The sequence below is a fragment of the Caulobacter hibisci genome (assembly GCF_016135805.1).
GTDB lineage: Bacteria > Pseudomonadota > Alphaproteobacteria > Caulobacterales > Caulobacteraceae > Caulobacter > Caulobacter hibisci.
The window spans coordinates 1-113,802 of sequence record NZ_JADWOX010000014.1 but is presented as its reverse complement, the minus strand read 5'-3'; the positions used below and the strand labels follow the sequence as shown (position 1 = coordinate 113,802).

The following is a 113,802-nucleotide window of genomic DNA, read 5'->3' as shown; positions in this document are numbered from 1 at the left end:
GGCGCCCCCGTGAGCGACGGGACGGCCAGCCCGATCGGCTACTGGGCCTATGAAGGTCCTAAGAGCGGCGAGGCTCGGCCTTGCGCCGGCTATCGTCGGGCCAATCTGCGCTGGGACTTCGACGTCCTGCAGCCGCTGGCGACGCGACGGGCCGACCCCGTCCGCACGGCCGAGATGCTGCGCTGGTTGACCACGGAGGGACGGGCGTTCGGCGTGAAGAAGATCCTGCTGGAACCCCATCTGAAGGCGCGATGGGCGCCGGACGTCGATATGATCCGCTTCCAGGGATGCCGGGCCGCCCGTCACGACGACCACCTGCACCTGGAGCTGTCCAAGGCCAACTAGGGCATTTTCCGACGACGTGGACGCCGGTTCATCGTCAGAAAATGCGACAAGACAAACGAGAGGCCGAACGGCCCTGCGTAGGAGGAAACCTCAATGACCCGCATCGCCTTCATCGGCCTGGGCAACATGGGCGGCGGCATGGCCGCCAACCAGGCCACGGCCGGCCACGCCGTGTCGGCCTTCGACCTGTCGGCCGTCGCGCTGGAGCGCGCCGTGGCGGCGGGCTGCGTCGCCGCCGAGTCGGTGGCTGAAGCGGTCGCCGACGCCGAGATCGTCGTCACCATGCTGCCGGCCGGGCCGCACGTGCGCGCGGTCTATGGCGAGCAGGTGCTGGCCCAAGCGCCCAAATCGGCCCTGCTGATCGACTGTTCCACCATCGACGTCGACAGCGCCCGCGCTGTGGCGCAGCAGGCGAGAGCGGCGGGTTTCCGCTTCGCCGATGCGCCGGTGTCCGGCGGGATCATGGCCGCCGAGGCCGGGAGCCTGGCCTTCATGGTCGGCTGCGACGACGCCGACTTTCCGGCCGTCGAGGCGGCGCTGAAGCCGATGGCCCGGGCGGTGATCCACGCCGGCGGCCACGGGGCGGGGCAGGCGGCCAAGATCTGCAACAACATGCTGCTGGGCGTCTCGATGCTGGGCACCTGCGAGGCCTTCGCCCTGGCCGAGAAGCTGGGCCTGGCCGCCGACCGCTTCTTCGAGATCGCCAACCAGTCGTCGGGCCAGTGCTGGTCGGTCTCGACCTATTGCCCGGTGCCCGGCGTCGGCCCCGCCACCCCGGCCGATCGCGCCTACGAGGGCGGATTCGCCACGGCGATGATGCTCAAGGACCTCAAGCTGGCCCAGGAAGCCGCGGCCCGCGCGGGGGCCAGCACGCCGATGGGGGCCCAGGCCGAGGCGATGTACGCGCTGTTCGACGCCAACGGCTTCGGCGGCAAGGACTTTTCGGCGATCCTGCAACTGTTGCGCGGACGTCTTGCGAAGCTGGATTGAACAAGGCAAGGTTGTGTCGGGCGGTTATGGAACCAATCGATGCGACACCACGTCTAATTCCAATTTGTAGGTAAAGTCCCTTAGGTGGACACTGCGCCTACGGGGTGCGAAAAGCCGTGCCAGAAGAAAAGGACCGTCGCGCCTCGGTTCGACGGGAGAGACCAGCATGGACTATAAAGCCGCGTTCTCCGACGCCGTCGCCCAGATCCGCAACGAAGGCCGCTACCGGGTTTTCGCTGATCTCAAACGCCACCGCGGCGCCTTCCCGCGCGCGACCTGGACCCGCGCCGACGGCGGCGAGAGCGAAGTCGTGGTCTGGTGCTCGAACGACTATCTCGGCCAGGGCCAGAACCCGATCGTGCTGGACGCCATGCACCAGGCGATCGACGAGCACGGCTCGGGCTCGGGCGGCACCCGCAACATTTCCGGCACCAACCACCACCATGTCGAGCTCGAGGCCGAACTGGCCGACCTGCACGGCAAGGAAGGGGCCCTGCTGTTCACCTCGGGCTACGTCTCCAATGAAGCCACGCTCAGCGTCCTGCAGAAGATCCTGCCGGGCCTGATCATCTTCTCCGACGCCCAGAACCACGCCTCGATGATCGCCGGCATCCGCAACGGCGGCGGCCCGCGCCACATCTTCCGCCACAACGACCTAGCCCATCTCGAAGCGCTGCTGGCGGCCGCCCCGGCCGACGCGCCCAAGCTGGTGGCCTTCGAGAGCGTCTATTCGATGGACGGCGACATCGCCGACGTCGGCGCCACGGCCGCCCTCGCCAAGAAATACGGCGCCATGACCTATCTGGACGAGGTCCACGCGGTCGGCATGTACGGCCCGCGCGGCGGCGGCGTCGCCGAGCGCGACGGCGTCATGGACCAGATCGACATCATCGAAGGCACGCTGGGCAAGGCCTTCGGCGTGATGGGCGGCTACATCACCGGCGACGCCGAGGTGATCGACGCCGTGCGCCTGATGGCCTCGGGCTTCATCTTCACCACCTCGCTGCCGCCCGCCCTGACCGCCGGCGCCCTGGCCAGCGTCAAGTGGCTCAAGCAGCATCCCGAAGTGCGCGACGCCCACCAGGAGCGCGCCGCCACCCTGAAGAAGATGTTCCAGGACGCCGGCCTGCCGGTGATGGAAAACGACAGCCACATCGTGCCGGTGCTGGTCGGCGATCCGGTCCACACCAAGCTGATCAGCGACATGCTGCTGGCCGACCACGGCGTCTATGTGCAGCCGATCAACTATCCGACCGTGCCGCGCGGCACCGAGCGCCTGCGCTTTACCCCCACGCCGTTCCACACCGACGACATGATGCGCAAGCTGGTCGGGGCGATGGAAAAGCTGTGGGCGCACTGCAACGTCGCCCGCATGGGCGGCCACGCGGCCTAACACCCCGCCTTGGGTTTCGATCTCGGTTACCTGCGCGAGCTGGCCGAGGACGCGTCGGAGCGTCCGGGCTGGCTCGGCCTGTCCGACTACTTCCGCTTTCGTCACCACGGCCTGCGACGCGAGGCGCTGGACGCCCTCGACGGCTTCATGGCCGGCGCCGTGACCTGGCCGTTGGCCGAGCGTGTCGTCCTCAGCGTCTGGATCGGCGAGAAGCGCATGGCCTATCGTGGCCAGCCCGAGGCCGTGTTGCCGGTTCCGCTGTTTCGCCTGCTGGTGCGCCCGACCCTCGATGAATGGGCCGCCGCCGCCCCGGACGAGCCCTGGCCGCTGGTCTGGCTGGCCCGGCTGTCGAGCGGCGGCGCAACCTGGCACGCCCCGCCGCAGCCCTTCCTGCGCGAGGCCCTCGACCGCGACCCGCTGTTCGCGCCGGCCCGGTTGGACCTGGTGGTCGCCGTCCTGGCCGACATCGCCTTCCACCAGCACGAACTGCCGCACGCCTATCTGGGCGAGGCCACGCAGGACCTGGCGACCCTGGACGAGGCCCGGCGGCTGCTGGTCGGGCTCGACGATGACGCCGTCGCTGATCTGGCGCCGCGCATCGCCTGGGCGCGCTCCGAGGCCCTGGCCTGGCTGGAAGGCGCCGCCTGAGGCTCTCCGCGTGGCGGTTTCCGGCGACAAGGCCGCTGCAAGCTCGCGCCGCTTGAGGCTGGATGCCTCGCCTGTACGCAGAGGAATCGACCCGTGAAGACCATCGTGATCACCGGCAGCAGCCGCGGCATCGGCTTCGGCCTGGCGGAAGCCTTCCTCGAGCGCGGCTGTCAGGTGGTGATCTCGGGCCGTAACCCGAAGGTCCTGGCCGAGGCCCTGGCCAAGCTGGAAGCCACCGGCGGCGCGGTCGCCGCCCAGGCCTGCGACGTCAGCAAGGTCGCCGACCTGGAAACCCTGTGGAACACGGCCGTCGAACGCTTTGGCGCGGTCGATATCTGGATCAACAACGCCGGCTCGGTCTCGCCCCGCGTGCGCCTGGACGAGGTGGAGGAGGCCGATATCGACGCCATCGTCGCCACCAACCTGCTGGGCGTGATCAAGGCCACCAAGCTGGCCATGACCCGCATGCTGGCCCAGGCCGGAGGCGGGGCGATCTACAATTTCGAGGGCTTCGGCAGCGACGGCATGACGGCCTCGGGCCTGACGCTGTACGGCGCCACCAAGCGGGCGGTGACCTATTTCACCAAGTCGATGGGCAAGGAGCTGGACGGCACCAACGTGCGGATCGGCACGATCAGCCCCGGCATCGTCGCCACCGACCTGTTGCAGTCCGAGATGAAGGACGCTTCGGACGCCGAGCGCCAGAAGTCGATGAAGCTCTACAACATCCTCGGCGACCGCGTGGAAACCGTGGCCCCCTACATCGCCGACGGCGTGCTGAAGGGCGAGGCCACCGCCGCGCCGGTGCGCTGGCTGACCATGCCCAAGGCCATGGGCCGGTTCATGACCGCTTCGTTCAAGAAGCGCGACATCTTCTCGGAAGCGTAAAGGGGAGTGAGTGATCCTCGTCCTTCGACAAGCTCAGGATGAGGATCATGGTCGGCGCAGTAGAAAACCTCACCCTGAGCCTGTCGAAGGGCGGGGTTTTCGCAGCTGCGGCCTACGCCCTCCTGCGCACGCCCTTGCCCAGGCCGATCTGCTTGGCGAAGTCCGAGCGGCGCGCGGCATAGGCCGGGGCGACCATCGGATAGTCCGACGGCAGGCCCCATTTGCGGCGGTAGTCCTCGGGGCTCATGTCGTAGTGCGAGCGCAGGTAGCGCTTCAGCATCTTCAGCTTTTTGCCGTCTTCCAGGCAGACGATGTAGTCGTGCTGGACCGAGCGCGAGACCGGCACGGCCGGCTTGGCCTTTTCCGTGGGACGAGCCGTGACGGGCTCGTCGCCCAGGGTCTGCAGCGCGCCATGGACGGTTCGGATCAGCTCGGGCACCGCAGTCTGGGAAATCTTGTTCTGCCCTACATAGGCCGCGACGATGCTCGCGCTCAGCGCCAGCAGGTCGGCCTCGTCCAAGACTTCCAAAGCCGCTTCGCCGTGTGAAACCGCCATACGTATCCCGCCCGTCTCTGTTCGTTGCATTGCTAAAGCCCCGGCGTGGCGGCCACACCGCACCGGGTTCGTGAGCAACGCATGGTTACGAAGGCGGTTCCGAGATTGATCGCGGCGCGAAGGGAGTTAAAGAGAGCCCCGTCGACTCCCGCTCGCGGGAGCCCGTCGCCCAAAGCCCGCCGCCGCCCGACCCCAAGGAGCGCCCGATGACGACTTCCACCGACCTGACCAAGTTCTTCGGCGCCGACCTGCAGTCCGCAGACCGCGACATCTTCGATCGCATCGGTCGGGAGCTGGGTCGTCAGCAGAACCAGATCGAGCTGATCGCCTCGGAGAACATCGTCTCCAAGGCCGTGCTCGAGGCCCAGGGCTCGATCCTGACCAACAAGTACGCCGAGGGCTATCCGGGCAAGCGCTATTACGGCGGCTGCGAATGGGTCGACGAGATCGAGACCATCGCCATCGAGCGCGCCAAGCAGCTGTTCGGCGCGGCCTTCGCCAACGTCCAGCCGCACTCGGGCTCGCAGGCCAACCAGTCGGTCTTCATGGCCCTCTTGCAGCCGGGTGATGCGTTCTTGGGCATGGACCTGGCCGCCGGCGGCCACCTGACCCACGGCTCGCCCGCCAACCAGTCGGGCAAGTGGTTCAAGCCGGTGTCCTACACCGTGCGCCAGCAGGACCAGCTGATCGACTACGACAACGTCGCCGAGGTCGCCCAGCGCGAGAAGCCCAAGCTGATCATCGCCGGCGGCAGCGCCTATAGCCGCGAGATCGACTTCGCCCGCTTCCGCGAGATCGCCGACAGCGTCGGGGCCTACCTGATGGTCGACATGGCCCACTTCGCGGGCCTGGTGGCCGGCGGCGTGTTCCCCAGCCCGGTCCCGCACGCCCACGTCGTCACCACCACCACCCACAAGACCCTGCGCGGCCCGCGCGGCGGCATGGTGCTGACCAACGACGAAGCCATCATCAAGAAGGTCAATTCGGCCGTGTTCCCCGGCCTGCAGGGCGGCCCGCTCGAGCACGTCATCGCCGCCAAGGCCGTCGCTTTCGGCGAGGCGCTGCAGCCCTCGTTCAAGGACTACGCCGCTCAGGTCATCGCCAACGCCAAGGCCCTGGCCGAAGCGCTGGGCAAGTCGGGCGTCAACATCGTCTCGGGCGGCACCGACAGCCACCTGATGCTGGTCGACCTGCGTCCCAAGGGCGTGACCGGCCGTGACGCCGAGCACAGCCTCGAGCGCGCCCACATGACCTGCAACAAGAACGGCGTGCCGTTCGACACCGCGCCGTTCACAATCACCTCGGGCATCCGCCTGGGCACCCCGGCCGGCACCACGCGCGGCTTCAAGGAAGCCGAGTTCACCCGCGTCGGCGAACTGATCGGCGAGGTCGTCAACGGCCTGGCCGCCAACGGCGCCGACGGCAATGCGGCGGTCGAGGCCAAGGTCCGCGAGGAAGTGCTGGCCTTGACGGCTCGCTTCCCGATCTACAACTAATAGCGGCTGGCCGCAGGGGAGGGCCAAGATCATGCGGTGCCCATTCTGCGGCCATGCCGAAAGCCAGGTGAAGGACAGCCGCCCGTCGGAAGACGGGGCGGCCATCCGCCGTCGTCGCCTCTGCCCGGAGTGCGCCGGCCGCTTCACCACCTTCGAGCGCGTTCAGCTCCGTGAGCTGATCATCGTCAAGCGCTCGGGCCGTCGCTCGCCGTTCGACAGGGACAAGCTGATGCGCTCGATCTCGCTGGCCACGCGCAAGCGGCCGATCGAGGGCGAGCGGGTCGAGCGGATGGTCAACGGCATCGTCCGGCGGCTGGAAAGCCAGGGCGAGACCGAACTGCCGTCGTCGGCCGTGGGCGAAATGGTCATGACCGCCCTCAAGGCGCTCGATGACGTGGCCTATGTGCGCTACGCCTCGGTCTACCGCGATTTCCGGGAGACCAGCGATTTCGCGAAGTTTTTGGGCGAAGAAGGCTTGAGTGACGTCGCCGAAGACGAGCTATAGGCGCATTCTACGATTCGATTTTTCGGGTCGGCGTGAGACGGCCCGCTGAGGCCTCCCGTCCGCCCAGGAGTTCAGAGGCATATGGTGGAAGACAGGATTCGTCTGCTGATCGTCGAGGGGCGCCGTTATTCGGGCCTCTCCGACGCGCTGCTGGCCGGCGCGGTGCAGGCGATCGAAGGGCAAGGCGCGGAGTACGACGTCATCACCGTGTCGGACGCCCTGCAGATCCCGGCCGCCATCGCCATCGCCGAGGAAGCCGGCAAGGGCCCCTCGGGCGTGCGCTATGACGGCTATGTCGCCCTGGGCGCCATCGTCCGCGGCGAGACCTACCACTTCGAAATCGTCGCCAACGAGACCGCGCGCGGCCTTCAGGACCTCGCCGTCGGAAAAAGGTTGGCCATTGGTTACGGGGTGTTGACGGTTGATGACGAGGATCAGGCCTGGAATCGCGCGCGCCTCTCGCAGGGCGACCGCGGGGGCCAAGCCGCTCGGGACTGCCTGGAGATCGTCGGATTGAAGCGTCAGCTGTCAGGACAAGCGCGATGAGCAAGCGCATCCAGCCTCGTTCCGTCTCGCGTCTGGCGGCCGTGCAGGCCCTCTATCAGATGGAAGTCTCCGGCGCCGGCGTCGACGCCGTCGTGCGCGAGTTCTCCGAGCACCGCTTCGACCGCGCCATCGAGGACGCCGAGGGCGCCCAGCTGGCCCAGGCCGACGAGACCTTCTTCGCCGACCTGGTCAAGGGCGTGGTCTCCAAGCAGACCGAGATCGACCCGGCCATCGTTCGCCGCCTGGCCTCGGGCTGGAAGCTGGAGCGCCTGGACGCCACCGCCCGCGCCGTGCTGCGCGCCGGCGCCTACGAGCTGATGAACCGTCGGGACGTCCCGACCGAGGTCGTGATCGACGAATATGTCGAGATCGCCAAGTCGTTCTTCGAAGGGCCGGAAGCCGGCTTCATCAACGGCGCCCTGGACGCCATCGCGCGTGACGCCCGAGTCTGACGACGACTGGTTCGACGACCCCGCCCCGGCGACGACGCCGGGGGCGGAGGACGACGAGTCGTGGTTCGACGACGTCCCCCCGGCGGCCGCGCCCGCCGGTCCGGACGAGTTCGAGCTGATCGAGCGGTTCCTGCGGCCCCTGACCAACGGCGATCCCGCCGCGCTCGACCTGCTGGACGACGCGGCCGTGCTTCCGTCGCGTCCCGGCTACGACCTGGTGATTACCAAGGACGCCATGGTCGCCGGTGTTCACTTCCTGGCCGGCGAGGACCTCGACGTCGTCGCCAAGCGCCTGCTGCGCACCAATCTCTCCGACCTGGCCGCCAAGGGCGCCGAGCCCTACGGCTATTTCCTCGCCGTCGGCTGGCCCTCGGGCACGACCGTCGAGGACCGCGAGACCTTCGCCCGCGGCTTGGCAGAAGACGGCCAGGCCTACGGGATCAACCTGCTGGGCGGCGACACCGTCACCACCTCCGGCGCCCTGGTCGTTTCCGCCACCTTGCTGGGCTGGGTGCCACAAGGCGCGGCCGTCCTGCGCCGCGGCGCCCAGGCCGGCGACCGCCTCGTGGTCAGCGGCAGCATCGGCGACGGCTGGCTCGGCCTCCTGGCCCACTGGGGCGAGGTCGAGGATCCCGACGGCGGCCTCGTGCGCCGCTACCGCACCCCTGCGCCGCGCCTGTCCCTGCGCGAGGCCCTGCGCCAATACGCCCACGCCGCCGCCGACGTCTCCGACGGTCTGCTGGCCGACGCCGGCCACATCGCCAAGGCCAGCGGCCTGCAGGTCAAGGTCGACCTCGACCGCCTGCCGCTATCGACCGGCGCCCGCGCCTGGCTGGAAGCCCAGCCCGAACGCGGCGAAGCCCGCATGTCCCTGGCCTCGGGCGGCGACGACTACGAGATCGTCTGCGCCATCCCCCCCGCCGACGTCGCCGCCTTCCAGGCCGCCGCCTTCGCCGCCGGCCTGCCGGTCCGCGACATCGGCGAGTTCGTCGAAGGCGAGGGCGTCGCGGCGCTGTTCAAGGGCAAGGACATCACGCCCCAGCGGCTGGGGTGGCTGCACGGCTGAGCCGTCTCAGCGGCCGCCCAGCGCCGCCACGACGCCCGTCGCGCCTTGGCGCGTGGCCAGGCTCAGGGCGGTGTTTCCCGAAGCGTCCTGCGCGGAGGGCGACGCGCCCTTGGCGACCAGCAGCCGAACCTGCGCCTCTCGGCCGAACAGGCTGGCCATCATCAAAGCCGTCTGCCCTTGGGCATTGGTCTGGTCGACGGGGCAGGGGGCCTTGTCGAGCAGCAGCCGCGCCATGTCGTCGTCGCCCTTGAAGGCCGCGCCCATCAGGGCGGTGTTGCCGCGCGGATCGACGGCGCAGGCGTCCGCGCCACGGGCGATCAGCACGCTCACGAGGTCGGCCTTGCCGTTGTAGGCGGCCAGGGTCAGGGCCGTGTAGCCGCGGTCGTCCCGGGCGTCGATCGGCGCCCCGGCGTCGAGCAGGGTCGTGACCAGGTCGGCGCGGCCCTCGCGCGCGGCGGCGAAGAAGCTGGCGCGCGGATCCGGCGCGGGGGCGAGCGGCGCGCTCTGCAAGGCGAGCGCGAACAGTGCGGTGAACATCGAAGCTTTCTGAAAAAGAGAAAGCGGGCCCGCCGGAGCGAGCCCGCTGAAGGCGAGAGGGAGGTTAGTTGGCCGCCAGCTTGACGGCCTCGAGGGCCTTGGCCGCCCGCGCCTTCACGGCCGCCAGGTCTAACTTGGTCGCCGTCGCCAGCCGGGTCCCGTAGTCGGGATCGGCCGCGTAGAAGTGGCTGACCATGATCTCCTTGATCTCCGGCACGGTGACTCCGTTCAGGTCGGCCGACAGGTTGCGGATCAGGGCCGCCTTCTGGTCTTCCGGCAGGCGGTTCCAGAACAGCCCGGCCTGGATGAAGGGCTCCTGCTTGCCGATCGCCTTCTGCTGGATGGTGGTCGAAACCTCGTAGGGGCTCAGCTTGTAGGCCGCCGTGTCGGCATAGGCGCCGGCGTCCCGACGGCGCGAGGGCTGGTAGTTGACGTCGCCGACGCGCGGGACGGTGTTCATCGCCCCGTCCTGGGCGCCGTTCGCCACCGGGCTCCTGGGCGCGTTGACCGCCAGTTGCTGATAGTTCGGACCCAGGCGGTGGCGCTGGGTGTCGGCATAGCTGAACAGGCGGCCCTGCAGCAGGCGGTCGGGCGAGGGCTCGATGCCGGGAACCATCACGCCCGGCGAGAAGGCGCTCATCTCGGTCGACTGGAAGAAGTTCTCCGGCACCTTGTTCAAGGTCATGGTCCCGACCTTGATCTCCGGCATGTCGTACCAGTCCTTGGTGGCGTCGAACGGATTGTAGCTGAGCTTGGCGACGTCCTCGGGCTTGAGGATCTTGGCGTAGAGATCCCACTTGGCCGCCTGGCCCTTGCCGATCGTCGCATAGAGGTCGTCGGTCAGGTAGTTGAAGCCGGCCTTCTCGGCCTGCTCAGGCGTGTAGTTCCTGATGCCCTGCTGGCTTTTCCAGTGGAACTTCACGAACACCACCTTGCCGTCCTCATCGACCAGCTTCAGGGCGTGGACGCCGTTGCCGTCCATGGTCCGATAGCTCTGCGGCGTGCCCAGGTCCGTATAGAGCTGGGTGATCATGTGCGTGCTCTCGGGCTGGTGACTGAAGAAGTCAAAGAACCGAGTCGGGTCCTGCTTGTTCGTCACCGGCGAGGGCTTCAGCGAGTGCACCATGTCGGGGAACTTCATGGCGTCGCGGATGAAGAACACCGGCAGGTTGTTGCCCACCAGGTCCCAGTTGCCCTCGGTCGAATAGAACTTGGTGGCGAAGCCGTGCGGGTCGCGCAGAAATTCCGGCGAGCCGTTCGGGTGAATGACCTTCGAGAAGCGCACGAACACCGGGGTCTTCACGCCGGCCTTGAACAGGGCGGCCTTGGTGAACCGGTCGAGCTCGCCGTTGGAGACGAATTCACCCTCCGCGCCCGTGCCGCGGGCGTGGACGACGCGCTCGGGAATGCGTTCGCGGTCGAAGCGGGCCAGCTTCTCGATGAGGTGGAAGTCCTCCAGCATCACCCCGCCCCATTCGCCGGCGGTCTTGGAGTTCTGGTTGTCCCCGACCGGAGCGCCGCTGTCTTGCGTCTGGCGCGGGGTCTCGGCGGCCTGGGCGGCGCCGGCGGCGATCAGGGCCGCGGCGGCGAGGATCGCGGCGGAAGGGGAGTGTCGGGACGTCATCTGGCCTCCTGGGGTGCGTCTGTCGACGCTCCTGATAGGAGCCGGGTCCGACCATAAGAAACGAAAGGAATTGGGCTCATTGATCGATCGAACCGATCAAGCGATCTCGATCTCGTCGGCGAAGGTCGGACCGTCTTGCGGCATGGCCAGCCCCTGGCGGATGTGCTGGGCCAGCAGAGCGAATTCCTCGGCGCGAGGCGTATTGCGCCGCCAGGCCAGGGCCACCGTGCGATGGGCCTTGGGCGTGTCGAGCGAACGGGTGACGATCGGCGCGCCGGCGATGACGCCGGCCTCGACGGCCATGGCGGGGATCAGGCTCAGCCCCATTCCCGCGCCCACCAGCTGCACCAGCGTATGGACGCCCGCGCCGCGTCCGGGCCCCCGTTCGAGGTCGCGGCGCTCGCACGCCCCAAGTGCGTGGTCGCGCAGGCAGTGGCCGTCGTCCAGCAGCAGCAGGCGGTCGGCCGGCAGGTCGGCCGGCGCGATCGTCGGCTGGGCCGCCAGCGGATCGTCGGCGTGCAGGGCCACCAGTATGTCGTCGTCGAACAGGGCCACGTGATCCAGCCCGTCGCAGGGGAACGGCAGGGCCAGGACGAGGCAGTCCCGGGCGCCGCGCGCCAGGCCTTCGCAGGCCCAGTGGCTCATCTCCTCGTGCAGCACCACCTGCAGGTCGGGACAGGCGGCCTTCAGCGCCGGCAGCAGGCGCGGCAGCAGGAAGGGGGCGATGGTGGGGATCACCGACAGTCGCAGCGTCCCGCTCAGCGGAACGGCGGCGACCCGGGCCAGGTCGGTCAGGTCGCGCGCCTGGCGCAGCATGTCCTTGGCCCGCGCGGCGGCTCGCACGCCCAGCGGCGTGAAGAGGGTCACCCGCCGGGTGCGTTCCACCAGGCGCGCGCCTAGGATCGCCTCCAGCTCCTTCAAGCCCGCCGAGAGGGTGGATTGCGTCACATGGCAGGCGTCGGCCGCGCGGCTGAAGTGCATGTGCTCGTGAAGGCTGACCAGGTATTGCAACTGCCGCAGGGTTGGCAGGATCATGTGCGCACGGTCGGCGAGAGGCGGCGGCCGGCGGGGGGCGGGCCGTGGTGGTGGCGGGTCATGAAGGGCTCCGGAGGCCCGCAAACTTCACCAGGCCGTCGGATAAGGCGAATTGATAGTTTTCATCCGCGGGATCGAGGCGCTCGATAAGGCGCGCCGCGAGGCCTTCGCCTAGTCGCCGAAGAACGTCACCAACGCCGCCGCAAACCCTGGATCCCCCACCGCCGTCCGGTGATCACCCCTCACCACCAGCGCCCGCGCGCCCGCGATCGCCGCGGCCAGGCGGTCGGGATGCACCGCCAGCGGGTCGGCGTCGCCGGCGAGGATCAGGGTCGGGGCGGCGATGCGGTCCAGCGGGATCGGCTGGGCGTGGACGACGCTGGCCTGGGCGGCGAGGGCGCGGCGGTCGGCGCCGATGGCGTCGGCGAACTGGCGGAAGGGCAGGGCGGCCGGGTGGCTGATGGTGGCCGGGGCGTCGGCCAGCAGGGCCTCGACGATGGCGGCGCTGGGCACGTGGCGGGTGTCGACGCCGCCGGTGGCGACCACGCCCTCGCCGACGCCGGCGGCGACCAGGCGGCGCACGCGCGGCTCGCGGCTGGCGCAGATCAGGGCGACGATCGCCCCCATGGAGTAGCCGGCCAGGTCGATGGTGGGGACGGCCAGGTGGTCGATCAGCTCGCTGACGTCCTGGGCCATCCGCGCCTCGCCATAGAAGGCCGCATCGTGCGGCTTGTCCGAGGCGCCGTGGCCGCGGGCGTCGATCGCGATCACCTTGCGGCCGGCGGCGACCAGGGCGTCGACGATGCCCGGGGCCTTCCAGTTGATCAGGCCGCTGGCCGAGAAGCCGTGGTGCAGCACGACGGGCGGGGAGGCCGCGTCCTCGCCCCAGGCCTGGTAGGCGATCGACAGGCCGTCGGAGGTCGTGAAGCGGGGCATGGCGCGATCCATTCGGATTCAAACGATTGTTCGATCGCTAGCACGGCCGCGCTCGGTAGCGAAGCCTCAAACCTTCTGCGGTAGGGGATGGGGCATGGTCTCTTCCGCTGTCTCCCGCCGCGCCGTCCTGGCGTTCGCCGCCGCGCCCCTGGTGCTGGCCGCCGCCCCCGCCTTCGCCCGTTCCGACAAGAAGAAGGAGAAGAAGGAAGGCGGCGAGGGCGAGAAGGAAGCGCCCGATCCGGTGATCAAGCTGGGCTCGATGGCCCTGCCGATCGTCGCCGAGGGCCGGCTGATCAACTACGTCTTCGTCGACCTGTCCCTGACCCTGCCGCCCGAGGGCGACGTCACCGTCTTCGCCGGCAAGGAGCCGTTCCTGCGCGACGCCCTGGTCCGCGCGGCCCACAAGCAGCCGTTCAACAAGCCCGGCAGCTACGTCCTGCTCGACGAGGCCAAGCTGAAGAGCACGGTGATGCGCGAGGTCACGACCCTGGTCGGCAAGGGCAAGGTGGCCTCGGTGACCATCGGCAAGCAGACCCCCCGCAACTTCGTGCCGCCGCCCAAACCGGCGCCCAAGCCGGGGACCCCCGCGCAGGCCAAGCCGGCGCCGCGCGTCGATTCGGCCCCCATCATTCCCTAAGGTCGCCCTCGGCCCATCGCGAACGCCGTTCTCGCAAGCGGTTGCGCGCATGACGGGTGGATGGCAGTGTTTGCCCCTTGGCGCCGATGTCGGGGCCAAATCAGGGAGCATCGAGGGGGTATGAGGCCATAAGGCCCGCCGCCGCTTCCGGCCTGGGGCGGTTCATGCCGCACCCTGTCCGGGATCCGCGACCCCTCGTGATTGGAAACACGAAGGGGCACTAAACCCATGAGTTCTTGGCTTTACGTAGCCATCGGCGCCGGGCTTCTGGCGGTGCTGTATGGCGCGGTCCAGACCGCCAGGCTTTTGAAAGCCTCGCCGGGCGATGCGAAGATGCAGGAAATCGCCGCGGCCATTCAGGAAGGCGCCCAGGCCTATCTGAACCGTCAGTACACCACCATCGCCATCGTCGGCGTCGTCGTGATCGCTCTGCTCGCCTTCTTCTTCAAGAGCTGGGAGCAGCCGGTGGGCTTCGCGCTGGGCGCGATCCTGTCGGGCCTGGCGGGCTTCGCGGGCATGCTGATCTCGGTGCGGGCCAACGTCCGCACCGCCCAGGCCTCGTCCGAGAGCCTGGCCAAGGGCCTTTCGATGGCCTTCACCTCCGGCGCGGTCACCGGCATGCTGGTGGCGGGCTTCGCCCTGATCGGCGTGGCCGGCTACTTCGCCCTGCTGCTGTCGGTGGGCCATGAGGGCACCGACCGGGTGGTCATCGACTCCCTGGTGGCCCTGGGCTTCGGCGCCTCGCTGATCTCGATCTTCGCCCGGCTGGGCGGCGGCATTTTCACCAAGGGCGCGGACGTCGGCGGCGATCTCGTCGGCAAGGTCGAGGCCGGCATCCCCGAGGACGACCCCCGCAACGCCGCCACCATCGCCGACAACGTCGGCGACAATGTCGGCGACTGCGCCGGCATGGCCGCCGACCTGTTCGAGACCTATGCGGTGACCACGGTCGCCACCATGGTGCTGGCGGCGATCTTCTTCACCGGCACCGACGTCGTCGGCTCGATGATGCTGCTGCCGCTGGCCATCTGCGCGGTGTGCATCGTCACCTCGATCGTCGGGGCCTTCTTCGTCCGCCTAGGCAAGAAGCAGAACATCATGGGGGCCCTCTACCAGGGCCTGATCGTCACCGGGGTGCTGTCGATCCCGGCCGTCTGGTGGGTGATCCACCAGCTGGTGCCCGACGCCATCGAGCTGGACGGCCGTCTCTTCACCGCCGACAACCTGTTCTACTGCGGCCTCGTCGGCCTGGCGGTGACGGCGCTGATCGTGGTGATCACCGAATACTACACCGGCACGGGCTTTAGGCCGGTGAAGTCGGTGGCCCAGGCCAGCGTCTCCGGTCACGGCACCAACGTCATCCAGGGCCTGGCCATGTCGCTGGAATCCACGGCCCTGCCGGCCCTGACCATCATCGTCGGCATCGTGGTGACCTATAACCTGTCGGGCCTGTTCGGCATCGCCATCGCCACCACCACCATGCTGTCCCTGGCCGGCTTCATCGTCGCCCTGGACGCCTTCGGCCCCGTCACCGACAATGCCGGCGGCATCGCCGAGATGGCCGGGCTTCCGCCGGAAGTCCGCGTCACCACCGACGCCCTCGACGCCGTCGGCAACACCACCAAGGCGGTGACCAAGGGCTACGCCATCGGCTCGGCCGGTCTGGGGGCCCTGGTGCTGTTCGCGGCCTATACCGAGGACCTGAAGTTCTTCTCCGAGAACGCCGCCCCGGGCAGCTTCTTCGACGGCATGGGGCCGGTCAGCTTCGACCTGTCCAACCCCTATGTCGTGGTCGGGCTGCTGTTTGGCGGCCTGCTGCCGTTCCTGTTCGGGGGCCTGTCGATGACCGCCGTCGGCCGTGCGGCCGAGTCGGTGGTGGCCGAGGTCCGTCGCCAGTTCCGCGAAAACCCGGGCATCATGACCTACGAGACCAAGCCCGAATACGGCAAGGCGGTCGATATCCTGACCAAGGCCGCCATCCGCGAGATGATCGTGCCCAGCCTGCTGCCGGTGGTCTCGCCGGTGGTGCTGTTCTTCGTCATCAACGCCATCGCCGGCAAGGTCGACGCCTTCGCCTGCCTCGGCGCCATGCTGATGGGGGTGATCGTCACCGGCCTGTTCGTCGCCATCTCGATGACCAGCGGCGGCGGCGCCTGGGACAACGCCAAGAAGGTGATCGAGGAAGGCTTCACCGACAAGGACGGCGTCCTGCACAAGAAGGGCGGCGAAACCCACAAGGCCGCCGTCACCGGCGACACCGTCGGCGACCCCTACAAGGACACCTCGGGTCCGGCCGTGAACCCGATGATCAAGATCACCAACATCGTGGCCCTGCTGCTGCTGGCGGTGCTGGCCCACGGGTGATCTCAAGCGCGTGGTGAGACGAGAACGCCCCGGGGCTCATACGCCGGGGCGTTTTCTTTTTGGCGATGCTGAACGCGCATCCCCCTTCAAAAGTCATCGCCCGCTTCATGCGGGCGACCCAAGCTGAGCCAGCCATATCCTGACATGCCGCTTGGGTCGCCCGGACGAGCCGGGCGATGACATCTGTTGTTGGGGCTACTGGGTGGTGTGGCCGAGAAGGAACCGCCCCCTCAGTAGCACTCCTCGGGATCGAACGCGTGAACCTCCGCCTCGCCGCCCAGCGGTGTCGGCGCCGGCTGTGCGCCGCGGCGCTCGTCGCCGGTGAAGTCGTGGTCGATGCGGCGACGGCGGCAGGGGCCGAAATAGTCGCCGACCCGCACGAAGTCGCGCGGGTTGTTGATGACCTCGTTGATGCGGTGCATCACGCCGCGCGCGGTGATCGGCTTGGCCAGGAACTCGGTCACGCCGGCCATCCGGGCCTCGTCCAGGCTGCGGCGGGTGGCGTGGCCGGTCATCATGATCACCGGCGCATACGGATTGGGGCTGGCCGGCGAGTTGCGCACCCAGTGCATGAAGGCCAGGCCGTCGACCGGCTGCATCATCAGGTCGGTGAAGATGATGTCGATCTCGCGCTCGGCGAAGGCCTTCAGCCCCTCGACGCCGTCGCCGGCTTCGATGATCCGCCGCACGCCCACGGCTTTCAGGATCGCGGCCAGGATGCCGCGCATGTTGGCGTTGTCGTCGACGATGAGCACCGTCAACGCCCGCAGATCCGGCGCGTTCAAAGCACTACTCCCCCAGAGCGACGCCAGGGTTGGGGCCCGGACGTCGGCTAAGCGGAGAGGTTGCGGGGCGCTTGCTTGACGAAACGTTGATACCGCGACGAAAAGTCGCGGGAAATCACACGCTTATGGTCAAGTTTCCGGTCGTGTACGGTCGGGTTTCCGACTTAGGGCGGGCCGCTCTAGCGACGATCGCCAGGACGGGTGCCGGGCACGCCTTCGTCGTCCTGGGGCAGCATGCCGCCACGGCCGACGTTGCCGAGCAGCTGCTCGAGGATGGTCATCTCGCGACCGCGGGTCGGGGTCTCGCGGCCGTTGTAGGCGATGACCTTGCCGTCCTTCAGGGTGAAGGTGTCGACCGAGGCGACCTTCTCGTCGGCGGCGTTGAACTTGATCGCCACCACGTCGCGCTTGATCACCCGCGGCTTGTAGAAGGCCACGCGGTCGGTCGTCTGCGAGACGTAGTACCAGGCGTTGCTGTCGAAGGTGGAGGTGGCCGAGGGCGAGCCCAGCTTTTCCATCACGGTCGACTTGCTGTCTTCGCCGACCTTCATGTCCACCGGCTTGGCCTCGATGGCCTGGAAGCCGGAATAGCTCGTCAGCGGCGTGCAGCCTCCGACGACGGCGGCGAGGCCGATGGCGGCGGCGGCGAAAACGGCGGGACGAAACATTGAGGCTCCGGAACCGGAAGAAGGCTGGACTTTGACCTATCGCTCGCGCGGGCTTAGTTCAATGGCCCGCGTAGCTCGACAGGCCATCTAGGGCGGGCTCGCGGCGAAATAGAGGCGTGGAATGTTTCTGGATCGGCTTCTGAAGCCACGGCCCGCAAGGATAGCGGGTGAAAAGCTCTACACGGCGGCCGTGGCCCAGGCCCGGTCGCCCCGGTTCTACGCCGAGCTGGGCGTTCGCGACTCGCTGGAAGGCCGGTTCGAGCTTTTCACCCTGCACGTCGTGCTGGTGATGGAGCGGCTGAAGGGGCAGGGCGAGGCGGCGGGCGAGACCTCGCAGGCGGTGTTCGATTCCTATGTCCGCGGCCTCGACGACGCCTTCCGTCAGATCGGCGTATCCGACACCGCCGTCGGCAAGAAGATGAAGAAGCTGGCCGGGGCCTTCTACGGCCGGCTGAAGACCTATGACGAGGCGTTCGCGACCCTGCCGGAGACGGCCGATCTCGACGCGGCCCTGGCCCGCACCGTATTCGAAGAGCGCGGCGAGGGAGACATCGTCGCCGTTAGCGCCTATGTGCGGTCCGCGCGCGACGGGCTGGCCGGCCAATCGCTGGACGACCTGCTGAACGGAGAAGTGCAATGGCCGAGCGTTTGATCGATCCCTGGCCCAGCACCGTCACCCTGGCCCGCGTCGACCGCGGCGGGGTGGACCTGAAGCTGGCCCCCGACGAGACCGTCCTCAAGGCGATCGCCAAGCAGCTGGACCTGGTGTCGCTGCATGACCTGAAGGTCGACGTCTATCTGCGCTCGTGGATGGACGGGGCCGAGGTCTCGGGCGTGCTGCGCGCCCGGGTGGTCCAGACCTGCGGCGTCACCGCCGATGATTTCGAGACGCCGATCGACGCCCGCTTCAGCCTGCACGTCCTGCCGGCCAACAGCGAGCACGCGCCGCAGGACGAAGGCGGCGAGCTGGGCCTAGACCCCGAGGGCGACGATCCGCCCGACGTGCTGGAAGGCGAGACCATCGACGTCTCGGCCTATGTGATCGAGCACCTGGCCCTGGAGATCGACCCGTTCCCGCGCAAGCCCGGGGCGGTGTTCGTGCAACCCGAGGAGCCCGTCGACCTTTCTCCCTTCTCAGCCCTGAAGGGTCTGAAATCCAAGGAAGAAGAGGGCTGAATTCGCCCTTTCTCCGCCGGGCGTGATATCACGCCCGGAATCAAGCGGGCCGCATCGCGACCGCCACAGGAGTCGATAGCGTCTCGTGCCACAGCCTGTTGTCATTTCGATCGACGCCATGGGCGGGGATCACGGACCATCCGTGGTTGTACCCGCCCTAGAGATCGCCGCCAAGTCCCTGCCTGACGTTCGCTTCCTGCTGCACGGCGACGAGGCGGCGCTGAACGCGGAACTGGCGCGCGCCCCCGCTGCGCGGGCGGTGTCGACCGTCGTCCATACCGACAAGGCCATCGCCAGCGACGAAAAGCCCGCCCAGGCCATGCGCCGGGGCAAGGGTTCCAGCCTGTGGAACGCCGTCGAGACCATCCGTTCGGGCCAGGCCGTGGCCTGCGTCTCGGCCGGCAACACCGGCGCCCTGATGGCGATCTCCAAGCTGATCCTGCGGATGAGCGCCGACCTGGAGCGTCCGGCGATCGTCGCCTCCTGGCCGACCATGAAGGGCGTCTCGGCGGTGCTCGACGTCGGCGCCAATGTCGAGAGCGACGCCGAGCAGCTTGTCGAGTTCGCCATCATGGGCGCGGCCTTCCACCACGCCGTGCACGGCTCCAAGCGCCCCACGGTCGGCATCCTCAACGTCGGCTCCGAAGACCAGAAGGGCCACGAGGAAGTGCGCGAGGCGCACCGCATCCTGCAGGACAGCCCGCACTTCGACTTCGACTATCGCGGCTTCGTCGAAGGCACCGACATCGCCTACGGCACCGTGGACGTCGTCGTCACCGACGGCTTCACCGGCAATGTGGCCCTGAAGACCGCCGAGGGCCTGGCCCGGTTCTTCGGCAACGAGATCAAGGCCACGCTCACCGCCGGCCCGCTGGCGATGCTGGGCGCCCTGATCGCCTCGGGCTCGCTGAAGAAGATGAAGCGCCGCCTCGACCCGGGCCGGGTCAACGGCGGTCCGCTGCTGGGTCTCAACGGCATCGTGGTCAAGAGCCATGGCGGCGCCGACGCCAACGGCTTCGCTTCGGCCATCCGCGTCGCCGTGGATCTCGCCCGCAGCGACTTCACCGCCGAGATCGATCGTAACTTGAAGCGTCTGACCGCGGAAAAAGACAAAGCGGCCAAGGACGACGGCGCCCCCGGCGCCGAAACCCAGGGAGCCGCCGAGTGAGCGTAGTCCGTAGCGTGGTGACCGGCGTCGGGGCCTATCTCCCGCCGGGCATCGTCACCAACCAAGACCTGTCGAAGGTGGTCGACACCTCCGACGAATGGATCATCGAGCGCACCGGCATCCGCCAGCGCCACAAGGCCGCCGACGACCAGGCCGTTTCCGACCTCGCGACCGAAGCCGCCAAGCAGGCGCTGGAGCGGGCCGGCAAGACCGCCGCCGACGTCGACCTGATCATCGTCGCCACCACCACGCCCGACCTGACCTTCCCGGCCACCGCCGCCATCGTCCAGCGCAAGCTGGGCGCGGGCGTCGGCATCGCCTTCGACGTTCAGGCGGTGTGCTCGGGCTTCGTCTACGCCCTGTCGGTGGCCGACGGTTTCGTGGCCCGCGGCCATGCCAAGTGCGCCCTGGTGATCGGCGCCGAGACCATGACCCGCCTGATGGACTGGACCGACCGCGGCACCTGCGTGCTGTTCGGCGACGGCGCCGGCGCGATCGTGCTGGAGCCGCAGGAAGGCGAGGGGACCACGGCCGATCGCGGCCTGCTTGGCTTTGCTCTGCGCGCCGACGGGACCAAGCAGGACCTGCTCTATGTCGATGGCGGCCCGTCGACCACGGGCACGGTCGGCAAGCTGCGGATGCTGGGCAACCAGGTCTTCAAGCACGCCGTGGTCAACATCTCCGAGGCCATCGTCGCCGCCGCCGAGAAGGCGGGCGTGACGGTGCCGGAGGTGGACTGGTTCATTCCGCACCAGGCCAACCAGCGAATCCTCCAGGGCGTGGCCAACCGCTGCGGCATCGACGAGGAAAAGGTGATCTCGACCGTGGCGCTGCACGCCAACACCTCGGCGGCATCGATTCCCCTGGCCTTCGCCCACGCGGTGGCGGACGGGCGGATCAAGCCGGGCGACCTGCTGCTGCTTGAGGCTATGGGCGGCGGCCTGACCTGGGGCGCCTGCGTCCTGCGCCTGTAGTGAACAAGAATCGGGCTTGCCTCACGGCGAGCTTGACCTTGGGTTGGCGGCGGGGCTGCGTCGTCATATGAGGTATTCGGCTTGACCCTTTGACTTCATGCGGTATTCGCGGCATGCAGTCTTGAGTTGACGAGGTCAAGCCGCGCGAGATCGGGGTTTTCGTGCGCCCCGTTTGGCGGGTGATAAGTCGATTGGCGCGGACCATCTTGGGTCCACGTGTAGCGTAAGGGGGCGTTATGAAGGGTTCGACATTGACCCGGGCTGACCTCTGCGAGGCGGTCCACGAGGAGGTAGGCCTGACGCGTCAGGACTGCGCCGGTCTCGTCGAGCGTACTCTCGATCTGGTGGCCGAAGCCCTGGAGAAGGGCGAGACGGTCAAGCTTTCTGGATTCGGCGTCTTCCAGGTCCGCGAGAAGCGGGCCCGCATGGGGCGCAATCCCAAGACGGGCGAACCGGCCGAGATCGAGCCGCGCAGGGTCATCGGCTTCCGGGCCTCTCAAGTCATGAAGGCGCGCATCGACAGCGCCTTGGACGACTAAGGGAATCGATGCGGTGGCGAAGGGGCCCAACGCCTTCCGCACGATTTCCGAGGCCGCCGAAGAGCTAGGCGTCCCCCAGCACGTATTGCGTTTCTGGGAGACCAAATTCTCCTTCATTCGCCCGATGAAGCGGGCCGGCGGGCGACGGTTCTACCGCCCGCAGGACATCGCCGTGCTGAACGGCGTGCGTGCTTTGCTGCACGCCGAGGGCTACACCATCAAGGGCGTCCAGAAGCTGCACCGCGAGCAGGGCGTCAGCCATGTGATCGCCGCGGGCCTGGGCCAGAACGGCGCGGCCTTCCTCGAATCTCCCATCCTCGACGAGCTCGCCGATTCGACCGGATCGCGGGCCCCCAGCCCTGAGCGCCGACGCCGCCTGGTCGAGGCTCTGGACGACCTGACCAGCGTCAAGGCCCGTCTGGACGGGCTTTTGACGCGTTCCTGAGGCCTCGCGAAAAGCCCTCGATTTCCGATTGCCGAGTCGGGGAGCGGCGCCTATAAGGGCGCTCCTTCCGCGTCGGAGCGTGGCGCAGCCTGGTAGCGCACTTGACTGGGGGTCAAGGGGTCGCAGGTTCGAATCCTGTCGCTCCGACCATTCTCTCCCCGGAGAGAAGGCCGCGGAAGAAACGCAAAGGCCGCCCTTCGGGGCGGCCTTTTTCGTTTCCGGATTGGCGCTCGCCCGAGGCTATCGCTCGCCGACGTTCAGCGGCTTGTCCGCCTTGCCCATCCAGGTGATCAGCGGAATGACCGGCAGGATCCAGCCCATGCCCAGCGCCACGAAGTAGATCAGGTGCACGGCGCGGTTCAGGGGCAGGTGGTCGTAGAGGCTGGTGAAGGCCCAGATCCAGCCCAGCAGGATCGCGACCACGCCGATCGAGCCGATCAGCTTGCGCAGGCGGGCGGGAATGAGGGGAGCGCTCAAGCGGATCTCCGGAACAGGCCGACCACGGCCAGGAACAGGGTGGCGCCGACGGCCGAGACCACCAGGCTGCCGAGGAAGCCGGGGATCACCAGGTGCAGGCTCTGGGCGATGAAGGCCCCGATGAACGAGCCGATCACCCCGATCAGCATCTGCATGAACAGGCTGTGGCGGCGGGCCAGGGCCAGGTCGGCGATCCAGCCGGCCAGGATCCCGATCACCAAGGCGACGAAAACGCCCACGCCGCTCATGTCACATCCCCCTGGAACGCGCTGCGCCCCCGCAGCCCACGCACAATGCCACGCGGCGAGGGCCGCGTCATGCGCGCCCTTAAGCGCGAGCGGGCGATGGACAGCGGCGCCTTGCCGGGAGTAGGGCGCGGGAGTAGGGGTCTTGCCGCCCCATTTCGGCCCAGAACAGGCGTTTTTTCCGCGTCATGACTTCGTTCCTGCGTTCCGACCGTTCCCGGCCCGTGGCCGTCTGGCTGTTCGTCGTGGCCGCCCTGGTCTTCGGCATGGTCGTGGTCGGCGGCGCCACGCGCCTGACCGACTCGGGGCTGTCGATCACCCAGTGGAAGCCGATCATGGGCGCCCTGCCGCCGATGTCGGAGGACGCCTGGCGGGCCAATTTCGAGCTCTACAAGCAGATCCCCCAGTACCACCTGGTAAACCCCGACATGACGGTCGAGGCCTACAAGGGCATCTTCTGGTGGGAGTGGGCGCACCGGCTGCTGGGCCGGATCGTCGGCGCGGCCTTCGCCCTGCCGTTCGCCTTCTTCCTGGTCCGCCGCATGCTGCCGCGCCGGCTGATCCTGCGCTGCGGGGCCATGCTGGCCCTGGGCGGCCTGCAGGGGCTGGTCGGCTGGTGGATGGTCTCCAGCGGCCTCTCCGAGCGGGTCTCGGTCGCGCCCGAGCGGCTGATGGTGCACCTTGGCCTGGCGCTCGCCCTGTTCGTGCTGCTGATCTGGACCGCGCTCGACGCCTGGAACGGCGCGCCGCGCGTCGAGGAGCGCAGCGACTGGCGCGGTTGGGCCCTGGCCTTCCTGGGCGCGGTGTTCTTCCAGAGCCTGCTGGGCGCCCTGGTAGCCGGCAACGATGCGGGCCTCGTCTACAACGACTGGCCGCTGATGAACGGCTCGCTGCTGCCGACCGAATACGCCGGCAAGGGCCTGTGGGGCACGCTCGCCCACAGCCAGGGCGCGGTGCAGTTGCATCACCGTCTGATGGCCTACGCCGTGTTCGCCGCCGCCATCGTCCTGGCCGTCGGCGCGGCTCGCGCTCGCCGCCTGCCGCAGGACGCCAAGCTGGTCGCCTACGCCGTGCTCGGCGGCGTTGTTATCCAGGCGGGCCTGGGCGTCTGGACCCTGATGGCCGCCGTGCCGCTGAGCCTGGGCGTGCTGCACCAGGCCGGCGCCGCGATCCTGCTGGCCGCCTCCACCGCCTTCGCCTGGCGCGTGCGGCGACCGTAACGCGGGTTTATCGGAGCCCCCCGAAGAACTGTCACGAAACGTCAGCACAGGACCTTCCGTGTCCCTGCTGGAGATCCCCTCGTGATCCGCGTTTCCTCGCTCCTGGCCGGCGCCTGCGCCCTGGCCCTCGCCCCGTCCTTCGCCGCCGCCGCCGACACCACGCCCGCCCAGGCCGCCGACGGCTACTACAAGGCCGGCGAGGCCGCCCTGGCCAAGGCCCTGACGATCAACCCCAACGCCGGCAAGGCCAAGAACGTCGTCCTGTTCCTCGGCGACGGCATGGGCATCTCCACCGCCGTGGCCAGCCGCATCTACGAGGGCCAGCAGCGCGGCGTCGACGGCGAGTCCAACGCCCTGGCCTTCGAGAAGCTGCCCTGGGTGGCGCTCTCCAAGACCTACAGCCACGACACCCAGGTCACCGACAGCGCCGCCGGCATCACCGCCATCACCACCGGCGTGAAGACCCGCAACAAGGTCATCGGCCTGACGGGCGTCGCCAAGCCGGAAGCCTGCGCCGACGAGGCCGCCAACCGCGTCGAGACCATCGCCGAGATCGCCAAGGCCCACGGCCTGTCGGCCGGCGCGGTCACCACCACCCGCATCACCCACGCCACGCCCGCCGGGACCTACGCCCACACCGCCTATCGCGATTGGGAAGGCGACGGCGACATGCCGGCCGAGGCCCTGAGCGGCGGCTGCAAGGACATCGCCCGCCAGCTGGTCGAGGCGCCGGCCAAGATCCGCCTCGACGTCGCCCTGGGCGGCGGCCGCTCGCGCTTCCTGCCCGAGGACAAGGGCGGCAAGCGCGCCGACGGCCGCGACCTGACCGCCGAGTGGACCAAGGCCAAGGGCGCGGCCTACGTCACGACCGCCGACCAGCTTAAGACGATCGATGCGACCAAGACCGGCCCGGTGCTGGGCCTGTTCGCCGGCGAGCACCTGCCCTACGAGGTCGAGCGGCCGATGCTGGGGCAGGGCGTGCCGACCCTGGCCGACATGGCCACAAAGGCCGTCGACATCCTGTCGCAGAACCCCAAGGGCTACTTCCTGCTCGTCGAGGGCGGCAAGATCGACATGGGCAGCCACCTCAACAACGCCAAGCGCACCCTGACCGAGACCGTCGAGTTCTCGAAGGCGATCGAGGCCGTGCTGGCCAAGGTCGACCTGAAGGACACCCTGGTCATCGTCACCGCCGACCACAGCCACGGCCTAGTGATCTCGGGCTACGCCGCCCGCAGCGCCCCGATTCTCGGCCTGGCCGGCAACGAGGGTGAGCCTGTCGTGGCTGGCGACGGCAAGGCCTACACCGTGCTCAGCTTCGCCACCGGTCCTGGCGGCGTCGAGGGGAACGACCTGCGCGCCGATCCGGCCCACGAAGACCTCGACGAGGTCGACTACCACCAGCAGGCCGGCGCCAACCTGCCCAGCGCCGCCCACTCGGGCGAGGACGTCGGGATCTATGCCGACGGCCCCGGCGCCTATCTGGTCCGCGGCGTGGTCGAAGAGAGCTACATCTTCCAGGTCATGCGCCACGCCTACGGCTTCGACGCGGCCAAGTAGACGGCCCCGACCCGGGAATGCGGCGCGATGCGGTATTTAGATACCGCATCGCGCAATCCCTTGTTCCACAAGGCTTTCCGAACTTTCCTGCGCACGCATTGTTGACAGGCGGCCAACCCTTCGGTATCAGCCGCCCCTCACGCGGACGGAGCCGGTTCCTTGGTTCCCGACGCACAGGAATTACGGATCAATCCCATGCAAAAGACCACGGCTTCCCTGAAGCCCGCCGAGGTCGAGAAGAAGTGGATCGTGGTCGACGCCAAGGACGCCGTTGTCGGTCGTCTGGCGACGTTCATCGCCATGCGTCTTCGCGGCAAGCACCGTCCCGACTACACCCCGCACGTTGACTGCGGCGACTTCGTCGTCGTCATCAACGCCGACAAGGTGAAGTTCACCGGCAAGAAGCTGGACGACAAGGTTTACTACCGCCACACCGGTCACCCGGGCGGCATCAAGGAAACCACCCCGCGCAAGGTCCTGGAAGGTCGCTTCCCGGAACGCGTCCTGAACAAGGCCGTCGAGCGCATGCTGCCGAAGGAAAGCCCGCTGGCGCGCAAGCAACTGACGCACCTGCTGGTCTACGCCGACGCCGAGCACCCGCACCAAGCGCAGAACCCGGAAGTCATCGACTTCGCGGCGCGCAACGTCAAGAACACCCGGAGCGCCTAAGTCATGTCCGAAGCTCAAGGTTTTGACGCGCTGGCCAGCCTGTCCAGCAACCCGCAAGCGGCCGCTCCGGCCGAGCCGAAGATCGACGCCCAAGGCCGCGCCTACGCGACCGGCAAGCGCAAGAACGCCATCGCGCGCGTCTGGATCAAGCCGGGCTCGGGCAAGGTCACCGTCAACGGTCGCGACCAGGAAGTCTACTTCGCTCGTCCCGTCCTGCGCATGATGATCGCCCAGCCGCTGCAGGTCACCGACCGCCTCGGCCAGTTCGACGTCGACGTCACCGTCGAAGGTTCGGGCCTGTCGGGTCAAGCCGGCGCCATCCGCCACGGCCTGTCCAAGGCCCTGACCTACTACGAACCGGCTCTGCGCCCGGTCCTGAAGCCGCACGGCTTCCTGACCCGCGACAGCCGCGTCGTCGAGCGTAAGAAGTACGGCAAGGCCAAGGCCCGCCGCAGCTTCCAGTTCTCGAAGCGCTAAGCGCGTCTATACGCGTTTGGAAGAGGGCGCTTCGGTTCACCGAAGCGCCCTTTTTCTTGCGATTTTTCTCGGATCCACAGGGTCCGAACGCGAGCGTCGGTCACACGGCGCTGCAAGACTGGGCGTCTGAGCACAGGCCGGCCCAGGTCGAGGAGTAGGCAATGGCGAACGCCCCCAAGGTCTTCATCGACGGCGAAGTCGGCACCACCGGCCTGCAGATTCGCGAGCGCCTGATCGGCCGCACCGACCTGCAGCTGATCTCGATCGATCCCGACAAGCGCAAGGACGCCGCCGCCCGCGCCGAGATGCTCAACGCCGCCGACGCGGTGATCCTGTGCCTGCCCGACGACGCGGCCAAGGAAGCCGTCGGCCTGATCGAGAACCCGCTGGTCAAGGTGATCGACGCTTCCAGCGCCCACCGCACCAACGCCGACTGGACCTACGGCTTTCCCGAGCTCGACAAGGAACAGCGCAAGAAGATCGCCGGCGCCAAGCGGATCTCCAACCCCGGCTGCTACGCCACCGGCGCCATCGCCCTGACCAGGCCGCTGGTCTCGGCCGGTCTGCTGCCGTCCGACCTGCCGGTCTCGTTCAACGGCGTCTCCGGCTACACCGGCGGCGGCAAGGCGATGATCGCCGAGTTCGAGGACGAGGCCTCGCCGACCTACACCAAGGTCGCCTACCGCATCTACGGCCTGTCTCTGACCCACAAGCACGTGCCCGAGATCCAGAAGCACGGCGGCCTGCTGTCGCGCCCGATCTTCACGCCCGCCGTCGGCCGCTACGCCCAGGGCATGCTGGTCGAGCTGCCGCTGCATCTTGGCCTGCTGGAAGGCTCGGCCTCGCTGGGCGACATCCACGCCGCGCTCGCCGCCCACTACAAGGGCGAGGCCTTCGTCGAGGTCGCCTCGCTGGACGAGGCCAAGAGCCTGACCACGCTGGATCCCGAAGGCCTGAACGGCACCAACCGCATCAAGCTCTTCGTCTTCGGCTCCGACACCAGCGGCCAGGCCCGCCTCGTGGCCCTGCTCGACAACCTCGGCAAGGGCGCTTCGGGTGCCGCCGTGCAAAACCTCAACCTGGCCCTGGGCCTGGAGGAGAAGGCGGGTCTTTGATCCGCAGTAGGGGTGAGCCGTTGGACGCGTGATCGATAAGGTTGTCTTTATCGATCATGTGGGGCTGTATTTTGATCGATATATCGACTAGATATCGATCATGGTTTGGAATTGGCAACAGCCCGACTGGCCTGATTTCGTCTGGAGCCAGGACAAGCTGGCGCCGTTCGAGACACGTTTCATCGAAAACGCGGGCGTCCTGATCGGCGTCTCCAAGCACTTGCCCGTCGACGATCGCAACGCCCTGCGCATCGAACTGATGAGCCACGAGGCCGTCGACACCTCGGCCATCGAAGGCGAACCGCTGGACCGCGACAGCGTCCAATCCTCCATCCGCAGGCATCTTGGCCTGGCGGGCGATCGTCGCCGGGCTTCGCCCGCCGAGGCCGGAATCGCCGAAATGATGGTCGATCTCTACGAGCAGGCCGCACAGCCGCTGACCGAGGAGACGCTGTTGCGCTGGCATCGCTGGATCGCCAACGGCCGCACCGATCTTACGGACATCGGTCGCTACCGCACTCATGCCGATCCCATGCAGATCGTCTCCGGCGCGGCCCATGCTCCGAAGGTGCATTTCGAGGCCCCGCCATCAGCCGCGCTGCCGGCGGAGATGGCGCGCTTCTGGGCCTGGCTGGCGCGCACCGCGCCGGACGGCGAAGCGCCGCTTCCGGCCGTCGCCCGCGCGGGGCTCGCCCATCTGTGGTTCGAGAGCATCCACCCCTTCGAAGACGGGAACGGCCGTATCGGCCGCGCGATCAGCGAGAAGATCCTGGCCCAGGGGCTGGCGACGCCGGCCATCACTGGCATGGCCGGAACCTTGCTCCGGCACCGCAAGGCCTATTACGCCAAGCTGGAGCGCGCCCATCGCGACCTGGAGATCACCGACTGGCTGCTGTGGTTCGCCGCCAAGACGCTGGAGGCCCAGCAGAACACGCTGAGCCAGATCGAGTTCGTGATCGAGAAGGCGCGTCTCATGACGCGGCTGCGCGGCGCGATCAACGAACGCCAGGAGCGTGCTCTGCTGCGGCTCTTCGCGGCGGGTCCAGAGGGCTTCAAGGGGGGGCTCAGCGCCGCGAACTACATGACCATCACCGGCGCGCCTTCAGCCACCACCACGCGCGATCTGTCGGGCCTCGTCGAGCTTGGGGCGCTGGCCAAGACCGGCGCGAACAAGGCCACGCGCTATCATCTGGTTCTCGCCGCCTAAACCCGCCACCGGTAATGCCCGACGGGCTTGTGCAGCTTCAGCATCCACAGCGGCTCCTCGCGGGCGCCGGCGCCGATATTGTGCACCACGCGCGGCTTGTCGGGGCCCTCGACGAGCACGCCGATGTGGGGGCGGCCGTTGCCGAACAGGCGCCAGGTGACGACGTCGCCGGGCTCGGGCTGCTCGAAGTCGTCGCCGGCGCGGGCGGGCTGGCCTGGACGCAGCCGCGCGCCCTGGCGATCGAGATAGGTCTCCAGGTTCAACACCCGCCGATGGTCGATATTGGCGTCAGCGCTCTTCTGGCCCCAGGCCTGGCGGGCGGGATAGGCGGCGAAGGCGCGGACCATGTCGGCATGGACACGTTCCTGCAGATCGACGTTCCAGGCGTCGCGCGCGGCCCGCACCAGCACGTCGGCGCAGACCCCGGTGGAGCGCAGCACGTCGCCGTTCGGATAGCTGATCGCCCTATAGCTGGGATCGTAGTCGAGGGTCACGCCCACCTGGGCCCGCGCCGCCTTGGCCAGCCGCAGGCCGTCGCCCCGACTCGCCGCGCCCAGCCAGGGAGCGGCGGCCAGCAGGCCCAGAGTTGCGCGGCGGTCGAGCATGGCGGCAAGCTCAACCTTGATCAGGGCGAGTTTTGGGCGAACGGGGGTCTTTGGTCGGTAATTGGCGCAACCAAAGAGAACCTCCCCCTGTGGGGGAGGTGATCGCGAAGCGATCGGTGGGGGGAGCGGCTGCGAACTCGGCCTTCGCCTCGAAAGCTGAAAACGGCCCCCCACCGGCCTTCGGCCGCCTCCCCCACAGGGGGAGGTTCGTTAGGCCGCCGCGTTCGACCGCACGCGCACGAAGCTGCCCGGGGCGTTCTCGAACGGCTTCAGCGGGCCCTTGGCCGGATCGCGGGCCGGGATCAGCTTGCCCGACTTCGCCTTCAGCCATTCCGCCCAATGCGGCCACCACGAGCCTGGATGCTCGACGGCCTGCGAGATCCAGCCCTCGACAGAGCCAGGCAGGGCGTCGTTGGTCCAGTGCTGGTACTTCTTGGCGTCCGGGTGGTTGATCACCCCGGCGATGTGGCCCGAGCCGGCCATGGTGAAGGTCACCGGCCCGCCGAAGGCCCGCGCGCCGCGATAGACGCTGCGATAGGGGGCGATGTGGTCGTCCTTGGACGACTGCACGTAGATCGGCGTCTCGACCTTCGACAGGTCCAGCTGCTCGCCGCCCAGGCTCAGGGCGCCCTGGGTCAGACTGTTGTCCTTGTAGAAATTGCGCAGGTAGAACAGGTGCAGCGATTTGGGCATCCGCGTCTGGTCGGCGTTCCAGAACAGCAGGTCGAAGGGCCGCGGCTCCTTGCCCATCAGGTAGTTGTTGATGAAGAACGACCAGATCAGGTCGTTGCCGCGCAGGGCGTTGAAGGTGTCGGCCATGGACTGGCTGGGCAGGAAGCCGCCTTCCTGATCCATCCGCTGCTCGATCTCCTTCAGCCAGGCCTCGTCGGTGAACAGCAGCAGGTCGCCGGCCTCGGCGAAGTCCTGCTGGGCGGCGAAGAAGGTGGCCGAATTGATCCGCTTGTCGCCGCGCGCGGCCATATGGGCCAGGGCGCAGGACAGCAGCGTGCCGCCGATGCAGTAGCCGACGGTGTTGACCTTATCGACGCCGCACTGGGTCATCACCTGCTGGCTGGCGTCGTAGATGCCCTCCAGCATGTAGTCCTCGAAGGTCTTGGCGGCCAGCTTGCTGTCCGGATTGACCCACGAGGCGACGAACACCGTGAAGCCCTGGCCCGTCAGCCAGCGGATCATCGAGTTCTCGGGCCGCAGGTCGAGGATGTAGAACTTGTTGATCCACGGCGGGAAGATCAGCAGCGGGATCTCGTGCTGCTGCTCCGTGGTCGGATCGAACTGCAGCAGCTGCAGGATGTCGTTCTGGTAGACCACCTTGCCGGGGGCGGTGGCGACGTTCTCGCCGACCTTGAACTTGGCCAGGTCGGTCTGGCTGATCGCCAGCTGGCCGCCGCCGCGCTCCAGGTCGGCGGCGAAGTTCTCCATGCCGCGCTTCAGGCTCTCGCCGTTGGTCTGCATCACCTCGCGCAGGGCCGCGGGGTTGGAGATCAGGAAGTTCGACGGCGAGAAGGCGTCGGTCAGCATCTTGGTGAAGAACTCGACCCGGCGCTTGGACTGCGGATCGACGCCCTCGGCCTGGGCGACCAGGCCGTTCAGCCAGTTCGAGGTCAGCAGGTAGGACTGCTTCATCATGTCGAACACGGGATTGGCCGACCAGTCGGGGTCGGCGAACCGCTTGTCGCCCGAGGCCGGGGCGACCACGGGCTGGGTCTCCTCGCCGGCGGCGCGGCGGGCGGCCGACTGCCACAGCTCCATATAGCCGTTGAACAGTTCGGCCTGGGCGCGCAGCAGTCGGTCGGGCTGGGCGGCGAGGCTGCCGATCACCTGGTTGAACGCCGGGGCGACGTGGAACGGGTCGGGCGACAGGGCCGCGGGCCGGTCGGCCTGGCGCAGGGCCGCCTCGGCGATCGCGCCCTGGGCGGTGACCGCCGCGCGGGCGAGGTTGGCCGACAGCGCCTCCATCAGCTTGCGCTGCTCGTCGGTCAGCAGGGCCGAAAGCTGCGGCGCGCCGACGAAGTCGCCGGTTCCGGCCGCGGGCGATTCGGCTTGGACCTCCGGTTCGGGCGGCGGGGGAGGGGGCTTGGGCGTCGCGGCGGGCTTTTTACGGGGGGCGGCGGCCTTGCTCGGCTTCGCCGGGGCCTTTCCGCTCGCGACCTTGCCAGCGTCTTTGCCGTCGCCCTTGGCCATGCGCGTCCCTTCCGCCTGAATGTCGCTTATCGGTCGCCGATTCTCGCTCGGCGCCTTCCGCTCGCCGCGATCATCGCATAAGACCTGAGACAAGATGAACGGCCAAACCGGTAAAATCGTACGTTTCGGCGCCTCGCTGGCGGTCCTCGGGGCCGTGCTTTCGGCGTGCGGCACGTCGCCGTTCACGCCGCCGCCGGTGGATGCGACCTCGCCGGTCGCCGCCGCCGCCGAGGCCGCCGCCCACCAGCGCGGCAAGATCCCGTCGCTGGCCGACATCCCGGCCGTCCCGACCGACATCCCCAAGCCCGGCGAGTACAAGGCCCAGGTCCAGGAGCAGCAGGCGGCCGCCGCCCAGCTGCGTCGCGACACCGCGCCCGAGACCTTCGCCCTGACCGACACCGACGGCTTCGCCGCCCGCGCCCAGCGCGCCGGCCGCGTGCCGCCGTCGGAAATTCCGACCGTCGCCGATCGCGCCGAGACCGAAGCCTTCGCCAAGGCCGCCCGCGGCCGAGCTACCCCGCCTCCGTCCAAGCCCCAATAGGGCGACGGAGGCATAATTTTCCTTGAACTGGCTTGGCTATGCCCCGCTCGGGGTCTATCCATGCCCGACTTTTCGCTCCTGCAGCGCCAGAGGGCGCACGAGCCATCATGACCGCCGATTTCCACCGCATCCGCCGCCTGCCGCCCTACGTCTTCGAAGAGGTCAACCGCATCAAGGCCCGCCTGCGCGGCCAGGGCGTCGACATCATCGATTTCGGCATGGGCAACCCCGACATGCCCACGCCCCAGCACATCGTCGACAAGCTGGTCGAGACCTCGCGCGATCCGCGCTCGGGCCGCTATTCGGCCTCGAAGGGCATTCCCGGCCTGCGCAAGGCCATGGCCGGCTATTACGATCGCCGCTTCGGCGTGAAGCTGAACCCCGACACCGAGGTGATCTCGACCCTCGGCTCGAAGGAAGGCTTCGCCAACCTCGCCCAGGCCCTGACCGCCCCCGGCGACGTCATCATCTGCCCGAACCCGGCCTATCCGATCCACGCCTTCGGCTTCATCATGGCCGGCGGCGTCATCCGCCACGTGCCGGCGCTCAGCCCCGAGCAGTACCTGTCCAACATCAGCCGCGCGGTGAAGCACTCGGTGCCGCCGCCGTCCGTGCTGATCCTGTCCTATCCGTCCAACCCGACGGCCCAGACGGTGGATCTGGACTTCTACAAGGACGCCGTGGCCCTGGCGAAAAAGCACGACCTGCTGGTCATCAGCGACGTGGCCTATGGCGAGATCTATTTCGAGGACAACCCGCCGCCGTCGATCCTGCAGGTGGATGGCGCCAAGGACATCGCCGTCGAGGTCAATTCGCTGTCGAAGACCTACGCCATGGCCGGCTGGCGCGTGGGGATGGTGGTCGGCAACGCCCGCATCTGCGCGGCCCTGGCCCGCGTGAAGTCCTATCTCGACTACGGCGCCTACACGCCCGTGCAGGTCGCCGCCGCCGCAGCGCTGAACGGTCCGCAGGACTGCGTGGAAGAGATCCGCGGCATCTACAAGGGCCGCCGCGACACCCTGGTCTCGTCGATGAAGCGCGCCGGCTGGGACATCCCCAACCCGCCCGCCTCGATGTTCGCCTGGGCCAAGATCCCCCCGCAGTTCGAAGCCGCCGGCTCGATGCTGTTCTCGCGCCTGCTGATCGAGGAGGCCGGCGTCGCCGTCGCCCCCGGCATCGGCTTCGGCGAATACGGCGAAGGCTATGTCCGCATCGGCCTCGTCGAGAACGAGCACCGCATCAAGCAGGCCGCGCGCAACGTGAAGAAGTTCATCGCCAACGCCGACCAGATCCTGGCCAAGGCCCACAACAGCCTCGACCAGGGCTGATCCCACTGACGAAATCCTCGCCCTTCGACAGGCTCAGGGTGAGGATTTCGACTGCCAACGCCTGCAATAGCCCTCATCCTGAGCCTGTCGAAGGAAGAGGGCGGCCCCACGGGCCTCCGGACCACTAGGAACCGCACCATGACTCAGAAAACCTGGCGCGTCGGCGTCGCCGGCCTCGGCACCGTTGGCGGCGGCCTCCTGCAGTTCCTCGCCGAGCGTCCCGACTTCGCCCCGGCCGGCGATCGCGCCGAGGTCGTCGCCGTCTCGGCCCGCTCCAAGTCGCGCCCGCGCACCGTCGACATCTCGGGCCTGGAATGGTTCGACGACCCGGTCGCCCTGGCCAGTTCGCCCAATGTCGACCTCTTCGTCGAGCTGGTCGGCGGCAGCGACGGCCCGGCCAAGGCCGCGGTCGAAGCCGCGCTCAAGCTGGGCAAGCCCGTCGTCACCGCCAACAAGGCCCTGATCGCCGAGCACGGCGCCGAGCTGGCCGCCCTGGCCGAGGCCAACAACGCCCCGCTGCTGTTCGAAGCCGCCGTCATGGGCGGCACCCCGGCCGTGAAGATGCTGCGCGAAGCCATGGTCGGCGACGACGTCGTCTCGGTGGCCGGCATCCTCAACGGCACCTGCAACTACATCCTCTCCGAGATGGAGAAGACCGGCCGCGACTTCGCCGACGTGCTGCGCGAGGCCCAGGCCCTGGGCTATGCCGAGGCCGACCCGACCATGGACGTCGGCGGCTTCGACGCCGGCCACAAGATCAGCATCCTGGCCGCCCTGGCCTTCGGCTGCGCCCCCGACTACGAGGCCGCCGACATCGAGGGCATCAGCGACGTCGAGTTGCTCGACATCAAGCTGGCCAAGGATCTCGGCTACCGCATCAAGCTGATCGCCGGGACCGTGAAGTCCGACGACGGCGTGTCGGTGACCGTGCACCCGACCCTGATCCCGCTGGCCCACCCGCTGGCCCAGGCCGGCGGCGCGCTCAACGCCCTGTTCATCGAGGGCACGCGCATCGGCCGCATCTTCATCCAGGGCCCCGGCGCCGGCTCTGGCCCGACCGCCGCGGCCGTGGCCGCCGACATCGCCGACGTCATGACCCGCGCCCAGCGCCCGGTGTTCCAGGCCCCGGCCGGCGCGCTGAAGCCGTTCGTGCCGGTCGATCCGGCCCGCGCCGTCGGCAAGGCCTATCTGCGGATCATGGTCCGCGACGAGCCGGGCGCCATCGCCGCCATCTCCGAAACCCTGGCCGAATGCGGGGTCTCGATCGACAGCTTCCTGCAGAAGCCCGTCGAAGCGGCGGGCGGCGTGCCGATCGTGCTCGTCACCCATGCGACGCCGGAATCAAAGCTCCTCGACGCGATTACACGCATCGAAAAGCTGCAGGCCGTGCTAGAGCGTCCCCGTCTTCTGCGCGTCGCGCGCGGCTAGAGACCGCGAGCAACAAGCGGTCCAGGTGTAGAAGACATTGGGAATTTAGCCTCGCCACGGGCTGGGAGACACTGATGAGTTCTAACACCCTGGACCGCTCGCTGGTCCTGGATGCGGTTCGCGTAACCGAAGCCGCCGCCATCGCGTCTTGGACCATGGTCGGCCGGGGTGATGAGATGGCCGCCGACCAGGCCGCCGTCGACGCCATGCGCAATGCGCTCAACGACCTCAATATCGACGGCGAGATCGTCATCGGCGAGGGCGAGCGCGACGAAGCGCCGATGCTCTATATCGGCGAGAAGGTCGGCCGTGGCGGCCCGGCGGTCGACATCGCCCTGGATCCGCTGGAAGGCACCACCCTGACGGCCAAGGCCATGCCCAACGCCCTGGCCGTCATGGCCTGGGCGCCCAAGGGCACGCTGCTGAACGCGCCCGACACCTATATGGACAAGATCGCCTGCGGGCCGGGCTATCCGGCCGGGGTCATCGATCTCGACAAGTCGCCGGCCGAGAACGTTCGCGCCCTGGCCGAAGCCAAGGGCGTCGATCCGTCCCAGATCACCGTCTGCGTGCTGGATCGTCCCCGCCACGCCGAGATCATCGCCGCCGTTCGGGCGGCCGGCGCGCGGGTCAATCTGATTACCGACGGCGACGTCGCCGGCGTCATCAACACCGCCGACCCGGCCACCGGCGTCGACCTCTATCTCGGCTCCGGCGGCGCGCCCGAGGGCGTGCTGGCCTGCGCGGCGCTGAAGTGCGTGGGCGGACAGTTCCAGGGCCGCCTGGTGTTCCGCAACGCCGACGAGCGCGCCCGCGCCGCGCGCTGGGGCGTCACCGAGTTCGACAAGAAGTACGATCTGCACGAGATCGTCCGGGCCGACGCCATCTTCGCCGCCACCGGCGTCACCTCCGGCGCCCTGCTCGACGGGGTGGGGTTCAAGGACGGCTTCGTCCATACCCACAGCCTGGTGATGAATTCCTCGACCGGCGCCGTGCGCGAAGTGCGCATGAAGCGTCGAGTCTGAGGCTTGTCGGGCCGGTCTTGGCGGTCGGCCCGTTCGCCCTTGTAATAATGTCGTACTAGTCTGCGAGTCGCTCGCAGCCGCGGCGATCTTCGCCGCCCGTCCAGTCGAGGCCCTTCCGCATGACCGCCCTGATCGATCTCGCCAGCCACCTCGCCGGCGATCCCTCCAGCCCCGCGGTCAAGACCGTCGTCGCCGACATCGCCGCCGCCTGCGCCCGCATCAGCCGCATCGTGGCCGGCGGGGCGATCCTGGGCAATCTCGGCGCGGCCGGGGTCGTCAACGTCCAGGACGAGGAGCAGAAGAAGCTCGACATCCTGACCAACGACCTGCTCAGCGACGCCCTCAAGGCCTGCCAGCCCGTCGCGGGCCTGGCTTCGGAAGAGCTGGAAGAGATCGAGCCCACCGGTCGCCAGGGCGGCTACCTGGTCACCTTCGATCCGCTCGACGGCTCCAGCAACATCGACGTCAACGTCTCGGTCGGCACGATCTTCTCGATCCTGCCCGCGCCGGAAGGCCGCGAGCCGACCGAGGCCGACTTCCTGCAGCCGGGCCGCCATCAGGTCGCCGCCGGCTACGCCGTCTACGGCCCCCAGACCATGCTGGTCCTGACCCTGACCTCGGGCGTCGTCGGCTTCACCCTCAGCGCCGACGACCAGTGGCTGCTGACCCACGCCGCCCCGACCATCGCGCCCGATGCGGCCGAGTTCGCCATCAACGTCTCCAACCAGCGCCACTGGGCCGCCCCGATCCGCCGCTATGTCGACGGCTGCCTGGCCGGCAAGGAAGGCCCGCGCGCCAAGAACTTCAACATGCGCTGGGTGGCCTCGATGGTCGCCGACGTGCACCGCATCCTGATGCGCGGCGGCATCTTCCTCTACCCGTGGGACGCCCGCGAGCCGACCAAGCCGGGCAAGCTGCGCCTGATGTACGAGGCCAACCCCATGGCCCTGATCGTCGAACGCGCCGGCGGCAAGGCCACCGACGGCGTCACCCCCATCCTCGACCTGGCTCCGACCAAGCTTCACCAGCGCGTGCCGGTGGTCCTCGGCTCGGCCAACGAAGTCGACGAAGTCGCCCGCGAGAGCGCAGCGGGCTAAGGGGCGACCCTCTCCCAGAGGGAGAGGGAGGGTGAGGGGTTACGCCGCCAGCCGGCGTGCCGGTACGCCGTCGACCGTCCCAAGCCAACAAAACCCGCCTCCCTCGCCCTCGTGGCGAGGGCCCATGCTTGCGACCGCTCAGACCTCTACCGTTCTCCAAAGGTCTGAGCGGCTGCACGATGGATCCTGGGCACAAGGCCCAGGAAGGCGATGTTTGTTTCGTCGGACGGGGATTGGCGGGCGTCTATCCCCGGCGAACTCAAAAAAGAGTCCAGCCAAACCAACGCCCTACAACTTTCTCACCCGAACTTATCCGACGCGCCGAAACCACCCGCATACTCAAACCCATCCCAGTCATGGGGAGGGCTCTTGGTACCGGCCCAAGTTGCGGCTGTGATCGCATCGAGCGGGGCCGCTGGTTGCGTTGCGGGAAGGGCGGGTTTGCAGGATCGCTCAGAAGGCGTGACTGGACCGCCAGCCGTTCCGTGATGCGGCAAGCGGGTAGACAGGCCGGGAACGTTCAAACCGGTTCAACAGGATCAGCCGAGGCCGCGCCGGATTACCGCGGGGCTGTCGATCCTGCCCGTCCGAGGGCTAGCCGGGCCAATGGCTGAAATAGCGCCTACGCCCCCGGTCCTTCGAGCCAACGATGCGGCGGAGCGGTCTGACGAAGCCGAAACGCAAACAAACCCTACGGTCTCCGGGCTCCGCCCGGCCGCTCCGCGCCTTCCCGACCTAACGCGCATTCGCGCGGGAGACCGCAAACCCATGTCCCTCTCCCCTTGCGGGAGAGGGTGGCCTGCGAAGCAGGTCGGGTGAGGGGTCTCTCAAACCTCGAAGCCGCGTGCAATGGATCGAATCCCCCAAACCGGCTAGGCTGGACCCATGCCCCAAGACGCTGAATCCAGGCGGGTTTGACCATGGCCGACGGTCATGCCGTTCCCGTCGCCGACGCCGCCTTCCTGGGCGTCACGCGCTCGCTGTCGGGCCGCGCCTGGCGCGAGCGCGCCGCCGACGCCGCCGTCGTTCGCGACCTCTCCCGCCAATACGCCCTGTCCGAGCCCCTGGCCCGGGCCCTGGTCGCGCGCGGCGTCGACCAGTCCAGCGCCCGCGACTATCTGCAGCCGACCCTGAAGGCGCTGTTCCCCGACCCGTCCAGCTTCACCGACATGGACCGGGCCGCCGAGATCCTGATCGACGCCCTGGTTCAGGGCCGGCCGACCATGGTGTTCGCCGACTACGACGTCGACGGCGCCACCAGCGCCGCCCAGTTGGTGCGCTGGTTCCGGCACATGGGCGTCGAGCTGCCGATCTACATTCCCGACCGCCTGAAGGAGGGCTACGGCCCGAGCCCGGCCGCCTTCAAGACCATCCGCGACTCAGGCGCCGAGCTGGTCGTCACCCTGGACTGCGGGGCGGCCGCCTACGACGCCATCGCCAGCGCCGCCACCATCGGCCTCGAGGTCGTGGTCATCGACCACCACCTGATGCGCGAGGACCCGCCGGCCGCCGCCGCCGTGGTCAATCCCAACCGCCCGGGCTGCCAGAGCGGGCAGGGGGTGCTGGCCGCGGCCGGCGTCACCTTCATCCTGCTGGTCGCCCTCAACCGCGAGGCCCGCAAGCGCGGCCTGTTCGGCGAGGGGCGGCTCGAGCCGGATCTCCGCCAGTGGCTCGACCTGACGGCCCTGGGCGAGGTCTGCGACGTCACCCAGCTCGTCGGCTTCAACCGCGCCCTGACGGCCACCGGCCTTAAGGTCATGTCCAAGTGGGCCAATCCGGGCCTCAAGGCCCTGCTGGAGGTCGCCAAGGGGCAGGGGGCGGCCAGCGTCTTCCACGCCGGCTTCATCCTGGGCCCGCGCATCAACGCCGGCGGCCGCATCGGCCGCTCCGACCTCGGCGCGCGCCTGCTCTCGACCGACGATCCGCTGGAGGCCCAGGCGCTCGCCGAAGAGCTCGACGAACTCAACACCGAGCGCAAGGCCGTCGAGGCCGCCGTGGTCGAGGAAGCCGCGGCGATTCTCGAGCGCGGCAGCAATTTCGATCCCGAGGCCCCGGTCATCGTCGTGGCGGGCGAGGACTGGCACCCCGGCGTCGTCGGCATCGTCGCCAGCCGCCTGCGCGAGCGCTATCGCAAGCCGACCATCGTCATCGGCATCGACCGGGCGGCGGGAATCGCCAAGGGCTCGGGCCGCTCGCAGCCGGGGGTGAACCTGGGCCGCGCCGTGCAGGCCGCCTTCGAGGCCGGCATACTGATGGCCGGGGGCGGGCACGCCATGGCGGCCGGACTCACGGTGCGTCCCGATTCGATTCCCGAGCTGCGGGCCTTCCTGGAGGAGGCCCTGGCCGGCGAGATGGCCGAAATCGGTCCCGAGGCGGTCGAGATCGACGCCCTGGTCCAGCCGCGCGCCGCCAACCGCGCCCTGTGGACCGAGTTCCAGCAGATGGCCCCGTTCGGCCCCGGCAATGTCGAGCCGCTGTTCGCCCTGACCGGCGTGCGGCCCGAACGGGTCATGGCCCTGCGCGGCGGTCACGTGCGAGTCGACCTCGTCGGCCCCTCCGGCGATCGCCTCAAGGCCATGTCCTGGCGCTCGGCCGAGACCGATCTTGGCCGCAGGCTGCTGGCCGGCGGCGGTGCGCTGCACGTGGTCGGCCGCCTGAAACCCGACGATTACATGGGCCGGGAAGGGGTCCAGCTGGAGATCGAGGACGCCGCCGATCCCCGGATGTGGACGGAATAAAAAAATCGCATCTGGGCGCTTGCGCTCTTCGGGGAGCCTTTGTATATCCCCGGCTCCTCGCGGCGAGATGGTCCCTTCGTCTATCGGTTAGGACGCCAGATTTTCATTCTGGAGAGAGGGGTTCGACTCCCCTAGGGACTACCAGCCGCGAGGGCTGTACTTTTGAACTGCTGCGGATTACCTGCTTCTTCGAAGCTTAGTGGTCCCTTCGTCTATCGGTTAGGACGCCAGATTTTCATTCTGGAGAGAGGGGTTCGACTCCCCTAGGGACTACCAACCGCAGCGTTCAAAAATTTCCCGCACGACATAGAGGCCGCGACTAAATGTCGCGCCTTTCGTATTGCGGCCTTTCTGCGACATTTGCCCATTGACGGCTCTCCTCCCGCGAGAACAGTGTTATTCTTGTGGTGCTCGCTCCTTTGGGCTGATTGGGCGAGCCAGAGGGGCGGAATGTCTGGTTACGACTTGGATGGATCGGGATTGCACGAAGACCTCGTGCGCATCAGCGGTCGCGTAAAATGGTTCGACACCGGCAAGGGGTACGGCTTCATCGTACCCGATGACCCAGGCCAGACCGGCCTGAAGGACGTGCTGCTCCACGTCACCTCGCTGCGCAACTGCGGCCGTGAATCGGCCCTCGAGGGCTCGGTGATCGTCTGCGACGTGGTCAAGCGTGCCAAGGGTTGGCAGGTCACCGAAGTGGTCGATCTCGACGAGACCTCGGCCCCGCCGCCGCTGGACCGCCCGCGCCGCACCTTCGACGAGGCCGCGCCCCGCCGCGACGGCCTGCGCAGCGGCTTCGGGGGCGGCGCGTCGCGCCAGTCCCTCGAACCCGCCGGTCCGCCGGAGCGCGCCAAGGTCAAATGGTTCAACCGCACCAAGGGCTACGGCTTCGTCGTTCGCGACGAGGCGCCGGGCGACATCTTCGTCCATATCGAGACCCTGCGCCGCGGCGGGCTGGAAGACCTGCAGCCGGGCGACGACGTGATGGTCCGCTTCGCCCAGGGCCCCAAGGGCCTGGTCGTCGCCGAGATCACCGGAACCTGAAGCGGCCGGCTTTTCCGCCACGCCGCCATGCGACAGAAACCGTCCGCGAAGGCTTGCTTTCGGCCCCCAAAGCCGAGTAGGAGCAACCCCTTGCTGATGACCGGAGCGTAGCGCAGCCTGGTAGCGCATCTGTTTTGGGAGCAGAGGGTCGCAGGTTCGAATCCTGCCGCTCCGACCATCAGCCTGAGCCGTTTGGAGAGGTCCATGCTCGCCCGCATCTATCGTCCGGCCAAGAACGCCATGCAGTCGGGCAAGGCCAAGACCAAGGACTGGGTGCTCGAGTTTGAGCCGGCCTCGGCCCGCAGGCCCGACCCGCTGATGGGCTGGACCCAGTCGAGCGACATGAACGGCCAGGTGCGCCTGACCTTCGAAACCCGCGACGAGGCCATCGCCTACGCCCAGCGGCACGAGATCTCGTTCCAGCTGTTCGAACCCAAGGTTCCCAAGCGGATCATCAAGGCCTACGCCGACAACTTCGCGGCCAACCGCAAGCAGCCCTGGACCCACTAAGGGTCCAAACGGCTGGGCCGGCGAGCGCGCGCCCTTAGCTCAGTTGGATAGAGCATTCGCCTTCTAAGCGAACGGTCGCAGGTTCGAATCCTGCAGGGCGCGCCATCGGCTCCGCATTCGCGGACATTCCCAGTGCTTCCCTTTCATCGCGGCAAGGCTCGCCAGCGAGGCCGTTTTCAGCCGTAGGCGATCGCGTTGATTTCATCGCCGGGCCGGACGGCGATCCTGCGCCATTGCGACGGCGTCGCGCCGATCAGTCCACCGAAGGTGCGCGTGAAGTGCGCCTGGTCGGTGAAGCCGCAGGCCAGAGCGATCTGGCAGAGGCTCGATGAACTTCCGACCATCATCGACTGTGCCCGCTCGATGCGGCGGTGCGCCACGAACCTGGAGAAGGTGACGCCGTACGACTGGCGGAAGCGGCGGGAGAAGTAGCTGGGGCTGAGCCTGGCCTGTTCCGCCGCGCCCCTGATCGACGGGCGGCCATCCAGGCCGCCGTCGACATAGTCGCGGACGCGCCGGGCCTGCCAGGGCAGCAAACCTTCCCAACGCGGCGAGGCCGCCGAGAGCGCAGCTTCTCCGATCGCTGCGGGAGGCCGGCGCGCGGCGTCCGCGTCGAGACCTCGGGTGAGTTCAGCCTGCGCCATGCGTCTTCTCCACTGACGAAACGTGTTCGGCAGTGAGCCTAGGTGGTTGAAGCCGGAGGCCGGAGTAAAGCGCAGTAAAGGTCAGTGAACTTTGGGGTTTCGCGGGCTTGCGGCGCCGAGCGCAGGCCTTGCTTTGCTGACCGCCGCCCCAACTGGTTTGCGGTCTCTGTCCCTGGTCGAGGCGCAGCGCATAGACCGATCCATTCAAGCCAGCCCGGCGCTGGAGGTCGACATCTGACCCCGCCGCCGGTGGCCGGATCGCCCTTCGTGATCCTCACCGTCCGCCGTCGCGTCCCCTCTGGGCGCGGCTCGCCTTCCGGAGGGAGCCTGGTCATGAAGCCCTATCTTCTCTCGATCGGCGCCGGCCTGCTGGTGGGCGTCCTCTATTCGCTGATGGGCGTGCGCTCGCCCGCGCCGCCGGCGATCGCCTTGCTCGGCCTTCTAGGCATGCTGCTGGGCGAGCAGGCGGTCCCGGTCGTCAAGCGACTGGTCGCCGGCGCGCCGATGGCGGCCTTCATCAAGGCGGAATGCGCGGCCCGGGTTCTGGGCCCGCAGGCGGTGGCGAGGGGCGGCGGCGACGATCGCGAGGGCCAAGCATGAGCCTGAGCCGTCGTCGCACCCTGGCGCTCGGCGCCGCACTTCTTTCCAGTTCCGCTTTCGCTGAAGGGCGTCCCATGTCCGACCTGATCCTCGTCAACGCCAAGATCACCACGCTGGATCGGGGAAACCCTCGCGCCTCGGCCGTCCTGATCCGCGACGGCCGGTTCCTCGTGGTCGGTGAGGAGGACCAGGTGCGGGCCGCGACCCAGGCCGACGCCCAGGTGATCGACGCCGGCGGCCGGCGGGTGATCCCGGGCCTGATCGACAGTCACATGCACATCATTCGCGGCGGGCTGAACTACAATATGGAGCTGCGCTGGGACGGCGTGCCGACCCTGGCCGACGCCATGGCCATGTTGAAGAAGCAGGCCCAGAACACCCCGCCGCCTCAATGGGTGCGGGTGGTCGGTGGCTTCACCGAGCACCAGTTCGTCGAAAAGCGCCTGCCCACCCTGGATGAGATCAACGCCGTCGCGCCCGACACGCCGGTGTTCATTCTCCACCTCTACGATCGCGCCCTGCTCAACCGCGCCGCCTTGCGCGCCGTCGGCTACACCAAGGACACGCCCAACCCTCCGGGCGGCGAGATCCAGCGTGACGCCGCGGGCAATCCCACCGGCCTGCTGCTGGCCCAGCCCAACGCCGCGATCCTTTATTCGACCCTGGCCAAGGGGCCCAAGCTGCCGCCAGAGTACCAACTGAACTCGACCCGCCATTTCATGCGCGACATGAACCGCCTGGGCGTGACCAGCGTGATCGACGCGGGCGGCGGCTTCCAGAACTATCCCGACGACTACGCGATCATCGAGAAGCTGCACATCGACGACCAGCTGACCCTGCGCATCAGCTACAACCTCTTCACCCAGAAGCCGAAGGCCGAGCTGGCCGACTTCCAGAGCTGGTCCAGGCAGGTCAAGCCGGGCCAGGGCGACGACAAGTACCGCCACAACGGCGCGGGCGAGATGCTGGTCTACAGCGCCGCCGACTTCGAGGACTTCCGCGTCGCGCGGCCCGAGATGCCGGCCAACATGGAGACCGACCTTGAGCCGGTGATCCGCCACTTGGTCGAGAACCGTTGGCCCTGGCGGCTGCACGCCACCTATGACGAGACAATCTCGCGGGCGCTGGACGTCTACGAGAAGGTCAATCGCGACATGCCGTTCGACGGCCTGCACTGGTTCTTCGACCACGCCGAGACGATCAGCGAGCGCAATATCGACCGCATCGCGGCCCTGGGCGGTGGCATCGCTGTGCAGCACCGCATGGCCTACCAGGGCGAGGACTTCATCGCGCGCTATGGCGCGAAAGCCGCCGAGGCCACGCCGCCGATCGACAAGATGCTGAGGGCCGGCATCCCCGTGGGCGCCGGCACCGACGCCACCCGGGTGGCCAGCTACAATCCCTGGGTCTGCCTGAACTGGCTGGTCGCCGGCAAGACCGTGGGCGGCACGCGCCTCTACCCGCCGACCAATCGTCTCGACCGCGAGGAGGCCCTGCGCCTGTGGACCACGGCCAACACCTGGTTCTCGAACGAAGACGGCAAGAAGGGCCAGATCGCCGTGGGCCAACTGGCCGACCTGGCCGTGCTCAGCGACGACTACCTGACCGTGCCCGAAGATGAGATCCCGCACCTGTCGGCGGTGTTGACCCTGCTGGGCGGCAAGATCGTCCATGGCCAGGACGAGTACGCCAGGCTTTCGCCCGACCTGCCGCCGCCGATGCCCGACTGGTCGCCGGTGCGGACCTTCGGCGGGTATCAGGACCGCTCGCGCGGTCATGCCCGCGCCCTGGCCTCGGCCTGCGGCTGCGCCAGCGCCTGCAATGTCCACGGCCACGACCACGCAGCCGCTCTGGGCGCCGAGGCGCCGACCAGAGATGCGCGCTCGTTCTGGGGCGCCATGGGCTGCGGTTGCTGGGCGGTGTGATCATGCAGACCTCGGCGCCCATTCGGTGCGCCTGCGCTCGAAGGCGTTCGCGATCCTGGCTCATGCGGCGCACGCCGAGCCAAGCAAATTTGAGTTAGTGACAGGAGTATCGACCATGACGAACACGGGCTTGACCCGCCGCGGAACCTTGAGGGCCGCAGCCGGGGTGATGGGCGCAAGTCTTGTCGCCAAGGCCGGAGAAGCCTTCGCCGGAGTCCCGCAGGCTGAGGGCTTCGCCACGGTTCCCGGCGGCAAGGTCTACTGGCGAAGGTTCGGTTCGGGCGGCAAGACGCCGCTCCTGACCCTGCATGGCGGACCCGGCTCGTCGCACAGCTACCTGTTGCCGCTGCAGGCCTTGGCCGACGAGCGTCCGGTCATCTTCTACGACCAGCTCGGTTGCGGCCGGGCGGATGCGCCGGAAGCGGACGACGTCTATTCGATCCAGCGTTCGGTCGACGAGGTGGACGCCGTTCGCGCCGCCCTCGGGCTGGACCAGATCGTGCTGCTGGGCCACTCGTGGGGCGCCCTGCTGGCCGTCGAGTATCTCTGCCAAGGGCGGGGCAGGGGCGTCGAACGCCTGATCCTCAGCGGCGCGATGGCCAGCATCCCGCAGGTCATGGCGGGCTTCGAGCGTCTGTTCGCCGCCATGCCTGACGGCTGGGGCGACAAGATCCACGCGCTGGAGAGAGCTGGCAAGACGGGGACCCCCGCGTACGCCGAGCTGGTCCAGAAGTTCTACGACACCTTCGTTCTCAGGGTTCCGCCGAGCCCCGAGGTGCTGGCGACCCTGGAGGCGCTGTCCAAATCGCCGGCCTACCGCGTGCTCAATGGCCCCAACGAGTTCACGATCGTCGGCAAGATCAAGGACTGGGATCGTCGCCAGGATCTCAAGGCCATCACCCAGGCGACCCTGATCACCACCGGCGAGTTCGACGAGGTCACCCTCGATTGCCACCAGACCCTTCGCGACGGCATCGCCGGCCGCGCACGGCTGGCCGTGATGACCGGGTGCTCGCATCTGACGATGAACGAAAAGCCGGCTCAGTATAACGCCCTGCTGCGTGGCTTCATGAGCGAGGCGTGATCCCTCGGGCCGGCGATGGGGCGACCCGGCGCCGGCCCGACGTGGGCTCAGAGGTGGGAACCGGCCTCGTCCCTGGCCAGTCGATCGGCCATGCGCACCAGGTCGGGCAGGGACTCGGCCTCCATCTTCTTCATCACCTGGCTGCGATGAAGCTTCACGGTCGCCTCGGTGATGGCGGCGCGCTCGGCGATCTGCTTGTTGAGCAGGCCCGCCGCGACGAGCGTGAAGACCTGCCGCTCCCGGTCGGAAAGGGTGGCGTAGCGTGAGCGGAGCGCCTGATCGTGCCTGGTCTGCGCGCGGCGCTGCTGATCCTGGGCCAGGCCCCGGTTCACCGCCTCCAACAGGTCCTGCTCGCGCACGGGCTTGGTCAGCACGTCGACCGCGCCGGCCTTCATCGCCCGAACCGCCATCTGGACGTCGACGTGTCCGCTGATCAGCACCACAGAATGGGTCGAGCCGTTCCGCGCCAGCGCTTCCTGGAACTCGAGGCCGCTGCGGCCCGGCAGGCGAATGTCCAGAACGATGCAGCCGGCCCGCTCCAGTCGCCCGGAATCGAGAAAGGCCTGCACCGATCCGTAGATCTCCGTGACCAGGCCGACCGATTGAAAGAGGCCGCGCAGCGCCTCGCGGACGCTTTCGTCGTCGTCGATCACGACGACCACGGCCGCGCCGTCCTTAGCGATCGGAGACATCAACGCCGTATCCTTCCGCCAGGGGCAGGGTGAAACTGAAGAGGCTGCCGCGGGTCACGTTGTTGGCGGCCCAGATCCTGCCGTCGTGCGCTTCGATGATCGAGCGACAGATCGACAGGCCCATGCCGATGCCCTGGGCCTTGGTGCTGAAGAAGGCCTCGAATAGGCGATCCGGGTCGTCGGCTCCGATGCCGGGACCCGTGTCGGTCACGCTGACGATCGCTTCGCCGCCACGCGTTTCTGCCCGCACGACCAGGCGGCGCGAACCCGCCTCCGCGCCCGACATGGCCTCGACCGCATTCATGATCAGGTTGAGGACCACCTGCTGCAACTGGGTGCTGTCGCCCTGGATCGCGATGGTGCGCGCCTCGAACTGGGCCTTGGCCACCACGCCCTGGCGCTGGAACTCATTCTGCAGAAGATCGAGGACGACCTGGATGACCTGATCCAGCCAGACCCGTTCCATGCGAGGCGGCGACTTGCGCGCCAGGTTGCGGAGGCTGGTGATGATGTCTCCCGCCCGGTGGCCGTCCCGGACGATGCGTTCGGCGGCCTGACGCGCCATGGCGATGTCGGTCTGGGCGCCGTCGAGCCATCTCAGGCAGGCGCCGGCGTTGGTGACGACCGCCATCAGCGGCTGGTTGACCTCGTGGGCGATCGACACCGCGAGTTCGCCGATGGTCGTCATCCGGGTCACGTGGGCCAGGTCGTTCTGGCTTTGACGCAGGTCGGCTTCCGCGCGCTTGCGGTTCTCGATGTCGACATTGACGCCGAACCACTGGGTGAGATTGCCCGCCTCGTCGAAGAAGGGGCAGGCCCGGATCAGGAACCAGCGATACTCACCGTCGGCGCGGCGCAGGCGCAGTTCGGCTTCACCGGGCGTGCCGGCGACGATGATCTCCGTCCACATTTCAAGGATGTGGTCGCGGTCGTCGGGGTGGATGTAGTTAGCGAACTTGAAGCCCAGGACGTCCTCGAGCTGCGCGCCCGCATAGTCCAGATATTGCTGGCTCCAGAAGCGGGTGGCGCCCTTGGCGTCGGACGACCAGGTCAGGCCGGGGATCGAGGAGATGATCTGCTGCAGTTCGCGCTCGCTGTCGCGAAGCGCCGCCTCGCTGGCGCGGACCGTATCCTGCGCGACCTTCCTGTCTTCGATGTCGATATTGACCCCGAACCACTCGGCAAGGCGTCCGGCGTCATCGAACGACGGGCTCGCCCTGAACAGCATCCAGCGATAGCGGCCGTCCGCTCGGCGAAGGCGCGCCTCGTGCTCGTTGGCGTGCCCCTGGGCGAAGGCGTTGGCCCAGGCGGCGAACAGACCGTCGGCGTCCTGAGGGTGGATGGCGTCGCGCCAAGCGCCGGCCAAGGCGCGGTCGACGTCAAGACCGATGTAGTCGAGATACTGCTGGCTCAGGAAGGTGATCGCGCCGTCCGGGTCGGCCGACCAGACAAGGCCTGGAACCGCGTTGATGATGTGCTCCAGACGGCGCTGTTGGCCTCGAAGCGCCGCCTCGCTGGCCCGTAAGGCCTCCTCGGCTCGCTTTCTGTCCTCGATATCGACGACGATGCCGTACCATTTGAGAACGTTTCCATCGTTGTCCAGCAGCGGGCTTTGGCGAAACGCGAACCATCTGTATTCGCCGTCGCGGCCCCTCATGCGGCCTTCCGTCTCCTTGGGTCGCTTCGAGCCGACGACCTCGTTCCATGTCGAGCGTAAAGGCTCCACGTCATCGGGATGGAAAAGCCGATAGAAGCCGTCGCCCTCGATCTCCTCGAAGGCGACGCCGGCGAAATCCAGGAAAGGCTGGTTCCACGAATCCAGCATGCCGTCGGGCTTGGTCGACCAGACCATCGCGGGGATGGTGCTGATCGTCAGGCTTAGCGACCGTTCGCTTTCCCTGAGCGCGGCTTCGCTGGCCTTCAGCGCCTCTTCGGTTCGCTTGAGGTCTTCGATGTCGAGATCGACGCCGAACCACCGCACGGTCCCGCTCGCATCGGCGAACTTCTGTCCCGCGAAGTAGAACCAGCGATAGTCGCCGTCAAACCGACGGATCCGGGCTTGGGCGAGCGAGGCGTCCTTGTCCTGAGCTTCGCGCCAGGCCGTCATCAAGCCGTCCACGTCGTCAGGGTGGATGACGTCGGCGAAGCCGAAATCGAGGATCTCCTCGGCGGGGAGGCCGACATAGTCCAGGTATCTCTGGTTCACGAAGTCGGCGCTGCCGCCTTCTCTGGCGGACCAGATCAGCACCGGGAGGGAGTTCAGGATCAGGCTGACATTGCGCTCGCTCGCGATAACCGCAGCCTCGGCGCGCTTGCGATCCTCGATGTCCAGATTGACGCCGTACCAGCGGACGACCTCGCCGGCCGCGTTGAACAAGGGGCTGCAACGGCACATCAGCCAGCGATATTCGCCATCGGCGCGCCGGGACCGACCCTCGATATCCCCGCCGGCGCCCGAGGCCATCATCGCCTGCCACTCGGCGAACATCCGATCGACGTCGTCGGGATGGAATTGCGACAGGAAGCCGGCTCCGATCAGGTCCTCCACGGGCCGACCGAGGAAGTCGAGCATGCTCTTGTTGAACTGGTCGGCGTATCCTTCGGCGGTCGTCGACCAGGCCATGCCCGGGATGGTGTCGAGCATCAGGCTCAGGGCATGTTCACTTGCGCGCAACGCCGCTTCGCTGGCGCGAAGCGCGTCCTCGGCGCGTTGCAGGTCCTCGATGTCGATATTGCACCCGAACCAGCGGACGGCCCCGTTGGCGTCGGTGATCTTGCGGCCCGCGAAATAGAACCAGCGGTACTCGCCGTCCGCGCCGCGGATACGGCCCTTGAGCGCGGTCTGGTCGTTGTGGGTGATGTCCCGGGTCCAGATCTCCATCATGCCCGGCACATCGTCGGGGTGATAGAGATCCAGGAACCCCCATTCCAGGATCTTGTCGGCCGGCTCGCCGACATAGTCGCGCCAGCTCTGGTTGATGAAGTCCGCGCTGCCGTCGGGGCGCGCCGACCACACCAGCACGGGCAGGGAATTGACGATCAGGTCGAGGTTCTGCTCGCTGGCCATCAGAGCGGCCTGAGCTTGCTCTAGCGCCGTCTCCGCGCGCTTGCGGTCCTCGATGTCCGTGCCGGCCCCGTACCACTTGATGACATTGCCTTCGGCGTCGAACAGCGGGTTCTGCCGCAGCACGAACCAGCGGTACTCGCCATCGGCCCGGCGAATGCGTCCCTCGACATCGCGGGGACGCTTGGTGGCCATGATCTCCTGCCAGGAGGCGAGCAGGTGGGCGGTGTCGTCCGGGTGGAAGATCGGCCAGAAGCCCTGGCCGCTGATCTCCTCGGCGGTCCATCCGACGAAGTCGACGAAGTTCTGATTGCAGAAGTCGATGAGCCCATCGGCCGTCGTCGACCAGGCCATGGCCGGGATGGTGTTGATCGTCAGGTGCAGCCGCCATTCGCTTTCGGCCAGCGCCTGGTCGGAAGGAGACTTGGCGCGGGGATCGGCGGGCGGCTGGCGATCGCTCAGCTCGCGCATCTCGCGGCAGGCCAGGCTCGTCTGCGAAGCGGCGATCTTGAGCTTCGACAGCTCCAGTCGATCCGGAAAGCCCGCGCGGCGCGCGCCGGCCACGATCTCGCCGATGCTGGAGCTCTCGCCCAGGGCGCATCGAACGATCGAAAGCGATGCGCCGCCGACGGACAGCGTGACCGGAGACGCATCGCCGGACGCTTCGTTCAAGGCGGCGCGTATCTCTTCGGGCGAGCAGAGCGCGCCGAAGCGGGGCCCAACGCGCAGGAAGATGTGGGTGGTGTCGTTGAAGCGCAGGCCCACGAAATCCAGGCCCAGCATGTCGAGCAAGGTGTCGAGCACGCTCTCGGCGATCGACGTGGGGTCCAGCCCCTTCCAGGTCTCGGGCAGGCGGCTCAGGCGCTCGATGTCGTGATGCAGCTGTTCCAGGACCTGACTTTCGGCCGACTGCGGCATGACGTGCGGAGGTGCCACAAGAAGCCCTTTAGTCTTGTCTCTCCGGCGCAAGCCCAGCCTAACGTGATCGCGGCGCCGCTGCCACCTCGACCAAGGTCTAGCGGCGTTCGACCATAGTCGAGTCCGACGCGACCTTTGGGGAAGGCGGCGCGACCATGGGCCAATTGAAGCCCGACGGCAGGGAGCGCTACCTTCCAGGCATGGTCATGGGAGGGTGGCGTGTCGAGGCTTTCGAAATCCGCCCGCCGCCCTGGCGCCGCGAATGGCCATAGGCCGCTGGGCCTGGTCGCGCGCCAATGACCCACGCTCCCACCTTCGCCTTCGGAGCCTACCTGTTCGTGCCGAGGCGTCAGCTTCTGCTCAAGAGCGGCCAGGTCGTTCGCGTGGGGTCTCGGGCTCTCGATCTGCTGGCCGCCTTTGTCCAGCGTCCCGGCGAGCTGCTCACCAAACGCGAGCTCCTGGAAGAGGCCTGGCCCAGCACGACGGTCGTCGAAGGGAACCTGAAGGTGCATATCGCCGCCCTGCGTCGGGCGCTGGACGACGACGCGGACGCAGCTCGGTACATCGCCACCGTGAACGGGCGCGGCTATCGCTTCGTCGCGCCGGTCGAGGCCGGGGAGGCGCTCACGGCCTTGCCCGTCGCTTCGGAGCGCCCGTCCCTGGTCGTGGAACCACAATCGGCGCCGAGCGGCCCCGTCGACGGAAGCTTCGAGGATATCATTACGTTGTTGGCCCAGGCGATGCGCTCGGCGCTGATCGACCTGCCGCGGGACGCCGGTCCAGGCGCCGCCCTGTCCGCGCCGCGTCGTGTCCTGTTCATCGAGCTGACATCGCGGGACGAGGCCTGGATCGAGGACGCGTTGGCCCGACGGCTACGCACGATATCCGCGACGCGGTAGGCGTCGCGGATATCCAGGCGGCGAGCGCGCTGCCTTACTTCGTGATCTTGCGATCGAGGAAGTCGTGGATCAGCGGCGCCATCACGTCGAGGCGGTCCTCCAGGGCGAAGTGGCCGGAGTCGAGGATGTGGATCTCGGCCTTGGGCAGGTCGCGCAGATAGGGGTGAGCGCCTTCCTCGGGGAAGATCTTGTCGTTCTTGCCCCAGACGATCAGCGTCGGCGGCTGGTTGTCGCGGAAGAACTTCTGGAAGTCAGGATAGAACGGCACGTTGGAGCCGTAGTCGCCCAGCATGTCCAGCTGGACGTCGCGGTTGCCCGGACGGTCGAGCAGGGCCTGGTCGTGGACCCAGTTGTCGGGGCTGATACGGCCCACGTCGCCCATGCCGTCGGTGTACTGGAACTTAGTGATGTCCAGGGTGACCAGGCCGTTGAGGGCGTCGCGGTTCTTCTGCGAGCGGTCCTTCCAGTAGACCGTGATCGGATCCCAGAACGGCGACTGCAGGCCCTCGTCATAGGCGTTGCCGTTCTGGACGATCAGGCCGCTGACGCGCTCGGGATGCTTCAGCGCCAAGCGGTAGCCGATCGGGGCACCGTAATCCATGACGTACATCGTGTAGCGCTTGGCGCCGAGCTGGGTCACCAGCTTGTCGACGATGTCGGCCTGGTTGGCGAAGGTGTAGGCGAACTTGGCGTGATCCGGCGCGTCGCTCTGGCCATAGCCGGGATAGTCCGGCGCGATGACCCGGTACTTGTCGGCCAGCAGCGGGATCAGGTTGCGGAACATGTGCGACGAGGTCGGGAAGCCGTGCAGCAGCAGCACGACCGGACCGTCGGCCGGACCGGCTTCGCGATAGAACACCTTCACGCCGTCGACGGTGGCGGTCCGGTAGTGGATGACCGGCGGGGCAGGGCGCGTGACCGCCGCCTTGGGGGCCGGGGCGGCCAGGGCGTGGGGCGCGGCCGCCAGGGTGGACGCGCTCAGGGTGGCGGCGGCGAGCGCCAGGGACGTCAGCAGTCGAGTCATTGGAAGTCTCCGGGAGTTTTCAGGAAAGAAGAGGGGGGGCGCCACGGCCTGGGCGATGGCGAGATCGTCTGGCGAGATGGTCGGGCGGGGCGACTACTTGGCGTCGTCGGCCGCCATCGCGATGAAGTCGGCGACATAGCCGGGCTTGGAGAGCATCACCGCGTGGCTGCTCGGCGTTTCGACCAGCGTGGCCTTGGCCCGCACGGCCATCGCGCGCTGGGCGGCGGGCGGGATCATCAGATCCTGCGTCGCCAGCAGGTAGTAGCTGGGCTTGGCCTTCCAGGCCGGCGCGGTGATCTTGCCGCCGACAGCGCCCAGGCCCCACGGCACCTGCGAGGCGGCCATGAAGTGGGTGACCGCCGGATCGACGTCGGCGGCGAAGGCCGAGGCGAACTTGGTCGGATCGACCTGGATGAAGCCGTCCTTGGGCGGCAGCAGCGGCGCGGGCGGCGCGCCGGGAACCGGCGTGCTCGCCAGCTGCAGGACGGACTCGCCGGCGTCGGGCGCGAAGGCGGCCAGATAGACCAGGCTCTTGACCTTGGGGTCGGCGCCGACCTGCGTGATCACCGCCCCGCCGTAGGAGTGACCGACGAGGATGACGGGGTGCCTGGCCTGGGCGATGGCCTGCCGGGTCGCCGTGGCGTCGCCTTCCAGGGTAATCGTCGGGTTCTGGACGATCAGGACCTCATAGCCCTTCTTCGACAGCAGATCGTAGACCGGACGCCAGCCGGAGGCGTCGACGAAGGCGCCGTGAACCAGGACGATGGACACAGGCTTCTCGGCGGCGAAAGCCGCGCTGGCGGCGGAGGCGGCCAGGGCCGCGATCATTCCAACTACGGCGCGCTTCATCGTGTTCTCCAGGGGTGACCGAGCCCGGGCTGGGCGCTGGCCAAACAACTAGTCCCTTGGAGCGGATTGCGGTGGTTAGGCGTGGTAAATCTCGGTCAAGGTGCGCATGGCTGTAATGAGCATCATGAATGCGACGTTCGATGACAGTGAAAATGGAGCCGAAATCCGCGATTTAAGCGGAGGTGTATTGCGGTATGAACCTCAATTTACCGGGCTTTACTGGCTCTGCCGGCGGGCGAGATGAATTGTCCATTTGCGCGGAGCGCCTCGACGGCGTGGATCCGAGCCAAGGAAACTCTCGAGGAAATCCGATGACCACGTCGCCGAAGCCAAAAACGAGCCTGCTGCCCACCGGCGGCGGCGCTGCGCTCATCGATCCCGCCGATGCGGTGATCCTGCTGCTGGATCACCAGTCCGGCCTGTTCCAGACGGTGAAGGACATCGCCGTGGCGGACCTGCGGCGCAACGTCGAGATGGTCGCTCGCCTGGCGACCCTGCTGAACATCCCGGTGATCACGACCGCATCCGAGCCTTCCGGGTCGAACGGCCCGCTGATGCCGGAAATCCACGAACTGGCCCCCCACGCCGTCTATGTGCCGCGCAAGGGCGAAGTGAACGCTTGGGACAACGGCGACTTCGTCGCGCAGGTGGAAGCCACCGGGCGCAAGACCCTGATCATGGCCGGCGTCTGGACCAGCGTCTGCGTGATGTTCCCAGCCCTGGACGCGGTCGCCGCCGGCTATGAGGTCTATGCGGTCATCGACGCGTCGGGCGATCCCAGCGAAATGGCCTCGCGCACCAGCCTGGCCCGCTTCGTCCAAGGCGGCGTCAAGCCGACCTCGACCAACGCGCTGCTGAGCGAGCTGCACCGCACCTGGGCCCGCCCCGAGGCGGCCGAACTGGCCAAGCTCTATGGCCTGGCGGCCCCCAACTACGCCGCGGTCATGGAAAGCTTCCAGAAGGCCCTGGCCGTGGCGCGCGCCAGCGCCTGACGGCTTGGCTGGTCGAGGCGGGCCGAAGCCTGCCTCGACTGGGGCCAAGGTCAGGCTTCACCACATCTTACAGCGCTTTACCGTCGACGCCCCTCCGATCAGGCCATCCTCGGGGGTCCACAAGCCAGAGGCCCCGATGTCGCCAGAACCCGCCTGTTCCGAGATCGTCCTGCGTCGCGCCGAAGTCGGCGATGTCTCGATCTTCTATCGAGAAGCGGGAGATCCCGAGCGTCCGACAATCCTGCTGCTGCACGGCTTTCCGACCTCGTCGCACCAGTTTCGTGACCTGATCCCGCGCCTGGCCGACCGCTATCACGTGGTGGCGCCCGACCTGCCGGGATTTGGTTTCACGACCGCGCCCGATGGGTTCGACTACAGTTTTGCGCAGCTGGCCGAGGCCATGGCCGCCTTCACCGACACGATCGGTCTTCAGCGCTATGCGATCTACATCTTCGACTACGGCGCGCCGGTCGGCCTGCGGCTGGCGATCGCACGGCCCGGAGCGATCACCGCCATCATCTCGCAGAACGGCAACGCCTATGAGGAGGGGCTCAGCGACGGCTGGGCGCCGACCCGAGCCTTCTGGGCCGATCCTTCCCCGGCCAACCGCCAGGCGATGCGCAGCATGCTGAGCCTGGAGACCACGCGCTGGCAGTATACGCACGGCGCCCCGGACGAGACCCAGGTCGCGCCGGAGGCCTACTGGCTGGACTACGCCCTGCTGTCGCGTCCCGGCAATGACGACATCCAGCTGGGCCTGATCGCCGACTATGCCGGCAATGTCGCGCTCTACCCGCGCATCCACGCGTACTTCCGCCAATGGCAGCCGCCGCTGCTGGCCGTCTGGGGCGCCAACGATCCCTTCTTCCTGCCAGCCGGGGCCGAAGCGTTCCGCCGCGACCTGCCCAAGGCCGAGGTGCACTTCCTCGACGCGGGGCACTTCGCCCTCGAAACCCACGGGCGCGAGATCGCCGGCTACATTCGGGATTTTCTGGAGCGGTCGTCGTCCTGACCGTCGTAGCGGCGGCGGGACTCGATCAGCGCGGCGCCGGCGGAGCGACCCAGCCGTCCGCACCGTCGATATAGGCTTTGCGGCTGGCCTTGTCGTACAGGCAGAGCTTGGCGTTGTTGGAGCCGCGAGAGCGGTCCGAGACGAGCATGGCGACCTTGCCGACCCGGTCGTCGAAACCGATGATCGGGGAGGGGCGAGCGTTCCTGTAACCGGCCGCGGCCAGGCAGCTGCGCGTGACGCGCTGATTGAATTCGGCCCAGGCGCCGGGGCTCGACGCTTGCACGGATGTGGCGGTCGTGGCTGTGGCGACGACGGACGTCAGAACGAGCATGTTGGCTTTCAAGCGCATACAGAGAATTCCCAAGATTAAGCGGCCCCGCTGGGTGGAAGAACGCCTGGTCGTAGGCTCGGTTTCGGGGGCGTCCGGACGCCCGTCAGGCCTTAGCGCTCGACCTGGTCCAGGCGCTCGCGAAGCGCGCGGTTTTCCGCCTCGAGCGCTTCAAGCTTCTGGCGGAGCGGCTGGACGGCGCGCGAGACCTCGGCTTCGGTGAAGCGCGGGACGATGTGCTGGGGGCAGTTCCAGTCGAAAGCCGCCAGCCGCAGCTTGAAGATCCGCTCCGGCTTGGCCCGGTAGCCGGGATCGATGACCTTCTCCAGCAGACCGTGATCGGCGTCGACCGCCAGGCGCTCGGCGTGGGCCAGGATCTTCAACCTGGCGCGCCGGGGGTAATCGACCAGGATCAGGGCCACACGGTCGTTGGCGTCCAGATTGCCGACGCTGATGTACTGGCGATTGCCGCGGAAGTCGGCGAAGGCCAGCGTGGTCTCGTCTATGACCTTCAGGAAGCCGGGCGGCCCGCCGCGGTGCTGCACATAGGGCCAGCCTGTTTCCGACACGCTGGCCATGTAGAAGGTGTCGCGCTCGGCGATGAAGGCCTCTTCGTTGGCGGTGAACGCCTCGAACCGCCGATCGACCTGTCCGGGCGTCCACAAATGGTCGACGCCCATCTCGGCCTGTGCGGATCGGACGCTCGCCGAGCTGGCGAGGTCCAGGAAGCTGTATCGGTCCACGAAGGGGCCCTCATCGCGCTGGGCCTGGGCGCGGCCCGCCGATCTAGTCGATCAGCGCCGCATCCAGGGTGATCTCGGCCTTCAGAAGCTTGGAGACCGGGCAGTTGGCCTTGGCGCCGGCCGCCAGCTTGTCGAAGGTCTCCTGGTCGGCGCCCGGGATCCTGGCCTTCAACGTAAGGTGCGAGGCGGTGATCGCATAGCCGCCGTCGACCTGCTCGAGCGTGACCTTGGCCGAGGTGTCCAGCTGGTCGGCTCGCAGACCCGCCTCGCCGAGCACCAGGGACAAGGCCATGGTGAAGCAGGCCGAGTGGGCAGCGGCGATCAGCTCCTCGGGGTTGGAGCCCGGCTGGCCCTCGAAGCGGCTGGCGAAGCCGTAGGGATAGTCCTGCAGGGCGCCGCTCTCGGTCGAGATCGAACCCTTGCCGTCCTTGATGCCGCCGCTCCAGGCGGCCGATCCGGTCCTGACGATCTTCATCGTGTTATCCTTGGATGCTGATGCCCAGCGAAGTCTCACGATCGGCCGCCGCCGGCTTGAACAAAAGCAGTGTTCCCGAGCGTCGGATCCGGCCGAGGGATCAGAAAACCCAGGGCGCTGAGGCCGTCATGATCGTCGGGGCGTCGGCCCAGCGGCCACAGGAACTTGCGGTCGGTCTCGGCGATAGGGTGCTCGTTGATGCTGGCGTGGCGATGGCGCATCAGGCCATCGTCGTCGAATTCCCAGTTCTCGTTGCCGTAGGCGCGGAACCAGTTGCCGCTGTCGTTGCGATACTCGTAGGCGTAGCGGACGGCGATCCGGGCGCCTTCGAACGCCCACAACTCTTTGATCAGCCGATAGTCCAGCTCCTTGGCCCACTTCCTTTCGAGGAAGGCCCGGGCCTCCTCCCGGCCGTGCAGGAACTCGGCACGGTTCCGCCACCGGGTGTCGACCGTGTAGGCCAGAGACACCTTGGCCGGATCGCGGCTGTTCCAGCCGTCCTCGGCCAGGCGGACCTTCTCGATGGCGCTCTCGCGGGAAAAGGGAGGCAGCGGCGGGCGGGACATGAAGGTCTCCAAAAGGGAGCGGTGAAACGCGCCGCCATCATCCCAGCCAGGTCGCCGCCGTTTCTTGTACGGAGACGACCATGGCGGCCACTACCAGATCCTCACGCGTTGGTCGGGGGCAAGGTAGAGCCTGTCCGTCGGCGCGACGTCGAAGGCGTCGTACCAGGCGTCGTTGTTGCGCATGACCGCGTTGGTCCGCAGCACCGACGGCGCGTGGGTGTCGATCGCGGCCAGTTGCCTGGCGACGTCCTCGCGAAGCTTGGTCCGGCGGGTCTGGGCCTGGGCCAGGAAGAAGCGCTGGTCGCCCGTCAGGCCGTTCAGGATGGGGGCGGGTCCCGTTCGGGCCAGGTAGTGTTGATAGGCGGCGTAGGCGGCTTCGAGGCCGCCCAGGTCGGCGATGTTCTCGCCCAGCGTCAGCGCCCCGTCGACCTTGAGGCCAGGCAGGACATCGTAGGCGCCGTACTGGGCCTTCAGCGCGGCGATCCGCTGGTCGAAGCCGGCGCGCGAGGCGGCGCTCCACCAATCGCGCACGCGGCCGCTGGCGTCATAGCGGCTGCCCTGGTCGTCGAAGGCGTGCCCCATCTCGTGGCCGATGAAGACTCCGATCGCGCCGTAGTTCACGGCCGGATCCGCGCTCGGGTCGAAGAAGGGCGGGCGCAGCAGGCCCGCTTCCAGCGTGATGCTGTTGGCGGCGGCGTAGTAGTAGCCGTTGGAGCTCACCGGGGTGACCGGGTAGTCCGGGGTGTTGGTCGTGGCGAGGCTCAAGCGTTCACGCTCGCGCTTGAAACGCGCCAGGCGCAGGACGTTGCCCAGCAGGTCGGTGCGATCGACGCGCAGTCCTGAATAGTCCTGCACCTGGCCCGCCGAGCCGATGCGCGCCTTCAGGGTGGCCAGCTTTTCCAGCGCACCGGCCTTGGTCTGGGCGTCCATCCACGTCGACTGCTCGATGCGCGCCTGGAAGGCCGCCTTGACGTCGTCGAAGATCATCCGGACCTGGCGCTCGGCATCGGGCGGGAAATAGCGCGCCACGTAGGCCGCGCCGACCGCGTCGCCCATCCACTCCTGGTTCATCAGGGCCACGCCGCGTCGCCAGCGGGGCGGGGGCGCCGTGACGCCCGACAGCGTCCTGGAATAGAAATCGAAGCGCGCCGTGGCGAACGGCCTGGGCAACAGCTCGGCGTGTTCGCTCAGGAAGCGATAGGCGAGGTAGTCCTTCCACAAGGACGTCGGCTCTCCGGTGAGGAGATCTCCGAGCGCCGTCAGGGCGGAGGTGTCGCTCACCAGCACCTCGGGCGCGCCTTCCAGTCCGGCCGCCTTCAGCATCCGGGGCCAATCCCACTGCGGGATCTCGGCTTGAAGCGCCTTCGGCGACATCAGGCGGGTGCGGGCGTCCTCGCGCTGCTCGGCCGGCGTGCTCTGCGAGCGGGCGAGCCGGGTCTCAAGCGCGCAGATCGCGGCGGCCTTGGTCCCGGCCTCCGGGATCCCGCCCGCCTGGAGTATGCGCTCGACATAGCCGGCGTAGTCGCGCCGGATGGCGACGTAGCGAGCGTCGGGATTAAGGAAATAGTCTCGCGGCATGCCCAGTTCGCCTTGGGCGGCCGTGACGAGATTGCTCGTGGGATCGGTCGGATCGGCGCCGACGCCGAAACGGATCGGGGCGGCGTAGGCTACGTCCGCCATCAGCAGTTGAAGGGCCTGGTGCGTCCTGGCCTGGGCGATCTTGGCCAGATAGGGCCGGGCCGTGCGCAGGCCACGACTGTCGATCTCGGCCTGCGCCATCCAGCTGGCATAGAGGTCGCCGACCCGGCGTTCGCTGGGCGTCGCGTCCTCACCGGTCGCCAGGGTATCGAGCAGGATGCGGACGCGTTCCTGTCCTTCGCGGGCGAGCGTCGGCGCGACGCCGACGGCGTCGACATCCCCGGCGATGACGGTGCGCGCTGACCAGCCGCCGTTGGCGTAGGCCCAAAAATCATCGCCGGGCCTGACCTTGGCGTCCCTGGCGTCCAGATCGACGCCGAAAGCGCCGAACTGCGGCGCCCCGGGCGGCGACGCCGCGTGGGCCATGAGGGGCGTCAGGGCGCTCACGAAAAGCGCAATCACTCGGAACTTCATCTCGACTCCGGAACGGCGGGCCATGGCTTACCGCCTGGACTTGCCGCGAGGCGCGATCTCGGTCCGGCCGTCAGCCAGGGGCACGAGGCGCACGGGATAGAGGGTGGTCAGGGTCGTCGCGAACCGGGCTGGATCGTCCGTGCGGAACGCGCCGCTCACCCGCAGGGCGGCCACCTTGGGGTCGACCACGACCAGCTTGCTGCCGGTGTAGCGGTTCATCTGCGCCACGGCCTCGGCCAGCGAGACGTTGTCCAACTGGATCACCTGGTGCTCCGCATCCGCCGCGGCCGGTCCGGCCTGGACGATCTTGTCGGCATGCCCGCGACGGGCGATGAGCTGTTGGCCGGGGACCAGGATCCGAGCCGCGCCGCTCGCCACGCGCGCGTCGTCGCCGACCGTCACGCCCAGCGATCCCTCGTCCAGGCGCACCCGGGTCTCGTCGGCCTTCACCTGGATGTTGAGGCGCGTGCCCAAATCCGACACCACGCGGCCGCCGGCGGCGACCCTGAAGGGATGGGTCTCGTCGTGCCTGACCTCGAACGACGCCTCGCCACGGGGCATGCGGACAAGGCGCTGACCATCGACATAGGCGATGTCCACCGCGGCGCCGGGCTCCAGCCTCAGCCTGGTCCCGTCTTCGAGCCGAACGTCCAGCCTTTGGCCGGCGGCGGTCTGGTAGTCGACCTGGCCGAAGGCGTGGAGATCGGGCCCGTCGGCGCTGGCGATCCGAACTGGGCTGGGCGCGTCGTGCTCGCGTCCGAGGCCCGAGAACAGCACGCCGCCGATAACGGCCGCCGCGATCGACGCGGCGGCGAGATACCAGGCCGTCGGCGCGCCGGTCGGCTTGGCCCGCAGGGAAAGGGCGTCCTTTCGAAGGCTGGCCAGGATCTCGTCGCTCTGGGGGTCCTCGAAGACGTCCCACAGGTCGCGCGCACCGTCCCAGGCTCGCCGATTGGCGTCGCTCTGTTCGATCCACTGGGCGAACGCCGCGTCGGCTTCGGGCGATGGGTCGCGTTGCAGCTGTTCCAGCCACAGCGCCGCGGCGGCTTTCGGCTCCAGGCCACGCAGGAACTGCGGGGAGGGCAGATCGGGGGTCATGCCTTGTCCTCCTCCAGCATCAGGTGATCGATGGCGCGGGCCATCTCCTTTTCGACCGTGCTCAGCGAGACCTTCAGGCGCGTGGCGATCTCGCCATACCGAAGGCCCTCCAGGCGGCGCAGCACGAACACCGCACGGGTCCGTTCCGGGAGCATCATCAGGCTTGCCGACACGGCGCGAAGCCGCTCTCTGGCAAGCAAGGACCGCAACGCGTCGGCGTCGTCGGCGCGGTGCTCCTCGGGTTCAAGGGCGATATGCGCATCGGCGCGCCGGACGCTGCGCCGTCTGTAGCGATCGGCCAGAACGCTCTCGGCGGTGCGATAGAGGTAGCCTTCGAAATGCGCCACGCCCTCTGGCGCATCGCGCTGCGTGACCCGCAGGAAGGTGTCCTGCAGGAGGTCCTCGGCCTCGGCGGGATCGGGAATGCGTCGCCGGATCCAGCCCAGAAGCTTGCCTCTCGCATCGCGAAACTGCCGCGCGACCCCGATCGAATTTGAGTGTGGATGTCCGTCCGACATTGGCGAGACGCTGGCCCGATCTTCTGCAAGAACCGGGGCTCCGTCAGGTGTGGCGAACATGGGTGGCGTCCCTTCATGCCACCCGTGACGCACGTCCGATGGAAACCCGTAAAATTCGCCGCGATTTCTAAAACCGGGCTGTGGCGCTGAGTTCGAACCGTCGGCCGCGGGGGTCTCCGTAGAGGCTGTAGCCGAGGTCGATGTCGTTCACGGTCGGCGGATCGTGGTCCAGAAGGTTCTGCACGCCGAAGCGGATCTCGATGTCCCGGGCTAGGCCGCGCCAGTCGGTGACCTCGAGTCGGTAGGTCGCGGTGGCGTCGAAATAGACCTGGGCGGGAATGCGAAGGCCTGGCAGATCGGCGGCGCTCTTCTCGGCTGCCGACGCGAAGGCGCCGATGGCGTAGTAGTCGTCGTAATATTGGGCGTTGAGCCCGATCGTCAGGTCGCCGTGGTCCCAGGCCGCGCCAGCCGCTCCCCGCCAGCGCAGAGGTCCGTCGTCGGTGCCGACATAGTCCAGCTTGGGCTTGTCGGGCGCGGCCTGGCGCTTCAGACGCGGCGTCCAGGTTAAGCCGCCATAAAATCTCAGACGGTCCTGGCCCAGGCGAACCGCGTGATCGAGGTTCAGGTCGACCGCATCGCTGTCGGTCTTGCCGACGTTCAGATAGGTCGCGTCGATCTGGGTGACCACGCCGCCCGAATAGCCGGCGGCGATATCGGCCGACGACAGCGCATCACGCGTGATGCGGCCGGGATAGAGGCTTTCATTGGCCAGGAAGTAGGCGAGGTTGCCGTTGTAGGTCTGGCTGATCTCGTCGCGCTTTTCGGTGTGGGTGTAGTCCAGCGATATCCGGGGCCAACGGCCGCCGTCGGGATTGGCCACGAAGCCGATCGCCAGGGTGCGCGCCTTCTCCGGCCTCAGGCCCGTCGAGCCTCGGCCCAGGATCACGACGGGCTTTTCAGAGCCGACGGTTACGCCCCCGCGCTGCGGGTCGCGGTAATAGTCGAACACGTAGTTTTTCGGCAGGCTCAAGCTGTAGCGCGACGGAACCATCTGCTCGGGCGTCGGCGGCAGCACGCCGGTGGCGACGCTGGCGCGCACCAGCAGGTGGTCCATCGGAAAGACACGGAGGCCGGCCGTATAGACCGCGCCGGCGCGGCGATACCGCAGCAACGGCGTTCCCAGCGACGGATAGGCGTTGCCGGGAATTTCCGCCTGGTTGTCGTCGTAGCGCGCGGCCAATTGCAGCTCCAGGCCACGCAGGGGCGACAGGCTCGACCCTCGCGAAACGAGCGGCGCGCGCAGCTCGCCGTAGAGCGATGAGACGCTCAGCGAGAACGAAGGGTCGGACAGGGTCGATCGAGGCGTGCCTGGCGTATACTCCCAGGCCGTGAGGGTGGCATGCTCCTCCCGACGCTCGGCCAGCAGCGACAGGGCCACATCGCCCGCTTCGCGCCGCAGGAGGGGCCCGCCCAGCCGAACACTGAAGTCCCGAAGGTAGGATTTGCGCTCGACGCGCGAGTCGTCCTGGACCTTGTAGGCTTGCAGCGCCGCGGCGAAGGCTTCCCAAGGACCGAACGGATCCGGCATCGGCTCGCCGGCGGCGCCAAGGGTCCTCTCGCTCAACGCCGACGAGAAGTTGCTGTTCAGCGCATAGCCGTTGGCGCGGACCCGATTGCGGGTCACCCCGTCGCTATAGGTGGCTTCCGCGCGCCAGGCCCCAGGGAGGCGGACGATGGCGCCGGCGGACAGCCGGGTGGTGCGCAGGCGATTGCGTACGGCCGCGTCGAAGCCGGGCAGGGGAAAGGTGAGGATCACCGCCTGCTGCAAAGGGTAGTTGTCCGTCACCGCCACGCCGTCTTCACGCTGCATGACCGTGGTCAGTCCGGTGTACGAGGCTGTGCCGAAATAGCCGATCTCCGAGCGGCCTTCGTTTTCGAACCCGATGAAATCGACAAAGACCTCGACCCGATCGCCGAAGCGATGGCGCGCGTTCAGCAGCAACGAAGAGACGGTCGTGGCGCTGACGAGGCCGCGTCTCGCGCCGTTGCCGTCCGGCGACAGGGTGCTCGGAAGCTGGCCGGCGTTGGACAGCAAGACCGATCCGTCGCCGGCGCCTGAGCCGCCGATCGGCAGGTAGGTGAAGGTCGAGCCCAGGGACGCGCCGCCCAGGGCGGGGCTGAGCGTGAGCGGGTCGCCGAAGAGGCTGCGGGCCAGCACCCCGTCGACGATCTGGAAGCTTTGGGCATAGTCCGTGACGTTTCGCGCGATCCGCAGCGCCCGGGCCCGCTCGCCGAAAGCGCGATCACCGGCGCGCAGTCCATCGCTCTCGGCGCGCGAGACGTTGATCATCACGTCGGTGCGGCCCTCGTCCGGCGAAAACCCGATCCGCCCGTCGATCCGCCGGCGCTCACCATCGCCACGCTCGGTCAGGCCGTAGGTGGCGCTGATCTCCGCGCCGCGATAGTCGCGCTTGAGAATGACATTGACCACGCCGCCGGTGGCGCCTGGACCGTAGATGCCGCCCGCCGTGCCGGTCAGGCTTTCGACCCGGTCGATCGCCAGCAACGGCAAGCCGTTGAGGTCGGGCTGGCGGGTCTCCAGGTCGTAGAGCTGGGAAAGAACGCTGGGCATTCGCGCGCCATCGACCAGCACCAGGGTCTGGTTCGAGCCCAGGCCGTGCAGGTTCACCTCCGAGCGATTGCTGGCGTACTGCGAACCCGGCTCGCTTGAGGGCCCCTGTCGCTCGGCGTTGCTGGGTTGCCGCGTCCGCAGAAACTGGTCGAGATTGTCGGCATGGGAGGACCGGATGTCCTCGGCGGTGGCCACGCGATAGGCCTGGATGTCGTTTTCGGTCCGGCGGATGTCCGCGTTCTGGGTCTTTCGACCCACCACGAGGATCTCAGGCAGCGCCGTCGGCTGTTCAGGCTCCAGCCGAAAGACGATGTAGGTCCCATCGCCGACACGGCGATAGCCGAGGCCGGTGCCCTCCAGCAGGCTCGCCAGGATCGGCTCGACCGCGAGCGTTCCGGCGACCCGCTTGTTCCGCAGGTTCCCGACGACATCAGGATTGAACAGCAGGTCGGAGCCGCTTCGCACCGAAAGATCTCTCAGGGCGTCGGCCAGGCGGCCTTCCTTGAGAACGATCCGGCCGCCGCCAAACAGGCCGCGCGCATCGGCGCTCTGCGCAAGGCTCAACGCGGCGGCAAATGCCAGGATAGAAAGTCCGCGCCGCCCCAAATCGTCGTCCCCAAAGCTCTGCCCGGCCGAACCTCGCACCACGCCCGCACGGCGCCGGATCGTCGATCCGGCGTTGGAGAGATTGAGGTTCCGCCATGCTGGAGGCCTCGCCCTAAGGCCCGGCGCTCCAGTTCCCACGGGCGCAAGCTACCAATCTGTCGCCGGGGGCTCTGGTAAAGTGTTGTAAAAACCGCCGTTCGCTTACGGGTTTTCCCAAGCCCTGCGTCTCCGAGTTCCAAGTCGCCAGTTCGTCCGCCGTGGACGGGCAGGCGGCCGCGCCGTCGCCGGCAGTCCCGGCCAAGGCTCGAACCCTGGAGGCCTGCCGATGACGCCCTTTTTCGAACAACCAAGGTCGTTCGCCTTCGGCCCCTTCGTCCTCAATCCCGAGCAGCAGATGCTGGTCGAGGACGAGGCGCCCGTGACCCTCGGCGGGCGCGCCTTCGACATCCTCACCGCCCTGGTCGAGCGCCCCGGCGTCGTCATCTCGAAGACCGAACTGATCGAGCGCGCATGGCCCAACCTGACCGTCGAGGAGGCCAACCTGAAGGTCAACATCGCCGCCCTTCGCCGGGCGCTCGGCGAGAAGGCCGGCAGCCTGCAATACATCGCCACCGTGATCGGCCGCGGCTATCGCTTCGTCGCGCCTGTCCGGCCAGGTCAGGCGGCCGGCCCGGTCCGCGAAGGCCGCCAGCCCAGCGGGCAGAGCAACCTGCCGCCGGCCATCGCCGGCATCGTCGGGCGCGCCCAGGACATCGCCCAGATCCGCAAAGGCCTGGAAGCCGAACGGGTGCTGTCGATCGTCGGCGCCGGCGGCATAGGCAAGACCACCGTCGCGGTCGCCGTCGCCGAAGGCTTTGCCGCACGCGTCAGCGACGGCGCGTGGTTTGTCGATCTGGCCAGCCTGGACGATCCGGCTCGGCTGCCCGCCGCCATCGCCAAGGCCCTCGGCGTCGCGGCGCAACCGGCGACCGTGCTCGCCGATCTCCTCGACCACCTGCGCGGCCGCGACCTGCTTCTGGTCCTGGACAACTGCGAGCACGTGATCGAGGCGGCCGCCGACTGCGCGGCCGCAATCCTCGCTGACGCGCCGGGGGTGCGGATCCTGACGACCAGCCGCGAGCCGCTGAGGATCAATGGGGAGCGCGTCTATCGCCTGACGCCGCTCGACGCCCCGCCGCTCGAAGAGAGGCTCCAGCCCGATACGCTCCTGGCCTTTCCCGCCACGCAGCTTTTCGTCGAGCGCGCGATGGCCAGGAACAGGATGTTCCACCTCCAGGACGGCGATGCCTTGGTCGTGGCCGAGATCTGCCAGCGCCTGGACGGGGTGGCGCTGGCCATCGAGCTGGCCGCCAATCGGGCCAGCGCCTTCGGCGTGCACGAGCTTCGAAGCCTGCTCGACGGCCGCTTCCGGCTGATCGGTGGGCTTCGCTCCTGGCCGGAGCGCCACCAGACGCTGACGGCGACGTTCGACTGGAGCTACAATCTGTTGCCGGCGGACGAACGCGCGGTCCTGCGACGGCTAGCAGTCTTTCCAGGGGGCTTCAGCCTGGAGTCGGCCTGCATGATCGCCCGAGCCGAGTGCGACCCCGCCAAGACGATCGACGACCTGGCCAACCTCGTCGACAAATCCCTCGTCACCGCCGATCCGGTCGGCAACGCGGTGTCCTATCGCCTGCTCGACACCACGCGCGCCTACGCCCTGCAGAAGCTTGTCGAGAGCGGCGAGGCCGACCAGGTCCGCCAACGCTACGCCCTTCATCTCGCCAAGGACGGGCGCTGATCCGCGGCTTCGCCGCCAATCTGCCGGCGTGTTGGGGATGATAGCCGCTCATCGCGCTCCAGGGCTGGTGTTCTGCGCCCGCCCGAGCTAGCAGACCGCCCATGATCCGCCTCGACAATATCTCCAAGCAGAACGGCCACCAGCTGCTGTTCATCGAAGCCTCGATGGGCGTCCAGAAGGGCGAGAAGGTCGGTCTGGTCGGCCCCAACGGCGCCGGCAAGACGACGCTGTTCCGCCTGATCACCGGCCAGGAGCAGCCCGACGACGGGATTGTCGCGATCGATCCGGGCATGACGATCGGCTATTTCAGCCAGGACGTCGGCGAGATGTCGGGCCAGAGCGCGGTCGCCGCGGTGATGGACGGCGTTGGTCCCATCAGTTCGCTGGCCGCAGAAATCGCCACGCTCGAAGCGGCCATGGTCGATCCGGACAAGGCCGACGAACTGGACGCCACCCTCGAACGCTACGGCGAGGTGCTGGAGCGCTTTCAGGAACTGGACGGCTATGCGCTGGAGGCGCGGGCCCGCGAGGTTCTGGCCGGCCTCAGCTTCAGCCAGGAGCGCATGGACGGCGACGTCGGCCTGCTGTCCGGCGGCTGGAAGATGCGCGTGGCCCTGGCCCGCATCCTGCTGATGCGGCCCGACGGCATGCTGCTGGACGAGCCCTCCAACCACCTGGACCTGGAAAGCCTGATCTGGCTCGAAGCGTTCTTGAAGAACTACGACGGCGCGCTGTTGATGACCTCGCACGACCGCGCCTTCATGAACCGCATCATCGGCAAGGTGGTCGAGATCGACGGCGGCTCGCTGATCACCTATTCGGGCGATCTGGACTTCTACGAGCAGCAGCGCGCGCTCGGCGAGGCCCAGCGCCAGGCGCAGTACGAGCGCCAGCAGGCCATGCTGGCCAAGGAAATCAAGTTCATCGAGAAGTTCAAGGCGCGCGCCTCGCACGCCGCCCAGGTCCAGAGCCGGGTCAAGAAGCTCGACAAGATCGAACGCGTCGAGGCCCCGCGCCGTCGCCAGTCGGTCCAGTTCGAGTTCCAGAGCCCGCCGCGCTCGGGCGAGGACGTGATCAGCCTGCGCAACGTCCACAAGGGCTATGGCGACAAGCCGATCTACGAGGCCCTGGATTTCCTGGTGCGCCGCAAGGAACGCTGGTGCGTGCTCGGCGCCAACGGGGCCGGCAAGTCGACGCTGCTGAAGCTGGTGGCCGGCGACGCCAAGCCCGACCAGGGCACGGTCAATATCGGCGCCAGCGTCAGGATGGGCTATTTCGCCCAGCACTCCATGGACCTGCTGGACGGCGAAGAGACGATCTTCGAGTCCCTGGAGCGCTCGTTCCCGCAGGCGGGGCAGGGGGCTCTGCGCACCCTGGCGGGGTGCTTCGGTTTCTCCGGCGACGATGTCGAAAAGCCCTGCCGCGTGTTGTCCGGCGGCGAGAAGGCGCGTCTGGTCATGGCCAAGATGCTGTTTGATCCGCCCAACCTTCTGGTGCTCGACGAGCCGACCAACCACCTGGACATGACGACCAAGGAGATGCTGGTCGCGGCCCTGGCGGACTTCGAGGGCACTATGCTCTTCGTCTCGCACGATCGCCATTTCCTGGCGGCCTTGAGCAACCGCGTGCTGGAGCTGACGCCCGAGGGCGTCCACCAGTACGGCGGCGGCTACACCGAATATGTCAGCCGAACGGGCCAGGAAGCGCCGGGGCTGCACCCGGGCGGCTAGCGATCGTCGCTGCCGCCGGCCCGCCGGCGTTGATCGTGTAGCGACGACTTTGCTTGCCGTTGGTCCGCGTCTGCGCGTCCCGTCTAGTTTCGGCTAGGCTGCCGCAAGCAGCGAAACACACGGAGCGCTCCTTGATTCCCCTCGTGTTCTGGCTGCTGGCCGCGGGCATGCTGACCGCCGCCGTCTTCTCCGGCGTGCTGCGCCTGTGGCTGCTGACCGTCGTCGTTGTCGCGCTGACCTGGGACAACCTGATCGTCGCGGCCGGGGCGCTGATCGGCGCCGGCGACCTGTTGCGCGCGCTTTCCGTGCCCCGCTACGTGGCGCACGCCGTGCTGACGCCGCTGCTGATCCCGATCGTGTTCGGCATCGCCCAACTGCGGCGACGGCTCTGGGTCTGGGCGCTGACCGGCGGGCTGATCGCGCTGGGCGTCTATACCGAGATCATCAAGCTGCATCTCGAGCTGCGGGAATATGCCGGCACGCTGCGCTACGCCCATGCGGCCGCCGGTCCGCCCATTCCGGCCATCGCGACGGTTCTGGTGCTGATCGGCGTCGGCGTCCTTCTCTGGAAACGCGAAGGCGTGCCGTGGCTGTGCCTGGGCGCGGTGGCGATGTTCGCCAGCGCCGGCTCCGGCGTCTTCTGGCTCGGCAACGCCGGCGAGCTGATCCTGATCGTCTCGATCCTGCTCACCGCCGTGGCGCGGATCCGCCTCGCCAAGACCCCGTCGCTGGGCTCGAAGTCGGCGTTTGCGCGCTAACGTCCGACGCGGCCCCTGGTCGAACCTCAACCCTTGAGGGATTCTCGCGCTACACCCTTGAAAGGCGCCAGCATGATTCGACGTGCTGGCGGTTGGGTGCCGCGAGGGACGCATGAGCGGGCGGGCGCGATACATCGACACGACGCTGCCGGCGGGTAAGGGCCTGCGGTCGCGGATCGTCGAACGGCCGGCCCTGGCGCTGGACGCTGACGCTCTGGCCGCCCTGATCGCCGACGTTCGCGCCGTGGCGCGCACCACCCTGGGCGAGAACGAGCTGGAGTACGGCGTCTTTTCCGGCGATCGGGAGACGCTGTCTCGCACCGTGCTGACGGTGGTCTACGACACCAGGACCGGACAGCCAGTGGCCTTCAACGCCCTGGCCCTGCTGGCAGTCTCGCTGGGCGGACGCCGGATCGACGTGCTGCACCTGGGCCTGGTGATGACCTCGCCGCAGGTGCGCGGCGGCGGCCTGTCGGCGGTGCTCTATGGCCTGACCTGCGTGCTGCTGTTCGTCCGGCGGCAATGCCGGCCGCTGTGGATCTCTAGCGTCACCCAGGTGCCGGCGGTAGTCGGCATGGTGGCCGAGACCTTTTCGGAGGTCAGTCCCGGCCAGGCCGGAACCCGCGCCTCGTTCCAGCATCGCCTGTTGGCCCGCCAGATCCTCCGCGACTGGCGCCACGCCTTTGGCGTCGGCCTCGAGGCGGGCTTCGACGAGGACCGCTTCGTGATCACCGACGCCTATACCGGCGGCTCCGACAATCTGAAGAAGACCTTCGACCAGGCCCCCAAGCACCGAGACGGCCGCTACAACGCCCTGTGCGAGGCGGAGCTGGACTATGGTCGCGGCGACGACCTGCTGCAGATCGGCAAGATCGACATGCGCGCGGCCGCCCGCTACCTCGCCAAGGTGGCCCCGCCCGACAGCGTCACGGGCCTGGTCGCCAGCCTGGCCCTGGTGCTGGCTCAAACCGCGATCCTGCCGCTGGTGCACTGGATGGACGACACACAAGCCTGGGGGAGCCTGCGACCTTGGACGCGCTGAACGAGTTCGACTACGCCGAGTTCACCACCCGCAACATCGGCTTCGTGACGCCCGAGGAGCAGGCCCGGCTGCGGTCCGGCGCGGTGTTCGTCGCCGGGGTCGGCGGCATGGGCGGGGCCTGTTTCCAGGCCCTGGTGCGGGCCGGCGTGGGGCGGTTCGCGGTCTGCGACATCGACGTCTTCGAGACGTCCAACCTCAACCGCCAGGTCTTCGCCTTCACCGACACGGTGGGCCGGGACAAGGCCGAGGCGGCCTGCGAGGCGGCCCGGCGGATCAACCCCGACGTCGAGATCGAGCGCCTGGGCGGCGAGTGGGTGGATCGGCTGGACGACCTCTGCGCGCGCTATCGGGTGATCGTCAACGGAACCGACGACATCGCGGCCGGGGTGGCGCTCTATCGCGCGGCCCAGGCAGCGGGCGCGACGGTGATCGACGCCTACGCCTCGCCGCTTCCGTCGGTCATCGTGGTGCGGCCCGAAGATCCCCGGCCCGAGGCGCGGCTGGGCTATCCCACGCGCGGCAAGGCCCTCGACGCCATCACCCCGGAGGATCTGGGCCAGAGTTTCCTCAAGGAGCTGGAATACGTCCTGACCCACTCGTCGGCGGCGCGGCACGTCGATCTGGGCGTCGCCGCGGCGGTGGCGGCGGGCAAGGCCAAGCGGATGTCGTTCGCGCCCATGGTGATCGGGACGGGATGCCTGATGGCCTATGAGGCGCTTTGGCTGCTGATGGGACGGCGCTCTGCGACCGACTGCCGGGGCTGGTTCCTCAACGGTTTCGCGGGACGGGTCGAGAAGCCCGCGCCCTGGCCCGTCGCGGTGGTCAAGGGCGCGCTGGTGCGGGCCTTCATGGCGCGGATGATGAAGGGCCAGCCGTGATCCGCATCGACGCCCAGGCCTGCCTCGACGCCCTGGGGGCGGTGGGCCTGCTGGCCTATGCCCTGACCCTGGCTGTCCGGCGCTGGGAGGGGCCGCTGGCCCCGCGCCTGATCCTGTTGTTCGGCCTGATGGCGGCCTTCTACGCCTTGCGCAGCCTCTACGCCTTCACGGGCGTCGAGGGGCTGCAGATCGGCGCCTTCGCCGCCGTGGCCCTGACGCCGGTCGCCGCCCTGCTGCTGGCCGAAGGCGTCCTGCGCCGTCATGCGCCCAAGGCGCTGAAGCTGGCGGTGATGGCCGCCAGCGCCGTCGCCGTCGGCTTCGCGCTCCTGACCGCCTGGGACATGGGTTTCGACGCCCGCATGGGCCTGGCCGCGCCGATCGGCTTGTCCCTGCTGGCGATCCTGGCGCTGCTGGGCGCGCGGGATCGTGGCCAGCTTTCTGCCGGCGAGAACCGTGTCGTCGGCGCCCTGGCCCTGGGCCTGGCCGTGTCTCTGCCGCTGATGCTTACCGACTTCGTGCGCTTGGTGAACGCGCCCCTGGGGCTCAGCGCCATCGGCGTGCTGCTGATCGTCCTGGTCATCCTCACCGCGGGAAGCGGCGAGCCGCGCGGCGCCGTCGTCGAGGTTCCCCTGCTTCTCGCCTTAGCCGCTGGCCTTGGCCTTGGACTGGCGCGAGCCCTGGCCATCGGAGGCGCGGCCGATCTCGTCAGGCTCTGCGCGCTGATCCTGGCCGGGCTGATCGCCGCCTCGCTGCTGACCCGTCTGCTGGCGGTCAGCGCTCGCCGGGATCGCCTGGGTCTGCGTCAACGGCTGGCGGAGGCCGACACCCGGTCGCTGGCGGCTTTCCTGGCCGATCTCGGCGAGGAGCCGCTGCTCAAGGACATGACCATCCTGCGGGAAGGCGACCTGGTCGATCACGGCCCGGCGACCCTGGCCGAGACCCTGGCCCGCGCCCCGATCTGGAGCCTCGAACGCCTGAAGGCCGGGGAGGCGAGGGCCAGCCAGACCGAGAGCGAGCCCTTGATCGACCTGCTCGAACGCGGCGGGGCGACGCATCTCGGCCTGCTGAGCATGGCGCCGGTGCGGATCGGGCTGATCCAGCTCTCGGGGCTTTCCGGCGGCGAGGCGGCCGAGACCGACCTGGCCCTGGCCTTTCGGCTGGCGCGGCTCAGCGCGGGCGGCAAGTCATGAGCATCACGCTTCGCGAACGCGACCTGACGGGCTTCTTCCAGGTTCCCTTCGAGGTCTATCCGGCCGACAGCCCCTATGTTTCGCCGATGCTGGCGGACCTGCAGCGGTATCTCGATCCCGCCCTCAACCCGCTGATGCGCGACGGCGGCGGCCAACTGACCTACTTTACCGCCTATCGCGACCATCGGCCGATCGGCCGGCTCGTGGTCCACACCCACCCAGCGTCAAACGCGCGCCACGGCACGCGCCGCTGCCAGTTCGGCTTCTTCGACTGCGCCGATGACGTCGAGGCGGCGCGGGCCCTGTTCGACGCGGCCGAGGCCTTCGCCCGCGACCAGGGCTGCGACGAGCTGGCGGGATCCTTCAACCTGACGGCCATGCAGCAGTCGGGCGTGCTGACCGGCGGTTTCGACGAGACGCCCTATACCGACATGATCTGGGGACCGGCCTACCTGCCGGACCTGCTGCGGGACTGCGGCCTGGGGCCCACCTTTCCGATGTCGACCTTCGAGTTCGAGGTCGGGCCCGGTACGGCCGACAGCCTGCTGGGCGATCGCCAGCGCGCGATCCTGGACGGCGACGGCTGGACCTGGGCGCCCATCGACCGTCGCCACTTCAAGGCGCGGTTCGAGGAGGCCCGCCAGTGTCTCAACGACGGGTTCGCCGACAATCCGATGTTCGTGCCGCTGTCGCCGGCCGAGTTCGACTTCCAGGCCGGCGAGATGATGTGGTTCATCGACCCCAGGATCGCCTGCCTCGTCCGCTACAAGGGTGAGCCGGCGGGGGTGATCATCTGCATTCCCGACCTCAACCCGTTCCAGAAGGCCACGCGCGGCCGGATCGGACTGATGACGCTGGTCCACTTCCTCAAGGCGCGGCTGCGACGCCGGCGGGCGGTGATCATCTTTTATTCGGTCAAGCAGGCCCTGCACGGCCGGGGCGTCAACGGCGCCATGCTGCATCGGGTGATCAAGGCGCTGTACGCGGGCGGCTATCGGCGCTGCGGCGTCACCTGGGTCAGCGACCAGAACCAGGCATCGCTGCGCCAGATGGAGAAGCTGGGCGCCCGGCGGCTGCACCGGCTGCACCTGTTCCGAAAGGCCCTGGCCTGATGCTCTACCCCGACCTGTTCCGGGCGCTGGTCGCCGAGGCCAGCCTGGCGCCCAGCGTCCACAACATCCAGCCGACCCGTTGGCGGCTGCTGGACGACAGCATCGCCGTGCTGGCCGATCCGGCGCGACGCCTGCCGATCGGCGATCCGGAGGGGCGCGACGTCGCCGTGAGCCACGGCTGCGCGGTGGAGGGCCTAAGCCTGGCGGCGGCGGCGCGCGGCCTGCGGCTGGCGGTCCAGCCCGGCGGAAGCGCGGTCGCGGCCCTGACCCTGGACGGCGCCGCCGAGCCCGATCCGCTGGCGGCCCAGGTCTCTCGCCGGAGAACCTATCGCGGCCGCTTCGAGCCCGCCGCAGAAGTCTCGGCCGCATGCGATGCCCTGGCCTATGTCCATGCCGACCTGGTGGTGGTTCAGGCGCCGAGCCGGATAGCCGACCTGGCCGCGCTCTACGACGAGGCCAGCCTGCGCTGGTTCCGGCGCTCGGCCTATCGCGCCGAACTGTTGTCGTGGATGCGCCTGTCGCGGCGCGATCCGAACTGGACGCACGACGGCTTGAACGCCCAGGCGATGGAGATGTCGTCCATCGAGGCGCTTGGTGCGGGTCTCGTCCTGAAGCCCGGGATCTTCGAAGCGCTGGATCGGGTCGGAGCGGCGGGTTCCCTGGTGGCCGAGGCGCCGGTGGTGCGGACGGCGGCGGGGATCGCCCTGTTCCACCGCCCCGCCGACGAGGCACCCTTCGAGACCGGACGGCGGTTCTATCGGCTGTGGTTGGCCTTCACCGCGGCTGGCCTTTCGGCTTCGCCGATGGCGGTGCTGGCCGACGATCCCGAAACCTCGGCGACCCTCGCCGCCGAATACGGCCTGTCGCCGGACTGTCGCCTGATCACCGCCTTCCGGCTGGGCGTTGCGCCGCAACGGGCCTTGCCGCCCAAGCCGCGCCTGTCGTTGGAAACGCTGATCCTGCCGGCCTAGAGGCGCTTGAGATATTCGATCAGCGCCCAGCGGTCCTCGCGGCTAAGGCTGGCGAACGGGGCCTCGTGGCCGAGGTTCGAGCGTCCGGGCTGGCGGGTGTCGTAGACGGCCGGCGTCGACCACGGCGCATAGCCGGGCGGATAGCGCCTCACGCCGTCGGCGCCGGGCGCTCCGGCTATGCCCACCGTCCGGAAGTCCAGGCGATGACCGCCGACCAGGAAGCGCTGGCTGCGGGGTTCAAGCAGCATCAACTGCTCCAGGGTGGGCACCGAGCCGTTGTGCAGATAGGGCGCGCTTGACCATACGCCCGACAGCGGCGGGGCGGCGTATTCACCGGTCGTTCGGGCCGACATCACCGCCTGGTACGGTCCGCCGTCGATATAGCGCGACAGGGCCGGCGTGAAAGCCGCCGCGCGGGCCGGGTCGGCGCCGATCACGCCGTGCCAGTTGGGAAAACGGGCGAGACGCGGACGATCGGCCGGGCCGTCATAGTCGCCGTGGCAGGCGGTGCAGCTCTGGCCGTAGACCACCGCGCCCCGGGCCGCCAGCACCGGATCGATCGAGCCGGGGAAGGCCTGTGGCCGCCGCGTCTCTAGCCAGGCGAAGGCGCTGCGGGCGGCGGGGATCTGGCGATGGGCCGCCTTGGGCGGCTGGCCCATGCTGGGCACGGTGAAGAAGCTGACCATGTCGGCCAGGCGGTCCCGATGGGCCGGCGTCAGGTCGGCGCGGGTCGTCGGTCGCCAGCGGGGCTCGCCCACCGGGGCGTAGGCGCCGTCCTGCAGCAGGGCGCTCCTGAAGCTCCGGTCGGCCAGATCCGGGATCGAGGTGAAGCCGGCCTCGATCGGAGCCAGCGGCGCCTTGCTCTGCAGCTTCAGGGCCGCGACGCCGTTGGTCACACCCGGCGAGCCGTTGGAGAAAGGCAGGGGGCTGCCGCCGTCGGGGATCGCGTCCAGCCGTCGCCGGGCCAGTGGAACGACCGCCCATTTCAGGCTCGCCATCTCCCAGGCCCCGGTGTCGGGAAACAGCGTCCTGACCGCCTCCAGCAGCCTTGGCTCGTCGGTCAGGCCGCGCTTCAGCGAGCGGGTCACGCCCCGGGTATAGGCCTCAAGGTCGAGGCTGGTGTTGGGCGCGCCCAGCCAGGCCGCTTGCGGCTGCGGCGCGCCGTCCGCGCCATAGGATGGACCCGCGTGGCAGGCCGCGCAGCCCAGATTGGCCACGGTGATCTTCACCGGCGGTAGGCCGGGCGTCACGGGTCCCACATTGAGGCCGAGCGGATGGTCGGCGGACGGCGCGACGGGCGCGGCCGTCCCTTCCAGCCGCTCGGGCCACAGGAAGCCATAGTCGGTCATGCGCCGGCGCAGGTGCGCGTGGTCGACGCCGCCGCTCGCCGGATCGTCCAGCACCAGGGCCGCGGCCACCAGCTTCCACGGCACGCCGACGCTGTTGAGAGCCCGGAAGTTGATCGCGCCGAAGTCATGATGGGCGAAGGCCGCTGCGCCGGAGGCCGGCGGCGGCGGGGCGGGCGCGCAGGACCCCGCGAACGCCAGGAGCGCCAGGGACACGCACCAGCGGGTGATCGCGCGAGCCTTCATGCCAGGAACCTCAGCACCTCGGCCGTGAAGACCTCGGGCTGTTCCCAATGGGGGTAGTGGCCGCAGTCGTCGATCAACACCCGTTCGGCCTGGGGCAACAGCGCCATGGCCCGCTCGCTGTGGGCGACCGGAAACACGCGGTCCTGCCGGCCCCACAGCACCAGGCTTGGCCGATCGAAGCGGCGCGCCAGGGCCTCGAAGCTGTCGCGCCCCTTGATCCCCAGCAGGCCGACGCCGCTCTGCAAGGTCCTGACATAGGAGCGGTCGCTGCCGGGCAGGCGGGCGTAGCGGTTGGTCAGTTCCATGAGCTCGGGGGTCACCTGGCGCTGGTCGGCCATCGCCAAACGCAGGGTCAGGCGGTTGTTGGGCGGCGTCGGCCGTCCCAGGAAGCCGCCGATCAGCGGCAGGCCGACAAAGCGCATCAAAGGATGGGTTCGGCGTCCGAAACCGCCCGGCGCGGCCAGCACCGCGCGATCGATCCGCGCCAGGCCCCGGCCGGAGAAGCGCACGATCATGCCGGCGCCCAGCGAGCTTCCCACCAGATGGGCCCGCTCGATCCGCAGGGTGTCGAGCACCGCCTCCAGCTGCGCGGAGAAGAACGCCTCGTCATAGGCCGCGTCCGCCGGCCGGCTGGCCTGGCCAAAGCCCGGAATGTCGAAGGCGACGACACGATGGCGCACGGCCAGGGCCGGCAGCACGCGGTCCCAGATCTCGATGGAATTGGCCAGGCCGTGGATCAGGACGACGGCGGGACCCGGTCCGCCTGTATCGAGCACACGCGTCGACAGGCCGTTGACGAGTTCGACGGTGGTTGGCGTCATACGGCGAAGTTGCCGCATGACGCCCCGCAAGTCCTGAAAATTGTGGCCGTGTCGATCCTCTACTTCTTCGGCTTGCGCGCGGCCTGGACCTCGATCTCGACCAGCATGCCATCTGCGACCAGGGCCGAGACCTGGCTGGTGATGCGCGAGGGCTTGTTGGGCTGCTCGGCCGTGCCGAAGAAGGTCTTGTAGCCCTCCATCATGCCGGCGAAGTCCATCTTGCCGTCCTTGGCCGGATCGCCGACCAGCAGGACCCGCATCATCACCACGTCCGACAGGCTGGCCCCCTGGCTTTTCAGGGCCTCTTCCAGCCGCTTGATGACGCCGATGGTCTGGGTCTTGGTGTCGCCGAACTTGGCCACGCCCACGGCCTTGTCGTCGATCACCGGTGGGACCATGCCGCTGACATAGATCATGTCGTAGCCGGCGGGCACGGTGACCACGCTGGCGATCGGTGACTTGGGATCACCGCCGCGAACAACGTCCTCGGCGTGAGCGGCGAGGGGGGCGGCGCCGGCGGCAAGAACCGCGGCAAGCAGGGCGAGGCGTTTCATCGGCGTTTCCTTCTTGGTCTTGTGATCTTTAGTGGGCCTGCAGGCCGCGGGCTTTGGCCTTGGCGTTCGACTGGGCGCGGGCAGAAGCGACGTCGGCGAAGCTGACCGGCTTGCCCTTGTTGCCCCAGGCGCCGCGCACATAGTTCAGGATGCCGGTCAGGTCGGCGTCGGACAGGTCGTCCTTGAAGGCGGGCATGCCGGCCCGGCCGTTCAGCACGACGCCGGCCATGAGCTTGCCGTCGCCCTGGACGATCGGCGCGCCGACCAGGGTCGGGAAGGCGCCCTTGACGCCCTTGCCGGTCACCTGGTGACAGGCCGAACAATTGTCGGCGTAGAGGGTCTGGCCCGATTGCGGCGCGGCCCAGACGGGCGAAGCGGCGGCGGTCAGGACCAGGGTGGCGAAGATGGTGTTGCGAAGCATCAAGTCTCCCCGAGGTCGAAGTGGATCAGGCGGCGCGGACGCGGGCGTGCAGCTTGCCGATCTGCTGCCAGGCCGACTCGATGGCTCCGGCCTGCCAGCCGCCAAGGTAGCTGAGGTGCTCGCCGGCCAGATAGAGCCGGCCGTCGGGTTCGCACAGCACGGGATAGGCGGTCTTGCGGCCGTCCTCGCTCCACTCGGCCCAGCCGCCCAGATTGTGCTCGGCCAGGTGCCAGCAGAAGGAGAAGGCGTTCTCGTAGTTCTCGGCGTATTCGGGGAAAACCTTCTGGCCGGCGGCGACGGCGAAGGCGGCGCGGTCGGCCGGGCTCTTGGCGCTGATCTTCGCCGCCTCGGCGCCGAACGAATAGTAGCCGAGCAGCACGCCCTTCTGCGATTGCCAGCCGCTGGAGGGCAGGCTGATCGTGCCGACGCCGGGCATGTCGTTGTAGACGTGGCCGCCGTAGATGAAGTGGTCCTCTTCCCAGAACCGCCGCTTCATCTGCAGGCCGATCTTGTTGACCGGCGCATAGGCCACGCCCTCCATCGCCGCCTTGAACGGCTTCGACGCCTGCAGGTCGATCCCTCGCAGCACGCTGAGCGGGATGGTGCAGATGCAGTAGTCGGCGGCGACCTCGGTCTTCTGGCCCAAGGCGTCGCGATAGCCGATCTTCACGCCCTTGGCGTCCTGGCGGATGGTCTCGACCACGCAGGAATAGCGGATCAGCCCGCCGACCTTGCGCTCGAAGGCCTTGGCGATCTGGTCCATGCCGCCGATCGGCTGCAGCATGGTGCGCTGCTGCTCGTAGCCGGTCACAGAGGTCAGGGTCTGCCAGGCGCCCGAATGCAGCACGTCGGCCAGGCTGCGCGGCGTGGAGGGCTTGCCGGGACCCGGCGAGACGCCGGCGCCGGGCTGCACGTCGAAGCCGCGACCTTCCGTGCCGGTATAGGCCAGGTCCGTCGCCGACAGGCGGCCCTCGTTGACCATGTAGGCGACGAACAGGTCGCGATCCTCGGCGGTCAGGGCGCTGTCCAGACCGCCCTTAGCGGCGACCTTGGCGATCAGCTCGGCGGCGTGGCCGCGGGCGTCGGCGGCGATCTCGCCCTTGCGGACAGGCTTGCCCTTCAGCGGGCCGTCGCCCTTCTCGAAATAGACATAGGCCGCGTCGTTGTCGTTGACGAAGCTCTCCAGCGGCACGCCCAGCAGCTTGGTGTAGTGCAGGGTCGAGCGGTGATGGTACGGGATCCGCCAGGGGCCGTGGTTGATGTAGAGGCCCTCGTCGAACTGGCAGGTCTGGTCGTTGCCGTTCAGGTCGACGTGGCGAAAGCCATTGCGCGCGGTCTGGCATCGGCCGCCGGCGAACTCGCGGGCCTCCAGGACCTGCACCTCGTAGCCGTGCTTGGTCAGCTCGTAGGCGGCGGTCAGGCCCGCCAGGCCCGCGCCCAGCACCACGACCTTTGTCCCCTTGCCGCCGCCCTCTAGCGTGGGCGGGGCGGCCTGGGCCGAACCGAAGCCGTAGCCCAGGGCGTCCATGCCGGCCATGGCCAGCGACACCCCGCCATAGGCGGCCAGACTCTCGAAAAACCGACGACGCGTCAGAACCCCGTCCATGTCCGGCCCCGCTCTTTGTTCTTTGCTTTTTCTTGCCGGCCGAGGGGCCGGAGGTGTGCATCTCGAAATTTCAGTTTGTTGGCGGCAATCCTTTTAGGGCGGAAGCTCCGCCTCGTCGCCTGGAGAACGACGTTGTGCCGCCGTGTTGGGCGCCGCCATCACCACGTGAGCGAAGTCTGGGCGACCGCACGAAACAGCGTCTAAATTCTTGGAGTCATGACGGCTGCGAAGCCCTGACGCCGAGAAGGCCGGACGTGCGCCCGGCCTTCCCGATCCTCGCGGCGTGTCGTGAAGCCTAGCGGCTGGCGACCTGTTCGACGGCGCGGAAGACGCGCAGGTAGTTGCCGCCCCACAGCTTGTCGATGTCGGTTTCGGAATAGCCGTGCTTGAGCAGTTCGGCGGTGACGTTTGCGGCCTCGCCCTCATTGGTCCAGCCGACGACGCCGCCGCCGTGGTTGAAGTCCGACGACAGGCCCACGTGGTCGACGCCCACGCGCTTGACCGCATAGTCGACGGAATCGACCAGGTCCTTGACCGTCGCCTTGGGCAGCAGGGCGTTGACGGCGTGGCTGTAGTCCAGCCGCTTGTCCGGCGACAGCGCCTCGGTCCCGTCGGCGGTGCGGACATAGGCGGCCGGTAGGCCGTACTGCGTGCGCAGGGCCGCGACCTTGGGCTGGAAGTCGGGGCCGGGCTTTACGAGGTAGGGACCGAAGGCGACGATCTGCACGACCCCGCCCTTGGCGGCGATGGCGTCTAGCTCGGCGTCCGACAGGTTGCGCGGGCTGTCGACCACGCCCTGCACGCCCGAGTGGCTGGCGACGACCGGCGCGCGGCTCAGCGCCAGCACCTGCTTCACCCCGTCTGGCGTCAGCTGCGAGACGTCGATGATCACGCCCAGGCCGTTGAGCTTGGTCACCGCCTGCTTGCCCAGCGGCGACAGCCCGCCCCATTCGACCTTGGTCCCGCCGCTCGGGCGCGAGGAATCGGCGAAGGCGTTGTTGCCGGCATGGACGAAGCCGAAGCTGCGCACCCCGGCCGCGTAGTAGGCGTCGATCGGCGCCAGATCTTCGCCGAACGGGTAGGCGTTGAGGAAGCCGACGATGATCGCCCGCTTGCCGGCCTTGGCGGCGGTCTCGACGTCGGCGGCCTTCAAGGCCAGCACGGCGCGGTCGGGATGATGCTCGGCCACGCCTCGGATGGCCGCCAGCTTGGCGTCGGCGTCCTTGCGGGCCTTGGCATAGCCTTCGGGCGTGCGCGGGCCCTGCAAGACGAACACCGCCAGCACCGCCGCGTCGACCCCGCCGCGCTCGAGCTTGGGCAGGTCGACCTGGCCGTCGCCGTCGGTCGCGGCCTCGTGGGCGCCGACGCCCAGGTCCTGGGGCACGTCCACGTGGCTGTCGAGCACCAGGGCGCGGGCGTGGACCGCCTTGGCGTCGATATCGGCGGCGTGGGACGCGCCGGCGCATCCCAGGGCCAGCAGGCCGGCGGTGGCGAGAAGAAGGGGACGGAACATGACGTCGAGCTTTCTGTGGTCGGCTCTGGTTGCGATCGGGAGGGGGAGGGTGAGCTAACGCGTCCTTGGGGCGTCGCGGCGCTTGAAGACGCTAGACCTCGCCCCGCGGCGGCGACCAACGCGGTGTTCTCATGTCGGATATTGCCGCCGGTAAAGCTTGGCGCCGGTTTCAGGACTTGTGCGAACTGGCAGGGCGTCCAGAAATTCTGGCGACCGGCGTCCCGCGCCCTCGTCTAAGGCGTAAATCCTAGCGTTGCCGTCGGGTTTGGCGGAGTTTGGAGATCGTTCGATGACCGACGCCGCATCCGCGCCGCAGACCGCGGCCGAGCGCCGCCGCTGGCTGCTGCTGGGCCTGATCATCTTCGCCGGCATCCTCAACTACGTGGACCGACAGGTGATCGCGGTGCTCAAGCCGATCATCGAGCAGGACATGGGCTGGAGCGACGCCGACTACGGCCGCCTGGCCTCACTGTTCCAGTTCTCGGCGGCGATCGCCTTCCTGTTCACCGGCGGCATCGTCGACAAGCTGGGCGTGAAGTGGGCCGCACCCGTCGGGGTGGCGACCTGGAGCCTGGCGGCCATGGCCCACGGCGGGGCCAACACCATGCTGCAGTTCTCGGCCGCCCGTGTGGCCCTGGGCGCGACGGAATCCATGGGCACGCCGTCCTATGTGAAGACCATCGGCGCGCTGTTCTCGGCGCGGATGCGGTCGGTGGCGTTCGGCATCTCCAACGGCGCCTCCAACATCGGGGCGATCGTCACGCCGCTGCTGCTTCCGTTGCTGTCGGCGGTGGTCGGCTGGCGGGCCTCGTTCGTGATCGTCGGGGCGCTGGGCTTCCTGTGGGTGGCCCTATGGTTCGTCTCCACGCGCGGCCTGCCCTTGGCGCCCGAGCCCAAACCCGTCGAAGCCCAAGGCAAGATCGGCTTGAAGGTGCTGCTGTCGGACCGTCGCACCTGGGGCGTGGCCGGGGCCAAGGCCCTGTCGGACCAGGTCTGGTGGCTGCTGCTGTTCTGGGCGCCGGACTTCTTCCACCGGGTGTTCCATGTCGGCATGCACGACATCGGCAAGCCCCTGGCCGTGGTCTACGGCTTCGCCGCCGTCGGTTCGGTGTTCTCCGGCTGGATCGCCTCGCGGCTGCTGGCCCGGGGCCTGTCGATCAACACCGTGCGCAAGGGCTCGATGCTGGTCTGCGCCCTGCTGGTCACGCCCGTGCCGCTGGCGGTGCTGGTCGACAATTACTGGCTGGCGGTGCTGCTGCTGGGCCTGACCCTGGCCGCGCACCAGGGCTTCTCGACCAACATGTTCGCCACCATCGCCGACATCACGCCCAAGGACCGGGTCGGCTCGGTGACCAGCTTCGGCGCCTTCTGCGGCAATCTCGCCGGCATGGGCATCGTGCTGCTGGCCGGCGAGCTGCTGCAACGGGGCGCGGGCTACCTGCCACTGCTGGCCATCGCCGCCGTCTCGTACCTGATCGCCGTGGCCTGGCTGCAGGTCTTCGTGCCCCGTCTCGAGACGGCCCAGGCCTGAGCGGGAGATCGACGATGACGCAAGACACCACCACCCGTGGCGTGCTGCTCGCGGCCGAGGGCCTGGACAAGCCGTTCCACGCCGTTTCCTGGGACGCGGCGGAGGGGGAGGGCGCCGCGCCCGAACCCAAGGACCTCGTCCTCAAGCCCAAGCCCGGCGTGAAGCCGCGCAACATCGTCGTCGTGCTGACAGACGACCATCGCTTCGACGCCATGGGCTTCACCGGCGCCCAGCCCTTCGTCGAGACGCCTGTGCTCGACCGGCTGGCGGCCGAGGGCGCGCACTTCAAGAACGCCTTCGTCACCACGGCCCTGTGCTCGCCCTCGCGCGCGACCATCTTCACCGGCCTCTACGCCCACCAGCACCGGGTGGTGGACAACAACCACCCGATCCGGCCGGACGTGACCTTCTTCCCGGAATACCTGCAAGCGGCCGGCTACGAGACCGCCTTCATCGGCAAGTGGCACATGGGCGTCGAGGGCGACGACCCGCAGCGCGGCTTCGACCACTGGATCAGCTTCAAGGGCCAGGGCGACTACTGGCCCAACGGCGACGGTCTGAACGTCAACGGCGAGCGGGTGCCCCAGAAAGGCTACCTGACCGACGAGCTGACCGACTACGCCATGGACTGGCTCGAGGCCCGCGAGGGCGACAAGCCCTGGCTGCTGTTCCTGGCCCACAAGGCCGTGCACGCCGAGTTCATCCCCGCGCCGCGCCATCTGGGCCGCTACGACGGCGCCGAGTTCCGCTATCCGGAGAGCCTGAACCTTTCGGACGAGCAGTCCCAGGGGCAGCCGGTCTGGGTCAAGAACCAGCGCAACAGCTGGCACGGGGCCGATTTCCCGTACCACACCAACCTGGACCTGGCGCACTACTACAAGCGCTATGCCGAGACGATGCTGTCGGTCGACGAGGGCATCGGCCGGGTGCTCGACCACCTGGAGGCCAAGGGCGAACTCGACAGCACGCTGGTGCTCTACATGGGCGACAACGGCTTTGCCTTTGGCGAGCACGGCCTGATCGACAAGCGCACGGCCTATGAGGAGTCGATGCGCATCCCGATGCTGGCCCGCTGTCCTGAGCTGTTCCCCGGCGGGACGGTGGTCGAGCAGGTGGTGGCCAATCTCGACGTCGCTCCGACCCTGCTGGCCGTCGCCGGCCTGGAGACGCCCGAGGGCCTGCAAGGGCAGGACATGCTGCCCCTGACCCGCGGCGAGGACGTGCCGTGGCGCACCGAGCTGCTCTACGAATACTACTGGGAGCGCAATTTCCCGCAGACCCCGACGGTCCACGCCATCCGCCAGGACCGCTACAAGTACATCCACTATCACGGCGTCTGGGACATCGACGAACTCTACGACCTGCAGGCCGACCCCAACGAGACGGTGAACCTGATCCACAGCCCAGGCCACGAGGCGGTGGTCGCGCGGCTGACCGAGCGGCTGTTCCAGCGGCTGGAGGAGCAGGACGGCCTGTCGATCCCGCTGCCATTGCCGCTGGGCGGCCGTCATCTGTTGCGCGACGCCGACGGCGCGGTTCCGGCCGACTTCCCGGCGGTGCTGCTGAAGGCGCGCCCGACCGTCGATGACGTTGGGTAACCCTCTGGCGGCTTAAGGAAATCCGAGGGTCGACCAAGAATATCTTCGTACTCCCACTGGATTAGTAGGAATAGGAACCTGTCCCTGGAAGCCGACGCCGAACGCCGGCCCTTGGGGATATGCCATGACTGTTCGTACCGCCGCCCGCCAGGGTCGCGCCCACACCCTGCGCCTGGCCCTGCTGGCCGGCGCCGCCGTTCTCGCCAGCGGAACCGCCGCCCTCGCCGAGACCGCCGACACCAATGTCGTCGACGAGGTCAAGGTGACCGCCCGCTATCGCGAGGAGTCGGTGACCAAGGTGCCGGTGGCCATCAGCGTCGTGTCGGGCGACGCCGTCGCCGCCAAGAACCTCAACAACCTGCAGGACATCGCCTCGACGATCCCGACGGTCGATTTCCGCACCGGGGCCTCGAACAAGGACCGTACCGTGTTCATCCGCGGCGTCGGCACCATCACCACCTCGCCGGGCGTCGAGCCCTCGGTCTCGACCGTGATCGACGGCGTGGTGCTGTCGCGTCCGGGCCAGACGACGCTGGACTTGGTCGAACTGGAGCGCATCGAGGTGCTGCGCGGCCCGCAGGGCACGCTGTTCGGCAAGAACGCCTCGGCCGGCGTGATCAACATCGTCAGCAAGAACCCGGGCGCCGAGCCGCACGCCTTCGCCGAGGCCGCCTGGTACGAAGGCGACGAGTACCGCCTGAAGGCTGGCGTCTCCGGCCCGCTGATCGACGGCAAGCTCGGCGCCAGCCTGTCGGTCCTGAAGAGCGGCTGGGACGGCAACGTCAAGAACGTCACCACCGGCGACACGGTGAACGGCTATGACCGCTTCGGCGGCCGCGCCAAGATCGTCGCCACGCCCAATGACGACCTGACCCTGAGCTTCGGCCTCGACTTCAGCCGCTCGGACGAGGATCCGCCGACCGGCGTCTTCGCCTCCAGCGACCGCGTCGCCTATCCGACTAACGTCGTGACGGCCAACCCGCTGCTGGTGGCCGCCCTGGCGGCTTCGGGCGTCACCGCCGGCGCCAACAACACCAAGACCAACGCCGACATCCGCAGCTTCGTGAACGACCGCAACGCCGGCGCCTCGATCCAGGCCGACTGGAAGCTGGGCGACTTCACGATCACCTCGATCACCGGCCGTCGCACCTGGAAGAACCACCAGCGCCAGGACTTCGACCAGCTGGCCGTGGCCACGGCCTCGATCCCGACCGCCCGCGACGACGGCAAGGTGGACTTCAGTCAGGTTTCGCAGGAGCTGCGCATCACCTCGCCCAAGGGCGGGCTGATCGACTACGTCGCCGGCCTCTACTACCTGAAGGCCGACACCGACGAGGTCTATCGCCGCGACCTGACCCGCATCGTCTCGGGCGCCGCGGTCAGCGACTACGGTATCGCCCGCTACGGCACGACCAGCGAGAACTATGCGCTGTTCGGCGAGGGCAACATCAACTTCACGCCGAAGTTCCGCGCCATTCTCGGCGCCCGGGCGATCCGCGACAAGCTCAGCTACTACCACGACCGCCAGGCCACCACGGCCGTGGCCCTGACCGGCATCCGTCCCAACCACACCAGCGCCAGCTCGCTGGAGAAGGACGGCTGGAGTGGCCGCGCCGGCCTGCAATACGACCTCGCCGAGACGGTCAACGTCTATGCGACCTACTCGCGCGGCTACAAGGGCCCGGCCTACAATACCTATTTCAACATGCAGGCGATCGACGAGATCTCGCTGAAGCCCGAGACCTCGGACTCGTATGAAGCCGGCATCAAGGGCACGGCCCTGGGCGGCCGCTTCGTCGGCGCCCTGGCGATCTTCAAGACCGACTACGAGAACTACCAGGCCAACTTCACCGACGTGACGGGCACGCCGCCGGCGATCATCAGTCGTCTGATCAACGCCGGTTCGGTGTCGAGCCAGGGCGTCGAAGGCGACTTCACCCTGCGTCCGGCCCAGGGCCTGAAGCTCGGCTTCTCGTTCGCCTATACCGACGCCACGGTCGAGCACTTCAACTGCCCGACCGGCGCGGCCTGCCCTTCGCCCCGAAGTGGAAGACCTATACCGACGTCGAGTACCGCACGCGCCTGACCGACGCCTTCGACGTCGTGCTGTCGACCGACTACAGCTGGAAGGACGACACCCAGTACTCGCTGGCCGAGACGCCCGACACCATCCAGAAGGCCTACGGCATCTGGAACGCGGGGATCGGCCTGGTCGGGGCTGAGAACGGCTGGACGGTCCGCGCGGTGGTCAAGAACATCGCCGACAAGTCCTACTCGCCGAACCTGGTCTATGGCGGCCTGGCCGGGGTGGTCCGCTACGTGCCTCGCGACAACGCCCGCTATTGGGGCCTGTCGGTGCGCAAGGAGTTCTAGGGGCCCTCTCCCAACTTGCCGTCTTTCCCGCCCTTGTGGCGGGAACCCCTGGGTCCGCTCGCATGTGAAAATGCGGCGGACCGCAGGCGGTCCGCTTCACTCGCACCTGCGGCTGAAAGAGGGTTTCCCGCCACGAGGGCGGGAATGACGGGAGTAAGAGAGTTTCTCAGAACCCCAGTTCAGCCAGCGTCACCACCCGCTTCTCGCGGGCGCTGATCTCGGCGGCGGTTCCGATGGCTACGGCCATCAGGCCGTCGCGGGCTGTCACCACGGCGGTTCCACCGTCGCGCACCGCATCGAGGAAGGCCCGAAGCTGGTAGAAGGTCGAGCCATGGTGCGTGCCCGCCTTCATCGCCGCCTCGTCGACCGGCACGTGCTCGCGGACCACCTTCTTGGGCGCGCCCAGGGGCACGCGCGGGGCGAAGACCAGGTCGCCCGGCGGGATCAGGGCCTCCAGGCGTGCCTGCGAGCCGGTCGCGGTCAGGGTCTCCTGCTCCTCGACGCCCTCGGCGAACATGCAGAGGTCCAGCATGGCCCGCACGCCGTTGTCGAACTCGACGACCGTGTAGCTGTTGTCGATGATGTCCGGCGTCTTGCCGTCGTAGCGTTCGTCCAGGTGGTTGACGTCCATGGCCCCCGAACAGAACACCGACACCGGCTCGCCCTTCACGATCAGGCGCATCAGGTCGAAGAAGTGGCAGCACTTCTCCACCATGGTGCCGCCGGTATTGGCCGAGAAGCGGTTCCAGTCGCCCACCTTGACCAGGAACGGAAAGCGGTGCTCGCGGATCGACAGCATGGCCAGCTTGCCGACGTCGCCGGCGTGGACGCGGCGGATGAACTCGGCGGCCGGCGGCATGAAGCGGTATTCCATCGCCGTCCAGAACAGGGCGCCGGTCTTGGCCGTGCGCGCATCGGCGGCCTCGGCCGCCCAGCGGGCGTCGGCCAGATCGCTGCACAGCGGCTTTTCGCAGAGGATCGCCACATTGGTGGCCAAGGCCGCTTCCAGAAACTTGCGGTGGGTGAAGTTGGGCGAGACGATGATCACCGCGTCGAGCTCGACCTTGGCCAGCATCTCGGCGCCGTCGGCGAAGGCCTCGACGCCGTCGGCCTTGTCGCCCAGGGTCGCCCGCGCCCAGTCCAGCGAGCCTGGAGTCGGGTCGGCGATGGCCGCCACGCGGGCGTCGGGCATCAGTTCGAGGTTGCGCAGATGCTCGTTGCCCATCATGCCGACCCCGATCAGACCGACCCTGAGCTTCTCAACCATCTTCAAATCCCCCGAACTGAAAGCACGTACATATGAGTGAGAGCCGCCAGTCACACGAACCCCGTCCGCTCGGCAAGAGCGGTATTTCCGTTTCTCCGCTGGCCTGGGGCATGTGGCGCTTCAAGGGGGAATCGGTCGCCGACGCCCGCCTGCTGGTCGAGACCGCGCTGGAAAGCGGGATCACCCTGCTGGACACCGCCGACGTCTACGGCGCCGACACGCCCTACGGCTTCGGCTCGTCGGAAGTCCTGCTCGGCAAGGTGCTGCGTGACGCCCCGCACCTGCGCGAGAAGTTCGTGCTGGCCTCCAAGGGCGGCATCATCCTGGGCGTGCCCTACGACTCCAGCGCCGACTATCTGGTCGCCGCCTGCGAAGCCTCGCTGCAGCGCCTGGGCGTCGAGAAGATCGACCTCTACCAGATCCACCGCCCCGACGTTCTGGCCCACCCGGCCGAGATCGCCCAGGCGCTGACCAAGCTGCGCGACCAGGGCAAGATCGACGCCGTCGGCGTGTCGAACTACCTGCCGAGCCAGGTGGCGGCCCTGCAGGCCCACCTGCCGTTTGCCCTGGCCAGCATCCAGCCGGAGTTCTCGCCCCTGACCATCGAGCCGCTGTCGGACGGCGTGCTCGACCAGGCGCTTGAGCGTGACCTGGCCGTGCTGGCCTGGTCGCCGCTGGGCGGCGGACGCCTCGTGGGGCAGGGGACCGACGATCGCGGCCGCGCCGTGATCGAGGCCCTCGACGTCATCGCTCGCGAACAGCATGTCGATCGCGCCGCCGTGGCCCTGGCCTGGATCATGGCCCACCCGTCGCGCCCGATCCCGATCGTCGGCTCGCAGACGCCCGAGCGCATCACGGCCTCGGCCGACGCCCTGCGCGTGAAGCTGAGCCGCACCCAGTGGTACGCGATCCTGACCGCCAGCCGCGGAGTTCCCCTGCCGTGAGCACGCTTCCTCCCTGCGAAGTCTCGTGGTTCTCGGCGCTGTGCGACGACGACTACGAGTTCCTCGGCGTTCCGGATCCGGCTCTGAAGGCGTCCTACGCCCACTGCCGCGACATCGCCCTGGCGGCCGAAAGCGGCGGGTTCGACAACCTGCTGCTGCCGTCGGGCTACAACCTCGGCATTGAGGGCGTGGCCTTCGCCGGCGGCCTGGCGCCGATCCTGCGAAAGCTGAAACTGCTCCTGGCCATCCGCTGCGGCGAGATGTGGCCGCCGCAGCTGGCCCGCCAGATCGCGACGCTGGACCAGATGCTGGAGGGCCGCCTGACCCTCAACATCATCTCCAGCGACCTGCCGGGCGAGACCCTGGCGTCCGGGCCGCGCTACGCCCGCACGCTGGAGGCGATGAAGATCCTGCGTTCGCTGCTCAACGGCGAGAGCATCGATTTCCAGGGCGAGTTCTATCAGCTGAAGCTCGACCCGCCGCGCCTGCGCACCGTCTCGGGCAAGTGCCCGCCGTTCTACTTCGGCGGCCTGTCGCACGAGGCCCGCGAGGTCGCCGCCCAGGGCGCCGACGTCTATCTGATGTGGCCCGACCGCATGGAGGTGGTGAAGGAGACCATCGAAGACCTGCGCGTTCGCGCCGCCGCCCATGGCCGCACGCTTCGCTTCGGTTATCGCGTGCACGTCGTGGTGCGCGAGACCGAGGAAGAGGCGAGGGCGGCCGCCGACCGGCTGCTGTCCAAGCTCGACGCCAAGGAAGGCGAGGCCATCCGCGCCAAGTCGCTGGACGCGGCCTCGTTCGGCGTGCGCCGTCAGGCCGAGCTGCGCGAGGCCTCGGCGGGCGACGGCTATGTCGAGGACAATCTGTGGACCGGCATCGGCCGGGCGCGGTCGGGCTGCGGCGCGGCTATCGTCGGCGATCCCGACCAGGTGCTGGCCAAGATCAACGCTTATCGCGAGATCGGCCTGGAGGCCTTCATCCTGTCGGGCTACCCGCATATCGCCGAGGCCGACCTCTTCGCCCGGCACGTGCTGCCGCGGCTGGATCACGCTCCGCTGTTCACCTGACATGACTGGGGCGGCTCTCGATGAGAGCCGCCCCTTCTGGTTTCAAAACCCGGTCGCTAGGCGGCCGGCGGCTTGTTGTGATGGCGCATTCGGCGGCGGCGGTCGATCGACAGGGCGACCAGGGTCGCGACCGCCCCCGAGGCCAGGTAGAGGCCGATGGCCGGCAGGCCCCAGAAGCTGGCCAGGGCCAGGGCGGCCAGGGGCGCGAAGCCCGCACCGACCAGCCACGACAGGTCCGAGGTCAGGGCCGCGCCGCTGTAGCGATAGCGGCGCTGGAAGCCCGAGCTGACCGCGCCGGAAGCCTGGCCGAACGACAGGCCCAGGATCGCGAAGCCCGCCACGACATAGACCGTCTGGCCGACGCTGCCGGCGTCCAGCAGCCAGGGCGCGGCCAGGCTGAAGATCGCGATCAGCACCGCCGACAGGGCCAGATGGTTCTGGCGACTGATGCGGTCGGCGATCCAGCCCGAGACCATGATGCCCACGACGCCCACCAGGGCGCCCACCAGCTCGATGCGCAGGAAGTTCAGCGCCTCGCCGCCGTCGTCGTGCAGGCTCACCCACGAGAGCGGGAACACCGTGACGAGGTGGAACATGGCGAAGGTGGCCAGCGGCGCGAAGGCGCCGATGATCACGTTGGAGCCTTGGGCTTTCATCAGGCTGGTCAGCGGCACGGGGCTGAGCTGGCCCTTCTCGAACAGCTTGCCGAATTCTTCCGTCGCGACGATCCGCAGGCGGGCGAACAAGGCTACCACGTTGATCGCGAAGGCCGCGAAGAACGGATAGCGCCAGCCCCAGTCGAGGAAGTCGGCCGAGCCCAGGCTCGCGACGAAATAGGCGAACAGGCCGCTGGCCAGCATGAAGCCGAACGGCGCGCCCAACTGTGGGATCATCGCGTACCAGCCGCGCTTCTTTTCAGGGGCGTTCAAAGCCAGCAGCGAGGCCATGCCGTCCCAGGCGCCGGCGAGGGCCAGGCCCTGTCCGATGCGGAAGGCCGCCAGGGCCCAGATCGAGAAGGCGCCGGCCGCGGCGTAGCCGGGCAGGAAGCTGATGGCGGCGGTCGAGCCGCCCAGCAGGAAGAGGGCGATGGTAAGCTTCACGCCGCGACCGTAGTTGCGGTCGATGACCCCGAAGATCGCCGAGCCGATCGGCCGGGCGATGAAGGCCAGCGAGAAGATCGCGAACGAGCACAGCACGCCCGTCAGGCGGTCGAAGAACGGAAAGAAGAGGTGAGGGAAAACCAGCACCGAGGCGATGGCATAGACGAAGAAGTCGAAAAACTCGGAAGTGCGCCCGATGATCACCCCGATGGCGATCTCGCCGGGCCGGACCCCCTTGTGGTCGGCGTGCAATCGCCGCGCGTCGCGCTCCAGGCCCGATGAGGTCGGCCCCGGTCCGGCTGGCCCTGGTCCAACTGGCAGTGCGAAATCTTGACTCATATGGCTACCGCCTGTTCCTGTTGTTCCGTCCCAAACTCTTTTCATGCCGTCTTGCCGACGGTCTGAACGTGAGCATGAGACCAACTGCCCCGTTCTGGCAAACGCCTTGATGCGTCTTCGGCTCCGCATTTCCGTGTTGCACTGCGGCGCCTAGGACAAATGGTCCAATGTCCCGGCCCCGCGCGTTAGCTTATCGCGCGCCGCCAGTACGTCCGAAGTCCAGGTTCCTCATGACTCTGAGTCCCTTGAAGAAGCTCGCCCTGCTGCCCGTCCTGCTCGCGTTGAGCGGGTGCGACTGGGTCGTGATGAATCCATCCGGCGACATCGCCACGCAGCAGCGCGACCTGATCATCCTCTCGACCCTGCTGATGCTGGTCATCATCATTCCGGTCATTTTCCTGACCCTGTTCTTCGCCTGGAAGTACCGGCAGTCGAACAAGACGGCCAAGTACGACCCCGAATGGCACCACTCGACCAAGCTCGAGATCGTGATCTGGGCCGCGCCGCTGGTGATCATCATGATCCTGGGCGCCGTCACCTGGACCAGCACTCACCTGCTCGACCCGTACCGTCCGCTCGACCGCCTGGCGCCGGGCCGCTCGGCCGAAGGCGTCAAGCCGCTGAAGGTCCAGGTCGTCGCCCTCGATTGGAAGTGGCTGTTCATCTATCCGGAACTGGGCGTCGCCACGGTCAACGAACTGGCCGCGCCGGTCGACACGCCGATCGACTTCGACCTGACGGCCTCGTCGGTTATGAACTCGTTCTACGTGCCCGCCCTGGCCGGCCAGATCTACGCCATGCCCGGCATGCGCACCAAGCTGCACGCCGTGATCAACAAGCCCGGCACGTTCGACGGCTTCTCGGCCAACTACAGCGGCGAGGGCTTCTCGCACATGCGCTTCAAGTTCCACGGCATGAGCAAGGCCGAGTTCGACAAGTGGGCCGCCGACGTCCGCAAGAGCGACGGCCGCCTCGATGGAACCCGCTACCTCGTCCTGGAAAAGCCCAGCGAGAAGGTACCACCCCAGCGCTTCGCTTCGGTCGAGGCCGGCCTGTTCGACAAGGCGGTCAACCGTTGCGTCGAGCCGGGCAAGATGTGCCAACACGACATGATGGCCATCGACAAGGCCGGCGGCCTCGGCATGGCCGGGACCACCAACGTCACCACCCTCGAATACGACAAGCGGGTCCGGCGCGGGGAGGGCGGCATCCGCTCGTTCGTCGCCGCGCTCTGCGCCCCCAAGTCCGCGCCCGCCGAAGCGCGCTGATCAAAGCCTAGAGATCATCATGTCCCCGGACCTCGTAAAAACGATCTTCGGCCGTCTCACATGGGACGCCATCCCCTTCCACGAGCCGATCCTGCTCGGCACGTTCGCCATGGTCGCGCTGGGCGGCATCACCGTCCTGGCCGCCCTGACCTATTTCAAGGTCTGGGGCTATCTGTGGCGTGAGTGGCTGACCAGCGTCGACCACAAGAAGATCGGCGTGATGTACATCATCCTCGCCATCATCATGCTGCTGCGCGGCTTCGCCGACGCCCTGATGATGCGGGCCCAGCAGGCTTTGGCCTTCGGCGACGCCGCCGGCTATCTGCCGCCGCACCACTACGACCAGGTCTTCACCGCCCACGGCGTGATCATGATCTTCTTCGTGGCGATGCCGCTGATCACCGGCCTGATGAACCTCGTCGTGCCGCTGCAGATCGGCGCCCGCGACGTGGCCTTCCCGTTCCTGAACAATTTCAGCTTCTGGATGACGGTCGGCGGCGCGGTGACGGTGATGCTGTCGCTGTTCGTCGGCGAGTTCGCCCGCACCGGCTGGCTGGCTTATCCGCCGCTATCGAATTTGGCGTACAGTCCAGATGTCGGGGTGGATTACTACATCTGGTCCCTGCAGATCGCGGGCGTCGGCACCACCCTTTCGGGCATCAACCTGATCGTCACGATCGTGAAGATGCGCGCGCCGGGCATGAGCCTGATGAAGATGCCGGTGTTCACCTGGACCTCGCTGTGCAGCAACGTCCTGATCGTCGCCAGCTTCCCGATCCTCACGGCCGTCCTGGCCCTGCTGACCGCCGACCGCTACCTGCACACCAACTTCTTCACGAACGACTTCGGCGGCAACCCGATGATGTACGTGAACCTGATCTGGATCTGGGGTCACCCGGAAGTCTACATCCTGGTGCTGCCGGCCTTCGGCGTGTTCTCGGAAGTCGTCTCGACCTTCTGCAGCAAGCGCCTGTTCGGCTATAGCTCGATGGTCTACGCCACGGTCGTCATCACGATCCTGTCGTACCTGGTGTGGCTGCACCACTTCTTCACCATGGGCTCGGGCGCCAGCGTGAACTCGTTCTTCGGGATCACGACGATGATCATTTCGATCCCGACAGGGGCGAAGATCTTCAACTGGCTGTTCACGATGTACCGCGGCCGCATCCGCTTCGAAGTGCCGATGCTGTGGACCGTCGGCTTCATGGTCACCTTCGTCATCGGCGGCATGACCGGCGTCCTGCTGGCCGTCCCGCCCGCCGACTTCGTGCTGCACAACTCGCTGTTCCTGATCGCCCACTTCCACAACGTGATCATCGGCGGCGTCGTGTTCGGCATGTTCGCCGGCATCGTCTACTGGTTCCCCAAGGCCTTCGGCTTCAAGCTCGACCCGTTCTGGGGCAAGGTCTCGTTCTGGTTCTGGCAGATCGGCTTCTTCTTCGCCTTCATGCCGCTCTATGTCCTGGGCCTGATGGGCGTGACCCGCCGCGTCAGCCACTTCGAGGACCCGAGCCTGCAGATCTGGTTCGTGATCGCCGCCTTCGGCGCCGTTCTGATCCTGATCGGCATCATCGCCTTCATCCTGCAGATGGTCGTCGGCTTCATGAAGCGCGAGCAGTACGCCGACGTGACCGGCGATCCCTGGGGCGGCCGTACGCTGGAGTGGTCGACCTCGTCGCCGCCGCCGGCCTACAACTTCGCCTTCACGCCCGTCATCCATGAGATCGACGCCTGGCACGACATGAAGCAGCGCGGCTACGAGCGTCCGACCAACGGGTTCATCCCGATCCACATGCCGAAGAACACCGGCGCGGGGGTCGTGATGGCCGGGATCAGCATCGTGCTCGGCTTCGCGATGATCTGGCACATCTGGTGGCTGGCGGTGATCTCGTTCGCCGCGCTGATCGTCTCGGCGATCGTCCACACCTTCAACTTCAAGCGTGACTACTACATTCCGGCCGAGGAGGTCGTCCGCATCGAGGACGCCCGCACCGAAGCCCTGCGGAGCCTCGCGTAATCATGGCCCACGCCCAGACCCTGACCGAAGCGGACAACACCCGCTTCCACCTGACCGAGGACCACCATCCGGAGAACGGGACCCTGCTGGGGTTCTGGATCTACCTGATGAGCGACTGCCTGATCTTCGCGGTCCTGTTCGCCTGCTACGCCGTGCTCGGCCGCAACTACGCGGCCGGCCCCTCGGGGGCGGATCTGTTCGATCTGCCCATCGTGGCGGTCAACACCGCGCTGCTGCTGTTCTCGTCGATCACCTACGGCTTCGCCATGCTCTCGGCCCAGGCCAAGAAGGTGACGCCGACCCTGGTGTGGCTGGCGATCACCGGCCTGTTCGGCCTCGGCTTCCTGTCGCTGGAGCTCTACGAGTTCCATCACCTCATCCATGAGGGCGCGGGTCCGCAGCGCAGCGCCTTCCTGTCGTCGTTCTTCGTCCTGGTCGGCACCCACGGCCTGCACGTGACCTTCGGCATCATCTGGCTGGTCACCCTTATGGTGCAGGTCAGCCAGCGCGGCCTCGGCGTCGAAATGAAGCGCCGCCTGATGTGCCTGTCGATGTTCTGGCACTTCCTCGACGTCATCTGGATCGGCGTCTTCTCGTTCGTCTATCTGCTCGGAGTCCTGAAATGAGCGCGGCCAGCCACGATGCGCACGACGCTCACGATCATGGGCACGACCACCACGACGGTGGCGCCGCTCACGGCACGCTGAAAGACTATGTGATCGGCTTCGTGCTGGCGGTGATCCTCACCGCCATCCCGTTCTGGCTGGTCATGGCCGACGTGCTGCCGACCCACCAGATGACCGCCGTAGCGGTCATGGGCCTAGCCGCGATCCAGGTGGTCGTCCACATGATCTACTTCCTGCACATGAACCCGCGGTCGGAAGGCGGCTGGACCATGCTGGCCCTGGTGTTCACCCTGATCGTGGTGGTGATCGCCCTGGCCGGTTCGCTTTGGGTCATGCACAACCTCGACACCCACATGATGGCTCCGATGCCGCACGACATGCGGCAGGCCCCGTGATCAAGGCCCGCCGCGGCGGCGCCCGGACGATCGCCTTGGTCGGGCTCTGCCTGGCCTTCACGGCGTTCTTCCTGGCGCTCTGCGGCTGGCAGGTCCAGCGCAGGGCCTGGAAGCTCGACCTGATCGCCCGGGTCGAGCAGCGCATCCACGCAGAGCCGACCCCGCCCCCCGGTCCCGACCGCTGGGCGGGGATCAGCCAGGCCTCCGACGGCTATCGCCGCGTGCGCCTCGCGGGGCGTTTCCTGCACGACCGCGAGACTCTGGTTCAGGCCGTGACCCGCGAAGGGCCCGGCTTCTGGGTCGTCACTCCGCTCGCCACCGATCAAGGCTTCGACGTCCTCGTCAATCGCGGCTTCGTACCCGCAGATCACCGCGCGCCCGGAACCCGTCTGGCCGCCCAGGCCGCCGGTCCGGTCAGCGTCGTCGGCCTGCTGCGCCTGACCGAGCCGCATGGCGGCTTCCTGCGCAGCAACGACCCGGCCGGCGGCCGCTGGTACTCCCGCGACGTCCCGGCGATCGCCAAGGCCAAGGGGCTGGGGCCGACCGCGCCCTATTTCATCGACGCGGACGCCACGGCCAATCCCGGGGGCTGGCCCATGGGCGGCTTGACCGTCGTCAATTTCCCCAACAGCCACCTGGTCTATGCTCTGACATGGTTCGGCCTGGCGCTGCTGACCGGCGGCGCGGCCGCCTATGTTCTGTTCGACGCGCGCCGGAACCGGGTTAAAGAGGCCCCATGACGCCGACCGCCCGCCTCCTGATCGCCGGCATGTCGGGCTGGCTTTCGGGGGCGCGGGCCGCGGACAACGCGGCGAACCCCGCCGACGCCATCGCCCGCCAGAACATGCTGCAGCTGATCCACCTGCGCTGGATCGCCGTGGTCGGTCAGGTCGTGACCATCCTGGCCGTGCACTTCAGTCTCGGTTTCGCGCTGCCGCTAGCGGCGATGATGCTGGTGCTGGCCGCGCTGGTGGTGCTGAACCTCGCCAGTCTGCTGCGCCTGAAGAGCGCCCAGCCGCTGGGCCCCTACGACCTGTTCTCGGCCCTGGCGCTGGACGCCCTGGCCCTGACCGCACAGCTCTATTTCAGCGGCGGCGCCACCAACCCGTTCACGACCCTCTACCTGCTGCACGTGATCCTGGGCGTGGTGCTGCTCGAGGTCTGGGCGACCTGGGCGATCGTGTTCCTGACCAGCTTCTGCTTCCTGATGCTGGTGGCCTTCAACCGTCCGGTGATCGCCAGCGGCCTCAGCGACCAGGCGTTCTTCGGCCTGTTCATCATGGGCATGATGATGGGGGTGGTGCTGGACGCGGTGCTGCTGGTGACCTTCGTCTCGCGGATCAACACCAACCTGCGCCGCCACGACGCCCACCTGGCCGAGCTGCGCCAGCGGGCCGCCGAAGAGACCCACATCGTCCGCATGGGCCTGCTGGCCTCCGGCGCGGCGCACGAGCTGGGCACGCCGCTGGCCACCTTGGACGTCATCCTCGGCGACTGGCGGCGCATGCCGGTGTTCATGGCCGACCCCGAGCTCGCCCAGGAGCTGGAGGACATGCGCGGCGAGGTCCAGCGCTGCAAGCAGATCGTCACCGGCGTGCTGCTGTCGGCCGGCGAGGCGCGGGGCGACGAGGTCCGCGTCAGCGGCCTGCGGGCCTTCATGGACGAGGTGGTCGCCGAGTGGCGCGCCACCCGCAACAGCGACGTGCTGGTCTACGAGACCGACCTGGTCACGCCGTTCTCGATCGTCGCGGAATCGACCCTCAAGCAGGTGATCCACAACGTCCTCGACAACGCCCTGGACGCCTCGCCCGAGGCGGTGCGGCTGCATGTCGGGGTCAGCGGCGGGCTGATCGTCATCGAGGTCGACGACGACGGTCCGGGCTTCGCGCCCGACACCCTCGAGAACTTCGGCCGGCCCTACAATTCGACCAAGGGGCGAGCAGGGGGCGGCCTGGGCCTCTTCCTGGTCGTCAACGTGCTGCGCAAGCTGGGCGGCGAGGTGCGGGCCGAGAACCGCCCCGAGGGCGGCGCCAGCGTCGTCCTGATCCTGCCCCTGGCCTCGCTGCAGATCCGGAGGCATCATGCCCGCTGAGCGCAAGCTGATCATCGTCGAGGACGACGAGAAGTTCGCCGCCACCCTCAAGCGCTCCTTCGAGCGCCGGGGTTACGAGGTGGTCCACGTCCATGGCCTGGACGAGGCCCTGGCGGCGCTGGAGACCTTCACGCCGCGCTACGCCGTCGTCGACCTCAAGCTGGCCGGCGAGTCGGGCCTGACCTGCGTGCAGGCGCTGATCGCCCGTGACCCGGACATGCTGATCGTGGTGCTGACCGGCTTCGCCAGCATCGCCACGGCGGTCGAGGCGATCAAGCTGGGCGCCTGCCACTACTTGGCCAAGCCCTCCAACACCGACGACATCGAGGCGGCCTTCGACAAGCGTGAAGGCGACGCCGGCGCGGTCATTGGCGAACGCGCCACCTCCCTGAAGAACCTGGAGTGGGAGCGGATCCACCAGACCCTGGTCGAGACCGACTTCAACATCTCCGAGACCGCCCGGCGCCTCGGCATGCACCGCCGCACCCTGGCCCGGAAGCTGGAAAAGCGCCGGATCACCTGACGGCTGCGCGCCGTTCCACTCCCGATCGCCGTCCACATCCCTTGATCCGTCAGCGCGCGGGTGTGCTCCGCCATGCCTGCCAGCCACCGGCCGTGCGTCGAACCAAATTGGTCTAAATTGGTATAGATAAAATGCCGGACCAAAAATGGGTCAAGATCTGAAAATTTGTTAGGACAAATGGTCCGCTCGGCTGTATGCCGTTTTCTCGAACCTGCGGACCGGCCACAGAGCCGGCGGCGTCGAGGGAGTAGTAGGCGTGCGGAACATTCGGCGATGCGCGAGCGGCCTGGTCCTGGCCCTGATGGTCTCAGTGGCCCTGCCGGCCATGGCTCAACCGAGCGGGCAGCAGCCCGTGCTGATCGGCGGGGCGGGCCTGGCGGCCATGCGCACCGAGGGCGCGCGCTATCCTATGTTCGCCGACGAGCTGGCGCGGGTCCGCAAGGAAGTCGACGCGGCCATGAAGGCCGGGATCGACGTGCCCGTGCCGAAGGATCCCGGCGGCGGCCGCACCCACGAGCAGCACAAGCGCAACTACATGGCCATTTACGGCGCGGGCATGCTGTACCGCGCCACCGGTGACAAGGCCTATGCCGACTACGCCCGCCGCCTGCTTCTGGAATACGCCAAGCTCTATCCGACCCTGGGCCTGCACCCGGCCGCCAAGAACAATTCCGCCGGCAAGCTGTTCTGGCAGAGCCTGAACGACGCGGTCTGGGTGGTCTATTCGATCCAGGGCTACGACGCGATCCGCGACACCCTCAGCGACGCCGACCGCAAGACCATCGACGACGGCGTCTTCCGGCCGATGGCCAAGTTCATCGCCGACGACCAGCCGCAGGTCTTCGACATCATCCACAACCACGCCACCTGGGCCTGCGCCGCCGTCGGCATGACCGGCTACGTGCTGCGCGACCAGGTGATGGTCGAGAAGGCGCTGAAGGGCACGGACCGCTCGGGCAAGGTCGGCTTCCTCAAGCAGATCGACCAGCTGTTCTCACCCGACGGCTACTACGCCGAGGGGCCGTACTATCAGCGCTACGCCCTGCAGCCGTTCGTTGTCTTCGCCCACGCGATCGAGCAGAACGAGCCGCAGCGGAAGATCTTCGAATACCGCGACGGCGTGCTGACCAAGGCGGTCCGCGCGGCGGTGCAACTGACCTATGACGGCTACTTCTTCCCGTTCAACGACGCCCTGACCGAGAAGAGCCTGAAGACCGACGAGCTCTACCAGTCGGTGGCCATCGCCTATGGCGCGACCCATGATCCGTCGCTGCTGTCGATCGCCCGCTGGCAGGGTCGCACCACCCTGACGCCCGACGGCCTGGAGGTCGCCCGCGACTTGGCCGCTGGCAAGGAAAAGCCGTTCCCCTACGCCTCGATGCTGTTCCGCGACGGTCCCGACGGCGACCAGGGCGCCATCGCCGTCATGCGCGCCGGACCGGGCGACGACGACGAGGTCGTGGCCGTCAAGAACACCGCCCAGGGCATGGGTCACGGCCACTACGACAAGCTGAACTGGATTCTCTACGACGCCGGCCGGCCCATCGTCACCGACTACGGCGCGGCCCGTTTCCTGAACATCGAGGCCAAGGACGGCGGCCGCTACCTCAAGGAAAACGAGACCTGGGCCAAGCAGACCGTGGCCCACAACACTCTTGTCGTGAACGAGACCAGCCAGTTCGACGGCAAGGTCAAGGTCGCCAACACGCTGGCGCCCCGGCAGATCTTCTTCTCCGCCGAGGGCGATACGCGGATCAGCACCGCCGAGATGGCCGGGGCCTGGCCGGGCGTGACCTTCCGCCGCTCGATCGTCCAGATCGAGGTCGGCAAGGGCCCGCCGCTGGTGCTCGACCTGCTCAAGGTGCACGGCGACAAGCCGGCCCAGTACGACCTGCCGCTGCACTTTGCCGGCCACATCATCGACGCCGGCTTCCCGCTGCAGCAGAACCTGGCCGAGCGGCCGGTGCTGGGCAAGGACGACGGCTACCAGCACCTGTGGGTCGATGCGACGGGCGCGCCCGACGCGTCCAACGCCCGCCTGACCTGGATCAACGGCGAGCGCTTCTATACCTGGCGCATGCTGCCGCCGGCCGGGGCCCAGGTGATCCTGGGCGAGAGCGGCGCCAACGACCCCAAATTCAACCTGCGCCGCGAGCCGGTGCTGATCCAGCGGGTGAAGAGTCCGGGCGATACGACCTTCGTCGGCGTGCTCGAGCCGCACGGGGCCTATGACCCTTCGGCCGAGACCACCGAGGGCAGCACCAGCCGCATCGAGAGCCTGCGCCATGTGAGAACGGCCGACGCTGACGTCGTCACCCTCGTCCTGGCCGGCGGCCGCACGGTCACGCTCGCCATCGCCGACAGCGCCGAAGCTAGGGCGACCCACAAGGCCACGGTCGACGGCAAGCCGATCAGCTGGAAGGGCCACTTCGCGCGCTTCGATGGCAAGGGCGCGGGCCAATGAAGGGCGGCTTGCGCTGGCTGATCGTCAGCCTGGTCGGGCTGGCGACCGTCATCAACTACATCGACCGCAACGCCCTGGCCGTGATGTGGCCGGCGGTGTCGAAGGACATCGGCGCCGACAAGGCCGACTACGCCCTGCTGGTGACCATCTTCATGGTCGCCTACGCCTTCGGCCAGTCGCTGTTCGGCAAGGTGTTCGACGTCATCGGCACCCGCATGGGCTTCGCGGTCTCGATCCTGGTCTGGTCGCTGTCGATCGCCGCTCACAGCCTGGTGCGGTCGCTCGGGCTGCTCAGCCTGCTGCGCGTGACGCTGGGGATCAGCGAGGCCGGCAACTGGCCTGGCGCGGTCAAGGCCAACGCCCTGTGGTTCCCGCCGCGTGAGCGGGCCCTGGCGCAAGGCATCTTCAACTCCGGCGCGGCGATCGGGGCGATCATCTCCGCGCCCCTGGTGGCCCTCCTGTTCGAGCTCTTGGGTTGGCGGGCGACCTTCCTGGTGGTCGGGGTGCTGGGCTTCCTGTGGCTGCTGCCCTGGCTGTTCATCTACCGCGCCGATCCGGGCGCCCACCCCTGGCTCAGCGAGGCCGAACGGGCCCATATCGCCGATCGCGGCGAGGCCAACGCCAAGGCCGGCTGGTCGCCGACCCTGCGCCAGCTGCTGCGCCAGAAGCAGAGCTGGGCGATCATCGTCTCGCGCTTTTTCCTGGATCCGGTCTGGTGGCTGTTCGTCTCCTGGCTGCCGATCTACCTCGCGGAAAGCTTCGGTTTCGACGTGCGCCAGATCGGCCTGTTCGCCTGGGTGCCGTTCGTCGGCGCCATGCTGGGCAGCCTCGGCGGCGGCTGGCTGTCGGGGGCGCTGATCCGGCGCGGCTGGAAGACCCTCAGCGCCCGGCGCTTCGCCGTGACCCTGGGCGGGGTGATCATGCTGCCGGCCCTGATCCTGACGGCCCAGGCCGCGACGCCGCTGGCCGCCGTGCTGCTGATCGCCGTGATCCTGTTCGGCTTCCAGGTCGCCATCAACAACATCCAGACCCTGCCAAGCGACTATTACGGCGGCGGGGCCGTGGGCACGATCGCCGGCGTCGGCGGCACCGCCGCGGTGGCCGGCACCCTGGTCACCACCTGGCTGGTGCCTGTCATGACCCAGCACGGCTACGCCCCGATCTTCGTCCTGGCGGCGGCCATCGTGCCGCTGGGCGTCATCTCTCTCTGGCTGCTGGGCGGGCGCGAAAGCCCCGTGCCCGCGCCGTCTTCCGACATCAGTGAAAAGGGGACCGCATGAGGTTCAAGGACAAGGTCGCGCTCGTGACCGGCGGCGGCCGCGACATCGGCCGCGAAGTGTCGCTGCGTCTGGCCGCCGAAGGCGCGACCGTGGTGGTCAACTATCGGGGCGACGAAGCCTCGGCCCAGGAGACGGCCCAGCGTATCGAAGCGGCCGGCGGCAAGGCGGTGCTCCACCGCGCCGACGTCACCGACGCGACCGAAGTCGCCAGCCTCATCGAGGCGGCGGCCGGCGTGACCGGCAGGATCGACATTCTCGTGAATCTCGCCGGCGGCATGGTCGCCCGCAAGAGCCTGGCCGAGATGGATGAGGCCTTCTTCGACCAGGTCATGACCCTGAACCTGAAGTCGGCCTTCCTGGTGACCAAGGCGGCCCTGCCGCACATCCCCGACGGCGCGGCGATCATCAACATCGCCTCGCTGGCCGGCCGCGACGGCGGCGGTCCCGGGGCCAGCGTCTATGCCGCCTCCAAGGGCGCGCTGATGACCCTTACCCGGGGCTGGGCCAAGGAGCTGGGCCCGCGCGGCATCCGCGTCAACGCCCTGTGCCCGGGCCTGATCGGCACCAGTTTCCACGACATCTTCTCCAAGCCCGAAGGCCGCGCGGCCGTGGCCGGCAGTACGCCCCTGCGCCGCGAGGGCGCGCCCGAGGAAGTGGCCGCCGCGGTGGCCTTCCTGGCCTCGCAGGACGCCTCGTTCCTGGCCGGGGTCAATCTCGACATCAACGGCGGGCTGGCCTTCTCGTAGGGCCGGTCCAGAACACGAAAAAAGCCGACAAGAACAGGAGGGAGGATCCAATGAAAATAAGAACCGCGATGCTCGCGGCCCTGGTCCTGGCGGCGGCTCCGGCCGCCGTCCTGGCTCAGCCGCCCGGTCCGGAAAAGGCGCGCGAGCCGCGCACCGACGCCGCGCCGATCAAGCCCTACAAGATCATCCTGGTGGGTGACTCCACCATGGCCCCCGGCAGCGGCTGGGCCTCGGCCTTCTGCGACTATCACGTCAAGTCGTCGCTGAACTGCCTGAACCTCGGCCGGGGCGGGCGCTCGACCCGCAGCTACCGCGCCGAGGGCTCGTGGGAGATCGCGCTGAACGAAGCGCGGGTGAAGGGCTACGCCGCCACCTACGTGCTGATCCAGTTCGCCCACAACGATCAGTCGTCCAAGGGCGAGCGCTGGACCGACATGACCACCGAGTTCCCGGCCAACCTGAAGCGGTTCGTCGAGGAGGTGAGGGCGGCCGGCGCCGAGCCGGTGCTGCTGACCCCGCTCAGCCGCCGCGAGTTCGCCGGCGGCCAGCTAAAGAACACCCTGGAGCCGTGGTCGGAGGAGGTCCGCAAGGTCGCCGCCGAGACCAAGGCCCCGCTGGTGGATCTCAACAAGGCCAGCGCTCGCGTCGTGCAGAAGCTGGGTCCCGTCGACTCCATGAAGCTGGCCATGGCCGAGCCGATCCCCGAGGAATTGGCCGCCGCCCAGGCCGGCACGACCCTGCCGCCGCGCGCGGCCGAGGAGGCGCGCCTACCCGACGTTCCGACCACGGCGACGGGGCCGCGGGGCCAGGTGGCCCGCAAGTTCGACTACACCCACGTCGGCGAGACCGGCGCGCGGGTGTTCGCCAAGCTGGTCGCCGACGATCTGGCCGCCGCCGTTCCGGCGCTGCGCAGCCAACTGGTTCCTTAAGCCGGGAAGGACGCGGAAGCGGCTTCGCGCCACGGCCCTGGCCGGGGATCGCTTCCGCGCGCCTGCGCATCGAAAATTGGTATGCAAATCGATGCGCCATAATTGGCCTAATTATTTCTAAAATTGGTCCGAGAATCCACCTTGACGCACCTGCGGTCAGGTCGCACGGTTCCGGCATAAGAAAAGAAGGGGAGGGAGCAAACATGCACGTCGCCAATACTCTGCGCGCCCAATCACGGTTCGCTGTTTTGCGGTCGGTCCTGAGCTGCGGCGTCGCCGCCTCGGCCATCGCGTTCGCTGCCGGCGCCTGCGCCCAGGAAGCGGTCGCCACCGCGCCGGCCGACCAGGAGATCACCGACAATTCGGTCGACGAGGTGGTGGTCAGCGCCGTCCGCCAGACCATGCAGAATTCCATCGCGGTCAAGCGCGACACCACGGCCATCGTCGACGCCCTGTCGGCCAACGAGATCGGCGATCTTCCCGGCCAGTCGATCGGCGAGGCGATCATGACGATAACAGGCGCCACCGCCGACCGCGGCAACTACGGCCCGACCGAAGTGTCGCTGCGGGGCCTGGGCTCGTTCCTGTCGGCCACCACCTTCAATGGCCGCGAGGCCTCGAACGGCAGCGGCGACCGCGCCGTCAATTTCGGCCAGTTCCCGTCCGAACTCTTCAACGGCATCAAGATCTACAAGTCCCAGCAGGCCGACCTGATCGAGGGCGGCGTGGCCGGCACCATCGAGATGGAGACCAAGAAGCCGCTCGACTACGGCAAGCGCCTTCTGCAGACCGAGCTGAAGGGCAACTACAACCCCTACCAGAAGCGGATCACGGGCTCCGACCCGTGGGGCTGGCGCGGCACGGCCAGCTATGTCGACCAGTACGAGCTGGGCAAGCTGGGCGAGGTCGGCGTCTCTCTCGGCGTGCAGCGCAATCAGGTTGACGACCCGGCCGAATCCTACGTCGCCTCCAACACCTGGCTGGCCTGCAACGCCAATATCAACGCCACCGGCAACTGCACCGAGGTGACCCGCGCCCAGGCCGCCGCCGGCACGCCGTTCTACCTGGCGCCCAACTCGATCACCTATCGCCAGCTGACCGCCAAGGAGAAGCGCGACGCCATCTTCGGCGCGGTGCAGTGGCAGCCCAACGACCGCTTCGACATCAATCTGGACATGGAATACTCGAAGCGGAACTACCAGGAAGACCGCCACGACCTGGGCTTCGCCGAAGGCCGCTACGCCCTGCGCAACGTGCAGTACGACGACCAGCACCGGCTGCTCTACGCCACCGGCTCCAGCACCCTGCAATCGGTCTCGACCCTGTTCCAGCGCGAGGAGGAGTATCTGGGCGGCGGCGGCGACATCGAGTTCCGGGCCACCGATCGCCTGACCCTCAGCGGCGACCTCTCCTACAGCCAGACCACGCGCACCGACCTGACCCGTTCGGTCCGCCTGCGCACCGATCCGCTGGACATCTACGGTAACCGCACGACCATCAACAACCAGCGGATCCCGTTCACCTACGACGCCCGCAACGGCTTCGCCCCGACCCTGACCGTCGATCCGCGCTTCAACCTCAACGACTGGTCGCTGTTCAGCGACGACGCCCGCCTGACCCGCGAGGAGGAAGAGAAGAAGGACCGCATCTTCGCGACCCGCTTCGACGCCCGCTACGATCTGGACGGCTTCATCGAGAAGATCGACGCCGGCCTGCGCTATTCGCGCCGCCGCTACACCACCTATGACGACCTAGTCACCATCGATCAGGCCAGCCTGGCCGTGGACCGGGCGGTGAACCTGGCCTGTCGCACGAACTTCCCGCAGTCGGACTATCTGGCCGACGCGCCCAACAACACCATCAAGAGCTGGGCGACCTTCGACACCCTCTGCCAGTTCCGCAACTATCTGGGCGCGGAAGATTCCGGCGGCAGCGGCGACACCCGCTCGGTGGCCAATGCCGACGTCACCGAGACGGTGTGGTCGGGCTACGTCATGGCCTCGTACAAGGGCGAGACGGCCGGCCTGCCGGTGCGCGGCAATTTCGGGGTGCGCGTCGTCGACACCCGCGTGGTCTCCAAGGGGCTGCGGGCCGAGCTCGACATCGTCAACAACAGCGACGGCTCGATCCGGCTGGTCGAGACCGGCCAATTCGATCCGACCCGGATCAAGGCCTCCAGCTTCCGCGTGCTGCCCAGCGTCAACGCCAATTTCGACCTGAACCCCAAGACGGTCGCGCGTCTGGCCCTCTACCGCGCCATGTCGCGGCCGGCGCCGAGCAGCCTGGCGGCGGGGCGGACCATCACCCTGCAGGACGGGACAGACTTCACCTCGGTCCAGGACGCCATCGGCGAGATCGTCGCCAGCGGCAGCCCGCGCCTGAAGCCGATCATGTCGTGGAACGCCGACGTGGCGCTGGAATACTACTACAACCGCGACACCATCCTGGCGACGACGCTGTACTACAAGCAGTTCACCGGCGGCTTCATCCCGGTGACCATCGACGAGCAGTTCGTCATCGACGGCCAGAACGTCACCGTGCCGGTCACCCAGACCCAGAACAGCGACGAGAAGAGCCACGTCTACGGCGCGGAGTTCACCCTCTCCAACCAGTTCACCTGGCTGCCCAAGCCGCTGGACGGGTTCGGCGGCAAGCTGAGCTACAACTACGCGATCACCAACTTCAAGAACCACGACATCCGGCTGGGCGACGTCATCGACGCCGAGACCGGCGACGTGACCGACGGCATGATCCCGGCCGCGGGCCTGAACGGCTATTCCAAGCACGTGCTGTCGGCCCAGCTCTATTACGAGCACGGTCCGCTGACCCTGCAAGGCATCTACCGCTACCGCTCGCGCTACTATCAGGACTTTGTCGGCGGCAACGCCCAGCTGCGCTACATCTCGGGCAGCGAGGTCTTCGACTTCACCGCCCAGTATAAGCTGAACAAGCACATCGACCTTCGCCTGCAGGGCCTGAACCTGTTCAACGAGGTGAAGATCGACTCGATGCCGGTCGCCGGCAGCACCCGCAACTACCAGTATTTCGGGCCGCAGTTCTTCGCCTCGATCCGGGCCAGGTTCTAGCGCCGGATCGGCGGCCATGGCGCAGACCAATTTGCTATTCCAATTTTAATCCGGTTGGGGCAAATCTGGCGACGCAACAACGTCTTAGAGGGGCGCCATGGCCGACCGCCGGCTGTTCGAGGAAATCGCCGACAAGATCTCCGGCATGGTGCGGGCGGGCGAGTTCCCGTCTGGCTCGCGCCTGCCGGGCGAGCGCGAGATGTCCGAACGGCTGGGGGTGAGCCGGGTCACGGTCCGTGAAGCCGAGATCGCCCTCCAGGCGCGCGGCATCCTGCGCATCCGGGCCGGCTCGGGCGTCTATGTCTGCGGTCCGGTCGCCCCCGACAGCGCCGGCGCCGAAGCCCTGCCGACCGTCAGCGCCTTCGAGCTGACCGAGGCCCGCTCGCTGTTCGAATCCGAAGCCGCCGCCCTGGCCGCGCCGATCATCTCGGACGCGGATCTGGCCAAGCTCGACGCCCTGCTGGTCGAGATGGTCGAAGCTGGCGACGACGACGCCCGCTCGACGGCGGTGGACCGCGAGTTCCACATGACCATCGCCTCGGCCTCTGGCAACCGGGTGATCATCCACACCATCAAGACCCTCTGGAAGTTCCGCATGGAAGATCCGGAGGTGCGCCGCACCCACCAGTCGATCTGCCATCACGACGGCGACGCCCGCCAGAACGAGCACGCCGCCGTGGTCGAGGCCCTGCGCCGCCGCGACGCCAAGGCCGCCCGCCAGGCCATGCGGCTGCACTTCTCGCGCCTGCTGGAAGCCATGCTCGACGCTACAGAGCAGCGCGAGCGCCAGGAGTTGGAACGCAAGACCGCCGAGAGCCGCAGCCGCTTCCTGATCAGCGCCCGGATGGGCTGAAGGCGCTTTTCTCGTCGATGTTTGACGGAAATCGCGCGGCCGTGCATCGCTCCCTTCAGAACAACTAGGGCGGAAACGGTGTCGGAGGGGCGTACGCGCGTCGTGGCTTGGATAGGGCGGGAAATCCTGCCCCATGAAGCCGACCTGCGCGCCTGGCTGAGACGGGCGTTCGCGGCCGCGGGCGACGTCGACGACATCGTGCAGGAGACTTATTGCCGCCTGGCGGGCCTCAGCGCCGTCGAGCATATCGGCGAGCCCAGGGCCTATCTCTTCCAGGCCGCCCGCAGCGTCGCCCTCGAGCAGCTTCGGCGGGCGCGGGTGGTGCGGATCGACACCGCGGCCGAGATCGACGCCCTGCACGTCGAGCTGGACGAGCCTTCGCCCGAGCGCATCGCCGGCGGCCGGCGCGAGCTGGAGCGGGTGCGGCGGCTGATCGCCGCCTTGCCCGACCGCTGTCGCCTGATCTTCGAGATGCGCAAGATCGAAGGCCTGCCCCAACGCGAGATCGCCCGCCGCATGGGGGTCAGCGAGAACGTGGTCGAGAATGAATCCGTGAGGGGGCTTCGCGCCATCCTCGCCGCCCTCGCCGAGGGTGAAACCGAGCAACCATCGACGGCCGCGAGGAGGCCGAGCACGCATGACCGAACGCGAAAGCGCCGCTGACATCGAGGCGTGCGCCGCCCGATGGGTGGTGCGCGTCGATCAAGGCGAACTCCCCGCCGGCGAAACCGCCGAGCTCGAATCCTGGCTGGCGGGCGATCCGCGCCGGCTCGGGGCCTATGTGCGCGCCCAGGCCGGCTGGACCCTGCTCGACCGCGCCCGCGTGCTGGGCGGCGAAGCGACGACGCCCGCGCCCGCCAGACCGCCTTCGCGCCGCGCCCTGCTGGCCGGCGGCGGCGTCGCCGCGGCGGCCGCCTGTATCGCGGCCCTGTTCGTCCCGCGCCTGCTGGCCGCCCGTTACGGCACCGCCGTGGGCGAGATCCGCCGCGTGCCCCTGGCCGACGGTTCGATGGCCGCCATCAACACCGACACCACGCTGGAAGTGGCGATGAAGCCGGGCAAGCGCGAAGTGCGCCTGGATCGCGGCGAGGCCTGGTTCCAGGTCGCCAAGGACGCCCAGCGGCCGTTCGTGGTCGAGAGCGGGCCGGTGCGGGTGAGGGCGGTCGGCACGGCCTTCTCCGTGCGCCGCCGCGACGGCGGCAGCGAGGTTCTGGTCACCGAGGGCGTGGTCGAGGTCTGGTCCGAAGGGACCGGCGAGGCGCCGCGCCGCGTGACCGCCGGCGAGCGCGTCTTCGCCTCCGACAGCGCCGGCGCGGCCCGCCCCGTCCCAGCCTCGCTGGAGATCACCCGCGAGCTCGCCTGGCGCGAGGGGCAGATCGTGCTCGACGGCGAGGCCTTCGGCGCGGCGGCCGAGGAATTCAATCGCTACAACGCCCGCAAGATCGTCATCGTCGATCGCGGCCTGGCCGATCAGCGACTGGTCGGGTGGTTCCGCACCAACGAGCCCGAAAGCTTCGCCCGCGCCGCCGCCGCCAGCTTCGGCGGCCGGGTGACGGTGCGCGGCGACGCCATTCTCGTCGAGGCCGGTACGCGCCTGGCGGAGTAGGGCTCCGTACGAATTTTTCGAAAAACTTCGCCGATGTCTGACGGAAACCGGTTTCCGCCGCATCGCTCTAGACAGGCGCTCCCAGAAGCGCCGTGCGAAACAAACAAAAAGGGAGGGCGCGGCATGGCTTATCCGCGACAGATCTACGGCAAGTCGGCGCTGATGCTGGCGGCGGGCGCCGCGGCGGTGCTGGTGGGGACCCAGGCTCAGGCCCAGACCCGCAAGTTCGACATTCCGGCCCAGGCCGCGGCCACTGGCATTCCTCAATTTGGCAAGCAGGCCGACCTGCAAATCCTGGCCCCGCAGGCGGCGGTCCAGGGCAAGCAGGTCAACGCCGTGCGCGGAACCTTCACCGTCTCCGAAGGCCTGTCGCGCCTGCTCTCCGGCGGCAATCTGACCGTGGTGTCCAACGACGGCCGCACGGCGGTGCTGGGCCAGAAGGCCTCGGTGCAGCTGGCCTCGACCGCCCCCGTCTCCCTCCCGCAGCAGGCCGATCCCGTCGGCGACACGATCGAAGAGCCCGCCGCCGTCGAGGAGGTGGTCGTCACCGGCTTCCGCGCCAGCCTGGGCAGCGCCCTGAACGTCAAGAAGCGGGCCAGCGGCGTGGTCGACGTCATCAAGGCCGAGGACATCGCCGACTTCCCCGACGCCAACCTCGCCGAGTCCATCCAGCGCGTGCCGGGCGTGTCGATCGCCCGCGACGCCGGCGAGGGCCGCCAGATCACCGTCCGGGGCCTGGGTCCCCAGTTCACCCGCGTGCGCATCAACGGCGTCGAGGGCCAGAGCACGGCCAGCGGCACCGACAGCTCGGGCGGCGCCAACCGCAACCGCTCGTTCGACTTCAACGTCTTCGCCTCGGAGCTCTTCAACAGCATCACCGTGCGCAAGACCGCCTCGGCCTCGACCGAGGAGGGCTCGCTCGGCGCCACCGTCGACCTGCAGACCGGCCGGCCGTTCGACTACAAGGGCGCGACCTTCGTGGTCTCGGCCCAGCAGGGCTACAACGATCTGTCGGAAAGCTGGGACCCGCGCTTCGCGGCCCTGGCTTCGGATACCTGGTTCGACGGCAAGCTCGGCGCGCTGGTCTCGGTGGCCTATACCGAGCGCAACCTGCTGGAAGAGGGCCACGGCTCGGGCGGCTGGCTGAACGGCACGGAGGTCGGCGGCTACAGCCCGGCCTCGACCTTCACCCAGGCCAGCTCGGCCAGCGTGTTCTCGCCGCGCTTCCCGCGCTACGGCCGCCTGACCCACGACCAGAAGCGCCTGGGCCTGACCGGCTCGCTGCAGTTCAGGCCCGACGAGAAGACCTTGATTTCGGCCGACTTCCTCTATTCGGACTTCAAGGCCACCCGCACCGAGAACTGGCTGGAGGCCCTGTCCTTCGCCCGCAACGCCGCCCAGGGCGGCCGGCCCGAGATCATCGTCCGTGACGGCGTGGTCAATGCCAAGGGCGACATGGCCTACGGCCTGTTCGACGACGTCGACGTCGAGAGCGAGACCCGCTTCGACAGGCTCGAGACCAAGTACACCCAGGCCACCTTCACCGCCGAGCACCACTTCACCGACCGCTTCAAGGTGACGGGGCTGGTCGGCTTCTCGAAGTCGGACTTCGACAACCCGATCCAGACCACGGTGATCCTCAACCGCGAGAACGCCGACGGCTTCTCCTACGACTACCGGAACAACGCCAACCTGCCGGCGATGAACTTCGGTTTCGACGTCACCGATCCGCTGGCCTACAATTTCGGCGCGGCGCGTTCGGAGATCCGCCTGCGGCCGCAGGGCGTGACCAACACCATCCAGACCGCCCAGCTCGACGGCGACTATGAGCTGAACGACACCTTCCGCCTGAAGGCCGGCGTGAACCTCAAGAAGTACGAGTTCGACTCCTGGGCCCTGGCGCGGGTCAACGAGTCCGTCGTGCCGACGCTGCCGGCCGGCGTCACCCTGGCGACCCTGACCAAGCTGGTCAGCGGCTTTGGCAAGAACCTCGGCGGTTCGGGCTATCCCACCAGCTGGGCCGCCCCCGACCTCGACGCCTTTGCCAAGCTGTTCAACATCTACAGCGGCACGGGCCTGTTCGAACTGTCCGGGGCCAGCAACTCGGCCGCTCGCGGCAACATCCGCAGCGTCACCGAAAAGGACAGCGCCGCCTACGTCCAGCTGGACTTCAACAGCGACCGGTTCGCCTGGCCGATCCGCGGCGATGTCGGGGTGCGCTACGTCAAGACCGACCAGAGCTCGACCGGCTATCAGCTGGTGTCCGGCGCGGCCCAGCAGGCCACCGTCAAGCGCGACTACGAGGACGTTCTGCCGGCCCTGAACCTGACCGCCGAGGTCACGGCCGACTTCCTGCTGCGCTTCGGCGCAGCCAAGGTCATGACCCGTCCCAACCTCGGCAGCCTGACGCCGGGCGGCAGCCTCAGCGTCGTCGGGGTGTTCAGCGTCAGCTCGGGCAACCCCAACCTCGACCCGATCCGGGCCACCACCTACGACCTGTCGGCCGAGTGGTACTTCGCCAAAGACGCCCTGCTGTCGGTCGGCCTGTTCTACAAGGACATCGACAGCTACATCCAGACGCAGCGGATCTCGCAGACCTTCGCCGCCTCCGGCTTCCCGGTCAGCCTGCTCGACGGCCTGACCGGCGTCTCGGCCAACGACACCTTCCTGTTCAGCCAGCCGGTCAACACCAAGGGCGGGCCGCTGAAGGGGATCGAGATCAGCTACCAGCAGCCCTTCAGCTTCCTGCCGGGGCCGCTTAGCCACACCGGGGCGATCTTCAACGTCACGATCGTCGACTCCAAGATCGACTACATCTCGTCGCGCTCGACCACCGGCTTCGTGCAGAACGACCTGGTCGGCCTGTCGAAGAACGCCTTCAACGCCACGCTCTACTACGAGGACGACAAGTTCAGCGCCCGCGTCTCCGGCGCCTACCGCGACAAGTACCTGACCGCCGTGCCCAGCGGCACGTCGACCAACGACATCGACGGGGTGCGTGACACCTTCACCGTCGACGCCTCGGCCTCCTACGCGATCAACAAGCGCCTGAAGGTCACCTTCGAGGGGCTGAACCTGACTGACGAATTCAACGACCAGTACACCGACAGCCAGCGCGACAGCGTCTACGTCTATTCCCACACCGGCCGGCAGTACAATTTCGGCTTCCGGTATTCGTTCTAGGCTTCCTCCTCCCAGGGGAATGTTGGGCGTCGGCCGATCCTCCAGGGCCGGCGCCCATCTTTTTGTTTTCGAGGCTTCGATGACGATCGTTTCGCGCCGGGCCGTCGCGGCCGGCCTGTTGTTGATCCCGGGCGTGGCCGTCGCCGCGTCGCGCTATGACGCCGTGCTGAAGCGGTCGGATGATACGCGCCGCTTCTCCGCGCCAACCTTTGAGCGCCTTTCGGCCGCCGTCGCCGCCGCGCCCAAGGACGGCAAGCGGCCGTTCCGTATCCTGGTGACGCGCGGGGTCTGGGACGAGCAGGTCGTGATCGACAGGCCCTTCATCCACCTGGTCGGCGAGGACCGCCAGGCCAGCGTCATCAGCCACCTGGCCGCCTCGGGCCTGATCGCGCCGGACGGCAAGCGCTGGGGCACGTTCCGCACCCCGACCCTGTTCGTTCGCGCGCCCGACTTCGCCGCCCGCAACCTGACCATCCAGAACGCCTTCGACGGCCTGGCCCAGATGAGCAAGCCGGGTGGCCTGCACTCGCACGACGGCGGCGGCCCGCAGGCCGTGGCCCTGATGCTCGACAAGGGATCGGACCGCGCGCGCATCACCGAGGTCGACATCCTCAGCTACCAGGACACCCTGTTCCCGGACGCCGGACGCAGCCTGTTCGAGCGGTGCCTGATCGCGGGCAGCTACGACTTCATCTTCGGGGCGGGCAGGGCGTTCTTCCGCGATTGCGAGATCCGCTCGCTGCCGCGCCCGGTCAATCCGGTCGACGGCTATGTCGTCGCCCCCAGCACGCCGATCGACCAGCCGTTCGGCTTCGTGTTCAAGGACTGCAAGCTGACCAAGGCGCCCGGCACGGCGCGCCATTCGGTCTATCTGGGCCGGCCCTGGCGGCCGTCCGGCGTGTTTCCCGACGGCCGCTACGGCGATCCGAAATATGTCGCGGCCGCCGCCTTCATCGATTGCTGGATGGACGACCACGTCGCGCCCGAGGGCTGGACCGAGATGTGGTACACCGGCAAGGACGGCAACCCACGCACCATGCTGCAGCCCGAAAGCGTTCGCTTCTCGCAGTTCGGATCCGGCGGCCCCGGCGCGGCGGCGTTCCGGCGTGGCCGCGCGCTGACGGCGGCCGAGGCCCGAGGGATGAGCCAGCGAGCGGTGCTCGCCGGCTGGAACCTCCGCTAGAGGCCGCGCGCCTTCAGGATGGCGTCCAGGCGCGGGAACACCCGGCGGGCGTTGCCCTCGAAGATCGCGTGACGGTCGGCGTCCGGGATGTCCAGCGCGTCGACATAGCGCTTGGTGTCGTCGAAATAGAAGCCGGTCGTCGGGTCGATGCCGCGCACCGCGCCGACCATTTCCGAGCCGAACAGGATGTTCTTGCTCTCGATCACCTCGGCCAGCAGGTTCACGCCGGGCTGGTGATAGACGCAGGTGTCGAAGAACACGTTGTTCATCAGGTGCTTGTCCAGGCCGGGCTTCTTCAGCATGTCGGCCAGGCCCCGATAGCGCCCCCAGTGATAGGGAACCGCGCCGCCGCCGTGCGGGATGATGAACTTCAGGGTCGGGAAGTCGGCGAACAGGTCGCCCTCGATCAGCTGCATGAAGGCGATGGTGTCGGCGGCGATATAGAAGGCGCCGGTGGCGTGAAGGGCGTGGTTGCACGAGCCCGACACGTGGATCATGGCCGGCACGTCCAGCTCGCACATCTTCTCGTAGAAGGGATACCAGTAGCGGTCGGTCAGCGGTGGATGGGCGAAGTGGCCGCCGCCGGGATCGGGGTTCAGGTTGCAGCCGATGAAGCCAAGCTCGTTGACGCAGCGCTCCAGCTCGGCGATCGAGCCCGAAAGATCGGCGGCCGGCGACTGGGGCAGCATGCAGACGCCCGCGAAGGTCTCCGGATAGAGGTCGACCACCCGCTTGATCAGGTCGTTGCAGCGCTGCGCCCAGGCCCGGCTGACGGCCTCGTCGCCGACATGGTGGGCCATGGTCGAGGCGCGGGGGCTGAAGATGGTCATGTCGGCGCCGCGCTCGCGCAGCAGCTTCAGCTGGGCGCCCTCGATCGACTGGCGGATCAGGTCGTCGGAGATCTCGGGATAGGGCGGCGGGGCGGTCTTGCCCTCGAAGGCCTTCACCTGGGCTTCGCGCCAGGCGTTGTGCGGCTCCGGCGCGGTCGTGTAGTGGCCGTGGCAGTCGATGATCAGGCTCATGCGTTTCCTTGCCGGACTAGGCGTCTTCGGCCGGAAAATGCCCGCCCCGCCGACGCCTGTCGTATCGGATCGTCGGAACGGCTATGCCGCCCGGTTATAGGCCAGGCGGCCAACCCTCAGATCTTCACCGGCTCCATCTTGGGCGCCAGCAGGTGCACGACCAGCAGAGCCACCAGATAGGCGCTGCCGGCGACGATGAAGATCGGGGTGTAGGTCCCGATCGTCTCGAGGACCTGGCCGATATATTTGGAGAACACCATGCCGCCGAGGGCGCCGAGCATGCCGCCGATGCCGACG

At 68.1% G+C, this 113,802-nt stretch carries 102 protein-coding genes, 5 tRNA genes and 2 pseudogenes (1 of these 109 only partly in view); 74 read left to right on the top strand and 35 right to left on the bottom strand.

Going from position 1 to position 113,802, the window contains the following annotated elements:
• The 5 genes from I4Q42_RS18425 to I4Q42_RS18405 all read left to right on the top strand — a co-directional run.
• Positions 1-345, top strand: partial view of a hypothetical protein gene (locus I4Q42_RS18425; protein ID WP_198577548.1) — the final stretch only. The gene continues 489 nt to the left of window position 1, outside the view; only the last 345 of its 834 coding nucleotides appear in the window; its start codon lies beyond the left edge, outside the window; its stop codon occupies positions 343-345.
• Between the two features lie 93 nt (positions 346-438).
• Entirely contained in the window at positions 439-1,335 is an 897-nt protein-coding gene (gene mmsB, locus I4Q42_RS18420) for a 3-hydroxyisobutyrate dehydrogenase (protein WP_198577547.1), read from the top strand.
• Between the two features lie 166 nt (positions 1,336-1,501).
• A complete protein-coding gene (hemA, locus tag I4Q42_RS18415; RefSeq protein ID WP_198577546.1) occupies positions 1,502-2,728 on the top strand; it encodes a 5-aminolevulinate synthase in 1,227 nt (408 codons plus the stop codon).
• Between the two features lie 9 nt (positions 2,729-2,737).
• Positions 2,738-3,376 carry a hypothetical protein gene (locus tag I4Q42_RS18410; protein WP_198577545.1) on the top strand — a complete coding sequence of 213 codons (639 nt, stop codon included), beginning with the start codon at positions 2,738-2,740 and terminating at the stop codon, positions 3,374-3,376.
• A 93-nt stretch (positions 3,377-3,469) separates the two neighbouring features.
• A complete protein-coding gene (locus tag I4Q42_RS18405; protein WP_198577544.1) occupies positions 3,470-4,264 on the top strand; it encodes an SDR family NAD(P)-dependent oxidoreductase in 795 nt (264 codons plus the stop codon).
• Between the two features lie 112 nt (positions 4,265-4,376).
• Here the strand turns inward: I4Q42_RS18405 and I4Q42_RS18400 are convergent, their stop codons facing one another.
• Positions 4,377-4,820 carry a MucR family transcriptional regulator gene (locus tag I4Q42_RS18400; RefSeq protein ID WP_198577543.1) on the bottom strand — a complete coding sequence of 148 codons (444 nt, stop codon included), beginning with the start codon at positions 4,818-4,820 and terminating at the stop codon, positions 4,377-4,379.
• 206 nt (positions 4,821-5,026) lie between these two features.
• Between I4Q42_RS18400 and glyA the strand changes: the two genes are divergently transcribed.
• From glyA to thiL, 5 genes are all read left to right on the top strand, one after another.
• The gene (gene glyA, locus I4Q42_RS18395; protein ID WP_198577542.1) at positions 5,027-6,316 is read left to right on the top strand and encodes a serine hydroxymethyltransferase; all 1,290 of its coding nucleotides are present in this window, start codon (positions 5,027-5,029) and stop codon (positions 6,314-6,316) included.
• 31 nt (positions 6,317-6,347) lie between these two features.
• On the top strand, positions 6,348-6,821 hold the full coding sequence (gene nrdR, locus I4Q42_RS18390) for a transcriptional regulator NrdR (RefSeq protein WP_110118234.1): 474 nt from the start codon (positions 6,348-6,350) through the stop codon (positions 6,819-6,821).
• A gap of 81 nt (positions 6,822-6,902) precedes the next feature.
• Complete coding sequence (locus I4Q42_RS18385; RefSeq protein WP_198577541.1) at positions 6,903-7,367, top strand: 6,7-dimethyl-8-ribityllumazine synthase; 465 nt, start codon at positions 6,903-6,905, stop codon at positions 7,365-7,367.
• On the top strand, positions 7,364-7,819 hold the full coding sequence (nusB, locus tag I4Q42_RS18380; RefSeq protein WP_198577540.1) for a transcription antitermination factor NusB: 456 nt from the start codon (positions 7,364-7,366) through the stop codon (positions 7,817-7,819). The genes I4Q42_RS18385 and nusB overlap by 4 nt, the downstream gene beginning before the upstream one ends.
• Positions 7,728-8,885, top strand: coding sequence for a thiamine-phosphate kinase (gene thiL / locus I4Q42_RS18375; RefSeq protein WP_198577539.1), 1,158 nt, complete (start codon positions 7,728-7,730; stop codon positions 8,883-8,885). The genes nusB and thiL overlap by 92 nt, the downstream gene beginning before the upstream one ends.
• Positions 8,886-8,891: 6 nt before the next feature.
• Here the strand turns inward: thiL and I4Q42_RS18370 are convergent, their stop codons facing one another.
• From I4Q42_RS18370 to I4Q42_RS18355, 5 genes and pseudogenes are all read right to left on the bottom strand, one after another.
• On the bottom strand, positions 8,892-9,422 hold the full coding sequence (locus tag I4Q42_RS18370) for an ankyrin repeat domain-containing protein (protein ID WP_198577538.1): 531 nt from the start codon (positions 9,420-9,422) through the stop codon (positions 8,892-8,894).
• A 64-nt stretch (positions 9,423-9,486) separates the two neighbouring features.
• Positions 9,487-9,750, bottom strand: a complete 264-nt coding sequence (locus tag I4Q42_RS26660) for a catalase-related domain-containing protein (RefSeq protein WP_408611100.1) — start codon at positions 9,748-9,750, stop codon at positions 9,487-9,489.
• A gap of 96 nt (positions 9,751-9,846) precedes the next feature.
• A pseudogene (locus tag I4Q42_RS18365) lies at positions 9,847-11,046 on the bottom strand (catalase); the annotation flags it as partial.
• 96 nt (positions 11,047-11,142) lie between these two features.
• Positions 11,143-12,081: a hydrogen peroxide-inducible genes activator gene (locus I4Q42_RS18360; RefSeq protein WP_232793261.1), complete on the bottom strand. Its 939-nt coding sequence runs from the start codon at positions 12,079-12,081 to the stop codon at positions 11,143-11,145.
• A 171-nt stretch (positions 12,082-12,252) separates the two neighbouring features.
• Positions 12,253-13,017, bottom strand: a complete 765-nt coding sequence (locus I4Q42_RS18355) for an alpha/beta fold hydrolase (RefSeq protein ID WP_198577536.1) — start codon at positions 13,015-13,017, stop codon at positions 12,253-12,255.
• A gap of 94 nt (positions 13,018-13,111) precedes the next feature.
• Here I4Q42_RS18355 and I4Q42_RS18350 point away from each other — a divergent pair, with 94 nt between their 5' ends.
• Both I4Q42_RS18350 and I4Q42_RS18345 read left to right on the top strand, forming a co-directional pair.
• The gene (locus I4Q42_RS18350; protein WP_198577535.1) at positions 13,112-13,654 is read left to right on the top strand and encodes a hypothetical protein; all 543 of its coding nucleotides are present in this window, start codon (positions 13,112-13,114) and stop codon (positions 13,652-13,654) included.
• Positions 13,655-13,882: 228 nt separating this feature from the next.
• Positions 13,883-16,018 (top strand): sodium-translocating pyrophosphatase, encoded by a 2,136-nt coding sequence (locus tag I4Q42_RS18345; RefSeq protein WP_198577534.1) that lies wholly within the window; start codon positions 13,883-13,885, stop codon positions 16,016-16,018.
• A gap of 230 nt (positions 16,019-16,248) precedes the next feature.
• Here the strand turns inward: I4Q42_RS18345 and I4Q42_RS18340 are convergent, their stop codons facing one another.
• Positions 16,249-16,803, bottom strand: coding sequence for a response regulator (locus I4Q42_RS18340; protein ID WP_198577533.1), 555 nt, complete (start codon positions 16,801-16,803; stop codon positions 16,249-16,251).
• Positions 16,804-16,982: 179 nt separating this feature from the next.
• Positions 16,983-17,471, bottom strand: a complete 489-nt coding sequence (locus I4Q42_RS18335; RefSeq protein WP_198577532.1) for an outer membrane protein assembly factor BamE — start codon at positions 17,469-17,471, stop codon at positions 16,983-16,985.
• A gap of 121 nt (positions 17,472-17,592) precedes the next feature.
• Between I4Q42_RS18335 and I4Q42_RS18330 the strand changes: the two genes are divergently transcribed.
• From I4Q42_RS18330 to I4Q42_RS18300, 7 genes are all read left to right on the top strand, one after another.
• Complete coding sequence (locus I4Q42_RS18330) at positions 17,593-18,123, top strand: ubiquinol-cytochrome C chaperone family protein (RefSeq protein WP_198577531.1); 531 nt, start codon at positions 17,593-17,595, stop codon at positions 18,121-18,123.
• Complete coding sequence (locus tag I4Q42_RS18325; protein ID WP_198577530.1) at positions 18,108-18,647, top strand: YceD family protein; 540 nt, start codon at positions 18,108-18,110, stop codon at positions 18,645-18,647. The genes I4Q42_RS18330 and I4Q42_RS18325 overlap by 16 nt, the downstream gene beginning before the upstream one ends.
• An 85-nt stretch (positions 18,648-18,732) precedes the next feature.
• A complete protein-coding gene (gene plsX, locus I4Q42_RS18320) occupies positions 18,733-19,815 on the top strand; it encodes a phosphate acyltransferase PlsX (protein WP_198577529.1) in 1,083 nt (360 codons plus the stop codon).
• Positions 19,812-20,789, top strand: coding sequence for a beta-ketoacyl-ACP synthase III (locus I4Q42_RS18315; protein WP_198577528.1), 978 nt, complete (start codon positions 19,812-19,814; stop codon positions 20,787-20,789). Before plsX ends, I4Q42_RS18315 begins: the two co-directional genes overlap by 4 nt.
• A 236-nt stretch (positions 20,790-21,025) precedes the next feature.
• Entirely contained in the window at positions 21,026-21,328 is a 303-nt protein-coding gene (locus I4Q42_RS18310; RefSeq protein WP_058346906.1) for an integration host factor subunit alpha, read from the top strand.
• 13 nt (positions 21,329-21,341) lie between these two features.
• Complete coding sequence (locus I4Q42_RS18305) at positions 21,342-21,773, top strand: MerR family transcriptional regulator (protein WP_198577527.1); 432 nt, start codon at positions 21,342-21,344, stop codon at positions 21,771-21,773.
• 73 nt (positions 21,774-21,846) lie between these two features.
• Positions 21,847-21,923 (top strand) — tRNA-Pro (locus I4Q42_RS18300).
• A gap of 90 nt (positions 21,924-22,013) precedes the next feature.
• Here the strand turns inward: I4Q42_RS18300 and I4Q42_RS18295 are convergent.
• On the bottom strand, positions 22,014-22,256 hold the full coding sequence (locus I4Q42_RS18295; protein WP_332873111.1) for a DUF2842 domain-containing protein: 243 nt from the start codon (positions 22,254-22,256) through the stop codon (positions 22,014-22,016).
• Positions 22,247-22,498, bottom strand: coding sequence for a GlsB/YeaQ/YmgE family stress response membrane protein (locus I4Q42_RS18290; RefSeq protein WP_198577525.1), 252 nt, complete (start codon positions 22,496-22,498; stop codon positions 22,247-22,249). The genes I4Q42_RS18295 and I4Q42_RS18290 overlap by 10 nt, the downstream gene beginning before the upstream one ends.
• 185 nt (positions 22,499-22,683) lie before the next feature.
• On the opposite strand from I4Q42_RS18290, the gene I4Q42_RS18285 reads away from it, so the two are divergent.
• The 6 genes from I4Q42_RS18285 to I4Q42_RS18260 all read left to right on the top strand — a co-directional run bounded on the left by I4Q42_RS18285 (position 22,684) and on the right by I4Q42_RS18260 (position 28,743).
• On the top strand, positions 22,684-23,715 hold the full coding sequence (locus I4Q42_RS18285; RefSeq protein ID WP_198577524.1) for a COX15/CtaA family protein: 1,032 nt from the start codon (positions 22,684-22,686) through the stop codon (positions 23,713-23,715).
• An 81-nt stretch (positions 23,716-23,796) separates the two neighbouring features.
• Positions 23,797-25,275, top strand: a complete 1,479-nt coding sequence (locus tag I4Q42_RS18280) for an alkaline phosphatase (RefSeq protein ID WP_198577523.1) — start codon at positions 23,797-23,799, stop codon at positions 25,273-25,275.
• A gap of 195 nt (positions 25,276-25,470) precedes the next feature.
• Positions 25,471-25,944, top strand: a complete 474-nt coding sequence (gene rplM / locus I4Q42_RS18275) for a 50S ribosomal protein L13 (protein ID WP_110118255.1) — start codon at positions 25,471-25,473, stop codon at positions 25,942-25,944.
• Positions 25,945-25,947: 3 nt separating this feature from the next.
• Positions 25,948-26,421, top strand: a complete 474-nt coding sequence (gene rpsI / locus I4Q42_RS18270) for a 30S ribosomal protein S9 (protein WP_198577522.1) — start codon at positions 25,948-25,950, stop codon at positions 26,419-26,421.
• A gap of 161 nt (positions 26,422-26,582) precedes the next feature.
• Positions 26,583-27,536 carry an N-acetyl-gamma-glutamyl-phosphate reductase gene (gene argC, locus I4Q42_RS18265; RefSeq protein WP_198577521.1) on the top strand — a complete coding sequence of 318 codons (954 nt, stop codon included), beginning with the start codon at positions 26,583-26,585 and terminating at the stop codon, positions 27,534-27,536.
• A 100-nt stretch (positions 27,537-27,636) separates the two neighbouring features.
• On the top strand, positions 27,637-28,743 hold the full coding sequence (locus I4Q42_RS18260) for a Fic family protein (RefSeq protein WP_198577520.1): 1,107 nt from the start codon (positions 27,637-27,639) through the stop codon (positions 28,741-28,743).
• On the opposite strand, the gene I4Q42_RS18255 is transcribed toward I4Q42_RS18260, so the two are convergent.
• Both I4Q42_RS18255 and phaC read right to left on the bottom strand, forming a co-directional pair.
• On the bottom strand, positions 28,740-29,348 hold the full coding sequence (locus I4Q42_RS18255) for a DUF1287 domain-containing protein (RefSeq protein WP_198577519.1): 609 nt from the start codon (positions 29,346-29,348) through the stop codon (positions 28,740-28,742). The two genes, I4Q42_RS18260 and I4Q42_RS18255, sit on opposite strands and share 4 nt — an antisense overlap.
• Positions 29,349-29,558: 210 nt before the next feature.
• The gene (phaC, locus tag I4Q42_RS18250) at positions 29,559-31,325 is read right to left on the bottom strand and encodes a class I poly(R)-hydroxyalkanoic acid synthase (RefSeq protein ID WP_232793272.1); all 1,767 of its coding nucleotides are present in this window, start codon (positions 31,323-31,325) and stop codon (positions 29,559-29,561) included.
• A 319-nt stretch (positions 31,326-31,644) separates the two neighbouring features.
• Here phaC and I4Q42_RS18245 point away from each other — a divergent pair, with 319 nt between their 5' ends.
• From I4Q42_RS18245 to I4Q42_RS18190, 12 genes are all read left to right on the top strand, one after another.
• Positions 31,645-32,091, top strand: coding sequence for a hypothetical protein (locus I4Q42_RS18245; RefSeq protein ID WP_198577518.1), 447 nt, complete (start codon positions 31,645-31,647; stop codon positions 32,089-32,091).
• Between the two features lie 107 nt (positions 32,092-32,198).
• The gene (locus I4Q42_RS18240) at positions 32,199-33,419 is read left to right on the top strand and encodes an LL-diaminopimelate aminotransferase (protein ID WP_198577517.1); all 1,221 of its coding nucleotides are present in this window, start codon (positions 32,199-32,201) and stop codon (positions 33,417-33,419) included.
• 138 nt (positions 33,420-33,557) lie between these two features.
• Entirely contained in the window at positions 33,558-34,847 is a 1,290-nt protein-coding gene (locus I4Q42_RS18235) for a homoserine dehydrogenase (protein ID WP_198577516.1), read from the top strand.
• A 74-nt stretch (positions 34,848-34,921) separates the two neighbouring features.
• Positions 34,922-35,872, top strand: coding sequence for a class II fructose-bisphosphatase (gene glpX, locus I4Q42_RS18230; RefSeq protein ID WP_198577515.1), 951 nt, complete (start codon positions 34,922-34,924; stop codon positions 35,870-35,872).
• Between the two features lie 119 nt (positions 35,873-35,991).
• Entirely contained in the window at positions 35,992-36,969 is a 978-nt protein-coding gene (locus I4Q42_RS18225) for a class 1 fructose-bisphosphatase (protein ID WP_198577514.1), read from the top strand.
• Between the two features lie 920 nt (positions 36,970-37,889).
• Complete coding sequence (recJ, locus tag I4Q42_RS18220) at positions 37,890-39,707, top strand: single-stranded-DNA-specific exonuclease RecJ (protein WP_198577513.1); 1,818 nt, start codon at positions 37,890-37,892, stop codon at positions 39,705-39,707.
• Between the two features lie 69 nt (positions 39,708-39,776).
• Positions 39,777-39,851 (top strand) — tRNA-Glu (locus tag I4Q42_RS18215).
• Positions 39,852-39,908: 57 nt separating this feature from the next.
• Positions 39,909-39,983 (top strand) — tRNA-Glu (locus I4Q42_RS18210).
• Positions 39,984-40,157: 174 nt separating this feature from the next.
• Positions 40,158-40,754 (top strand): stationary phase survival cold shock domain protein CspD, encoded by a 597-nt coding sequence (gene cspD / locus I4Q42_RS18205; RefSeq protein ID WP_198577512.1) that lies wholly within the window; start codon positions 40,158-40,160, stop codon positions 40,752-40,754.
• A 101-nt stretch (positions 40,755-40,855) separates the two neighbouring features.
• A tRNA-Pro gene (locus I4Q42_RS18200) sits at positions 40,856-40,932 on the top strand.
• A 26-nt stretch (positions 40,933-40,958) separates the two neighbouring features.
• Positions 40,959-41,264 carry an ETC complex I subunit gene (locus I4Q42_RS18195; RefSeq protein ID WP_198577511.1) on the top strand — a complete coding sequence of 102 codons (306 nt, stop codon included), beginning with the start codon at positions 40,959-40,961 and terminating at the stop codon, positions 41,262-41,264.
• 28 nt (positions 41,265-41,292) lie between these two features.
• A tRNA-Arg gene (locus I4Q42_RS18190) sits at positions 41,293-41,369 on the top strand.
• Between the two features lie 71 nt (positions 41,370-41,440).
• Here I4Q42_RS18190 and I4Q42_RS18185 read toward each other — a convergent pair.
• Positions 41,441-41,908 (bottom strand): helix-turn-helix transcriptional regulator, encoded by a 468-nt coding sequence (locus I4Q42_RS18185; RefSeq protein WP_198577510.1) that lies wholly within the window; start codon positions 41,906-41,908, stop codon positions 41,441-41,443.
• 333 nt (positions 41,909-42,241) lie between these two features.
• Here I4Q42_RS18185 and I4Q42_RS18180 point away from each other — a divergent pair, with 333 nt between their 5' ends.
• The 3 genes from I4Q42_RS18180 (at position 42,242) to I4Q42_RS18170 (ending at position 45,517) form a co-directional block, all read left to right on the top strand.
• Entirely contained in the window at positions 42,242-42,508 is a 267-nt protein-coding gene (locus I4Q42_RS18180) for a DUF1427 family protein (protein WP_198577509.1), read from the top strand.
• 74 nt (positions 42,509-42,582) lie between these two features.
• A complete protein-coding gene (locus I4Q42_RS18175) occupies positions 42,583-44,433 on the top strand; it encodes an amidohydrolase (protein ID WP_198577508.1) in 1,851 nt (616 codons plus the stop codon).
• 115 nt (positions 44,434-44,548) lie between these two features.
• Positions 44,549-45,517, top strand: coding sequence for a proline iminopeptidase-family hydrolase (locus I4Q42_RS18170; protein WP_198577507.1), 969 nt, complete (start codon positions 44,549-44,551; stop codon positions 45,515-45,517).
• A 47-nt stretch (positions 45,518-45,564) separates the two neighbouring features.
• Here the strand turns inward: I4Q42_RS18170 and I4Q42_RS18165 are convergent, their stop codons facing one another.
• Complete coding sequence (locus I4Q42_RS18165; RefSeq protein WP_332873109.1) at positions 45,565-46,179, bottom strand: response regulator transcription factor; 615 nt, start codon at positions 46,177-46,179, stop codon at positions 45,565-45,567.
• A 13-nt stretch (positions 46,180-46,192) separates the two neighbouring features.
• Positions 46,193-50,209 (bottom strand): PAS domain-containing sensor histidine kinase, encoded by a 4,017-nt coding sequence (locus I4Q42_RS18160; protein ID WP_198577505.1) that lies wholly within the window; start codon positions 50,207-50,209, stop codon positions 46,193-46,195.
• A 278-nt stretch (positions 50,210-50,487) separates the two neighbouring features.
• On the opposite strand from I4Q42_RS18160, the gene I4Q42_RS18155 reads away from it, so the two are divergent.
• A complete protein-coding gene (locus I4Q42_RS18155; RefSeq protein ID WP_198577504.1) occupies positions 50,488-51,090 on the top strand; it encodes a winged helix-turn-helix domain-containing protein in 603 nt (200 codons plus the stop codon).
• A 34-nt stretch (positions 51,091-51,124) separates the two neighbouring features.
• Here I4Q42_RS18155 and I4Q42_RS18150 read toward each other — a convergent pair whose 3' ends face one another.
• Positions 51,125-52,114 carry an alpha/beta fold hydrolase gene (locus I4Q42_RS18150; protein ID WP_198577503.1) on the bottom strand — a complete coding sequence of 330 codons (990 nt, stop codon included), beginning with the start codon at positions 52,112-52,114 and terminating at the stop codon, positions 51,125-51,127.
• A gap of 93 nt (positions 52,115-52,207) precedes the next feature.
• A complete protein-coding gene (locus I4Q42_RS18145) occupies positions 52,208-52,963 on the bottom strand; it encodes an alpha/beta fold hydrolase (RefSeq protein ID WP_198577502.1) in 756 nt (251 codons plus the stop codon).
• Positions 52,964-53,274: 311 nt separating this feature from the next.
• Between I4Q42_RS18145 and I4Q42_RS18140 the strand changes: the two genes are divergently transcribed.
• Both I4Q42_RS18140 and I4Q42_RS18135 read left to right on the top strand, forming a co-directional pair.
• The gene (locus I4Q42_RS18140; protein WP_198577501.1) at positions 53,275-53,955 is read left to right on the top strand and encodes an isochorismatase family protein; all 681 of its coding nucleotides are present in this window, start codon (positions 53,275-53,277) and stop codon (positions 53,953-53,955) included.
• A gap of 136 nt (positions 53,956-54,091) precedes the next feature.
• On the top strand, positions 54,092-54,967 hold the full coding sequence (locus I4Q42_RS18135) for an alpha/beta fold hydrolase (protein ID WP_198577500.1): 876 nt from the start codon (positions 54,092-54,094) through the stop codon (positions 54,965-54,967).
• Between the two features lie 25 nt (positions 54,968-54,992).
• Here I4Q42_RS18135 and I4Q42_RS18130 read toward each other — a convergent pair whose 3' ends face one another.
• From I4Q42_RS18130 to I4Q42_RS18095, 8 genes are all read right to left on the bottom strand, one after another.
• Positions 54,993-55,316: a hypothetical protein gene (locus I4Q42_RS18130; RefSeq protein WP_198577499.1), complete on the bottom strand. Its 324-nt coding sequence runs from the start codon at positions 55,314-55,316 to the stop codon at positions 54,993-54,995.
• A gap of 92 nt (positions 55,317-55,408) precedes the next feature.
• Positions 55,409-56,038, bottom strand: a complete 630-nt coding sequence (locus tag I4Q42_RS18125) for a pyridoxamine 5'-phosphate oxidase family protein (RefSeq protein WP_198577498.1) — start codon at positions 56,036-56,038, stop codon at positions 55,409-55,411.
• Between the two features lie 43 nt (positions 56,039-56,081).
• On the bottom strand, positions 56,082-56,513 hold the full coding sequence (locus tag I4Q42_RS18120) for an OsmC family protein (RefSeq protein ID WP_198577497.1): 432 nt from the start codon (positions 56,511-56,513) through the stop codon (positions 56,082-56,084).
• A gap of 35 nt (positions 56,514-56,548) precedes the next feature.
• Complete coding sequence (locus I4Q42_RS18115; RefSeq protein ID WP_198577496.1) at positions 56,549-57,079, bottom strand: nuclear transport factor 2 family protein; 531 nt, start codon at positions 57,077-57,079, stop codon at positions 56,549-56,551.
• Between the two features lie 90 nt (positions 57,080-57,169).
• Complete coding sequence (locus I4Q42_RS18110) at positions 57,170-59,215, bottom strand: M13 family metallopeptidase (protein ID WP_198577495.1); 2,046 nt, start codon at positions 59,213-59,215, stop codon at positions 57,170-57,172.
• A gap of 3 nt (positions 59,216-59,218) precedes the next feature.
• Complete coding sequence (locus I4Q42_RS18105; protein ID WP_198577494.1) at positions 59,219-60,289, bottom strand: FecR family protein; 1,071 nt, start codon at positions 60,287-60,289, stop codon at positions 59,219-59,221.
• Positions 60,286-60,867, bottom strand: coding sequence for an RNA polymerase sigma factor (locus tag I4Q42_RS18100; protein ID WP_198577493.1), 582 nt, complete (start codon positions 60,865-60,867; stop codon positions 60,286-60,288). The genes I4Q42_RS18105 and I4Q42_RS18100 overlap by 4 nt, the downstream gene beginning before the upstream one ends.
• A 67-nt stretch (positions 60,868-60,934) precedes the next feature.
• Positions 60,935-64,003 carry a TonB-dependent receptor gene (locus I4Q42_RS18095; RefSeq protein WP_198577492.1) on the bottom strand — a complete coding sequence of 1,023 codons (3,069 nt, stop codon included), beginning with the start codon at positions 64,001-64,003 and terminating at the stop codon, positions 60,935-60,937.
• A 367-nt stretch (positions 64,004-64,370) separates the two neighbouring features.
• On the opposite strand from I4Q42_RS18095, the gene I4Q42_RS18090 reads away from it, so the two are divergent.
• The 8 genes from I4Q42_RS18090 (at position 64,371) to I4Q42_RS18055 (ending at position 73,506) form a co-directional block, all read left to right on the top strand.
• Positions 64,371-65,825 (top strand): ATP-binding protein, encoded by a 1,455-nt coding sequence (locus tag I4Q42_RS18090; protein ID WP_198577491.1) that lies wholly within the window; start codon positions 64,371-64,373, stop codon positions 65,823-65,825.
• 101 nt (positions 65,826-65,926) lie between these two features.
• The gene (abc-f, locus tag I4Q42_RS18085; RefSeq protein WP_198577490.1) at positions 65,927-67,555 is read left to right on the top strand and encodes a ribosomal protection-like ABC-F family protein; all 1,629 of its coding nucleotides are present in this window, start codon (positions 65,927-65,929) and stop codon (positions 67,553-67,555) included.
• Positions 67,556-67,686: 131 nt separating this feature from the next.
• Positions 67,687-68,313 (top strand): hypothetical protein, encoded by a 627-nt coding sequence (locus tag I4Q42_RS18080; protein WP_198577489.1) that lies wholly within the window; start codon positions 67,687-67,689, stop codon positions 68,311-68,313.
• 112 nt (positions 68,314-68,425) lie between these two features.
• Positions 68,426-69,355 carry a hypothetical protein gene (locus I4Q42_RS18075; protein WP_198577488.1) on the top strand — a complete coding sequence of 310 codons (930 nt, stop codon included), beginning with the start codon at positions 68,426-68,428 and terminating at the stop codon, positions 69,353-69,355.
• Entirely contained in the window at positions 69,343-70,233 is an 891-nt protein-coding gene (locus tag I4Q42_RS18070; protein ID WP_232793260.1) for a ThiF family adenylyltransferase, read from the top strand. The genes I4Q42_RS18075 and I4Q42_RS18070 overlap by 13 nt, the downstream gene beginning before the upstream one ends.
• The gene (locus I4Q42_RS18065) at positions 70,230-71,423 is read left to right on the top strand and encodes a hypothetical protein (RefSeq protein ID WP_198577487.1); all 1,194 of its coding nucleotides are present in this window, start codon (positions 70,230-70,232) and stop codon (positions 71,421-71,423) included. The genes I4Q42_RS18070 and I4Q42_RS18065 overlap by 4 nt, the downstream gene beginning before the upstream one ends.
• Positions 71,420-72,535, top strand: coding sequence for a GNAT family N-acetyltransferase (locus I4Q42_RS18060; protein WP_198577486.1), 1,116 nt, complete (start codon positions 71,420-71,422; stop codon positions 72,533-72,535). The genes I4Q42_RS18065 and I4Q42_RS18060 overlap by 4 nt, the downstream gene beginning before the upstream one ends.
• Positions 72,535-73,506 carry a nitroreductase family protein gene (locus I4Q42_RS18055; protein WP_198577485.1) on the top strand — a complete coding sequence of 324 codons (972 nt, stop codon included), beginning with the start codon at positions 72,535-72,537 and terminating at the stop codon, positions 73,504-73,506. The genes I4Q42_RS18060 and I4Q42_RS18055 overlap by 1 nt, the downstream gene beginning before the upstream one ends.
• Here the strand turns inward: I4Q42_RS18055 and I4Q42_RS18050 are convergent.
• The 6 genes from I4Q42_RS18050 to I4Q42_RS18025 all read right to left on the bottom strand — a co-directional run bounded on the left by I4Q42_RS18050 (position 73,503) and on the right by I4Q42_RS18025 (position 80,013).
• Positions 73,503-75,098 (bottom strand): c-type cytochrome, encoded by a 1,596-nt coding sequence (locus tag I4Q42_RS18050; RefSeq protein WP_198577484.1) that lies wholly within the window; start codon positions 75,096-75,098, stop codon positions 73,503-73,505. The genes I4Q42_RS18055 and I4Q42_RS18050 overlap by 4 nt on opposite strands.
• Complete coding sequence (locus I4Q42_RS18045) at positions 75,095-75,919, bottom strand: alpha/beta fold hydrolase (RefSeq protein WP_198577483.1); 825 nt, start codon at positions 75,917-75,919, stop codon at positions 75,095-75,097. Before I4Q42_RS18045 ends, I4Q42_RS18050 begins: the two co-directional genes overlap by 4 nt.
• Before the next feature lie 59 nt (positions 75,920-75,978).
• Positions 75,979-76,473 carry a RidA family protein gene (locus I4Q42_RS18040; RefSeq protein WP_198577482.1) on the bottom strand — a complete coding sequence of 165 codons (495 nt, stop codon included), beginning with the start codon at positions 76,471-76,473 and terminating at the stop codon, positions 75,979-75,981.
• Between the two features lie 28 nt (positions 76,474-76,501).
• Positions 76,502-76,894, bottom strand: coding sequence for a c-type cytochrome (locus I4Q42_RS18035; protein ID WP_198577481.1), 393 nt, complete (start codon positions 76,892-76,894; stop codon positions 76,502-76,504).
• Between the two features lie 25 nt (positions 76,895-76,919).
• Positions 76,920-78,500, bottom strand: a complete 1,581-nt coding sequence (locus tag I4Q42_RS18030) for an NAD(P)/FAD-dependent oxidoreductase (protein WP_198577480.1) — start codon at positions 78,498-78,500, stop codon at positions 76,920-76,922.
• A gap of 295 nt (positions 78,501-78,795) precedes the next feature.
• On the bottom strand, positions 78,796-80,013 hold the full coding sequence (locus I4Q42_RS18025) for a dipeptidase (protein ID WP_198577479.1): 1,218 nt from the start codon (positions 80,011-80,013) through the stop codon (positions 78,796-78,798).
• A gap of 289 nt (positions 80,014-80,302) precedes the next feature.
• Between I4Q42_RS18025 and I4Q42_RS18020 the strand changes: the two genes are divergently transcribed.
• The 4 genes from I4Q42_RS18020 to I4Q42_RS26445 all read left to right on the top strand — a co-directional run bounded on the left by I4Q42_RS18020 (position 80,303) and on the right by I4Q42_RS26445 (position 85,515).
• Positions 80,303-81,544 (top strand): MFS transporter, encoded by a 1,242-nt coding sequence (locus I4Q42_RS18020; protein ID WP_198577478.1) that lies wholly within the window; start codon positions 80,303-80,305, stop codon positions 81,542-81,544.
• A 14-nt stretch (positions 81,545-81,558) separates the two neighbouring features.
• Entirely contained in the window at positions 81,559-83,142 is a 1,584-nt protein-coding gene (locus tag I4Q42_RS18015; RefSeq protein WP_198577477.1) for a sulfatase family protein, read from the top strand.
• Between the two features lie 124 nt (positions 83,143-83,266).
• Positions 83,267-85,228, top strand: coding sequence for a TonB-dependent receptor (locus I4Q42_RS18010; protein ID WP_198577476.1), 1,962 nt, complete (start codon positions 83,267-83,269; stop codon positions 85,226-85,228).
• A 17-nt stretch (positions 85,229-85,245) separates the two neighbouring features.
• The gene (locus I4Q42_RS26445) at positions 85,246-85,515 is read left to right on the top strand and encodes a hypothetical protein (protein ID WP_332873108.1); all 270 of its coding nucleotides are present in this window, start codon (positions 85,246-85,248) and stop codon (positions 85,513-85,515) included.
• A gap of 166 nt (positions 85,516-85,681) precedes the next feature.
• Here the strand turns inward: I4Q42_RS26445 and I4Q42_RS18000 are convergent, their stop codons facing one another.
• Entirely contained in the window at positions 85,682-86,782 is a 1,101-nt protein-coding gene (locus I4Q42_RS18000; protein WP_198577475.1) for a Gfo/Idh/MocA family protein, read from the bottom strand.
• A 32-nt stretch (positions 86,783-86,814) separates the two neighbouring features.
• On the opposite strand from I4Q42_RS18000, the gene I4Q42_RS17995 reads away from it, so the two are divergent.
• Entirely contained in the window at positions 86,815-87,726 is a 912-nt protein-coding gene (locus I4Q42_RS17995) for an aldo/keto reductase (protein WP_198577474.1), read from the top strand.
• Complete coding sequence (locus I4Q42_RS17990; RefSeq protein WP_198577473.1) at positions 87,723-88,793, top strand: LLM class flavin-dependent oxidoreductase; 1,071 nt, start codon at positions 87,723-87,725, stop codon at positions 88,791-88,793. Before I4Q42_RS17995 ends, I4Q42_RS17990 begins: the two co-directional genes overlap by 4 nt.
• 56 nt (positions 88,794-88,849) lie before the next feature.
• On the opposite strand, the gene I4Q42_RS17985 is transcribed toward I4Q42_RS17990, so the two are convergent.
• A complete protein-coding gene (locus I4Q42_RS17985) occupies positions 88,850-90,232 on the bottom strand; it encodes an MFS transporter (protein ID WP_198577472.1) in 1,383 nt (460 codons plus the stop codon).
• Positions 90,233-90,399: 167 nt separating this feature from the next.
• On the opposite strand from I4Q42_RS17985, the gene cyoA reads away from it, so the two are divergent.
• From cyoA to I4Q42_RS17900, 17 genes are all read left to right on the top strand, one after another.
• Positions 90,400-91,500, top strand: coding sequence for a ubiquinol oxidase subunit II (gene cyoA / locus I4Q42_RS17980; RefSeq protein ID WP_198577471.1), 1,101 nt, complete (start codon positions 90,400-90,402; stop codon positions 91,498-91,500).
• A 19-nt stretch (positions 91,501-91,519) separates the two neighbouring features.
• On the top strand, positions 91,520-93,517 hold the full coding sequence (gene cyoB / locus I4Q42_RS17975; RefSeq protein ID WP_198577470.1) for a cytochrome o ubiquinol oxidase subunit I: 1,998 nt from the start codon (positions 91,520-91,522) through the stop codon (positions 93,515-93,517).
• 2 nt (positions 93,518-93,519) lie between these two features.
• On the top strand, positions 93,520-94,143 hold the full coding sequence (gene cyoC, locus I4Q42_RS17970) for a cytochrome o ubiquinol oxidase subunit III (protein WP_232793259.1): 624 nt from the start codon (positions 93,520-93,522) through the stop codon (positions 94,141-94,143).
• The gene (gene cyoD / locus I4Q42_RS17965; protein WP_198577469.1) at positions 94,140-94,538 is read left to right on the top strand and encodes a cytochrome o ubiquinol oxidase subunit IV; all 399 of its coding nucleotides are present in this window, start codon (positions 94,140-94,142) and stop codon (positions 94,536-94,538) included. The genes cyoC and cyoD overlap by 4 nt, the downstream gene beginning before the upstream one ends.
• Positions 94,535-95,278: an SURF1 family protein gene (locus tag I4Q42_RS17960; RefSeq protein ID WP_332873107.1), complete on the top strand. Its 744-nt coding sequence runs from the start codon at positions 94,535-94,537 to the stop codon at positions 95,276-95,278. Before cyoD ends, I4Q42_RS17960 begins: the two co-directional genes overlap by 4 nt.
• Positions 95,275-96,630 carry an ATP-binding protein gene (locus I4Q42_RS17955; RefSeq protein ID WP_198577468.1) on the top strand — a complete coding sequence of 452 codons (1,356 nt, stop codon included), beginning with the start codon at positions 95,275-95,277 and terminating at the stop codon, positions 96,628-96,630. The genes I4Q42_RS17960 and I4Q42_RS17955 overlap by 4 nt, the downstream gene beginning before the upstream one ends.
• Positions 96,620-97,153 (top strand): response regulator transcription factor, encoded by a 534-nt coding sequence (locus tag I4Q42_RS17950; RefSeq protein ID WP_198577467.1) that lies wholly within the window; start codon positions 96,620-96,622, stop codon positions 97,151-97,153. The genes I4Q42_RS17955 and I4Q42_RS17950 overlap by 11 nt, the downstream gene beginning before the upstream one ends.
• A gap of 256 nt (positions 97,154-97,409) precedes the next feature.
• A complete protein-coding gene (locus tag I4Q42_RS17945) occupies positions 97,410-99,617 on the top strand; it encodes an alginate lyase family protein (protein ID WP_198577466.1) in 2,208 nt (735 codons plus the stop codon).
• A complete protein-coding gene (locus I4Q42_RS17940; RefSeq protein WP_198577465.1) occupies positions 99,614-100,897 on the top strand; it encodes an MFS transporter in 1,284 nt (427 codons plus the stop codon). Before I4Q42_RS17945 ends, I4Q42_RS17940 begins: the two co-directional genes overlap by 4 nt.
• Complete coding sequence (locus I4Q42_RS17935; RefSeq protein WP_198577464.1) at positions 100,894-101,643, top strand: SDR family NAD(P)-dependent oxidoreductase; 750 nt, start codon at positions 100,894-100,896, stop codon at positions 101,641-101,643. The genes I4Q42_RS17940 and I4Q42_RS17935 overlap by 4 nt, the downstream gene beginning before the upstream one ends.
• Positions 101,644-101,693: 50 nt before the next feature.
• On the top strand, positions 101,694-102,572 hold the full coding sequence (locus I4Q42_RS17930) for a rhamnogalacturonan acetylesterase (protein WP_232793258.1): 879 nt from the start codon (positions 101,694-101,696) through the stop codon (positions 102,570-102,572).
• A 203-nt stretch (positions 102,573-102,775) separates the two neighbouring features.
• A complete protein-coding gene (locus I4Q42_RS17925) occupies positions 102,776-105,658 on the top strand; it encodes a TonB-dependent receptor (RefSeq protein WP_198577463.1) in 2,883 nt (960 codons plus the stop codon).
• Positions 105,659-105,755: 97 nt separating this feature from the next.
• On the top strand, positions 105,756-106,511 hold the full coding sequence (locus I4Q42_RS17920) for a FadR/GntR family transcriptional regulator (protein WP_198577462.1): 756 nt from the start codon (positions 105,756-105,758) through the stop codon (positions 106,509-106,511).
• A 78-nt stretch (positions 106,512-106,589) separates the two neighbouring features.
• Positions 106,590-107,174 carry an RNA polymerase sigma factor gene (locus tag I4Q42_RS17915; RefSeq protein ID WP_198577461.1) on the top strand — a complete coding sequence of 195 codons (585 nt, stop codon included), beginning with the start codon at positions 106,590-106,592 and terminating at the stop codon, positions 107,172-107,174.
• Positions 107,149-108,117, top strand: a complete 969-nt coding sequence (locus I4Q42_RS17910; protein ID WP_198577460.1) for a FecR family protein — start codon at positions 107,149-107,151, stop codon at positions 108,115-108,117. Before I4Q42_RS17915 ends, I4Q42_RS17910 begins: the two co-directional genes overlap by 26 nt.
• Before the next feature lie 123 nt (positions 108,118-108,240).
• Positions 108,241-111,300, top strand: coding sequence for a TonB-dependent receptor (locus I4Q42_RS17905; protein ID WP_198577459.1), 3,060 nt, complete (start codon positions 108,241-108,243; stop codon positions 111,298-111,300).
• A 79-nt stretch (positions 111,301-111,379) separates the two neighbouring features.
• Positions 111,380-112,483, top strand: a complete 1,104-nt coding sequence (locus I4Q42_RS17900; protein ID WP_198577458.1) for a pectinesterase family protein — start codon at positions 111,380-111,382, stop codon at positions 112,481-112,483.
• On the opposite strand, the gene I4Q42_RS17895 is transcribed toward I4Q42_RS17900, so the two are convergent.
• Both I4Q42_RS17895 and I4Q42_RS17890 read right to left on the bottom strand, forming a co-directional pair.
• Positions 112,480-113,505, bottom strand: a complete 1,026-nt coding sequence (locus I4Q42_RS17895) for an amidohydrolase family protein (RefSeq protein ID WP_198577457.1) — start codon at positions 113,503-113,505, stop codon at positions 112,480-112,482. The genes I4Q42_RS17900 and I4Q42_RS17895 overlap by 4 nt on opposite strands.
• A 116-nt stretch (positions 113,506-113,621) precedes the next feature.
• Positions 113,622-113,802, bottom strand: a pseudogene (locus I4Q42_RS17890) (MFS transporter); the annotation flags it as partial.

Excerpts from the sequence above, each read along its gene's own strand:
- mmsB (WP_198577547.1), top strand. The coding sequence starts at position 439 with ATGACCCGCATCGCCTTCATCGGCCTGGGCAACATGGGCGGCGGCATG.
- hemA (WP_198577546.1), top strand. The coding sequence starts at position 1,502 with ATGGACTATAAAGCCGCGTTCTCCGACGCCGTCGCCCAGATCCGCAAC.
- I4Q42_RS18400 (WP_198577543.1), bottom strand. The coding sequence starts at position 4,820 with ATGGCGGTTTCACACGGCGAAGCGGCTTTGGAAGTCTTGGACGAGGCC.
- glyA (WP_198577542.1), top strand. The coding sequence starts at position 5,027 with ATGACGACTTCCACCGACCTGACCAAGTTCTTCGGCGCCGACCTGCAG.
- nrdR (WP_110118234.1), top strand. The coding sequence starts at position 6,348 with ATGCGGTGCCCATTCTGCGGCCATGCCGAAAGCCAGGTGAAGGACAGC.
- I4Q42_RS18385 (WP_198577541.1), top strand. The coding sequence starts at position 6,903 with ATGGTGGAAGACAGGATTCGTCTGCTGATCGTCGAGGGGCGCCGTTAT.
- nusB (WP_198577540.1), top strand. The coding sequence starts at position 7,364 with ATGAGCAAGCGCATCCAGCCTCGTTCCGTCTCGCGTCTGGCGGCCGTG.
- thiL (WP_198577539.1), top strand. The coding sequence starts at position 7,728 with ATGTCGAGATCGCCAAGTCGTTCTTCGAAGGGCCGGAAGCCGGCTTCA.
- I4Q42_RS18370 (WP_198577538.1), bottom strand. The coding sequence starts at position 9,422 with ATGTTCACCGCACTGTTCGCGCTCGCCTTGCAGAGCGCGCCGCTCGCC.
- I4Q42_RS18360 (WP_232793261.1), bottom strand. The coding sequence starts at position 12,081 with ATGATCCTGCCAACCCTGCGGCAGTTGCAATACCTGGTCAGCCTTCAC.
- I4Q42_RS18355 (WP_198577536.1), bottom strand. The coding sequence starts at position 13,017 with ATGCCCCGCTTCACGACCTCCGACGGCCTGTCGATCGCCTACCAGGCC.
- I4Q42_RS18350 (WP_198577535.1), top strand. The coding sequence starts at position 13,112 with ATGGTCTCTTCCGCTGTCTCCCGCCGCGCCGTCCTGGCGTTCGCCGCC.
- I4Q42_RS18345 (WP_198577534.1), top strand. The coding sequence starts at position 13,883 with ATGAGTTCTTGGCTTTACGTAGCCATCGGCGCCGGGCTTCTGGCGGTG.
- I4Q42_RS18335 (WP_198577532.1), bottom strand. The coding sequence starts at position 17,471 with ATGTTTCGTCCCGCCGTTTTCGCCGCCGCCGCCATCGGCCTCGCCGCC.
- I4Q42_RS18330 (WP_198577531.1), top strand. The coding sequence starts at position 17,593 with ATGTTTCTGGATCGGCTTCTGAAGCCACGGCCCGCAAGGATAGCGGGT.
- I4Q42_RS18325 (WP_198577530.1), top strand. The coding sequence starts at position 18,108 with ATGGCCGAGCGTTTGATCGATCCCTGGCCCAGCACCGTCACCCTGGCC.
- I4Q42_RS18310 (WP_058346906.1), top strand. The coding sequence starts at position 21,026 with ATGAAGGGTTCGACATTGACCCGGGCTGACCTCTGCGAGGCGGTCCAC.
- I4Q42_RS18290 (WP_198577525.1), bottom strand. The coding sequence starts at position 22,498 with ATGAGCGGCGTGGGCGTTTTCGTCGCCTTGGTGATCGGGATCCTGGCC.
- I4Q42_RS18285 (WP_198577524.1), top strand. The coding sequence starts at position 22,684 with ATGACTTCGTTCCTGCGTTCCGACCGTTCCCGGCCCGTGGCCGTCTGG.
- rplM (WP_110118255.1), top strand. The coding sequence starts at position 25,471 with ATGCAAAAGACCACGGCTTCCCTGAAGCCCGCCGAGGTCGAGAAGAAG.
- rpsI (WP_198577522.1), top strand. The coding sequence starts at position 25,948 with ATGTCCGAAGCTCAAGGTTTTGACGCGCTGGCCAGCCTGTCCAGCAAC.
- argC (WP_198577521.1), top strand. The coding sequence starts at position 26,583 with ATGGCGAACGCCCCCAAGGTCTTCATCGACGGCGAAGTCGGCACCACC.
- I4Q42_RS18260 (WP_198577520.1), top strand. The coding sequence starts at position 27,637 with ATGGTTTGGAATTGGCAACAGCCCGACTGGCCTGATTTCGTCTGGAGC.
- I4Q42_RS18255 (WP_198577519.1), bottom strand. The coding sequence starts at position 29,348 with ATGCTCGACCGCCGCGCAACTCTGGGCCTGCTGGCCGCCGCTCCCTGG.
- phaC (WP_232793272.1), bottom strand. The coding sequence starts at position 31,325 with ATGGAGGCGCTGTCGGCCAACCTCGCCCGCGCGGCGGTCACCGCCCAG.
- I4Q42_RS18245 (WP_198577518.1), top strand. The coding sequence starts at position 31,645 with ATGAACGGCCAAACCGGTAAAATCGTACGTTTCGGCGCCTCGCTGGCG.
- I4Q42_RS18240 (WP_198577517.1), top strand. The coding sequence starts at position 32,199 with ATGACCGCCGATTTCCACCGCATCCGCCGCCTGCCGCCCTACGTCTTC.
- I4Q42_RS18235 (WP_198577516.1), top strand. The coding sequence starts at position 33,558 with ATGACTCAGAAAACCTGGCGCGTCGGCGTCGCCGGCCTCGGCACCGTT.
- glpX (WP_198577515.1), top strand. The coding sequence starts at position 34,922 with ATGAGTTCTAACACCCTGGACCGCTCGCTGGTCCTGGATGCGGTTCGC.
- I4Q42_RS18225 (WP_198577514.1), top strand. The coding sequence starts at position 35,992 with ATGACCGCCCTGATCGATCTCGCCAGCCACCTCGCCGGCGATCCCTCC.
- recJ (WP_198577513.1), top strand. The coding sequence starts at position 37,890 with ATGGCCGACGGTCATGCCGTTCCCGTCGCCGACGCCGCCTTCCTGGGC.
- cspD (WP_198577512.1), top strand. The coding sequence starts at position 40,158 with ATGTCTGGTTACGACTTGGATGGATCGGGATTGCACGAAGACCTCGTG.
- I4Q42_RS18195 (WP_198577511.1), top strand. The coding sequence starts at position 40,959 with ATGCTCGCCCGCATCTATCGTCCGGCCAAGAACGCCATGCAGTCGGGC.
- I4Q42_RS18185 (WP_198577510.1), bottom strand. The coding sequence starts at position 41,908 with ATGGCGCAGGCTGAACTCACCCGAGGTCTCGACGCGGACGCCGCGCGC.
- I4Q42_RS18180 (WP_198577509.1), top strand. The coding sequence starts at position 42,242 with ATGAAGCCCTATCTTCTCTCGATCGGCGCCGGCCTGCTGGTGGGCGTC.
- I4Q42_RS18175 (WP_198577508.1), top strand. The coding sequence starts at position 42,583 with ATGTCCGACCTGATCCTCGTCAACGCCAAGATCACCACGCTGGATCGG.
- I4Q42_RS18170 (WP_198577507.1), top strand. The coding sequence starts at position 44,549 with ATGACGAACACGGGCTTGACCCGCCGCGGAACCTTGAGGGCCGCAGCC.
- I4Q42_RS18155 (WP_198577504.1), top strand. The coding sequence starts at position 50,488 with ATGACCCACGCTCCCACCTTCGCCTTCGGAGCCTACCTGTTCGTGCCG.
- I4Q42_RS18150 (WP_198577503.1), bottom strand. The coding sequence starts at position 52,114 with ATGACTCGACTGCTGACGTCCCTGGCGCTCGCCGCCGCCACCCTGAGC.
- I4Q42_RS18145 (WP_198577502.1), bottom strand. The coding sequence starts at position 52,963 with ATGAAGCGCGCCGTAGTTGGAATGATCGCGGCCCTGGCCGCCTCCGCC.
- I4Q42_RS18140 (WP_198577501.1), top strand. The coding sequence starts at position 53,275 with ATGACCACGTCGCCGAAGCCAAAAACGAGCCTGCTGCCCACCGGCGGC.
- I4Q42_RS18135 (WP_198577500.1), top strand. The coding sequence starts at position 54,092 with ATGTCGCCAGAACCCGCCTGTTCCGAGATCGTCCTGCGTCGCGCCGAA.
- I4Q42_RS18130 (WP_198577499.1), bottom strand. The coding sequence starts at position 55,316 with ATGCGCTTGAAAGCCAACATGCTCGTTCTGACGTCCGTCGTCGCCACA.
- I4Q42_RS18120 (WP_198577497.1), bottom strand. The coding sequence starts at position 56,513 with ATGAAGATCGTCAGGACCGGATCGGCCGCCTGGAGCGGCGGCATCAAG.
- I4Q42_RS18115 (WP_198577496.1), bottom strand. The coding sequence starts at position 57,079 with ATGTCCCGCCCGCCGCTGCCTCCCTTTTCCCGCGAGAGCGCCATCGAG.
- I4Q42_RS18110 (WP_198577495.1), bottom strand. The coding sequence starts at position 59,215 with ATGGCCCGCCGTTCCGGAGTCGAGATGAAGTTCCGAGTGATTGCGCTT.
- I4Q42_RS18105 (WP_198577494.1), bottom strand. The coding sequence starts at position 60,289 with ATGACCCCCGATCTGCCCTCCCCGCAGTTCCTGCGTGGCCTGGAGCCG.
- I4Q42_RS18100 (WP_198577493.1), bottom strand. The coding sequence starts at position 60,867 with ATGTTCGCCACACCTGACGGAGCCCCGGTTCTTGCAGAAGATCGGGCC.
- I4Q42_RS18090 (WP_198577491.1), top strand. The coding sequence starts at position 64,371 with ATGACGCCCTTTTTCGAACAACCAAGGTCGTTCGCCTTCGGCCCCTTC.
- abc-f (WP_198577490.1), top strand. The coding sequence starts at position 65,927 with ATGATCCGCCTCGACAATATCTCCAAGCAGAACGGCCACCAGCTGCTG.
- I4Q42_RS18075 (WP_198577488.1), top strand. The coding sequence starts at position 68,426 with ATGAGCGGGCGGGCGCGATACATCGACACGACGCTGCCGGCGGGTAAG.
- I4Q42_RS18060 (WP_198577486.1), top strand. The coding sequence starts at position 71,420 with ATGAGCATCACGCTTCGCGAACGCGACCTGACGGGCTTCTTCCAGGTT.
- I4Q42_RS18055 (WP_198577485.1), top strand. The coding sequence starts at position 72,535 with ATGCTCTACCCCGACCTGTTCCGGGCGCTGGTCGCCGAGGCCAGCCTG.
- I4Q42_RS18050 (WP_198577484.1), bottom strand. The coding sequence starts at position 75,098 with ATGAAGGCTCGCGCGATCACCCGCTGGTGCGTGTCCCTGGCGCTCCTG.
- I4Q42_RS18045 (WP_198577483.1), bottom strand. The coding sequence starts at position 75,919 with ATGACGCCAACCACCGTCGAACTCGTCAACGGCCTGTCGACGCGTGTG.
- I4Q42_RS18040 (WP_198577482.1), bottom strand. The coding sequence starts at position 76,473 with ATGAAACGCCTCGCCCTGCTTGCCGCGGTTCTTGCCGCCGGCGCCGCC.
- I4Q42_RS18035 (WP_198577481.1), bottom strand. The coding sequence starts at position 76,894 with ATGCTTCGCAACACCATCTTCGCCACCCTGGTCCTGACCGCCGCCGCT.
- I4Q42_RS18030 (WP_198577480.1), bottom strand. The coding sequence starts at position 78,500 with ATGGACGGGGTTCTGACGCGTCGTCGGTTTTTCGAGAGTCTGGCCGCC.
- I4Q42_RS18025 (WP_198577479.1), bottom strand. The coding sequence starts at position 80,013 with ATGTTCCGTCCCCTTCTTCTCGCCACCGCCGGCCTGCTGGCCCTGGGA.
- I4Q42_RS18020 (WP_198577478.1), top strand. The coding sequence starts at position 80,303 with ATGACCGACGCCGCATCCGCGCCGCAGACCGCGGCCGAGCGCCGCCGC.
- I4Q42_RS18015 (WP_198577477.1), top strand. The coding sequence starts at position 81,559 with ATGACGCAAGACACCACCACCCGTGGCGTGCTGCTCGCGGCCGAGGGC.
- I4Q42_RS18010 (WP_198577476.1), top strand. The coding sequence starts at position 83,267 with ATGACTGTTCGTACCGCCGCCCGCCAGGGTCGCGCCCACACCCTGCGC.
- I4Q42_RS18000 (WP_198577475.1), bottom strand. The coding sequence starts at position 86,782 with ATGGTTGAGAAGCTCAGGGTCGGTCTGATCGGGGTCGGCATGATGGGC.
- I4Q42_RS17995 (WP_198577474.1), top strand. The coding sequence starts at position 86,815 with ATGAGTGAGAGCCGCCAGTCACACGAACCCCGTCCGCTCGGCAAGAGC.
- I4Q42_RS17985 (WP_198577472.1), bottom strand. The coding sequence starts at position 90,232 with ATGAGTCAAGATTTCGCACTGCCAGTTGGACCAGGGCCAGCCGGACCG.
- cyoA (WP_198577471.1), top strand. The coding sequence starts at position 90,400 with ATGTCCCGGCCCCGCGCGTTAGCTTATCGCGCGCCGCCAGTACGTCCG.
- cyoB (WP_198577470.1), top strand. The coding sequence starts at position 91,520 with ATGTCCCCGGACCTCGTAAAAACGATCTTCGGCCGTCTCACATGGGAC.
- cyoC (WP_232793259.1), top strand. The coding sequence starts at position 93,520 with ATGGCCCACGCCCAGACCCTGACCGAAGCGGACAACACCCGCTTCCAC.
- cyoD (WP_198577469.1), top strand. The coding sequence starts at position 94,140 with ATGAGCGCGGCCAGCCACGATGCGCACGACGCTCACGATCATGGGCAC.
- I4Q42_RS17955 (WP_198577468.1), top strand. The coding sequence starts at position 95,275 with ATGACGCCGACCGCCCGCCTCCTGATCGCCGGCATGTCGGGCTGGCTT.
- I4Q42_RS17950 (WP_198577467.1), top strand. The coding sequence starts at position 96,620 with ATGCCCGCTGAGCGCAAGCTGATCATCGTCGAGGACGACGAGAAGTTC.
- I4Q42_RS17940 (WP_198577465.1), top strand. The coding sequence starts at position 99,614 with ATGAAGGGCGGCTTGCGCTGGCTGATCGTCAGCCTGGTCGGGCTGGCG.
- I4Q42_RS17935 (WP_198577464.1), top strand. The coding sequence starts at position 100,894 with ATGAGGTTCAAGGACAAGGTCGCGCTCGTGACCGGCGGCGGCCGCGAC.
- I4Q42_RS17930 (WP_232793258.1), top strand. The coding sequence starts at position 101,694 with ATGAAAATAAGAACCGCGATGCTCGCGGCCCTGGTCCTGGCGGCGGCT.
- I4Q42_RS17925 (WP_198577463.1), top strand. The coding sequence starts at position 102,776 with ATGCACGTCGCCAATACTCTGCGCGCCCAATCACGGTTCGCTGTTTTG.
- I4Q42_RS17920 (WP_198577462.1), top strand. The coding sequence starts at position 105,756 with ATGGCCGACCGCCGGCTGTTCGAGGAAATCGCCGACAAGATCTCCGGC.
- I4Q42_RS17910 (WP_198577460.1), top strand. The coding sequence starts at position 107,149 with ATGACCGAACGCGAAAGCGCCGCTGACATCGAGGCGTGCGCCGCCCGA.
- I4Q42_RS17905 (WP_198577459.1), top strand. The coding sequence starts at position 108,241 with ATGGCTTATCCGCGACAGATCTACGGCAAGTCGGCGCTGATGCTGGCG.
- I4Q42_RS17900 (WP_198577458.1), top strand. The coding sequence starts at position 111,380 with ATGACGATCGTTTCGCGCCGGGCCGTCGCGGCCGGCCTGTTGTTGATC.
- I4Q42_RS17895 (WP_198577457.1), bottom strand. The coding sequence starts at position 113,505 with ATGAGCCTGATCATCGACTGCCACGGCCACTACACGACCGCGCCGGAG.